Here is a 91,902-nt window from a genome sequence, read left to right as displayed (position 1 = left end):
CGTGCTCGCGCTACGCCGCACAGGCGATCCGGCGGTACGGCATACTGCGCGGCCTGGTGCTCGCCGGGTGGCGGCTCCTGCGCTGCAACCCGTGGAGCCACGGCGGCCACGATCCGGTGGAGGCCCAGCGCCTGTTCCGAGCCTCCGCCGCATCAGCCGGCCCGGCCGGCGGCGAACCCCCCGTCCCCCGCGCCTGAGCCCATGCCCTTCGTCTTCGCCAACGTCCTCCAGCCCCTCATCGACGTGTTCGAGCAGGTCCTCCTGTTCTTCCACGACCATGTGGGCTTCGGCTGGGGCATGTCGATCATCGCGATGACCGTCACGGTCCGCGCGCTGATGATTCCGCTGACCTTGAAGCAGTTCAAGTCGATGCAGGCGATGCAGCGGCTGGCGCCCGAGATCAAGGAGCTGCAGCAGAAGTACAAGGACGACAAGCAGCGCCAGCAGCAGGAGATGATGGCGTTCTACAAGGAGAACCAGGTCAACCCGTTCGGGTCGTGCCTGCCGCTGATTCTCCAGATGCCGGTCTTCCTGTCGCTGTTCTACATGCTGCGCAAGGACCTGCGGCACGACATCTGCCCGGACATCAACCCGGCGAACGTCGCGAACCCGAAGCCGTGCGGTCAGACGCCGGAGTCGCAGTTCTGGTTCATCCACGACATCACCGACAAGGCGACGGGCACCGTGCTCGTCGTGCTGCTGGTGCTCTACGTCGGCACGCAGCTGGTGTCCAGCCTCCTGATGATGACCGCGACCGCGGATCAGAACCAGAAGATCATCATGCTGGTCCTGCCGTTCCTGTTCGTCGGCTTCGTCTTCGGCTTCCCGGCCGGGCTGATCATGTACTGGATCACGACGAACATCTGGACCATCGGGCAGCAGCAGTTCCTGCGCCGGGTGATCGGCCACGGCACGCACGCGACGACCCTGCCGGAGCTGCCGGGGCAAGCGGACGGAGACAAGGGCAAACCCGCGGCAGCGGGCGCGGGCGGTGGGGCCGGCGGGCTGCTGGCGCGCCTCTCCGGCCAGGCGAGCAGCGCCGAGTCGTCGTCGAAGCAGGCGGCCGTCAAGGAGGAGACGCGCGTGTCGAAGGCCCCGCCCCCTCCGCCGCGGTCGCGCAAGAAGAAGCGGTCCGGGAGGCGGCGCTAGACCATGGCCGACCGGACGCAGGAGGAGATCTTCCAGGACCTCCTCGAGCACATCGTGCAAGGCCTCGGGCTCGAGGCAAAGATCGAGATCGAGTCCAACGACGAGGCGCTGGTCGGCACCCTGAACGGTGAGGACCTCGGCATCTTCATCGGCCGCCACGGGCAGACGATCGACGCCGTGCAGCACCTGGCCCAGCGCATCCTCCTGGCCGACCCGCTCACCGAGCGCCGCCGGATCGTCGTGGACGCCGAGGGCTACCGCGCCCGCCGCCGCGAAGCGCTCGAGAAGCAGGCCGACCAGGCCGCGATCGACGCGGAGAAGTTCGGGCGTGCGGTAGCCCTCGACGCCATGACCGCGAGCGAGCGCAAGCACGTCCACGAGTACCTCCGCGAGCGCGGCGGCGTTGACACGCACAGCGAGGGCGACGAGCCCGAGCGGCACCTCGTGGTGAGCCCGCTGCCGTCGTAGGAGACCGTGTCGCTGTCGCGACTGGGGACCGACCTCCGGCGGCGACGGCCGGCCGTCGTGGGCCTCGGCCTTGCTGGCCGCCTACGGCACCCGTAGCGGCGTGGGTGCCTTACCCGCCGCGGGTTTCGCCCCCTGGGCGAAGGCCCGCAAGGGAACCTGGCCCTCTGGGCCAGCGTTCCCCTAGCGGCGCCGCGGTAGGACCGTTTCACATGAAACGCCTGCCCCCTCCGGCGGGCGTTTGCGTTTCACGTGGAACGTCCGCAGGGTTGCGTGGTCGGCCGCGCCGAACTGGTCCGGTTCCGCGCAGCCCAACGCGGCGAGGCGCAGCTGCTGAGTCGCGGCAGCCGAGGCGGTGAACCGGCGGCGCGCCGAACCGTTCAGCTTCTTGCGGCGTCGGCTCAGGGCCGAGTTGCGGGAGTCGGTCCCATCGGGGCGGCTCGGGGCGGCGCACTTGCGGCGAGTCCGGCCCGCATGCCGGCGATGCGACGGGTCGTCCCGGCGGGGCCGCGCGCGCGCGGCGTTGAGTCGTGGGCCGACGGCGTGCGAGCGCCGCAGCGGGGACGGCGGACGCCGCCCGCCCGGGCGTCAGTGCCAAGGTCGGGCGGCAGCCGTTGCGGCGGGCGTCTCAGGCGACCTGGTGCGCGAGCGAGGGCACGGGGTGCGGCGGGTGCGGCGGGCGCTCAGCGCGAGCGGGACCGTCCGGCGGGGCGTGGTCCGCGGGCGGTGACGGCGATGTTGCGGGAGGACCGGCGTAGCCGCGCTTCCGCCCGTGCCCGGGGCCAGGAGCGGCCGTGGTTGCTGGGCGGGGTGGGCCTGTTGGGCGCGGTGGGGCCGCGGCCGTTCGGGCCCACCTGCGGCGTTGGCGGCGGTTCGGTTGGGGTGGGCCTGTTGGGCGCGGTGGGGCCGCGGCGTTCGGGCCCACCCGCCCTCCGGGACGGCCACGGCAGACCTGTCGGGCCCGGGTTGGCGCTCACCTCCGGTCGTCGTCGCCCCCAGATGGCGCCCGCGGGACGACCAGCGCCGCGCGCTGCACGCCGCTTGCGTCTGCGGCACGCCGGTCACGCCCATGCGCAGCGCTCGGGTACGCGGGCGGCCCACAGCCACAACTCCGCCCGGTGCCCTCGCTCCGGAGCCCGGTGGGCAGGCCGGCGGCCGCGACGTGATGTCGACGCCGGCGATCGGTGCCACCCCGCACGAGGACGCCGTCGCCGTCGCGCGCGCGGCCGTCCCGTGTGTGTTTCACGTGGAACGCTCACGCCCCGCCGCGGCAAGCCGTTCGCGGCTGTGCATCCACCACGGCCGGTCGTCACCGGTGGTGACATAGGCGATCGCGGCCACGAAGGTGTCGCGGAGGCAGATGTCGTGATGCATTCCGTCGTGGGCGCAGAGGCGCTCGTAGAGCTCGTCGCCGTCGAGGCCGCGGAGGTCGTCGGGCTCGTGGATCCCGATGCGGTGGAGGTCGGCGGCGATCCGGGGCCCGATGTTGCGAATGGTGGTCAGGTCGGCCATGGGTGAAGTCTCACCGGTCGGGGCCGACCTGTCTTGGACGCATCGGTCGCCTACGCTCCTCGGCGTGCCCACCGCCGTCGATGAACGCCTCGCCGAGCTCGCTGCCCGTTGGGAGCTCCCCGACGCCGCTCCCGCGCAGCTCAGGGCGATCCTCGACCTCGTCGCGGCCGAGCCGACGTCGATCACCACCGTCAGGGATCCCGTCGAGGGCGTGAACGCGCATGTCGCCGACTCGCTGGCCGGCCTGGAGGTGGAGGCCGTGCGGCAAGCTGGGCGGATCGCCGACCTCGGCAGCGGCGGCGGGTTCCCGGGGCTCGCCCTCGCGGTCGCGCTGCCCGACACCCACGTGACCCTCGTCGAGAGCGTCGGCAAGAAGTGCGAGTTCCTCCGCCGGATCGCCGGCGCGACGGGGCTCGCCAACGTGGACGTCGTCAACGCTCGTGCCGAGGCGTGGCCGGCCGGCCACGGGACGGAGGACGTCGTGACCGCCCGGGCGCTCGCGCCGCTCAACGTCCTCGCGGAGTACGCGGCGCCCCTGCTCGTGGCAGGAGGATCGCTCGTCGCGTGGAAGGGACACAGAGATCCGTCCGAGGAGGCTGATGGACTGGCCGCCGCAACGCAGCTCGGCCTCGAGCCGCTGCCCCCACGCGCCGTGGAGCCCTTCCCCGGCGCCGACGCACGGCGCCTCTATCTCTACCTGAAGGTCAGTTCTACGCCCCCGCGCTACCCACGCCGGGAGGGAATGGCCCGCAAACGGCCACTTCGGGCCTGAACCTGACCCTGAGCGTTGCCGTTCGGGACCGAATCCGCAAGGCCGTCCGACCGCATGCGCCGCTACCGTGAGCGCCGTATGGGCACCGTGTACGCGATCGCGAATCAGAAGGGCGGGGTGGGCAAGACGACCACCGCCGTCAACGTCGCGGCGTGCATCGCGGAGGCAGGCTACGACACGCTCCTGATCGACATCGACCCGCAGGCGAACGCGACCGTGGGCCTCGGCGTCTCCAAGGACACGGTGCCGAACATCTACGACGTCCTCTCGGGCGAGGCCACCGTCGAGGACGCCCTCGTGCCGACCGCGATCGAGCGGCTGTTCGTCCTCCCGGCCTCGCCGGACCTGGCCGGCGCCAACGTCGAGCTGCCCCGCCAGCCCGGCTCGGAGGGACGCCTGCGCGACGCCCTCGGCGGGGTTCGCGAGCGCTTCGCCTTCACGCTCCTGGACTGCCCGCCGTCGCTGGGCCCGCTGACCGTCAACGCGCTCGTCGCCGCCGATCGCGTGATCGTCCCGGTGCAGACCGAGTACTTCGCGCTCGAGGGCCTGGCGGGCCTGCTCGACACGCTCGCCCTCATCCAGCGCGAGCTCAACCCGCGCCTCTCGGTGGCCGGGATGCTGCTGACCATGCACGACGGGCGCACCCGCCTGGCGCGCGACGTCGAGCGCGAGGTCCGCGAGCACTTCCCCGAGCTGGTCTTCGACACGGTCATCCCGCGCAACGTGCGCATCGGCGAGGCGCCCAGCTACGGGCGCCCGGTCATCCACCACGACCCGCACTGCGTGGGGTCCGACGCGTACTTCGAGCTGGCCAAGGAGGTCGCGGCCCGTGGCTGAGCGCGGCATGGGCCGCGGGCTGGCGGCCATCCTGAGCGTCTCGACGCCGGACGCCGGCGGTGCCGACACCGCCGAGCTGCGCGAGCTCGCCGTCGACCTCATCAAGCCCAACCGCGACCAGCCACGGCGCAGCTTCGACCAGGCAGCGCTCCAGGCACTGGCCGAGTCCGTGCAGGAGCGCGGCGTGCTGCAGCCCGTCCTCGTGCGCCCGCGCGCGGGCGGGACCTTCGAGATCGTCGCCGGCGAGCGCCGCTGGCGCGCCGCCAAGCTCGCCGGCCTGGCGCAGCTGCCAGCGCTCGTGCAGGAGCGCGACGACGCCACGAGCCTCGAGGTGGCGCTCGTCGAGAACATGGCGCGCGAGGACCTCAACCCCGTCGAAGAGGCCCGCGCCGTCGCGGCCCTCGTCGAGGAGCTGAACCTCACGCGCGAGGCCGTCGGCCGGCGCGTCGGGCGCAGCCGCGTCGCGATCTCCAACCTGCTGCGGATCCTGGATCTGCCCGACGAGGCGCTCGCGCTCCTGGAGGCCGGCACGCTGACCGAGGGCCACGGCCGCGCCCTGCTGCTCGCCGAGGACCAGGGCGACCGCAAGCGGCTGGCGCACGCCGCCGCCGACGGCGGCTGGTCGGTCCGCGTGACGGAGGAGCGCGCCCGTCAGGCCAACGGGGCCGCCGTCGCGACCGGCCGCACGCGGCCGTCCGTGCACCCCGATCAGGCCTCCGCGGCCGCCGAGATCGCCGACGCGCTGGGGGGCGCCCTGGGCACCGAGGTCCGGGTGCGGCCGCGCGGCACGGGGTACAAGGTCGAGCTCGGCGTCGACTCCCTGGACGAGGCGCTGGCCCTCGCTCAGCGAGTCCGCAGCCGCTCCTAGGCCCGCGCTACACTTCCGGGCCGCAGCGGGCGATTAGCTCAGTCGGTTAGAGCGCTTCTCTGATAAGGAAGAGGTCCCAGGTTCGAATCCTGGATCGCCCATCCCGGCCCGCGTGCCGAGGCTCCGACCCTCCCGGCCGGACCCCGCGAGACCGCACAAGAACTCGCCGACGTCGAGCTGGCCGAAAGCCGGTCCGTCGACAACCAGCCGTCGTGGATCGACGACGAGCACGTCGCCTACTCCGACGGCAAGGCGACCTGGATCGTGCCGGCCGACGGCACCGGGAAGCCCCACTTGCTGCTGCGCGGCGCGGACTCGCCGACGGTCCTGGCGCCTGCGGCCGCCGAAGCGCCCGCCACGAGCTGACCGGAGGTCCGCGCCCGAAAGGCCGCGAGTGGCGCGCGCCTATACTGGCGCGACACCACCGAGGAGATCTTCTCGTGCAGGAAATGGTCATCTACGGCGTCTCCTTCGACATGGTCGGAAAGCAGCCGATCGTGCTGCTGAAGACCGTCGACAGCAACAAGTTCCTGCCGATCTGGATCGGACATCCGGAAGCGGCGGCGATCCTCATGAAACTGCAGGGAGCGACGACGCCGCGCCCGATGACCCACGACCTCCTCTGCGACATGCTGGGCGAGCTGGAGGTCAAGTGCACCCAGGTCGCGGTCACTGAGCTGCGCGACAACACGTTCTTCGCGACGATCACGCTCAACGTGGCCGGCCGGGACGTGGAGATCGACTCGCGGCCCAGCGACGCGCTGGCGATCGCGGTGCGGTCGGGTGCGCCGATCTTCGCCGCCGAGGAGGTCATCGCCGAGTCGGCGATCGAGTTCGAGCACGAGGTCGAGGACACCGAGGAGGTCGTCGACCGCTTCAAGGAGTTCTTGGATCAGGTTTCCCCGGAGGACTTCGCCAGCGACGGCTGAGCGGGGGCGGAGGGAAGCCTCGGTTTCCCCGGAGGACTTCGCCAGCGACGGCTGAGCGGGGGCGGAGGGGAAGCCTCGGTTTCCCCGAGGACTTCGCGTCGGACGGCTGAGGGCGCCGGGCGTCCGCGCACGGACGCGCCCGCTCAGACCGCCGCGGTGCGCGCGAGCGCGCGCTCGACGAGCCGCGCGATGAGCTCGTCGAAGTCGATCCCGGCCGCGTCGGCGGCCTGGGGGAGCAGGCTGGTGGCCGTCAGGCCCGGGATGACGTTGGCCTCCAGCACGTGCAGCCCGCCGCCGGCGTCGCAGAGCAGGTCGACGCGCGACACGTCGCGGCAGCCGAGCAGCTCGTGCACGGCGACGGCCAGCTCCTGGGCGCGCGCGGTGACCTCCGGCGGCAGGTCGGCCGGGCACACGAACGTCGAGCGCCCGATCTCGTACCGCGCGTCGAAGTCGTAGGCGCCGCCGCCCTCGGGCACCGCCTCGACGACCGGCAGCGCCACGCCGTCGAGCACCGACACCGCGAGGTCGCGGCCCGCCACGTGGCGCTCGAGCAGCACCTTGGACGAGTAGGAGAACGCGGCGACCAGCGCCGTCGGGACCTCCGCGGCGGTGTGCGCGATCCGCAGGCCCAGCGCGCTGCCCTGGTCGGCGGGCTTGACGACCATCGGGAAGCCGATGCGCGCCTCGATCTCGCCCAGCGCCTCGGCGGCGCCGAGCTGCTTGAACGCCGTCTCGGTGAACGCGACGAAGTCGGGGGTCGGCAGGCCCGCGTCGAGCATGTGGTGCTTGGCCAGCACCTTGTCCGAGCAGCGGATGCACGCCGAGACGCCGGAGCCCGTGTACGGGAGCCCGAGGATCTCCAGCAGCTCCTGCACCGTGCCGTCCTCGCCGTCGCGGCCGTGCATCGCCAGGAAGCACACGTCGGGCGCGAGCTCGCGCAGGCGCCGCACCAGGTCGTGGTCCACGTCGATGCCGTGCACCTCGTGGCCCAGGCGCTTCAGCGCGTCCTCGACGCGCGCGCCGGAGCGCAGCGACACCTCGCGCTCCAACGAGCGGCCACCCTTGAGCACGGCGACGAGGGTCATCGCCGGCCGTCTGACCGCTGCGCGCCGGGGCGCGGCGTGCGCGGGAGCTGCAGCACGTCGGCCAGCTCCGCGTCGGGGGCGGGCGCGGCGGGCGCCGCGGCGGCGGGCCGCGACCCGGTGAGCGTGCCGAACAGCTCGACCTGCTCGCCGATGACCTCGCCGATGCGGCGCACGCCCTCGCGGATCTCGGCGTCGCTCACGCCCGAGAAGTTGAGCCGCATGGAGGCGGCGCCGCGGCCGTCGAGGTACGCGCCGCGCCCCGGCACGAACGCCACGTTGCGCTGCAGCGCCCGCGCGAGCAGGTCGGTCGTGTCGAGGTACTCGGGAAGCGTGGCCCACACGAACAGCCCGCCCTGCGGCTGGGTCCAGGTCGCCTCGGCCGGGAAGTGCTCGGCCAGCGCGCCGAGCAGCGTGTCGCGGCGCCCGCGGTAGAGCTGGCGCAGCGACTGCAGGTACGGCTCCCAGCGGCCCTCGGCGAAGTACTGCGCGACGAAGTGCTGCGTCAGCGACGACGAGCACAGGTCGGCGCCCTGCTTGCCCATGTTCATCTTGGCCAGCACGGGCGCCGGCGCGACGGCCCAGCCCAGGCGCAGGCCGGCCGACAGGATCTTGGAGAACGTCCCGAGGTAGATGATGTACTCCCCGCCGGCCAGCGACATCAGCGTCGGCAGCGGCTCGCCCTCGTAGCGGAGCAACCCATAGGGATTGTCTTCCAGCACGAGGATCTCGCGCTCGGCGGCGACCTCGACCAGCCGCTTGCGGCGCGGGAGCGACATCGTCACGCCGCCCGGGTTCTGGAAGTTCGGGATGGTGTAGATGAACTTCGGACGGCGGCCCTCGCGCTCGAGGCTGTCCAGCGTCTCTTCCAGCACGTCGATCGGCATGCCGTCGGCGTCCATCTCGATCTGCACGACGTCGGCCTGGTAGGAGCAGAACGCCGGGATCGCACCCGGGTAGGTCGGCGCCTCGGCGACGATGACGTCGCCCGGGTCGATCAGCGTCTTGCACACCAGGTCGATGACCTGCTGGCCGCCGGTGGTGACGAGGATGTCCTCGGGGTCGACCTCGGTGCCCTCCGCGGCCATCACGCGGCGGATCGCGTCCTTGGCGATCAGCAGGCCCTCGGTCGGGCCGTACTGCAGCGCGGCGGCGCAGTTGTCGACCGCGACCTTGGCCATGATCGCCGCGAAGCTCTCGGCCGGGAAGGTCGACGTGTCGGGCAGCCCGCCCGCCAGCGAGATGACCTCGGGACGCTCCGTGATGGCCATCAGGTCGCGCATCGCCGAGGACTTCATCGCGCGCGTGCGCGAGGCGAACAGGCCGGCGTACCGCTCGAGCTCGTGCGCGGCGGGACGCTGGGGGTGGCGGGGCGAGGACATGGAGCTCCTCCCTTCGCCGCCGGGACCTTCGGACCTGCGGTCTGTCATGGTCCCGGAGCACGGTACCGATGAAGCTCGTCCTCGACATCCTCCAGGGCCTCGGCCTCGCCTCGGCGACCGGCCTGCGCCCGTTCCTTCCCGCCCTGCTCGCCGGCGCGCTCGCCAGCGCCGACCTCGGCCTCGACTTCGACGGGACGGAGTTCGCGTTCCTGGAGTCGCCGTGGTGGCTGCTGGCCCTCGTGGTCGGCCTGGTCGTCACGGTGCTCACGCGCAGGGCGCTGGAGACCGGGCCCGGCGAGGCCGCGCTGAGCGGCCTGGGCATCGGCCTCGGCGCGCTGCTGTGCGCCGCGTCGATTGACGACCGCCACCACACGTGGTGGTACGGCCTGATCCTCGGCTCGGTCATCGCGTACCTCGCGAGCTCGGTCTCGCGCCAGCTCTTCGCCCGCGTCCGCGCCCGCTTCGCCAGCGCCAACGACGTGCAGGCCGCCGCCGCGCTGCCGTTCTACGGGGAGGCCGCCGGCCTCGTCGTCGCGGGCGCGAGCATCCTCTTCCCGCCGCTGAGCCTCGTGGCCGTCGGCTTCCTGATCGCCCTGCTGGTCACGGGCCGGCGCCGGTCCGATCAGAAGTACGCGGGCCTGCGCATCCTCCGTTGAAGCTCCTGCTGGCCGTCATCGACGGCTGCAAGCCCTCCATGCTCGAGCGGGCGGTGGAGCGGGGAGAGGCGCCCGTGATCGCGGCCGTGGTGCAGCGCGGCACGTTCGTCGACGAGCTGTGCGCGGCGTTCCCGTCGGTCACGCCCGTGTGCGCGACCTCGATCGCCACCGGCGCGCTGCAGGACCGCCACGGCATCGCGGCGATGAACTGGTGGTCGCGGGCCGAGCGGCGGTATGTCGAATACGGGTCGTCGTTCCGGGCGGCGCGCAAGCTCGGCATCGCCCGGCAGCTGACCGACACGGTGTACAACCTCAACGGGTCGCACCTGAGCCGCGACGTCGAGACCGTGTACGAGTCGCTCGACGACCTCGGCGTGCGCACCGCGGGCACCACCTACCTCGTCTACCGCGGCCGCCACGAGCACCCGATCTCACGCGAGACGGCGTTGACGCGCCTGGCCGGGACGCTGTTCCGCAAGCCGGTGATGGGCCCGCGCGAGCTGTTCTACGCCGACATCTTCGCCAGCCGCCAGACCGGCTGCCGCAGCCAGCTCGGGATGCCGGGCATCCGCGACCGGCACGCGGGCTGCGTGTCGGCCTGGCTCGCGGCGCGCGACCTGTACGACTTCCTGCTGCTGTCGCTGCCCGACAACGACACGCACTCCCACAAGAACGGCCCGCACGCCCAGCCGGCGTCGATCGCCGCGGCCGACCGGGAGCTGCAGCGGGTCGCCGACGCGGTCGGCGGCATCGACGCCCTGCTCGACACGCACGCCGTGATCGTCTGCGCCGACCACTCCCACGCCGCGGTGGAGCGACGGATCGAGCTGCGCGAGGCGTTCTCGGACTGGGCGGTCGCCGGTCCGGGCGGCAGCGCGGTCGACGAGGCGGAGCTCGCGCTGTGCCCCAACCAGCGCGCCGCGATGATCTACGCGCTGGTGCCCGAGGCCCGCGCCACGGTGGTCCCGCGGATCGTGGAGACCGCCACCGCGCTGGCCGGCATCGACGTGATCGCCTGGCGCGAGGGCGACCGGGCCGCCGTACGCGCGCCCGGCCGTGGCGAGCTGTTCTTCGCTCCCGGGTCCGCGCTGCGCGACGCGCGCGGCAACGCGTGGACGGTCGAGGGTGACCTGAGCGCCCTGGCCGCGCACACGAGCACCGGGCGCTTCGAGGCCCCCGACTACCCCGATGCGCTGCGTCGCGTGTGGGCGGCGCTGACCTGCGCGACGGCCGGCGACGTGCTGCTGTCGGCCGGTCCGGGCTACGAGTTTCCCGACTGGGGCGGGGCCGATCACGTCGGCGGCGGCAGCCACGGCTCGCTGCACCGCTCCGACTCGCTCGGCGCCCTGGCGTTCAGCGGCGTCGCGGCGCCGGCCGGGACCGGGCCCGGCGCGTGGTCGATCACCGACGTCGCGCCGATGGTCCGCGCCCATTTCGGTGCGAGCTGAGGCCCGGTGAAGGATGGAGGGGTACTCTGACCGCGACGTGCCCGAACTCCTCGAGCAGCGCCGCCGCGACCGCGTGCGTCGCGGAATGCGCAAGAGCCACAACTGGTGGCAGCTGGCGCGCTTCACCGCCGTCGGCGCGAGCGGCTACGTGGTCAACCTCGCGGTCTTCACGCTGTGCGTCCACGCCTTCGGCCTCGACTACCGGCTCGCGGCCGTCGCGGCGTTCCTCGTCGCGGTGACCAACAACTTCTGGTGGAACCGGCACTGGACCTTCGACGCCCGTGACGGCCACGCCGGCCAGCAGGCGGTGCGGTTCGTGGGCGTGAGCCTCGCCGCGTTCGTGGTCAACCTGGGGCTGCTGTCGCTCCTGGTGAGCGAGGCCGGGCTCGCCAAGGTGCTGGCGCAGGCGATCGCGGTCGCGGCCGCCACGCCCTGCAACTTCCTCGGGAACAAGCTCTGGACGTTCGGCGACTGACGCGCGTCGCGCCGCCGCGCGTCGTGCTGCTGGTCGTCGCCGTGGCGCTCCTGGGCCTCGTCTCGGCGTCCGCTGCCGTCGCGCAGTCGGCCACGCGGGCGACGATCGCCGAGTCCGGCGGCAGCCCGGCGCTGCTGCCCCGGGCGACGACGCCTGTCTCCGACGACAACGCGCTGACCCGGCCCCCGAGCCTGGACGTCCGGCCGGCGGGTCATCGCCTCACCGGCCGCCAAGCGCAGACCATCGCCGCGCGCAACGCCAAGGTCCAGAAGGCGCTGCGCAAGTACCCGGCCGCCAAGCCCGAGGTCTTCCTCAAGGGCCGCACCCGCTGGCAGGTCAGCTGGTTCACGCCCGGCACCGGCACCGCGCGCAAGGAGATCGCGCAGGTCTACGTGGACGACGCGACGGGCGGCATCACCGAGGCGTGGACCGGTCCGCAGGTCGCGTGGACGATGGCGCGCGGCTACCCGGGCGCCTTCGGCCGAAAGGTCAACTCGCCCTGGGTCTGGATCCCGCTGACGATCCTGTTCGTCGCGCCGTTCGTGACGCCGCGGCGCCCGTTTCGCTGGCTGCACCTCGACCTCCTGGTGCTCGCCGGCTTCGGGGTGTCGGTCGCGTACTTCAACGACGCCAACCTGGACGCGTCGGTTCCGATCGTCTTCGTCGGGCTGCTGTACCTGCTGGCGCGCATGCTGGCGATCGGCCTGCGTCGCCGGGCGCCCGACGTCGCCGGGCCGCGCCGGACGCTCCCGCTGCTGGTGCCCACCACGTGGCTGGCGGTCGCCGTCGTGTTCCTCGTCGGCTTCCGGATCGGGCTGAACGTCACGTCGTCCAACGTGATCGACGTGGGGTACTCGGGCGTGATCGGCGCCGACCGGCTGGCCGACGGAAGGCCCGTGTACGGCAACTACCCCAAGGACAACGAGCACGGCGACACCTACGGCCCGTTCGCCTACGAGGCGTACGTGCCGTTCGAGCAGGCCCTGCCGTGGAGCGGGCGCTGGGACGACCTGCCGGCGGCGCACGCCGCGGCGATCTTCTTCGACCTGATGACCATGCTGCTGCTCTTCCTCACGGGTCGCCGGATCCGCGGGCCCGGCCTGGGCATCGTGCTCGCCTACGCGTGGGCGACGTGGCCGTTCAGCCTGTACGCGTTGAACACCAACACCAATGACGGGCTGGTCGCGGCGCTCGCCGCGCTGACCTTGTACCTGGCCCACAAGCCCGCGGCCCGCGGAGCGGTCGCGGCGCTGGCGGCCTTCTCCAAGCTCGGCGCGCTCGGGCTCGCCCCGCTGATGGCGACCCACGGCGCGCGGCGTGGCACCTGGCTGCGCACGGTCGTGCCGTTCGCGCTGGCCTTCGTCGCGGTCGCCGCGCTGGTGTGGGCCCCGATCGTCCTGCGCGGCGAGTCGTTGCACACCGTCTACGACCGCACGCTCGGCTTCCAGGCCGGGCGGATCGCGCCGTTCTCGATCTGGGGCCTGCACGACCTGCGCGCCCCCGAGCAGGTGTGGCAGGTCGGCGCCGCGCTCTTCGCGCTGGCCGCGGGGCTGATCCCGCGACGGCGCGACGTCATCGGCCTGGCGGCGATGGCCGCGGCGGTCGTCATCGCCTTGCAGCTCGGGCTGAGCTACTGGTTCTATCTGTACCTCGTGTGGTTCTTCCCGTTCGTCGCCGTCGCGCTGTTCGGACGCTTCCGGATCCCCGACCCGGCGTGAAGGCCTGGCTCGGGCCGGCGGCGAGCGTGCTCGCGCTCGTCGTCGTGTGGCTGATCAGCACCAACCACGGGCCGTTCTCCGGCGACGCGGTCAACGACCTGTACGTCTACTCGGTCGACCACCGGCTCCTGGCCGACGGGCAGGTCCCGTTCCGCGACTTCCCCTTCGAGTACCCCCCGCTGGCGCTGCTGCCGATCGGCCTGATCGGCGGCAGCGCGGTCGGGATGTCGCTGGCCATGCTCGGCTGCGCGATCGTCGCGCAGCTGGCCGCCTGGTCGCTGGGTGGCGCGCGCGCTGGCTGGGCGATGGTCCTGCTGCCGCCCGTCGCCGGCGCGCTCGTGCGCACCCACATCGACCTGCTGCCCGCGGCGCTGACGCTCGTGGGCCTGGCGCTGCTCGTGCGCGACCGTCCCGCCTGGGGCCTGGCGATGCTCGGCCTCGGGACCATGGCCAAGCTCTACCCGGCGGCGATCGCGCTGGTGGCGATCGCCTGGCTGCTGGGCCGCGGGGACCGGCGGGCGGCGCGGCGCGGCGGGATCGCGTTCGCCGCCGTGGTCCTGGCACTCGGCGTGCCGTTCGCGGTGCTCGGCGGCTTTCCCTCCACGATGGTGCGCTTCCACGTCGACCGCCCCGTGCAGATCGAGTCCAGCGCGGCGACCGTGCTCGAGGTCCTCGGTGGCTCCTATGTCACCGGCGATCCGGTGCGGCCTGACCGCTTCAAGTCCAACGGCCTGGACGGCGGCGCGGCGGACGTCGTGCTCGTGCTGACGACGCTCGCGTCGCTGGCGGCCCTCGCCGCGCTCACGGGCCTGGCCGCCCGCCGTCCCCGCGTCGACGCGCTCGTCCTCGCCTCGTTCGGCGTCACGCTGGCGCTGGTCGCCCTGAGCAAGGTGCTGTCGCCGCAGTACGTGTGCTGGCTGCTCCCGCTGGCCGCCGTGGCCTGGGCCCGCGGAGGGCGCCTCCCGGCGGCTCTCACCGCGGCGGCGGCCCTGCTGACTCAGCTCTGGTTCCCGTCGCACTACTTCGACGTGGTCTACCAGCACGGCTGGGCGGTGACCGCGGTCGCGGTCAGGAACGTCCTGCTGCTGATGGCGCTGGTTGCCACGGCTCGAGCACTTGCTCGATCGCCTCGGCACGCAGCGGCTGCTCCGAGCCCCGGATGACGACCCCGTTGAGCCACGGGTCGTCCTCGCTGGTCTCGAAGCGCACGTTCATGTGCGTGCGCAGCGACGAGATCGACTGCTCCTTCTTGACGCCGAGCACGCCGCCGCGCGGGCCCGTCATGCCGACGTCGGTGATGTAGGCCGTCCCGCCGGGCAGGACGCGCAGGTCGGCGGTCGGCACGTGCGTGTGGGTCCCGACGACGGCGGTGACGCGCCCGTCGAGATACCAGCCCATCGCGACCTTCTCGCTCGTGAGCTCCGCGTGCATGTCGACCAGCACGTGGTCGACCTTGCCCTCGAGCTCGGCGAGGACCGCGTCGATCTCCAGGAACGCGACGCGGCCGGCGCGCAGGTGGATGTTGCCGCTGAGGTTCACGACGCCGAGGCGCACGCCGTGCTTCTCGACCACCACGAAGCCGCGGCCCGGCTGCGTCGACAGGTAGTTGGCCGGCCGGACGATCGGCTTGCCGCTGTCGAGGTAGGGGCCGATCTCCTGGCGGCGGTAGGTGTGGTTGCCGAGCGTGATCACGTCGACGCCCGCGGCGAACAGCTCGTCGGCGAGCTTGGGCGTGATGCCGAGCCCCCCGGCGATGTTCTCGCCGTTGACGACGACGAAGTCCGGGGCATGACGTTCACGCAACGCGGGCAGCAGGCCGAGCAGCGTGCGCCGCCCGAGCCCGCCGACGACGTCGCCGACGAAGAGGATGGTCGGAGCGGTTGGCACGTCGCATACTCTGACGGCCGGGAGCGATGAGCAGCGAAGACCCCACAGACGACGCCCACTGGGAGGGCCACGACCGGCTAGACCAGGAGCCGCCGCCGGAGCCCGGTGCGCAGCGCCCGGCGGTCGAGAAGGTCGTCGTGCCCCGCTGGATCCAGCTCGTCACGCTCCCGCTGCTGGTCGTCGCGCTGTATCTCGTCGCCAAGGCCGCCGGCGTCGTGCTGCTGGCGTTCACGGTCGCGGCGGTCGTCGCGCTGATCCTCAACCCGATCGTCTCGGTCCTGCAGCGACGGCGCGTGCCGCGCGGCCTGGCGATCCTCACGGTCTACCTCGGGCTGCTCGTCGTCCTGGTGGGCGCGGGCGTCCTGCTGGCCAACCCGGTGGCCGATCAGGCGCAGAAGTTCGGCAACGACGTCCCGGGCATCGTCGACGACGCCAACTCGCGGCTGGCCGACCTGCAGGCCTACTTCGACCGCAAGGGCATCAACGTCGAGGTCAAGCGCCAGGGCGAGACCGCGCTGCAGACGCTGCAGGAGAAGGTCGTCGGCGGCACGAGCGACATCGTCAACTTCGGCGGCGAGATCCTCAAGACGGTCGTGACGGCCGGCCTCGGGCTGTTGCTGGTGATCGTGCTGTCGGTGTACATGCTGATCTACGGCGAGCGGATCGGCGCCGTGGTGCGCTCGGTCATGCCGCCGGGCGACGGCTCGCCGGAGGACGACTTCCCGACGCGCATCCAGCGCGCGGTCGGCGGCTACCTGCGCGGGCAGCTGCTCTTCAGCCTGGCGATGGGCACCGGCGCGGGCCTCGGGATGTACGTCTTCGGGGCGACCGGCGTGTTCCCCGACGGCAAGACCTATGCCTTCGCGTTCGGCGCCTGGTTCGGGCTCATGGAGCTCGTGCCGTTCGTCGGGCCGTTCCTCGGCGCGCTGCCGCCGCTGCTGGTCGCGCTGTTCCAGGATCCGCTCACCGCGGTGTGGCTCGGGATCTTCTTCACCGCGCTGCAGCAGCTCGAGGGCCACGTCGTCGCGCCCTACATCTTCGGCCACACGCTGCGCATCAACCCGCTGCTGGTGATCTTCGCGCTGCTGCTCGGCGGTGAGGCCTACGGGTTCCTCGGCGCGCTGCTGTCGCTGCCCATGGCGGCGATGCTGCGCGAGACGGTCGTCTACCTGCGCCGCCACCTCGTGCTCGAGCCCTGGGGCACCACGAGCGTGCTCGGGCTCGCGGGTCCGCCACCGGGACGGCGATGTCGCGACTGCGGGGCGCCAGCTCCGGAGGGCGACGCCTACTGCCGCGCGTGCGGCGCGAGCCTGCAGCACACCGAAGTAGCCTCCCGGCGGTGAACGCCGCGGCGACGCAGGACGGCCCCGCGCTCGAGGTGCGGGCCGTGACCCGGCGCTTCGGCGACCGCGAGGCCCTGCGCGGCGTGAGCTTCGCCGCCGCCCGCGGCGAGACGCTGGCGATCATCGGACCCAACGGCGCGGGCAAGACGACGCTGCTGTCGATCCTCGGCGGCGTGCTGGCCCCGACGAGCGGCGACGTCAGCCGCGACCCGCGCGACGTCGGCTGGGTGCCGCAGCAGCCCGCGGTCTACGGCAAGCTCACGGTCGCCGAGAACCTGCGCCTCTTCGCCCGGCTGGAGAAGGTCGCCGATCCCGACGCCGTGGTCGCGCGGATGCTCGACCAGACCGGGCTGCGCGATCGCGCCGGCGACGAGCTCGGCACGCTGTCGGGCGGCAACCGCCAGCGGGTCAACATCGCCGCCGGGCTGCTGGCCGACCCCGACGTGGTGCTGCTCGACGAGCCGTCGTCGTCGCTGGACCCGCGCCAGCGGGAGCGGCTGTGGGAGTTCGTCGGCGCGCTGGCCCGCGGCGGGACCGCCGTCGTGTTCACCACCCACAACGTCGCCGAGGCCGAGCGCTTCGCCGACCGCGTCCTCGTGCTCGCCGACGGCGAGCTGCTCTTCGAGGGCACGCCGGCGGCGCTCCACGAGGCGGTCGGCACGCAGCAGTACGACTTCGAGGCGGCCTTCGTGGCCTTCCTACGCGCGCGGGGCCATTAGGCGATGCGCTTCCTGCTGGCCAAGGACCTGCGCATCCTGCGCCGCTCGCCGTTGTTGGTGGCGTTGCTGGTGATCTACCCCATCATCATCGCGCTGCTGGTCGGGCTCGCCCTGTCCAAGGGCCCCGACAAGCCCCGCGTCGCGATCCTCAACCAGCTGCCGCCCTCGACCGGCGGCGTGTCGATCGGCGGGACGACGGTCGACCCCAAGGACTACGCCGACCGGCTGTTCGAGTCGATCGAGCCGGTCACCGTCCACAGCCGCGCGGAGGCCGAGCGCAAGGTGCGCGACGGCGACGTGCTGGCCGCGATCGTCGTGCCGCCCGACCTCGTCACGCGCCTGCAGCGCGCGATCACGCTGTCGGGCGGGCAGAAGCCGACGGTCGAGGTGCTCTACAACGCCGAGGACCCGGTCAAGCAGCAGTTCGTGCAGTCGACGATCGACTCGCGCGTCGCCGACCTCAACCGGGCCGTCTCGACGAAGCTCACGCAGGTCGCGGCGAGCTACCTGGACATCCTGCTCTCGGGCGGCAGGTTCTCCATCCTGGGGCGCGACTTCGACGTCCTGGGGCTGAAGCGCTCCAAGGCGCTGGTGGACTCCGTGCTGACGCGCACGCCGGAGGCCTCGCCCGACCGCGAGGCGCTGCAGCGGGTCTCTGCGTTCGCCCAGCTGGCCATCGACAACCTCGGCCTCTCCGACGTCGTGCTGGGCTCGCTGGCCACGCCGGTCAAGGTCGACCAGACGATCGTCGCTGGCCGTCGCACGCCGCTGGACGCCTTCGCGGTGACCGTCGCGGTGACCATGTCACTCATGTTGGTCTGCGTGCTGCTGGCCGCCGGGATGCTGGCGCTCGAGCGCGAGGAGCACGCGTTCGCGCGGCTCGTCCGCGGGCTGGTCTCGCGCTGGGCGCTGCTGACCGAGAAGGTCGTGCTGGCCGCGGGGTGCGCGGCCGCGGCGGCGCTGCTCATGACCGCGGGCGTGTCGGTGTTCGTCTCGCTGGACTGGGCCCGGTTCCCGCTCTGGGTCGTTGCCCTCGGCGCGGGCGGCCTGGCCTTCGGCGCGCTGGGCGTCGCCATCGGGGCGCTGGCCCGTGAAGTGCGCGCCGCCTCGCTGCTGGCGATCCTGCTCGCCCTGCCGGTCGCGTTCCTCGCGCTCGTGCCCAGCGGCGCGGTCGCCCAGGGCCTCTACGACGCGATCCGCGTGATCTCGGCGCTCTTCCCGTTCCGCCCGGCGCTCGACGCGACCGACGCGGCGCTCAACGACGCCGGCGGCCTGGGGGCCGCGCTCGCGCACCTGGCGGCGCTCGTGGTCGGCTGGTCGGTCGTCGCCCGGGTCGCGCTGCAGCGGTTCGCGTAGCCGGCGGAATGCTACGTTCGCCATCGTGATCGGGCACGTGCCACCTCGGATCCGGCTGGAGGCCGAACGGACGGCGATCCGCCCGCTGGGGCTGCGCGACGCAGACGAGTTCACCGCCGCCGTCGTGGACAACCGCGAGCACACCGCGCCGTGGGAGCCGATCCACGCGGAGGCGCATTACACGCGCGCCGGGCAGACCGAGACGCTGCGCCGCGACATCGAGGCGTGGGAGCTCGGGACCGGCTACGCGTTCTCGGTCCTGGACCGCGAGCACGGCGACGCGATCATCGGGCGCATCGCGCTGGGCAACGTCGTGCACGGCGCGTGGCGCAACGCGACGCTCGGCTACTGGACCGCCGCCGCCAGCGGCGGGCGCGGCCACGCCACGGCGGCCGCGGTGCTGATCTGCGAGTTCGCCTTCCGCCACGCCGGCCTGCACCGCGTGCAGCCCGCGGTCATCCCGCGCAACGTCCGGTCGATCCGGGTGGTCCAGAAGGCCGGCTTCCGCCACGAGGGCCGCGCGCTGCGCTACCTCAACATCGCCGGGACGTGGGAGGACCACGAGATCTACGCCATGACCCTGGAGGACTGGGAAGCGCGGGACCGCTGAGGCCCCCGCGCCCGTAGTACGGGCATGGACGCGCAGCCGCAGGCGCTCCGCTGGGCCGGCGCACCGCGGGTGCGGCGCGAGCCGGCGCTCACCGCGCGAGCCGAGCGGGCGGCCGTGCGCGGCGCGCTACGCGGGGACGCCGCGGCGCTCGACGTCCTGTTTCGCGCGCACTGGCCCGCGGCCTACCGCGCGGCCTGGCTGATCGTCCGCGACCCGCACGCGGCCGAGGACCTGGCCCAGGAGGGCTTCGTCGCGGCGATCCGCGCGCTGGACCGCTTCGACCGGTCACGCCCGTTCGGGCCCTGGCTGCGCACGATCGTGGCCCGCCGCGCGATCGACGCAGCCCGGGCGCGGGCGCTGCGCCGCGAGGTCGCGCCGGTGGCGCTGGACGGGGTGGCGCGCGCCGCCGAGGCGGTCCCGGCGCTGGCCGACGACCTCCTCGCCGCGGTCGCCGCGCTGCCCGACGAGCAGCGGATCGTCGTGGTGCTGCGCCACCTCCTGGAGCTGACGCCGACCGAGATCGCCGCGGCCGTCGGCGTTCCGCGCGGAACCGTCAACTCGCGGCTGCGCCGGGGCCTCGACGCGCTGGCGCGGGAGGTGGAGCGATGAGTGCGCGCCCGCCGCTGCGCGATCTGCGCGTGCCCGGCGAGGAGGACGCGCGCCGTCGCGCGTGGGCGGTGGCGCAGGCGGCGCTCGCCGAGCGGCCGGCCGCCGCGCCGCGCCGCGGGCCGGTGCCCCCGCTCGGAGCCGTCGCGACCCTCTGCGCCCTGGTCGCCGTCGCGGCCGGCCTGACGTCGCCCGGGCGGGCCACGGCGGAGTGGGTCCGTGCGCGGATCGCCTCGGTCGCCGATCCCGCGCCACACCACGCCCGCCGGGCGCCCACGTCGACGACTGCGCTGCCCGGCGGCGGGCGGATCCTCGTGGTCAACGACCACGGGCCGACCGTCCTCGGCCTGCCCACCGGCACGCGGGTGCTGCTCGGCGCGGTCGACGAGGCGGCCTGGTCGCCGCACGGGCTGTACGTCGCCGCGGTCCGCGGCGTCGAGCTCATCGCGGTCGACCTGCGCGGCCGGCGCCGCTGGCACGTCGCGCAACCGCACGCGATCCGTGCGCCCGCGTGGTCGCCGAGCGGCTTCCGCGTCGCCTACCTGACCGGCGCCCCGGGCAGCCGGACGCTGCGGGTGGTCGCCGGCGACGGGACCGGCGATCGCCCCGTGGCCGCCGCGGGCCCCGTACGGCCCACGTGGGCGCCCGGCACGACCACCAACGTCCTGGCCTACCTCGACGGCGCCGGCCGCATCACGGTGCGCGACGTCGACTCCGGCGCCGTCCTCTGGCGCGCGCGCCCGCGCGCCACGCCCCGCACGCTGTCGTGGTCGCACGACGGCCACCGGCTGATCGCCGTCGGCGCGCGCGACGTGACGGCCTACACCGGTCGCTTCGGACAGGTGGCCGGGAGCCGGCGCGCCCCCCACGGGACCGAGAACGTCTCCGGCGCCTTCGCGCCCTACGGCCGGCGCTACGTCGTCGTCCGGCGCGTGCGCGCCACCGGCGACCACCGCCTCCTGCTCGTCGCCCACGGGCGCGAGCGCCTGCTGCAGGTCGGCAGCGGCCCGATCCGCTCCGTGGCCTGGGGTCCTGACGGCCATTGGCTGGTGCTCGACCAGCCCGGGCGGCCGGCCTGGTCGCTCATGCAGCTGACGGCGCGCGGGCCGGACATCCCGCGCACGCTGGCGCCCGGGCGCGGCGCGCGCCTGTCGGGCTGGTGCTGCTCGACGGCGTCCTGAGCGGTTCGGCACCGAAGCCTGGCCGTCGGCGTCGCGGTGCGCGGTGTCCGAGGGACCGCCGTCGCGGCGAGGCCCGGCTACGCTTCGGGGGCGATGTCCGCCGCCTTCCCCGCCACCCGCCTGCGCCGCCTGCGCCGTACCGGGGCGCTGCGCGACCTCGTGCGCGAGACCACGCTGGCGCCGTCGGACCTCGTCCTGCCGCTGTTCGTCGAGGAGGGCCTCGACGGCCGCTCGCCGATCGGCTCGATGCCCGGCGTCGACCGCCACGGCATCGCCTCCGCCGTCGCGGAGGCCGGCGCCGCCCACGCGCTCGGCGTCCCCGCGGTCATCCTGTTCGGGATCCCCGCCGAGAAGGACGCCGACGGCTCGAGCGCCTGGGACGCCGAGGGCGCCGTCCAGCTCGCCATCCGCGCCATCAAGGTCGCGCACCCCGAGCTCCTCGTCATCACCGACGTCTGCCTGTGCGAGTACACCGACCACGGGCACTGCGGGCGGCTGCGCGAGGACGGCACCGTCGACAACGACGCGTCGCTGGAGTTGCTGGCGCGCACCGCGGTCTCGCACGCCCGCGCGGGTGCCGACGCCGTCGCCCCGAGCGACATGATGGACGGGCGCGTCGGCGCGCTGCGCGCCGCGCTGGACGCCGAGGACTTCGCCCAGATGCCGATCATCGCCTACAGCGCCAAGTACGCCTCGGCCTTCTACGGACCGTTCCGCGAGGCCGCGGGCAGCACGCCGAGCTTCGGCGACCGGCGCAGCTACCAGATGGATCCGGGCAACGCCGAGGAGGCGCTGCGCGAGGTCGCCCTCGACGTCGAGGAGGGCGCCGACATGGTCATGGTCAAGCCGGCGGTCCCGTACCTCGACGTGCTCTGGCGCGTCAAGCAGGCCACCCGCATGCCGGTTGCCGCGTACCACGTGGGTGGGGAGTACGTCATGATCAAGGCGGCTGCGGCCGCCGGCCACCTCGACGAGCGCACCGCCGTGCTCGAGACGCTGACCGCGATCCGCCGCGCCGGCGCCGACATCGTCATCACCTATTACGCGAAGGACGCCGCCCAGTGGCTGCAGTGACCCCCAAGATCCGCTCGCGCAAGGACGGCGCCGCCGTCCCGCTGGACGACTTCGACAAGCGCCTGCTGAACCAGATGCAGGGGTCGTTCCCGATCGTGCCGCGGCCGTACGCCGAGGTCGCGACCGCGCTGGGCGTCGCCGAGGACGTCGTGCTCAGGCGCGTCGCCGAGCTGATCGAGCAGCGGATCATCCGCCAGGTCACGCCGATCTTCGACACGCGCGCGCTCGGCTACAAGTCAATGCTCGTGGCCGCCAAGGTCGACGCCGAGCACCCGTGGCGCCCCGCGAAGATCATCAACGAGCACCCGGGCGTCTCGCACAACTACCTGCGCAACCACGAGTTCAACATGTGGTTCACGGTGGCCGTCGAGCCCGACTCCGAACTCGGCCTGGACGGCACGCTGGACGTCCTGCAGGCGCTGACCGGCGCCGAGTCCGTGCGCCAGCTGCCGACGCTGAAGCTCTTCAAGATCCGCATGGACCTCGACATGTCGGGCGACACGGCCGCGCTGGCCAAGGCCGCCGAGGCGGTCGCGCCCGCCGAGACCGAGCCGCAGCCCTACGACGAGACCGACCGCGCGGTCATCCGCGCCACGCAGGGCGACCTGCCGGTCGTCAGCGAGCCGTACGCCGATGCGGCGCGCGAGCTCGGCATGCCGGTCGCCCAGCTCGTCGAGCACCTCGAGGGCATGGTCGAGCGCCGGCTGCTGCGGCGCGTCGCCGCGATCCTGTTTCACCGCCGCGCCGGGTTCAGCGCCAACGGCATGGGCGTCTGGAAGGTCCCCGAGGACCGCATCCTGGAGGCGGGCGGCCGGATGGCGGCCTTCCGCGGCATCAGCCACTGCTACGAGCGCCCGACCTACGGCGACTGGCCGTACCAGCTGTTCACCATGGCCCACGGGCGCTCCAAGGAGGAGTGCGACGCCATCCTGGACGCCGTCCAGGAGGAGGTCGGCTGCATCGAGGATCGCGCGACGCTGTACTCGTCGACCGAGTTCAAGAAGGTGCGGCTCCTGTACTTCACCGATTCGTTCAAGCGGTGGGAGCGGGAGCACGCTGGTGTGTGACCCCAGCGCGCCCGGACTCCGAGCCTCTCGGCGAGGTCGTCCACGGTGAGCGTCTCGATCACCGACGCGAAGTCGGCCGAGTTGTATGCGCGCGCGCTGCAGCGCCTGCCCGGCGGCGTCAACTCGCCCGCGCGGGCGATGCAGGCCATCGGCCGCGACCCGATCTTCGTCGAGCGGGCCGACGGCGCCGAGCTCATGGACGTCGACGGCAACCGCTACGTCGACTACGTCTGCTCGTGGGGCCCGCTGATCCACGGCCACGCGCACCCCGAGATCGTCGAGGCGGTCGTCGCGGCCGCGCATCGTGGCACGACCTACGGCGCGCCGACCGCCGGCGAGGTCGAGCTCGCCGAGGAGGTCTCGCGGCGCATGCCGTCGGTCGAGATGCTCCGCATGACGTCGTCGGGGACCGAGGCGACGATGAGCGCCATCCGCCTCGCGCGGGCCGCCACCGGCCGCACCAAGCTGCTGAAGTTCGCCGGCGCCTACCACGGCCACGTCGACGGCCTGCTCGCCCAGGCCGGCAGCGGCCTGGCGACCGCGGGGATCCCCGCGAGCCCCGGCGTCCCGGAGTCCGCGACGCAGGAGACCGTGATCGTGGGCTGGAACGACGGCGAGGCCGTCGCCAAGGCGTTCGCGGAGCACGCGTTCGCCGCGGTGCTGGCCGAGCCGTACCCGGCCAACATGGGCCTCGTGCCGCCGGTCGAGGGCTTCCTCGACCTGCTGCGCCACCAGGCCGACGAGAACGGCGCCCTGCTGATCTTCGACGAGGTCATCTCCGGCTTCCGCGTCGCCGCGGGCGGCGCCCAGGAGCGCGAGGGCGTCATGCCCGACCTCACGGTGATGGGCAAGGTCATCGGCGGCGGCCTGCCCGCCGCGGCCTACGGCGGCGCCCGCTCGCTGATGGAGCGCATCGCACCCGCCGGCGACGTCTACCAGGCCGGCACGCTGAGCGGCAACCCGCTCGCGGTCGCCGCCGGCCTGACGACGCTGCGCCTGCTCGACGACGCCGCCTACCGGCGCCTGAGCGCCACCACCGAGGCGCTCGCCGGCGGCCTGCGCGACGCGGGCGCGAGCGCCGGCGTGCCCGTCTCGGTCACCTCGGTCCCCGGCCTGCTGACCGTCTTCTTCGCCGAGACCGCGCCGCGCGACTACGCGACGGCGCAGGCCTGCGACCACGCCGCCTACGCCGCATGGTGCCGCGCGCTGCTGGCCCGCGGCGTCTACCCGCCCGCCTCGCAGTACGAGGCGTGGTTCCCGTCGCTGGCGCACACCTCCGAGCACCTCGACCGCACGCTGGACGCCGTCAACGCGGCGTTCGCCGAGGTCGTCTGACGTGGACGAACGGCGGAGCGGTCTCGCGCTGTCACAGGAGCGGAGCCGTAAGGACGGGAGCTCAGCGGTCTTGTCGCGGCTGGCCTCACTCGTCCGCGAGGACGGCGGGCTGTTGGCCGGCGCGGTCGATCCCGAGCCCACGGGCGCGACGCCGTACGGCGACGCCGTCGCGCACGGTCCGCGCGCCGACGGCCACGCCGCGGACCTGTCGCTGGTCGTCGAGGCCGTGCGCGAGGGCTACCTCCTGCACTACGGCGTCCCGCGGCTCATGAGCCGCGCCGACGACGACCTCGCGCTGCTGGCCGGCGACCGGCTCTACGCGCTGGGCCTGGAGCGCCTGGCCGCCGCCGGCGACCTCCCCGCGGTGCGCGCCCTCGCCGATCTGATCGCCCTGTCGGCCCAGGCCCAGGCGACCGGCGACGAGGCCCTCGCCGACGCGGTCTGGGCGGCGGGTTGCGCTGAGGTCGGCTGGGGCTCCGATGCCGATCTGGAAGCGGCCAAAGAGGCCGCACGTGCAGGCGAAACGTCCGCCGCCGCGCGCCTCGCAGCCGCGGCGCGCCAGATCGCCGGAGACCTGGCGCCAGCACGCTGACCGGACAGCGGGCCCAGGCGGCGGGGCCCGTACGATGTTCGAGCGATAGATTTCCGGGCCGGACGTCGATCACGAAGGATCGCGCGTCCCCCGGACAGGAATCACCACCACCGTGCCCAAGAAGCAAGCCAAGAGCAAGTACACCGCCGATCGGGGAATCCCCGGCGCCTTCGAGGGCGAGACCGTCACGCGCCGCCGCTTCATGGTCGGCACGGCCCATGCCACGGGCGCGATCGCCACATCGGCCATCCTGCTGCCGGCCCTGGGCTTCGCGCTCGGGCCGCTCTTCGAGGAGCACAAGCAGCGCTGGCAGCCCGTCGGCGCGCCCGACGAGTTCGCCGACGACACGTACGTCCCGAAGGTCATCACGATCTCCGACGGCATCGGCGAGGCGGGCAAGACGACGGTCTACATCCGTCGCCGCAACCCCCAGCTGGACACCGACAAGCTGCCCAAGGGCTTCGAGAGCGAGCAGTTCGTCGCGATCTCGACCCGCTGCATGCACCTCGGCTGCCCCGTCCGCTACACCGAGGCCGCGCAGCGCTTCATCTGCCCGTGCCACGGCGGCGTCTACGACTTCCAGGGCAAGGTCGACGGCGGCCCGCCGGTCCGCCCGCTCGACCGGTTCTACAACCGCGTCAAGAACGGCCAGGTCGAGATCGGCCCACGCTTCTCGGTCAACCGGGAGCTCGACCGCTTCTCCCCGCGCAACCCGGGTGAGCCGCTCGACGGCATCGGCGGGATCCTGTACCCGTCGCGGCCCACGGCTCGCAAGCTCGACTCGCTCCCGCAGGACTGATCGCCATGCCCAAGCTCAAGCTTCCCACTCCCCCGCTGCCGCCCTCGATGCGGCCGGCGCCCAAGCGTCCGGGCGCGCCGCGGCAGAAGCCGCTCGACGCGGCCGCCGAAGCCGGGATGCACACCGTCGACTGGATCGACGAGCGCACCTCGCTGTCGGGCGGCCTGCGGTGGCTGATGTTCCGCAAGGTGCCGAAGGGCACCAACTGGTTCTACACGCTGGGCTCGGCCACGATGTTCGCCTTCGTCTCGCAGGCGATCACCGGCGTCTTCCTCGCGATGTACTACCGGCCCGACGCGGCCGGCGGAGCGTACGAGTCGATCCGCCACATCAACGACGACGTCTTCCTCGGCGAGTTCGTGCACGGCATGCACAAGTGGGGCTCGTCGGTGATGGTCATCCTGATCTTCCTGCACATGGCGAGGACGTTCTTCTTCGGCGCGTACAAGTACCCGCGCGAGCTGAACTGGGTCATCGGCGTCGCGCTGCTGATCCTCACGTTCGTCATGTCGCTCACCGGCTACCTGCTGCCGTTCGACCAGCGGTCCTTCTGGGCCACGATCGTCGCCAACAACATCACCGCCAGCGGCCCGTTCGTCGGCCCGTACCTCGGGGACTTCCTCAACGGCGGCGCGGAGTTCAACGCGACGACGCTGTCGCGCTTCTACGCGATCCACATGATGTTGGTGCCCGGGATCATCGGCGTCCTGATCGGCGCTCACCTCTACCTCGTGACCAAGCTCGGCACCACGGCGCCCCCGTGGATCAAGGCCAAGCCCGCCGACGAGCTGACCGAGGAGCGCGCGTGAACCGCCGGGAGAAGGAGGAGTACCTCCGCGAGTACTCCGTCCTGAAGGCGCAGGGGAAGCCGTTCTTCCCCTACGCCGTCGCCAAGGACGGCGCCATGGCGTGCATCGTCCTGCTCGTCATCATCCTGATGTCGATCATCCTCGGCGCCGAGCTCGGCCCGAAGGCCGACCCGACGACGACGACGTACACGCCCCGCCCGGAGTGGTACTTCTTCTTCCTCTTCGAGCTGCTGCGCGTCATCAAGCCGCCGGAGTTCGTCGCCCTGGCGACGATCGGCATCCCGACGATCTGCATGATCATGCTGTTCCTGCTGCCGTTCTACGACCGCAGCGCGGAGCGGCGTCCGGAGCGCCGCCCGGTGGCGACCCTGACGGCGATCCTGATCATCGGCGCCATGGCCTATCTGACCTATATGGGTGCGGCGGCCGGCCCGCCGACGCAGATCGACACGCCGACGCCGCAGGCGGTCATCGCCGAGGGCCCGAAGGTCGTCCAGCAGTACGAGGCCGGAAGGCAGGTCGCCGCGCAGTCCGGCTGCCTGGCGTGCCACAAGATCGGCGAGAACGGCAACGACGGTCCGGGACCGGAGCTCACCGACGTCGCCGATCGCCTCCCGGCGGCCGGCATCGAGCGCACCCTCATCAACCCGACGGCGCCGATGCCGTCGTTCCAGAGCCTGCAGAAGAACGAGCCCGAGAAGTTCCAGAACCTCGTCGCCTTCCTCGGACGCCTGAAGTCCGACAGCGGCGGCGGCTGATGACGGGCGGCCAGCCGGCCGCGGCCGACCGCGGCACGCTGCCGGAACCGCAGGTCCGCGCGATGTTCGATCGCATCGCGCGGGTCTACGACCTGATGAACTCGGTCATGACGGCCGGGCTGCACCACCAGTGGCGCCGCCGCGCGGCCGACCTGGCGCACGTCGGCCCGGGCGACCGTGTCCTCGACGTCGCGACGGGCACCGGCGACCTGGCGATCGAGCTGGCACGCCGCGTCACGCCCGCCGGCGAGGTCATCGGCACGGACTTCTCGGAGGAGATGCTGGCGCATGCCCGCAAGAAGGCCGGGGTCTCCGATACGGCTGCCTCGCGGGCAAGCGCGGTCCATGCCCGCGGCAAGGCGCCGGGGATCACGTTCGAGTGGGGCAATGCCCTGGAGCTGCCCTACGGCGACGGCGAGTTCGCCGCGGCGACGGTCGGCTTCGGCGCTCGCAACTTCAGCGACCTCGACCAGGGCCTGTCGGAGATGGCGCGCGTCGTGCGCCCCGGCGGCCGCGTCGTGATCCTCGAGATCACCACGCCCCAGCGCCCGCCGCTGTCGACGTTCTTCTCCCTCTGGTTCGACCGGCTGGTGCCGCTGATCGGCAAGGTCGCCGGCGACAGCGACGCCTACGACTACCTGCCCAACAGCGTCAAGCGCTTCCCGGAGCCCGCCGGCCTGGCCGGCGCGCTGGAGCGCGCGGGGCTGCAGCAGATCCGGTGGGTGCTGACCGCAGGCGGGATCATCGCGCTGCACGTCGGGACCAAGCCCGGCGGCGCCCCGGCGCCGTCGACGAACGGCACGCACCCGCCGGCATGAGCGAGGCCGGCGGGCCCGTCACCGCGATCGTCCACGCCGGCGGGCCGCACGTGCTGGGGCTGCTGGAGCGCGTGGAGGTCCTGCTGCGCGAGGTCGGGGGCGGCCACGGGCCGGTGCTCGCCGAGCACGCGGGCTCGACGATCGCCGCGGGCGGCAAGCGGCTGCGTCCGCTGCTGGTGATCCTCGCCGCGGCCGGCGAGGTGCATCCCGCCGACGGCCTGGTGCGTGCGGCCGCGGCCGTCGAGCTCGTGCACTCGGCGACGCTCGTCCACGACGACGTCCTGGACGTCGCGCCGCTGCGTCGCGGCCGGCCGACCGTCTTCGCCAGCGCGGGGCGCGACGCCGCCAAGCAGACCGGCGACCTCCTCTTCGCCCGCGCCTTCGCGCTGCTGGCCGCCAACGAGGATCTCGAGCAGGTGCGCGCGCTGAGCAACGCGGGCTCGGCCCTGGCCGGCGGCGAGCTGCTGCAGCGCGCCGACGCCTTCGACGCGACGATCACGCGGGAGCGCTACCTGCGCCGCTGCGAGCTGAAGACCGCGCGGCTGTTCGAGGCGGCGTGCATGCTCGGCGCGCTCGCGGCCGGCGGGGGCGTCGCCGCCGCCGAGGCGCTGCGCGAGTTCGGCCGGCGCATCGGCCTGGCCTTCCAGATCCTCGACGACGTGCTCGACGTCGCCGGACCCGCCGAGCGCACCGGCAAGCACCGCGGGACCGACCTGCTGGACGGCACGGTCACGCTGCCGTTCATCCTCGCGCGCGAGCGCGACCCCGGCCTCGGCGCCCTCGATCCGCGGGAGATCGTGGAGCCCGACCAGGCCGAGGCGATCTGCGACCGCATCGTCGCCACCGGCGCGCTGGACGAGGCGCGCACGATGGCGCTGCAGCACGTCGCGGCCGCCAAGGCCGTCGTGCCCGGGGGACTGCCGGCGCGCGAGCGCGCCGCGCTGCTGCTCGTCGCCGACGGCGTCGTCGCCCGCTACGCATAGCCGCGCGCGGGCGCGCGCGACTTAAATACAGCGGGCCGGCTTCTCAGCCGGCCCGCTTGTGGTGGTGCAGTGGGAGAGCCCTGCGGTCCTAGAAGTCCTCGGGGACGATGTGACCCTCGGCCAGCGCCGTGGTGAAGCGCTCGATCTCGTCCTCCATGTTGGCGTGCGACAGGCGCTTGAGGTCGCGGACCAGGGCCTCGGTGCCGCGGTCCAGCTCCTCGTCGAAGCGCTCGACGAGCTCCTGCTCGAAGATGCCGCTGCCGGCCCACTCGCAGTTGGGGCAGCGCAGGGTGACCTCCCAGTGCGTGACGCCGGCCTCTTCCCACTCGGTCGGGTAGACGAGCGTGGAAGCGCAGGAGCCGCAGACGTGAAGGTCGCTGACCGACTCGTCGTGGCTGGGCGCGGGGGTCGCGGCGACGGGCGCCGTGCCGGCGACCTGCGGCTGATCCTCGAAGTAGACGACCTCGATGGTCTTGCCCGAAGGAAGGACGACGCGGCGGACGTAGTGGTGGGGATCGTGGAGGCTCATCGGCTCAGGGAGTTGAGGCTGCGTGACACTCCGGTGATCGGACACGCCGTCGGCGAACTTGAACCTCTGGTCGTCCATTCGTCCGCGTACGGATATCGGCGGAAGTTGAGCCGATCGGCGTCCCTGCGCGTTAACCTCTGCGCACCCCCTACGGAGGCTTGAACCCATGCCATTCGGCTGGCCCGAACTCATCATCGTCCTCGTGATCGTCCTGCTCGTCTTCGGGCCCAAGCGCCTGCCCATGCTGGGCAAGCAGCTCGGTGGCGGGATGCGGGAGTTCAAGGACTCGATCACCCGGAAAGGCGGCGACGCCGACGAGGACGCCGACGACGCCGGCGAGAGCGGCGCCGACGCGCCCGCGCCCGCTCCCGCCGAGCTGACCCGCGCCCAGCAGGCCGACGTGCTCGATCCGACCCCGGACGCGACAAAGGCGCCGACCGGGGCACGCGACGAGTCCGCCACGCGCTCCGGCAGTTAATCCTTGCCCGCCATCCGGCCCGTCGGGCACGAGGACCGGCTCAGCCTCGTCGAGCACCTCGACGAGCTGCGCACCCGGATCATCCTGTGCATCGTGGCCTTCGTCGTGGCGTTCTCGCTGACCTACTGGCAGAACGACCGCGTCCTCGACCTCCTCAACAAGCCTCTGGACCACGCGCATCGCGTGGACTGCAAGAACCCCTCGAAGGCCGACGACGCGCTCGAGCGCTCCGGCTGCTTCGACGAGGCCGTCGGCAACTACCTGAAGTCGGCCGGCCCGGCGCTGACCTCGGCCGCTCGCGCGCTGAGCGGGCTCGCCGGGGCCGACGGCGTCTCGGCCGCCGCGCGCGCGCAGACCGCGCGCTCGGTGGCGGCGCTGCAGGCCTCGACCGCCGCCGCCCAGAAGGCCGCGACGCTGACGCCGAAGGCGACCACCGGTCGCCAGCCCGTGACGCTCGGCGTGACCGAGCCGTTCCTGACGACCATCACGGTCAGCGCGTACGCCGCGCTGCTCCTGGCGCTGCCGTTCATCCTCTGGCAGATGTACGCGTTCGTGCTGCCCGCGTTCAGCCGCGACGAGCGGCGCGTCGCGCTGCCCCTGATGACGCTCGTGCCGGTGCTGTTCATCGCGGGCGTGCTCTTCGGCTACTTCCTCGCGCTGCCGCGCGCCGTCGCGTTCCTGCAGAACTACAACGACGGCGCGTTCGACATCCTCGTCCAGGCCAAGGACTACTACCGCTTCACCACGGTGCTGCTCGTGGCGATGGGCGTGCTGTTCCAGATCCCGGTCGGCGTGATCGCGATCGTGCGGCTGCGGATCCTCACGGTCAAGCAGCTCCGCGCCTACCGCGGGTACGCGCTGATCCTCTTCGCGGTCATCGCCGCGGTGGTCACGCCGACCCCCGATCCCTTCACGATGCTCATCGCGATGGCGCCCCTCGTGGTGCTCTACGAGGTCAGCCTCATCCTCGGGCGGCTGTTCCAGCCACCGGACGACGCGCCCTCCCGCTTCGCGTTCCTGCGAGGTGACGATGATGACGACGAAGACGATCTAGACTGAGCGCATGCTGTTCGACCTCCGCGGCCGAGGGCGTCGCCGCGCCGTCCAAGCCATCTACCTGTCCCTTGCCATCCTGATGGGTGGCGGCCTCGTGCTGTTCGGGATCGGCGGAGCGACGAGCGGCGGCCTGCTCGACGCCTTCAAGGCCGACGGCGGCCAGACCAACGTCAGCGACGTCTTCAAGAAGCGCGTCGACGCCGCGGAGCGGGCCGTCAAGCTCCGGCCGGCCGACCCGAAGGCATGGGGCGAGCTGACGCGCATCCGGTACTTGGACGCGAGCAGCGGCGACGGCGTCGACCAGAACCAGGGCGTCTTCACCGACAAGGGCAAGGCGCGCCTGCAGGAGGCCGAGGTCGCCTGGGACAAGTACGTGACGCTGTCGGACGGCAAGCCGTCGGACCAGATCGCGTCCCTGATGGTCCAGGCGTTCTCGTCGGCCGGGCTGAACCAGCCCGACAAGGCCGTCTCGGCGATGGAGGACGTGATCGCCAAGCGCCAGGCGACCGGGCCCCTCTATGTGCAGCTCGCCGCGCTCGCCTACCAGGCGGGCCAGACCCGCAAGGCGGACCTCGCCGCCAAGAAGGCCCTCGCGCTGACGCCCAAGGACGACCGCGAGCAGATCAAGGCGCAGCTCGACTCCGCACGCACCCAGGCCGCGGCGCAGCTCGACCAGGGCACCGGCACGACCACCACGCCGGCCGCTCCCACAGCCCCATAACCACAGGACAGCGAGCCCACCCCGCTCGCTATCCTCTCGAACCCCGCCCCTATAGCTCAACTGGCAGAGCAGCGGACTCTTAATCCGAAGGTTCTAGGTTCGATTCCTAGTGGGGGCATGTGTGAAGGCCCGGCGTTCCTGCCGGGCTTTTGTCGTTGTTGGGGCGGCGCGGGCGCGGGCGCGGTTGGTCGGGGCGGGTTGGCGACGCGGCCGCCGGGCTTGGCTCTCCGAGCGCCGCGCCGCGCACGGGTTGGGCGCCGACGCCTGGGCGGTGGCGCACGGGAGCCGGAACTCGCCCGGACGACCACATCACCCACCCGCCCTTCGCCGGGGCGGCGCGGTGGCGCGTAGAACGAACGGCACCTGGACCTCCAAATGCGAGGGCTAGGTGCCGTTCGTTTGCTCGTCGCCGGAGGGTGTGCGGCGGGGTGCGGCGTCGGCGCGGGCGTGCGAGCCGGTCAGCGGTCGGGGATTGCTGGCGCGCGCCCCTCGCCCCTGCGCGAGCCCGGGCGCCGGGCGCCGGTGCTCGCGTCGCTGACGCTGGAGGAGGTGACGGCGCCGATGATCGCGGCGTGACGCAGGTCGGTGTCGACCTCGGCTCGGACGCGTAACAAGCAGCTGACGATCCTCACCGGGATCTTCCGGCGGGCGCAGAAGCGCTTCGGGCTGCAGCGGCGCCCCGTGATCGAGATCGAGCGCATGCGCGAACCGCGACAGGTCAACCTCGACGTGTTCAGCCCGGAGGAGATCATGGCCCTCATCCGCGCCGCCGAGTCCGAGCAGGACGCCGCCATCTACCTCACCGCCGCCTTCACCTGCCTCCGTCGCGGCGAGCTCATCGCTCCGCTGGCGCGACGTCGACTTCCCGGGGTCGGTTGTGCGCGTCCGCGCGTCGTACTCCGCCGGCGCGCTGACCAGCCCGAAGAGCGGCAAGGTGCGATCGGTGCCGATGGCGCCGCAGGTGGCGGAGACGCTGGCGCGCCTCGGACGGCGCGGGTGGTCAGTCGGCGATGACGACCTGGTGTTCGTCGGCGAGGGCGGCGGGTTCGTCGACGGCTCGGCGTTGCGCCGCCGCTACAAGTTCGCGCTGGAGCGCGCCGGCCTGCGGTCGTTGCGGTTCCACGACCTGCGCCACACGTTCGGCACCCGGGCGATCGGCAAGGCCGACATCCTGCGGGTCAAGGAGTGGATGGGCCACGCCGACGTCGCCACGACGATGCGCTACCTGCACTACGTCCCGCGACCCGAGGACGCCCGCCTGATCGCCGCGGCGTTCGCGATCGAGGCGCCGCCGGTCATGGCGTTCAGCTCGGAGCCCGGCTGGTCGCCGCAGCGTGGTCCGGGGCACTGACGGAAGCGGCGCCGGGGAGGCCCGGGACGCCTCCAGTCTGCCGTCGTCGGGTCGGTCCTACCCGTCTCGCACCCCGTCTCGCGGCAAGACGGGTAGGGCTGCCGCTCGCCCCGCCGTTGCTGGTGATCGGCGCCCTCCGCGTGCTCGACCACCCACACCCACCATGTACTTCGTAGCGATGTTGAGCGTGGGTGGTCGAGCCCACTCCGGGCGAGGTGGCTGGAGGGGCGGGGCGAGCGGCAGCGGGAGGTAAGGTTGGTGCGATGCGAGAGGGGCGCCAGGTGACGGCGAGTTGCACAACGGGATGGTGCGACTGGATCCACCGCGAGCTGTGGCTGTGCGATGACGGCCTGCTGCTGGTCCGGCTCGATCTCAAGCCCACGCGAGCACACCGGAAGGGTCCAACGGTGTCGACGACGCTGCGGCGGCGACCGGTCCGTGGCGCCGAGCTGACCGAGGCGCGCACAGCCGACAAGCAGCCTGTCTGCATTTCGGCCGACGAGATCGCCGCCGCGCGGGCGCCGAGGCAGGATGGCCGACCGCCTGGCGCTCGACCTCCGCAGCGGCGCGAAGCACCAGCTGTCGTGGATGACCGTCGACCGCGCCGACGTGCCGCTGCTGACTGCGTGGGGCATCGAGCCGCCCAGCCCGGCCGCATTCGGTCGCCGTTGAGGGCGTGCGTGCACGCGTGCACGCACGCGACGTAGCTCGCGTGCATCGAGGCGCGCCAGCCGCGACGCTCGCTTGTCCTCGACAAACGCTCTGCGCCACTGAGTGGAATGTAGGCAGCACGACCCCATTGGCAGAGCGCGCCGCATCCGGGCCAACGAATGGGCCACGGCAAAAGCACTACGTTGGAGCACCGCACACCGTAACGAGGCGCGCTGATCGCGATCACGGGGCACGGGGCGCCCCTAGAGAGCAGCAACGATAAGGCTGGGCGTCTTGCGCATCACGCGCGAAAAGCGGATGCGCAGACACGGCGGGCCGGTGACGCCGTCAGGACGCCATCTACACTTCCGCGTCGTGGATCTCGTCCTTGTCACCGGAGCGGGCGCAAGCCGTGAGCTCGGCGCGACCGGCCCCATGCCGCTCATGGCCGACTGGTCCACGCACTTGATCGATCGGCTCGATGCCCAGATCCCGGGGCTCGCTCGCTCGATGGGACTCACGCCCGGGCTCGATGGCGAGCACTTCGAAGAGGCGCTTGGTGCCTGGTTGAAGTGGCGGGCGATGCGAGACCTGCAGCAGCGTTTCGGCAGCTTCGGCGGCCCGGAGCCCAACAGCGTCAACGGCGAGGTGACCGGGCACCGCCACCGCGAGGATCAGCGCATTGAGTTAGTCGTGCGGATCCTCAACGAGACGCTATACGAGCTCTTCGGCCGCGAGGCGATCGATGACAACGCCGCCCAGCAGGCCTACCGCGTTCTGCTTGCCGGATTGACCTTCAAGTCCTTGGTCTGCGTTACCACGAACTACGATGTCGCCCTTGAGATCGGCGTCGTCGGCATCGGGCGCGGGCCGTACACCGGCTTCGATCCGCCCAGCTACGGGGCCACGCCGGTCTTCAACCCGGCCGGCATGGTCAACCGCGCACGGGAGGGCGGCTCTGTCGCCGTCATCCACCTCCACGGCAAGGTGGGCTGGTACGCCGACAACAGCAAGGTGTACGACATGAACGCCGACCGTCCCCACAACGCGACGCTCGGCACACCCGTCGTCCTCTATCCGGATCCCGAGAAGCAGCCGACCCGCGATGTCCTCGTCGCGGATCTGTGGACCGAGTTTACCGACGCGGCGCAGGCTGCGACGCACATCCTCGTCGTCGGCCACTCGCTTCACGATCCGTCCCTGGTGGCCGAGCTCAAGCGCTCGGGCGCCAAGGTCGGCGTCGTCGTTTACGACGGCCTCAAGCACGAGCAGGTCACGCGCGAGGTTCAGCGCGTCCGCGACCTCCTGCCGAAGGCCCACGTGGTCCCCGGCACGTTCGGCACGAGCCCGCAGTTCTCGGGCATCGAATACGACGCGTGGATGAAGGGCGCCCAGCCCATCTTCCCCGCTTACATCCGTACCTAGCTCGCCGGCGCACCGCGCCCGCCCGGACTCCGGCCGTGTGACGCTCGTCGCCAGCGCGCCTGGCGCGCCGGCGCCCGACGTAGTACACCAACGTGGTCTCGAGGCCGGGTGCGCGGGAGGCCCATTCGTCGCGGACCTTGCGCCACCAGCCGCAAATCGCCGCCCCACCACTTGCTAGCCGGCGGACTGCTTTTGCAACGTGGAAGGGGAACTGGCGGCAATCAGCGTATGTCGGTACCGGCAGGTTTCTCCGCGCAGCGGTCGAACGCCTCGCGCGGGTGACGGCCAAGCAAGTCTGCACGTCCGGCTATTCCAAGCGGGTGCGGGCACGTGACGCAGGCCACCAAGAACGCCGTCTATGCGGCCCACCGCATCATCCAGCACTTCAACGGCAAGACAGGCGAAGTCGACCATCTCGTAAGCCTCGAACTCGGCGGCTCCAACTCGCGGGTGAACCTGTTCCCTGACGCCGCGGCCCCCGGCTCCGGGTTCGCACGAGAAAGACAAGCTGGAGAACGCTGTGCGCGCCGACGTCTGCGACGGCAAACTCACGCAGAGAAAGGCACAGACGCTCATCGCCAAGGACTGGGCGGCGGCCCACGACGCTCGCTTCCCCTGAGCCATCGATGGACGCCGGCGCCACACGAGGTGCACCACGTCAAGCGCCGGTTACATCGCTTAGGTGCGGAAGCGCGATTTAGGCGAGCCCGATGTTCATGAGGCGGAAGCTCATGGCCTCCTCAGAGACCTGATAGCGACGCGCGAGGTTGGCGACGCTGCGCTCTCCGTTGGCCCAGTCGGCGCGTAGCCAGCGCTCGTCCATGAGGAGGGCGGCGGCGAACGCGTTGGCCTCGCGTTCGTCGGCGTACCGGAAGTTCGGGGGTTCGCCGAGCGCGGCGTCAAAGAATTCGAGGTAGTAGCCGGCTTCGTGGCGTAGGACCGCGTGGCCTAGCTCGTGGGCCAGTGAGAACCGCTGCCTGTTACGAGCGTGGTGTTGGTTAACCCCGATGACGTAGTTGTCGTCATCTACTTCGACGATGAGCGCCGACAGCGAGTCTGGGAAGTCCCACGTTTTGATGGGTACTCGCAATGTGCGCGCGATGTCTTTGAGCTTGACCGGCGGTTGGTGAATGCCGCAACGGTCTAGGAGCTCGCGCGCCGCACCATGGGGCTTGAGGTAGTGCAGGTCCGGGATATCGCTGTCGGGCACGGAGCGGCTCTCGGCGTCATCCAGGAACGAGGTTATGGCGTCGGCTAGGGGCTGGTGGTGCAGCTCGACGAGCTGGGCTCGCAGCGTCAAGCCCACAGGCCGTGGGCGCGCCGCGCGGATGGCCTCGGTGCGCAGGAAGTACTCGGGCTCTTTGTCGAGTGCGACACAGAGCTTGGCGAGGTCTTCGATTTTAAGCCGGCGCGTCCCGTTCTCCAGCGCCGAGACCATGGAGGTCTTGTAGCCGACGGCGTCGCCTAGCGCCCCCTGCGACAGGCCGCGTTCCTCGCGCGCACGACGAATACGGCCGCCTAGCTCAACGCCAAGCGCGTCCTCTAGGACCTCGGTCGGCATGTCGTCGTCGTGAGAGATGTGGGTGCTTGCCATAGGGCTGCCGGGTCCGCTGCTACTATCTGTGGCAGTCGATTCCACAAATAGCGAAGGCGGGCGGGCGCTTGGTGCTCGACTGAGTATAGGTCGGCCCACGGACCCGTCTTCGCCATATCAAGGAGAGCCTCATGAGTTCCGAGACGAAGGCAGACGCGCAGGACGAGCACGGCGGCGGGAAGGGCAAGCAGGACGTCGAGGTGACGGTGTTCGCGCCGCGGGTAACCGAGGGCCGGGTGTTCACCTGGGACAAGCACCTGACGGTCGGCGCGGCCGCCCAGGAGGCGGCCACCGCGTTCGGGTACGCCGCCGGGACCCCCACGCTGGCCAAGGACGATGTGGCGCTGGACCGCGACAAGCAGCTGGTCGCCGCGCACGTTCGCGACGGCGACGAGCTGGACCTCGTCGACACCGGCGGCGGGGTCTGATGATGCTGCTGTCGGAGGACACCGTCCGCGCCTACGTCGCCGAGGAGTTGCCGGCGGCGAAGGCGTGGGCGCAGCGCCGCGGGAGGCAGCTGTCCTTCGACGAGGAGGCGCTCTCGCTCACCCTGCCCCTGTATGGCCCGCGTGCCAGCGACAACGGCGACCCGGAGGCCTACTGCCTGCGCGGGACCTTCGACGACTACCGGGCCGTGCCGCCGACCTGGTGGTTTATCCACCCCGACTCCGAGGCTGACATCGGACCGGCGGCCTACCCCGCGTCGCCGAGCCCGCACCCACGAGGGTCTGGCCTGTTCCTCGCCAGCGGCCCGACCGGCGCCGTTATCTGCGCCCATTTCAACCGCCTCGCCTACGCCGAGGAACAAGGCCCCCACGGCGACTGGGGCGCCACGACGAACTGGCTGAACACGCCGCCGTCGAACTACACGCGCGCCGAGACCATCGGCGACATGCTCGCCCGCATCTCCTTGGAAGTCGACGAGAGCCAGGGACGGATGGCGCCACTGCCATGAAGCTCACACGACGCTACGCCGACGACGCACGGCGGAAGTCTCGCCTCCCGGTCCGTGATCTCCGCGGCAACTTCCTCATCACCGACAGCGCCCTTGACGCCGCCGCCCGGTTGCTGCCCAGCTACCGCGGCGCCGACGGCGACCACGAAGGCCTCGTCTTCCTGCTCGGCCGCGAGACCGAGACCCTGACCATCTTCACCACCGCGCTGGCTCCCGACGCCGACCACGGCTGGGGCCACGTCATCTGCGACGAGGCCGCCGTCGGCTCCGCCGCCCGCTCGGCCCGCGCCCACGGCCTCGGCATCCTCGGCCAGGTCCACACTCACGGCCGCGACGCCACCGAGCATTCCATCGGCGACGACACGCTCATCGTCATGCCGTTCGAGGGCATGCTCTCCATCATCGCCCCCTGGTACGGCCGCGTCGGCCTGCGGCCCCTGAAGGCGCTCGGCGTCCACCAGTTCCAGGACGAACGGTGGGTGCTCATCCACCCCGCCAGCGTGCGAGACCGCTTCCGGGTCATCCCCGACGGCATCGACCTGCGATGACCCGCGAGGAGTTCGAGCGCGAGTTCCACTCGCGCACCCTGGCCTACCAGTCCGCCTACCGAGCGGATACGCGCCCCGTGGTCGTGCACGTCGGCGACGACGCCCACACGCCCGTCGGCCACGCACTGCTCGTCGGGCTCGTCAACCAGCTCGCCCGCGCCCACCAGCACCTGGTCATCATCGGCGCGACGGACGACAAGCTGCTCAGCCGCGCGACGTTCGCGATGAGCACCACCGAGGCCGCGACCATGGAGCTCGCCCGCGCCATCAACCCGTTCATCACGACCGGCACCGAGCTCGCTGCCGGCCCGCCGCTGGTGACTATCGCCATCGGCAAGACCGCCGGACCCGTGGACCTCCGCGTCGGCTGTGTGGGCTGGTGTGCGACCTTCGGGCCCGACGCGCACATCGACACGACGCCGACCTCCCTGCTCGGCGCGATGCTCGGCTCTAGCATCGCGGCGACCTTCGCCTTCCACCGCCTTCTCGGGCCGGCCGCCGTCCCCGGTCCGTCCTACTCGCTCTGGCATTACGGCCGCCCAGGCGTGCGCCAGGGACCCGCCCTCAGCGGCCCCCTCGACGTCGGCCGCGTCTTGCAGGTCGGCGCGGGCGGCGTCGGTGCTGCGCTCGACTTCTGGCTGGCGCTGCTCGGCGTCACCGGCAACTGGATGGTCTGCGACGGCGACCTCGTCGACATCTCCAACCTCAACCGCCAACTTGCCTTCCTTGCCCACCACGCCGGGTTCCCGGACCCGCCGGCCCGCAACAAGGCGACCATGGCTGCCGAGCTGCTCGGGTCCGCCGCCACCGCCGACCCGCACTGGTACGGAGAAACGCCGACCGTGGTCTCCGGCGAATTTGACGTTGTACTGGCGCTCGCCAACGAGCACGGCGCGCGCGCCGCCCTCCAGGCCCGCCAGGCCCCGGTGCTGCTGCACGCCACCACAAGCGCCAACTGGGAGGCGCAGTTTCACCGGCACGTCGCCGGCCACGACGACTGCATCGCCTGCCGCCTCCCGGAGACCGCTCCACGCCTCCGGTGCGCCGAGACCCGAGTCAACACCGAGACCGGCACCGACGCCGCGCTTCCGTTCCTGTCCGGCGCCGCCGGCCTGTTGCTACTCACCGGCCTCATCCGCCTCCAGCACGACGAGCTCATCACTACCGAGCGCAACTTCATGTCGCTCAACCTCGCCGAGCCGGCAGCCACCGCCCAGCAGCTGCGCCGAAACTGCAGCGACGGCTGCTCGCACTGGGCGCCGCCCCGAGTGCGGCAACGCATCGGCGTGAGGTCCCGGTACGCCCGCCTTGACCCCGCCCGAGCCCAGGACCGAGGGTGACGCAGGTCAACCCTGGCGGCTGATATGGGTGGTTGTTTGTCAAGTGCGCGTGGGTGATCGGACCTCGGCGGGCGCTGGTCTTGGTGTTGTTGGTGTGGTTCGGGGTGCGGGTGGCGGCCGGAGCGGCGAAGGCACTTCAGGCTGATATGCGAGGGCTGGCTACCTCAAGACGGCTGGTGCGCTGCGGCGGGGCCGCGATCTAGGATCGAGCGCGCCGGTCGTCGGGCCGGTGCTCATAGCCGCATCGCGGGTCCCGTGTGGCGCACGCCGGCCGCCACCCCCGCCCCGAACGGGATGTTGGTGGTGTTGGTCAGTCGGGCTGGCGGGCGATCTCCCAGACAAAGCACGCCAGCTCGCGCGCGACGGCGACGGCGACGGCGACGGCGCTTGGCGCGCCCGGCGACCAGGTGCGCCCAGCGGCCCGAGAGCCGCAGCTGGCAGCGCCACGCGGCGTCGATCGCGGCCGGTGTGTCAAGGATCACGGGAATTCCTCAGGTGTGATCACGGGAACTCCCCACCTGTCGGAGTCCCGGTGAGGGCGGGCCGGAGCGCGGCGATGGCGTCGCGGTGGCGGCGCATGCGGTAGCTGTCGCCGGTGATGGAGAGGACGCTGGCGTGGTGTAGGAGGCGGTCAAGGACGGCGGTGGTGACGGTGGTGTCTTCGAAGATGTGGCCCCAGTCGGCGATGCCGCGGTTGGTGGTCAGTCGGCGTCGAGGGCGCGGCGGCCGGGCTTCGGAGACTCGGGCTCTAGCACCCGCCTGAGTGGCCAGCCCGGCACACGTGCGTCAGCTGCGGTGCAAGCGAGGTAGTCGTGGACGAGAGCCAGGATTGCCGCCACGTCGTCAGGCAGCCGCATCGTGACGAGGGCAGAAACTAGCCCGCGGCGGAGCACGCGCTCGCCTCCCGGCCGACCGGCCAGATTGACCAAAAGGTCGATGCGATGGCTCACCGGAGCCGGAAGCACGATCGTGACGTTCTTCCGAGGCAACGAAAGGGGCGAACTTCCAAAGCGAGTGGTGGAGGCGAAGTCACGAAACAGCGCAGACAGCTCATTCGCCGTCTGGGGTGCTCTACACATCACCAATGCACCCACAACATGCTTCCGGTACACGTCCCAACCGCTATGCGCCCGGGCGGCATCCGCCGCGGCGACTAGCAGGGCGTCCACCGGCTCCGGCAGGGCGAACATCGCTGGCCATTGAGGGCAGTGGAGCAATGGCTGCGTACGGTGCATCACGCCCGTCATCCGACCGACCCGCATGCAATATTGGATGAATATTGATATCGACCGCGACAGCGAAGCCCGAGAGGGGCGCCTGGCCGGAACTGGAGCTGCGAACGCTTCCGGATCCGGCCGAGGCGGAAGCGCTGGCGCAGCGCGTTCGTGTGGCCGTATGCGGATCTGACGAGTGGGATCGCGGTCCTGTCGACATCGGGGCGACATGCCAGCTGGGGTCGTTCAAGCTCCATCACCGTCGCCTCGGTGCGGCCACCGGCGGGCTCGAAGCACTGCTTGTGCCCTGCGGCCAGCGATTCGATCTCGTGGTGGATAGCGAACCACCGGGCGGCTGGGAGCGTGTCTCGCCCGAGCTTCGTCCTGAATTGGATCGTCACCGCGAGCGGTTCCGAGTGGCCCACGAGTGGGCGCACTCCCTGTTCTATGAGCGGAACCCGCACGAGGGGTTCGTTCGCCTGGTTGCCGATTCCAACGGGCAGGAGGAGTTCTGCGACAGATTCGCGGCGGCTCTACTCGTCCCCCCATCCGTTGCGGCCGGGATGTCACCGGCTCCGTCCTCGGTTCTCGACCTGCAGCGACGCTTCGACGTGTCCCTTGAGGTCGCGCTTCGCGCTGTTGCGTCGGCCCACCCGGGCACGGTCGCTTGGCTGTTCGTCACCCCTGAACGCGGACGTCCGTTCGTGCAATGGCGCTCTAGCGCGTCGTACTCGTCGTATGTCAAGACCGCCACGGTGATGTGCGCGCTCAACCGAAGGCGCCCCGAAGAACGCGCCGGCGAGTTGGAAATCGTCTGGCTGCGCGCCCGTCGGCAGGCCCTGGTCTTCGCAAACACCTAGGCCGCCTCGGTCGGCGAGGCTTCCTCAGTCGATACCGGGTCTGCTTCGATCAGCGCTCGGGATCTCGCGACCTCAAGAACCTGCGTCACGAGACTCGAGAACGTGCCAGCGCCGCGCGCGGCCGTTGCGCCCGCCGCCTCCATGACTTTGTCCGTGCGGGGATCGTTCCACGGGCTGTACTTCTCGATCGCTCGATTCACCGCCAGACGTAGCACCCACTCTTCCGGGTGTGGCCCGAATTGCTCGTGACGCTCCCACCGCACTCCCATCTCGCCAGCGAGATACGCGGTGATGGCCTGTTCGTCGTCTCGGCTGACGTCGCGTCGAACGAACACGAGGCAACTCCATAGCCGGTGATGCGCCGCGTAGATCTCGGCACCGCGCTCTGAACGACTCTCCTCGTACTCGACGAAGGGCGCGATCCCGCCATTGTGCTGTACCAACACCCTCGCAAGCTTCGGCTTCATCCCTGGACGCGGGAGCCAGATAACCACGCGCGGCTCTGTCTGCGTCTCCGCCGGGTCCCGCATGCCCACCTCGGCGAATCTTTCCGCGTCTCGCTCAAGGCGGTCACGTGCGTCCGGGCTCCCGAACTTTTCGTACAGGTTGGACGCCGACGTGTCCTTGAACCCGACTCTTCCGGCGATCCGGAATAGGTCGCGATCCAGCAGCGCTCGAGCGAGGCCCGAGCTGTGCCGCAATAGCCGCGCTGAGGTAGTGGCCGTGTAGCCGGTAGCGGCCGGGTCCAGGGAGCCCATGTGCTCCAGCAGCCCGTCGTCACCGTGCGCAAGGAACGCAGCCTCCAGTTGACTCCGCACGCTGTCCTGAGCCTCAGCCGCTCGGTCCGGGAGGGCGCTCGCGAACATCTCCTTCAACTTGTACGTCTCGCCGGCCGCAAGTGGAACCTCGTGGCCCTCGACGTCCTCAAGCGCGGCGCCGACCTCCTGGAGCCAAAGGGCGCCTTCCCACCGCTCCAGGGCTTCGCCCAACATGGCGTCAGCGCATAGCTTCGCGTGGTGATAGAGCGCGCGCTCGGACAGCTCGTATCGGTACCGAAGCGCCTTGAGAAGCTCGGAGACGACATCGGTACGTTCGTGGCCGTTGCGTTGGATGTTCAACGCCATTCGCTGACTCAGCGGCCCTCGGCCAGTCGGGACAACAAAGAAGGCTGAGATGAACCGATCACCGAGCCGTGCCGGCAGTCCCGTGAAGAGATGGTCTCGCACGAGGTAGTCCAACAGGTCTGCGCAGATCGTGTTGCCGACGAGATCGGCGACGAACGGGTACTTCATCTCGGCTGGCGAGAGAGTCGGAACGAGCTCCTCGCCAACGCGCCGTTTGGAGATGATGAGCGGAAGCAGCTGCTCGAACAACTCACCTCCCTCGGCGAAGACGGTCGCATCGACCTGGTCGGCGATGTCCGCGGCGCGAGCACCCCAGTCGCTTACTGCGCGGATGCGGGCGCCAACGCCCTCACGGACATCAGCCCAGAGATGACCGAACCGCTCCTGGTTCTCGTCGTGCGACTCGAGGATCCGCAGGTCGTCCTCGATGGTGTGCCCGATCGGGACATGGCAGAGGTCGTGGAGCAACCCGCCGAGCCTAGCGAGGGACACCGCCTCGGCAATCTTGTCGGGAAGCGACGCGGCCTCAGCGGTCTTCCATTCCCCAAATAGGTCGGGAACGGCGTGCAGACCTTCACGCTGGGTGAGGATCTGATCGAGGAGCGTCTGTGCTACACGGACGGTGCCAAGGCTGTGCGAGAAGCGCGTGTGCGTCGCACCGGGGTAGACGAGATGCGTGGTGCCTAGCTGTCGGACTCGTCTGAGCCGCTGGAACGCGTGGGTGTCGACTACGGCAACCTCAAGCCAGTTCAGGTGGATGTCCCCGTGGACCGGATCGGTGATGACCTTGCCTGGCGCCAGCACTTCCGCTGGCAGACCCCACGGCCTCGTGTCGCCTTGGTCCCTAGTCAAACCCCAATCCGGCATCCGTCCAACCTTTCGGTACTGACTGGCCGTCGTGCCAGTTCTCGGCCGATTGTCGGCACTCGGCGCGAAAAAGTCGAGGGTATGCGACACGGTGAGAGACGCCTTGCAGTCGGCGAACCAGAGCCGTGGTAGTAAACCGTGTCCCGAGACATGTCCCCAACCCACCCAAACAACCCCCACGCAACCGCTCCACCCGCTACGCTCTCCCCGCTTCTTGACCGTACTTCCGCTGCTTCGGGGCCTCTCTTAATCCGAAGGCTGGAAGCCGGCGCCGCAGCACCGCTTCCTCGGTGTCGCCCTCGACGAAGAAGCCGGACACGGTGCGATACAGGCCCTCGCGAGGCAGCCGCTCCTCGAGGCGCAGGCTTGCCAGGGTTTCGGTTGATCGCGTCGCGGCAGATGCCGGTGGTCGATGTCGGACCTCGGCTCGACGCAGGACAGGGTCAAGGATGCGCGCGGCTCGCGGCTCGCGACGCGCCTACGCCGGCTCGTGCGCCGAATGCTCCGAGTGCCCGTCCGGGTGTCCGGTGAACCAGATCGCCTTGTCGGTGACGCCCTTGATCGTCTTGACGGTGCATGGCTTTCCCCACAGCATCGCGACCTGCGTGAGCGTGCCGAGCGCGTACTCGCGATCGAGGCCGATGGATTCGTCGCGATGCTCCAGGAGCAGTTCGCCGCGGCCGCGGAAATCGGCGTCGACGATCTCGATGTGCGGGATCCCGAAGGACGAGTGCCGTGGGATCAGGATGTCGCGGATGGCGTCCGCCTCGCGCGAGCTGACGCGGATCTTGCGCTGATCCTGCTGGTCGCGGTCGAACGCGTACAGCCTCGCGAGCATGCAGACCTTCGGGGTGAGGAACTCGCGCAGCAGCGCCTCGTCGTCGTAGTCGCGCAGCACGTTGCGCACCTGCTCGTAGGGGTCGACGTTGCCCGCCCAACTCCAGCGCTCGCGCTCCTCGTCGTCCGGCTCGGCGGCTATCCGCATGATCTCGCGCAGGATGTTGATGCCCAGGTTGTAGGGGTTGACCCCGCCGGGCCGGGGCTGGAGGACGCCGGCGTTGAGTTGCTCGTACTCCCAGTACTGGTCGGCGGGAAGGAACAGGCGCTGGCAGATCTCCTGATGCGCCAGCACGGCCGCGCCCTCGTTGAGGATGTTGGTGCGCATCTGCGGGAGGAAGTAGCTCTGCTCCGAGTGCACGATCGAGATCACGTCGCGCTGCCAATCCTCCAGCGCCCGGGCGTGATGCTCGATGAACCCGAGCAGATCCTCCTGTGGCTCGCGCGGAAAGCGACGCCGCAATGTCTCGCGCTCGGCCGCGATCCGCCGGCGGTCGGCGGCGACCTCGACGGGGAAGAGCGCGTCATAACGGCCGAGCCGGTGCTCGGGCGCCGACACGGCCGCCTTGCGGATCAGGTGCGCCTGGGGCTGATGGACGGCGATCGCGTGGCACGCATCGAGGAAGTCCTCGACACGGTCGCGGCCATGCGCAGCCATGTAGTCGGCGATCCTCTCCGCGGCCGACAGGACGCGCGGCATGATGGCGCGGTCGACCGCGCCGAGCCACCCATTGGTCTCGAACACGAAGCCATGACCGAGGCAGTGAGCGATCACCAGCGTCTGCGCGACCAGGCTGTTTCCCTCCATCAGATAGGCGTGCACGGGCCGCGTGTTGAAGATCAGCTCGTAGACGCGGCTCTGCCCACGCTGGTAGCGCCCGTACTCCGCGTCGAACTGAGCACCCCAACGGGCGCTCGAATACCGTGCCGGCAACCCGTTGGCGGCGGCGAAGTACACCTCTTCGGGACGGACCAGGTGGTAGACGACCTCCGGCACGTCGAGCCCGAGCTCGGCGACGGCGATCTCCCGGCACCGCTCGTCGACGCGCTGGAGGTCGGCCACGGTGTAGTTCGTCATCGAACCGCGGCCTCCACGCCCTCCTTGGCGAAGAACTTCTTGAGCGCCGGCCAGAGCTGCCGGTCGTCCTGGGCGTCCGCGAACACGAAACCCTCCAGCCCCTGGGCCTCGCGCTCGTAGAAAGCCGAGAGCTGGTGCGGGCCGCCCCGGTCGGGATTGACCTCGAGGTAACCCACCAGCGAGCAGATCCGCGTGAGCTGCCGTACGAGCTCCAGGGTGCGCTGGTTGTCGGCGGTGAAGTTGTCGCCATCTGAGACGTGCAGAACGTAGATGTTCCAGTCCTCGGTCGGATAGCGATCGCGCTGGATCTGCATCACGGCCTCGAACGCCGAGGACACCCTCGTCCCACCGGACTCCACGCGGCTGAAGAACTCATGCTCGGTGACTTCGCGCGCCTCGGTGGTGTGGGCGATGAACACCATCGCGGTCTGCTGGTAGCGGCGCCGCAGGAACTGCACGCACCAGTAGAAGAGCAGTCGCGCCATGCGCTTGCGCGTGGCGTCCATCGATCCCGACACGTCCATGGCCAGGAAGATCACCGCCTTGTGCCACGGCCTGGGCCGTTCCCGGTAGGACAGGTAACGCAGGTCGTGCTTGTCGATCCCGCCCAGATGCAGCCGGCCGCGCTTGGCGTTGCGCAACAGGTTCTCGCGCAGGGTCGCCTTCTTGTCGAGCTGCGGACCCTTGCGAGCGATGTCGTTGAAGATCGTCTCGGTCGCCTCGGCGTCGGCGGCAGCCTTGGGCTTCAGGCGCGGTAGATCCAGCTCGGAGAACAGCAGCTGCTCGACGTCGTCCATGTCGAGCCACACCTCGTAGAGCTCCTCGCCCGGCGACGTGCCCGCCTCCCCGCGGCTGGGGTCGGGCCCCGGCGGACCGAGGACGTCGCCGGGCTCGCCGTCTCCCTGGCCGACGCCCTTGCCCTCGCCCCGGTCGAGGATGAACTGCCAGCGCTTGGTGCCCTTGATCGGGATACGGATCCTCTTCTCCGGGCCCGCGGCGATGATGTCCTCCTCGCCGACGCGCTGCTTCAGCTGCTCGGTGATCTTCTTGCGCACCCGGTCGCGGTGATGCAGCGCGTCGCGGCGGCCCGAACCGTGTGGAAGACCCGAGTCGCCGACGACGGTCATCAGACCCTCCCGTGCCTCACCGGTTGAGCAGGTGGCCGACGTAGTCGAGCAGGTCTCTGGCCGAGTGCTCGTTGTAGCCGCGCTCCTCGACCAGGATCGAGAGCACCTCGTTGAGGCGCTTGGCCTGCTCCTTGTCCGGGTTGGTCTTGGAGACCGTCACCTGCACGATGTCCTTGAGCTGGTCGAACAGGTACTCCTCGATGCCGGAAGCGAGGATCGTGTCGGTCTGGTAAGTGAGCGGCCGCTCGCCCTTGCGCAGTGCGATCCCGATGCGCATGAGAACTCCCTGGCGGAACGTGTCCTTGGCCGACTGCGGGACCGCGGGCTTGACGCTCTCCTCGATGCTGCGCATCAGCTTCTCGTCGGGGTCGCGGTCTTCGCTGGTGATCGGGTCCCGGGTCTTGGTCCCCTGGCAGTAGGCCTCGATGTTGGTCAGGTAGTTCTCCAGCAGCCTCTGCGCGTGCTCGGCGAACGCCGGCACGAACGCCTTGCGCACCTCGTCCTTCAGCTGCCGGTCGATCTCCTTGCGGGCATCGACCACGAACGCGCGAAGCTGCTCGCGGGTCTCCTTCGGTGCTTCGAGGCGCTCGATGTACTCCGTGAGCGCGATCAGCGCCATGATCGGTGTCAGGTACTTGTCGGTGTGCTGCTCCACGCCCGCCCTGCGCGCCGCACCCGAAAGGATGTCGACGATCGCGCGGGGGCCCAGGCCGCCCATGCCCTCGTGCTCGGCGGCGCGCTTGATCTCCGGGATCTGGGTCAGCTTCCAATCGCCGACCTCCTCGCCGTCGTAGAGCTTCATCTTCTCGACGACGCCGAGACTCTCATGCTCCCTCAGGCGCGAGAGGACGGACACCATCGCGGCGGCGCGCAGCGCGTGCGGGGCGATGTGCAGATCGTGGCGCGTGCCCGAGCCGGTCAGCAGCTTGCGGTAGATCTTCTCCTCGTCGGAGACGCGCACGTTGTACGGGACGGCGACGCTCACGAGGCGGTCCTTCAGCGCCTCGTTCTTCTGATCGGCCATGAACGCCCGGAACTCGGCCTCGTTCGTGTGCGCGACGATGACGGTGTCGGAGTCGATGTAGCCGAACTTGGCGACCTTGAACTGCTTCTCCTGCGTCATGGTGAGGAAGAGGTTGCGAAACTCGGCCGGGTTCTTGAAGAACTCGACCGCCTCGAACAGGCCGCGGTTGGACTTCGAGAACTCGCCGGCCCAGTCGAGCGCCAACGGATGGGAGTCCGATCCGTGCGTCTCGATCGCCTTGAAGTCCAGGCCGCCGGTCAGTTGCTCCATGCTCATGGACTTCGGGTCTCCCGGCTCGAAGGTGCCGATGCCGACGCGGCTGGCCTCCGAGAACGAGATCCGCTCGACCGGGAACCGCAGGAAATCACCGCCGAACTGGTGCTCGAGCATCCACTGGCAGACGGGGCACAGCGCGCCCTGCACGGGCACGCCGGTGTGCTCGCGCGCCTCGCCCCGCAGTGCGTCGGGGATCAGGTGCAGCGGCTCCTCGTGCATCGGGCAGGCCTGCAGGGCATACACGGCGCCGTCGTCGGTGGACGTCCACGCCTCCAGGCCGCGCTTCAGCAGCGCGGCGACGGAGCTCTTCGCGCCGCCTGGAGGACCCCACAGCAGCAGGATCCGCCGCCGGGTCTCGTGGCCTTGGGCAGCGGTCTCGAAGTAGCGGACCACGCGCTCCAGCGGCACGTCGAGCCCGAACAGCTCGGCGGAGAAGAAGTTGTAGGAAATCTCCCCTGCGTGCAGTCCGTCGGTGCAGCCGGCGGCCTTGACCATGTCGTAGACCCGCTGGTGCGCGGTCGCGGCGATCGTCGGCCGCTGCGCCACCCGGTCGATGTACTCGTTCAGCGTGATGACTTCGGCCTGCTGAACCGGCCCTTGCTTGGCGGCTTTCGCCAGTGCCTCCTTGAAGTCCATATCTCGGCCCATTCGCCTCGCCTCCGATTGCCCGGAACACGGAACACGTGCTCTCGTCAGAAGGTGACACGCCGGTGGCAGACATTCTTGGCCCGATGTCTGAACATCGGCCCGATCGGGTCGCCACCAAGTCCGAACGAGTCGGGTCGGGTGGCGAGACCTGCGTGCCACGCCGGCGACGGAGGGCCGCTACACGCCGACATGTCAACCTCGACGTGTTCATCCCGGAGGAAGCGCTGGCGTTGCGCCGGCGTCGGCGCCGCCTCAGCGCCGCGTAGGGTCGCGGATCCCTGGGCCACCGCGGCCCTCTGGCCCGGAGGTGTGACGTGGTGTACGAGATGCAGGTCGAGCACCTGATCCTGCGGCTCGAAGGGCGGGTCTTCGAGGTCCTCTCCGACCAGGCCGACTTCGGGCAGCGCATCCACGTCAGCGTCGTCGGCTTCGCCGTCAAGGGGCCCGACCGCAAGGGCAACTACAAGGTCCAGATCGGGATGTTGCACAAGGGCGAGATCAACAAGGCCGCCGGCTGGAATGGGATCGAGCTCGACGAGGCCGGCTTTGCGCGCTTCAGCCAGCTGGTCAAGATCGTCCACGCAGCGCGCGACGCGGGGCCCGAGCCCTGGTAGGCGCTGCGTGACCCGGTGCACCGAAGTACGGACCGGGTCGGAGCTTCTGCTTCCGAGCCCCAGCTGGTGACCAGGACCTCAGCGGCTCCGTCGCGCAGGTAGGAGCGTCACCGCGCGGGCCTTTGGCGCCGCGGTGCCCTTGGCGGTCGGAACGAACGTCAAGGTCGCCTTCAGCTTGCCGTGGCGGCGCAGGAGCTTCGTGGTGGAGCTGGTCAGCTTCAACGCGACCGTCTTGGTCCCCTTGAGCTTGCACTTCGCCTCGGCCAGCATCGACTTGCCCGCCTTCAGGCGGAGGTGGCCTGTGCAGGTCGCCTTGGCCGCGCAGGCGAGCGCGATGCGCACCGTGCTGGTTGCGGTCACCCGCAGGGTTCGGGCGCCGCGGAACGTGAGCGCGGGCTTCGCGGGAGGCAGGATCGGGTCCTTGTACACCGGCGGCGGCGGAGCGGGGTCAAGGTCGGTCTCGCAGTTGGCGATCGTGTCGATCGCGTCGTGGGCGACGATGTCGGCGTCGGCGCCGCAGTCGACACGGTCGGCGACACCATCCTTGACCCGGACGGTGTCGGCGCCGGGCCCGCCGAGGAAGGTGTTGCCCGGCCACGCCGTCGAGCCCGGGCTGGGCGAGGCCGTGTAGATGTTGACCAGCTCGTCGTTGCCGGCGCCGCCGTCGAGCGTTGCGCCGCCGAACTCCCCTTCGAGGTGGTCGTCGCCCTCGTCGCCGTAGAGCACGGCCGTGAGGTTGCCGCCGCCACCGAAGCCCTCATACAGCCTGTCGTTGCCGGGGCCGCCGTGGGCGAGCGAGCCGGCGCCGCCGAGTGCGATGCGGTCGTCGCCGGGGCCGCCGTCCAACGTGGAGGGCCCGCCGACCGCCGAGCTCGAGACGAAGTCGTCGCCCGGGCCGCCGATGCCGTTCTGCGCGCCGTAGATCGTGTCGTTCCCGTCGCCGCCGTCCGCGCTGAGCGCGCGAGTGATCTCGTCGTCGCCGGCACCCCCGTCGGCAGCGGCCGCGTCGTACAAGCGGTCGTCCCCGTCACCCCCGCGCATCGTCGCGAGCGCCGCGCCGTCGCGCGCGGTGATGACGTCGCTGCCCGGCCCGCCATCGACCGTCGCCGCGCCGCCCGCCCGCCGTGATGATGTCGTCCCCGGCGCGCCCGTCGATCGTGTCGGCGGCCTCCGGATCGGTCGCGAACGCGTCGGTGCCATCCAGCCGGTCGTCGCCGGCCCCACCGCGCAGCGTGTCGGCGAATTCTCCGCGACCATGCGCGAAGATCCTGACCGTGACGGCAGGATCGGCCACGACGTACAACTGATGGGCCATCCAGCCGCCCTGCACCAGCACGAAGGACTTCACCGTGCTGAGCGGGCAGCGCGCGCCCGTCGCCGACTCGCGTGTGCATGGCGCGGGAACGTCGAAGCCGACGGCGTTGGCCGAGGTGACGATGAGCTCGGACGCCGTCTGGGAGAGGTCGATGTGGATCGCCTCGCCGTCGTCGGCCTGGTAGGTCAGCGCGTCTGGCACCGGTTGCCCGTACACCGTGGCCGTGCCGACGCCGAGGTGCGTGGTGGCGCCGGCGGCAGCGGGCAACAGTGCGGCGAGCGCGCAACCGGCCAGCACGGTGAGGAAGACAGCGCGTTGGAGCACGAGCAGCACCCTAAGGGATGCGGCCGCAGGCCAACACCCGAGCCTGGCCGCGCGTCCCAGCGAACACGCTGCGGTCGGCCCAGTCCGCACTGACGCAGTGCTTCCCTGCCTCTTGTCGCTGGCGGGACAGGCACGACTGTCCCGCGGTACAGGCGGCGCCCCGCCCTCTCCGCGACACGATGCCTATGCAGACGGGCGGGACAGCTCACGGTCCACGATTCACGGGTGGCGTGCCCGGCCGCCCGGAACAGGAGGCGCAGCATGGTTCTCAAGGGACGCCTCGCGGTCGTCGTCGCCGCACTGGCGGTCGGTGCGCCGGTGGCTGCGGCCGCTGCGACGACTGCTCCTGCCGCGGATCCGGTCGTCTCGGGCCCCAGCTGCCCGGACGGGTACGCCGGCCCGACGAATCTTGCCACCGGCTGCCCCTACTGGATGATGTCCTACACGGTGGCGTACCCGGGGCAGCCGGCGCTGCGCTGCCCGACGGGTTGGAGCCCGCCGCCTGGCGCGGCGGCCGCCGCCGCACCCGCGCCCGAGGGATGCGGCGCCGTGCCCACCGCGCAATAGGTACAGGCGCAGCGTCGACCCGCCAGGCGAGCTCCTGCCAGACGATCGCCCGGCGAAGGAGTCGCCGACCACGGTCAGCTGGTAGCGGCCCGCCGGCCCGGTCGCTTCCGCGTCGCCCTTGGCGCCGGCCGCCCCGGTCTCGCCTTGGCGCCCGTGTCGCCCTTCGGCCCCGCGGCTCCGGCCGGCAGCTGTCCGTTCTTAAAGTCCTCGGCCAGCAGCGTGCTCCGTCCTGCCGGGATCGGCGGCCGTCAGTGTCAGCCTCGTCTCACATCAACCGCGCGCCGGGGCGTCCCGCTCGCCGCGCAGCGCAGCATGTACGCGCTGTGCCTCGGCGCCCGCGGCATCGGCGAAGTCCGGTCCGCTGCTCGCATACAGGATCGACCGCGACACGCTGATCAGGAACGCCTCGCTGCCGGACCGCCGGTGAGCCTCAACCGCCGCGGCCAGGTCGCCGCCCTGCGCCCCGACGCCGGGGACCAGCGCCGGAACCGACGGCGGGATGTCCTGCCGGACCTGGGCCAGCTCGTCCGGGAACGTCGCCCCGACCACGACGCCGCAGTTGCCCCGGTCGTTCCAGTCGGTCGCCACCGCCCGGGCCACGCGCCGGTACAGCGGCTCGCCGGAGACGACGAGGTCCTGGAACTCGCCGCCCCCGGGGTTCGACGTGCGCGCGAGCACGAAGATCAGCTTGTCGTCCTGCTCCAGGAACGGGCGCAGCGCCTCGCGCCCCAGGTAGGGGTGCACGGTGATCGCGTCGGCGCCCAGGACGTCGAACGCGGCGGCGACGTAGCCCTGGTTGGTGGACCCGATGTCGGCCCGCTTGGCGTCGAGGATCACCGGCACGTCGGGAGCCCGGTCCTTGGCCACGCGGATGGTCGCCGCCAGTGCGCGCGCGCCCGCCTCGCCCAGCGCCTCGTAGAACGCGACGTTGGGCTTGAACGCGCAGGCGATCTCCGCGGTGCGGTCGATGATCTCGCGGTGAAACGCGACCACTCGCTCGTCGATCGGGGCCGACGGCGCCAACGTGGCCGGCAGGCGCGCCGGGTCGGGATCGAGCCCGACGCACAGGTTGCGGCCCGCGGCGAAATGCGCCGCCAGGACGTCGGCGCAGCGGTCGAGCCGTCTCACCCGCGTGCCGACTCCAGCAACGCCCGCTGGTCGATGCCGAACTTCTCGGCGAGCCAGTCACAGAGGTACTCCATCCCGATCGTCGGGTTGTCGTGCTGGCAGTGCTCGGCCCCGGTCTCCTCCTCGCCGATGAGCTTGAGCGTGACGTCGACGCCGCGCGCGCGCGCGTCGTCGTAGACCCGCTGGGCCTGCGTGACGCCCAGGACGTCATGCCCGCCGTGGACGATGAGGTACGGGCACTCCATCCCTCCGAGCACGCCGTCGAGCGTGAACGGGCGGGCCTTTTCCAACGCGGCGGCCATGGAGTCCGCGCCGAACACCCACTTGATGTGCCCCGCCAAGCCGTGATCCTCGGGCGCGCCGCCCCAGAGGTCCTGGATGCTCCAGATGGCACCGTGGGAGACGACGGCCGCGAGCCGGTGCTCGAAGGAGCCGGCCCGTGCCGCGTAGTAGCCGCCGAGGCTCGACCCCGAGACCGCGATGCGGGACGGGTCGACGTCGTCGCGCGTCTCGAGGTAGTCGATGCAGCGCCCGACCGGGACCTCGTAGTCGTACCGGTTGTTGACGCCGAAGCGGCGCAGCGTCGCCCCCTGGCCGGGGCCGTCGACGAGCAGGCAGCTGATGCCGCGGCGCAGCGAGCCGTTGCCGACCATGAACAGGAGCTCCTCCTTGAAGGAGTCCAGCCCACCGAACGCGATCAGGACCGGCTGGCGGCCGGTGTCATAGGGCGCCCGGATGAAGTACCCCGCCAGGTGCACCCCGTCCTCGTACGGGATCTCGACGCGCTCGACGGGTGGCGTGAAGTAGCGGCCCGCCTTCTGGAAGCTCGCCTCGCACTTGTCGAACGTCGCCAGGCGCCGGGGGTCGTCGCCGGCGAGCCAGAACTCGGCCGAGCGGTAGTTGTCGACCGCCCGCAGCCAGCAGGCCTTCGCGGTCTGCACGTTGCCGGCGGCCTCGGCGGCATCGCCGCGCGCGTCGTTGCGCTCCGCGGTCACGAGCCATTCCTCGTGCCAGCTCTCGTCGTCGCCCGGCTTCATCCGGCTCGCGGTCTGGAAGCACTCGCTGATCGAGCCGCCTCCCTCCTGCGTCTCGCCAAGCGCCCGCCGGAACTGATAGCTCATCCACGGGTGCTCCGGCCAGTGGTGCCAGCCGTAGGGCTCGAAGTGGGCGGCGCGCTCGTCGGTGAGCTGGTCGATCGTGCTGTCGGTCAACGTCCTTGCTCCTGGTCGTGGTGGTCAAGCTTCGGCAGGTCGAAGAAGCGGCGCGCGGAACCCGTCAGCACGGCGTCGCGCTCGTCCGGGGCGAGGGCCTCGTCGATCGCGTCGAGGTTCGCGACGGGATCGGCGACCGAGAACGGGTGGTCCGAGCCGAACGCCATCTGGTCGACGCCGACGAGCTCGCGGACCGCCAGCACGGCGGGCGCGTGGTACACGAGGGCGTCGAAGAAGATCTTGCGCAGGTCGTTGGTCGGCGGCGAGGTCAGCGCCTCGCGCACGCTGGGGTCCGACCGCCAGCCGGCGTCCAGCCGGCCGCCGAGGAACGGCAGCGTCCCGCCTCCGTGCGAGGCGACGAGGCGCAGTCCGGGATGGCGCTCCAGGACGCCGGCGAAGATCAGGCGCGAGACCGCGACGGTGGTCTCGAACGTGAACCCGAGCGCCACCGGGAAGGCGTGCCCCCAGCCCGTGAGCTGCTCGCGGCCGACCAGGTAGTGCGGGTGCAGCAGCAGCGGCAGGCCCGTGGCCTCGAGCGCCGTCCAGACCGGCTCGAGCTCCGGGTCGTCGAGCTCGCGGCCGCACAGCCGGCAGCCGTTGATGGCCCCGTACAGCGTGGGCGTGCCGGCGATCTCGGCGACCGTCAGCGCCGCCTGGTCGACGTCGTGCTGGGGCAGCACGCCCATCCCGACGATGCGCCCCTCGGTCAGGCCCTCGAGGGAGGCGAAGTACTCGTTGGCGGCGATGGCGAGCTCGGCCGCCTCGTCGCCGTCGAAGGGATCGAGCCACGGATTGCCCAGCGACGCGACCGTCTGGACGATGCCGTGCGACGCCATGAACGCGAGCTTGGCGTCGAGGTCCCAGTACTCCTCGCCCATCGGCCGGCCGTGCTCGCCGTCGAAGATGACGAAGCGCTCCGCGCCCGGATCGCCGACGACGCGGGGCGGCGTGGTGCGGCGCTTGAGCGCGTCGACGTACCAGCGCGGGTACAGGTGCGAGTGGATGTCGACGGTGCCAGGCATCAGCGGGCCTCCTCGTTGCGCTCGGGCCGGCCGAGCTCGTGGTAGAGCTCCGGACGTCGCCAGCGCAGCACGCCGGGGATCGTCCGGTAGGGCTTGGGGAACTCGATGCGCTCGTCGCGGGAGCGCAGGAAGGACAGCCGGTCGCGGTCGAGGTCTGCGACGAGCATCCCCTCCTCGCCCGACTGGGCGAGCACCTGCTCGGGCGCGGCGACGATGCCGACGCCCTCCTCGCCGGCGGCATAGAGGTTCTGGACCGCCGCGGTGTGCACCAGGTTCTCGATCGCCCGCGCCCACACCATCGTGCGCCAGGTGGGCAGGAGCTCGTTGATGGCGCCGCCGGCCGGGAAGAGGATCGTCTCGGCGCCCTTGAGCGCCAGCGAGCGGGCGAGCTCCGGGACGTAGACCTCGCTGCAGACGAGCAGGCCGATGGGCCCGAGCCGCGTGTCGAAGACGGTGGGCTCGCGGGAGGACGCGACATAGTCGAAGCCCCAGGCGTCGATGTCGCGGTAGATGTAGGGCCCGGTCGGGGTGGTGCGACGGTAGGGCGGTGCCGCCACGCCGCGGTCGTCGATGAGGTGAAGGACGACGTGATGGGTGTCGGCGCCCGCCGGCTCGATGCAGCCCGCCACGACGTGCAGCTTCAGCTCGGCCGCCTTGGCGCTGAGGGGCCCGAGCGCGTCGAAGTCGTTGTCCGGGTTGGTCGGCCCCGGATATCCCTCGGGGAACAGGACGAGGTCGGCGTCCGCGGCGTGGGCGCGCTCCATCCAGCGCAGCGCATCGTCGAGGTTGCGCGCCTCCTGCGCCCCGGTGTGCGAACGCGGCTGGACCGCGGCCAGGCGGAAGCTCATCGGGGCTCGCCCTCCTCGAGGCCTCCGAGCAGCACGTCGCGGGCGCGACCGAGGTGGTCGGAGAGCAGCGCGACCACCGCGTCCGCGTCGCCGTCGCGGAGCAGCTCGAGGAGCATCGCATGCTCCTCGACGAACTGCTGCTGATCGTCCAGCGAGCCGACCGCGAACGCGTCGAGTCCCGCGATGCGGCCGCGCAGATGGCGCAGGAGATCGGTCAGCGTTCGGTTGCGTGACGCGATCATGATCAGGCCATGGATCTGCTCGTTGAGTGCGGCCAGCTCGTCGAAGCGGCGCCGCCGCAGGGCCCGCCGGTCGGCCGCGACGAGCTCACCCAGCCGCGCGAGCTCCTCGTCGGAGATGCATGACGCCGCGAGGCGGGCCGCCTCGCCCTCGAGGAGCTCACGCACGACGAACGTCTCGGCCACCTCACGCGCCGAGAGCCGATGCACCACGAGCCGGGAGGCCTGGTCGCGGACGAGATATCCCTCCAACTCGAGGTGCAGCAGCGCCTCGCGCACCGGGGTGCGGCTCATCCGCAGCATGGCGCCGACCTCGACCTCCAGCACCGCCTCGCCGGGCAGGATGCGCCCGCCGATGATCGCCGCGCGCAGCTCCTGGTAGGCCCGGTCCGACAGCGAGTCGTTGGTCATGCCTGACGCTCCTCCGCGGTGCGCAGCGCTCGCGCCGCCGCCGCCGAGAGCTCGCGGGCCATGAGCAGGTGGTCGCGCATCGCGGTTCGCGCTGCCACCGGATCCGCGGCGCGAATGGCGGCGAGGATCGTGCGATGCCCCGCGCGCAGCCGGCCGCGCTCGGCGGCGGAGCAGGCGTCGCCGGCGCGCAGGACGAAGGAGCGCTCGTCGATCGTCGCGATGGATCGCGTCAGGACCTCGTTGCCCGCGGCGTCCGCCACGGCCAGGTGGAAGGCCGAGCCGTCGGCCGCGTCGGCGCCGGCCGCGTCGATCGCGGCAAACGCCGCGTCGATCTCGCCCGCAGGACGCGCCGCGGCCAGCTCGGCGGCCTTCGGCTCGAGCAGCAGGCGGATGTCGAACTGCTCGCGGACGTCGCGCACCCGGACCCGGCGTGGGACGTAGCCGCCGCCCGACGCCTCCTCGACGAGCCCGATGACGGCGAGGCGACGCAGCGCGTCCCGCACCGGCGTGCGGCTCATCTCGAGCTCGGCCGCGAGCTGCTGCTCGACGAGCCGCCCCCCGAAGGCACGCGGGCCTGCGGCGAGGAGCTCTCCCCTGATGCGCTCGAAGGCCTTCTCTCGAAGCGGCGTGTGTCCGGACACACGAAGAAACCTACACCGCTTTCGGGCCGGCCGTGTGTATACCGATGGGCGAGCGCATACCGACCGGCGCCACAAAATCCACGTCAGCACTTGCCCTACGGGGTCATGGACGTGTATACCGGCGCCATGTTGTCGCCACAGACGCTTGTGCAGACCACGGCCGGGGCGCCCGCGCCGGCGCGCCGCTGATGGCGTCCCTGCTGCTGACCGACGGCTACGTCGTCACGGTCGATCCCGACCGGCGCGTGATCCCGTCGGGGTTCGTCCGCATCGAGGACGACCGGATCACCGGGATCGGCCCGATGGACGAGATGGGCGAGGTCGGCCAGGCCCGCGTCATCCCGCTCGACGGGATGATGGTGACGCCCGGTCTCGTCAACGGCCACAACCACCATTGGGGCAGCCTGTTCAAGAACACGGGTGAGGGTCTGCTGCTCGAGCCGTGGCTCGACCAGGTCACGATCCCGCTCATGGGGCAGCTGTCCCGTGAGGACCTGCGGATCGCCGCCTACCTCGGCGCGATCGAGCAGATCCGCACCGGGACGACGTGCTCGCTCAACCACGTGGTCAACGTCAACGACCACGAGACGATGCAGGCGATCATCGAGCCGGCGCTCGAGGTCGGCGTGCGTCAGATGGTCACCAAGGAGCTGCGCGACACGCCCCAGCCGGCGTTCTCGGCCCGCTACGAGGCGCGCCCCCACGTTCGCGGTCGCGACGAGGAGGTCGCGCTCGCCGAGGAGGTCATCGACCGCTGGGACGGCGCCGGCGGGCTCATCCACATGGGCCTCGCCATCGAGACCGGCGCCAATTGGATGCTGCACAACGCGACGTCGGACGAGATCATCCGCGAGGGCGTCGCGCTCGCTCAGCGGCGCGACCTGAAGATCACCAACCACTGCTCCGCCGGCACGCCGTGGCTGTCGATCAAGGAGTTCGAGCAGGCGACCGGCGGCGGCGACGTCGACTACCTGGTGCGGATCGGCGCGCTGGTGGACAACTGGGTGCTGGTCCACTCGCTGCACCTCAAGGATCGGGAGATCGCCCACGTCGCGCGCGCCGGCGCGAGCGTCATCACCAACCCGGTGAGCAACGCCTACAGCTGCGACGGCATCGCGCCGCTCAAGCAGATGTTCGAGGCAGGCGTCAACGTGGGCCTCGGGACCGACGGCACGTACGTCAACTGCTCGCCCGACATGGTCGAGCAGATGAAGTTCGCCGCGCTCATCCAGAACGTCACGCACATGGACCCGACGCTCATGACCGCCGAGCGGGTCATCGAGATGGCGACCATCAACACCGCGAAGGCCATGGGCATGGACCAGCTCGTGGGATCCCTCGAGGTGGGCAAGAAGGCCGATGTCGCGGTCTTCGACCTGCGCAAGGCGCACGTGACCGTCGCGAATCGCCCCGTCGGCGCGCTGGTGTTCGGCGCGCACGGCACGGACGTCGACACCGTGGTCATCAACGGCGAGCTGCGGCTGCACGGCGGCGAGCTGGTCGGCTTCGGCCGCGAGCGCGAGGTCCTGGAGGAGGCCACCGCGCGCGCCCGTGAGGTCATCGAACGCGCAGGCATCGCCGAGCGCGTCTTCGTGCACTGGCGCCACTAGGCGCCTCAACTCAAAGAGGAGAACGACGTGCGCAGATCCCTAGCCCCGCTCGCGGCAATCGCCGGAGCGGCCGCGCTGGCCATGGCCGGATGCGGAAGCAACTCGAGCTCGAGCGGCGACTCGGCCTCCGGGACGGCGACGCAGGCCGCGTCGACGTCCTCGGGCGGCATGAAGGTCGCCGTCCTCCTGCCTGGCAGCCCGACCGACCAGGGCTACAACGCCGATGGCCAGCGATCGGCCGACCTCATCAAGAAGCAGCTGGGCGCCGACGTGACGGTCACGCAGAACGTGTCCGTGCCCAACCAGGCCGACGTCTACCGCCAGTACGCCAGCAAGGGCTATGACCTGGTGATCGGCTGGGGCGGGCAGTTCACCGACGGCGCCACGACGGTCGCCGCGGAGTTCCCGAAGGTGCAGTTCCTCGTCGTCAACAGCACTGCCAAGAACGGCACCAACCTCTCGTCCATGGACGAGAACATCCAGGACTGGGAGTTCGTCGGCGGGTACGTGACGGCCAAGCTCTCCAAGAGCGGCACCATCGGGTGGGTCGGCTCGCTGTGCATCCCGCCGACCGCGGCCAACCTGCACGGGTTCGAGCAGGGCGCCAAGTACGCCAACCCGGCGATCAAGGTCAAGTCGACCTTCACCGGGGACTTCGAGGATCCGACGAAGGCCCAGCAGGCCTCGCAGGCCATGATCGACAGCGGCGCCGACGCGCTGAGCGGCAACATGAACAACGGCTGGTTCGGCCTGCTCAAGGCTGCGCAGGCCAAGAACGTGCCGACGGTCACCGAGTGGGTGGACAACAGCTCGCTGGCCAAGGACGTCATCGCCTCGTCGATCCTGAAGACCCAGGCGACGTTCCTCGCCGACCTCGCCGCGCAGGCCCAGAAGGGGTCGCTCGGCGGCAAGCAGTTCCAGTACACGATGACGGCCGACTCCGGACCGGCGGTCTCGAAGACGGCGCTGCTGCCCAAGCCCATCTACGACGAGGCGCTCGGGGTGCAGAAGAAGATCGTGGACGGGTCGCTGAAGCCCAAGGTCGACACCTCCTGCCCGAAGTGAGCGAATCCCGGGTGGGCGACGTGAAGCACGAGGGGCCGCTGCTCCGCCTCGAGGGCATCACGAAGGCCTACCCGGGCGTGCTCGCCAACGACTCCGTCTCGTTCGAGCTGTGCGTCGGCGAGGTCCACGCACTGCTCGGCGAGAACGGAGCCGGCAAGTCGACGTTGATGGGGATCCTCTACGGCCTGCAGCGCGCCGATGCCGGCCGCATCGTCTTCGGCGGGGAGGAGGTCTCGATCGCCGAGCCGCGCGACGCGATGGCGCTCGGCGTCGCCTACGTCCAGCAGCACTTCTCGCTGATCCCGACGCTGTCGGTCGCGGAGAACCTCGTGCTCGCGCTGCGGTTCGGCGGGCGGCGCATCAGCCTGCGCGACGGCGCGGCGACCGTGCGGGAGCTGTCGGACCGGTACGGCCTCGGCGTCGAGCCGGACGTCGCCGTCGAGCGGCTGTCGGTGGGCGAGCAGCAGCGCGCAGAGCTGCTCAAGGCGCTGGCCCGCGAGCCGCGCGTCCTCATCCTCGACGAGCCGTCGTCGCTGCTGTCCCCCGACGAGGTCGAGCGGCTCGGCGCCGTCATCCGCCGGCTGGCGAGCGAGGGCATGGGCGTGATCCTCATCGCGCACAAGCTCGACGAGGTGCTCGCGGTCGTCGACCGGATCACCGTGCTGCGCCGCGGCCGCAACGTCCGCACGCTCGCCCGGGCCGATGCCACCCGCGAGCTCCTGGGCGAGCTGATGATCGGCGAGCTCGCCGCGCGCGTCGACCAGCAGCCGGCGCCGCACGCGGCCGCCGGGGACGAGGTGCTGGAGGCCGTCGACGTCTCCGTCGGCGGCGACCGCGGTCAGACCGCGGTCGACGGCGTGTCGCTCGTGGTGCGGCGCGGCGAGATCCTCGGCCTGGCGGGCCTGCAGGGCAGCGGCCAGGTCGAGCTCGTCGAGGCGCTCGCGGGCGTGCGCCCCGTGACGGGCGGGTCGATCCGGATGAACCGGCGCGACATCGGGGCGCTCGGCGTCCGCGCCCGGCGCCGCCTGGGCATCGGCCACATCCCCGCCGACCGGCGGCGCGGCGGCCTCGTCGGCGACCTGACGATCGCCGAGAACCTCACGCTGCCCGTCGCCGGCGAGCGCCCGTTCAGCCGCTTCGGGGTGCTGCGGCGCGGAGCGGTCAGCGACCATGCCACGGAGCTGATCGAGCGCTTCGGCGTGCGCACGCCCGGTCCGGCCGTGGCGGTGGCGACGCTCTCGGGCGGCAACCAGCAGAAGGTCGTCATCGCGCGTGAGCTCTGGCGCCAGCCGTCGGTGGTGCTCGCCTGCTACCCCACCTGGGGCCTCGACTTCGCCGCGGCGGCGGCGGTGCACGACGAGCTCGAACGTCAGCGCGACGCCGGCGCCGCGGTGCTGCTGGCGTCGATGGACCTCGACGAGCTGCTGTCGGTGGCCGATCGCATCGTCGTCATGCAGGGCGGCCGGGTGGCCGGAGAGGTGGACGCCGCTGAGGCCGACGCCAAGGAGATCGGGCTCCTGATGGGCGGCGCCGGCCGATGAGGCTCGTGCGCAAGCGGCGGGGCCTGTTGATCGCCGTCGGCGTTCCCGTGCTGAGCGTGGCGCTGGCGCTCGTGGTCGTCGGCGTGCTGCTGGCGGCCAACGGCAGCGATCCCGTCGCCGCCTATCGGAGCATGGTCTCGGCGGCCTTCGGCTCGACCTTCGCGCTCAGCACGACCCTGATCAAGACGCTGCCGCGCCTCCTGCCGGCGCTGGGCATCGCCCTGGCGCTGCGCGCCGGTCTCTGGAACGTCGGCGCCGAGGGACAGATCTACGTCGGCGCGCTGGCCGCGGCCGGGGTCGCGCTGTTCGGGCCCGTCATCGCGTTCCCCGTCGGCGCCGGCCTGGCGCTCGTCGCCGCCGCGACCGCCGGCGCGGCGTGGGGTGCGATCCCGGGGGCGCTGCGCGCGGGCCGGGGGATCAGCGAGGTGATCACCTCGCTGATGCTCGTCTACGTCGCGATCCACCTGACGAACTACCTCGTCGAGGGGCCATGGCTGGTCAGCGGCTCGACCTTCCCCGCGACGGACGCCGTGCCCACCGACCTGCGGCTGCCGATCATCTGGTCGGGCACGCTGCTGAACGCCGGCGTGCTCGTCGCGCTCGCCGCCACGGCCGTCGTCGCGTTTGTGCTCAACCGCACCGTGTTCGGCCTGCAGCTGCGCGCGATCGGGTCCAACGATCGCGCCTCGCGCGTCGCGGGGCTCTCGGTCGGGCGGGTCACCATCGCGGCGATGGCGGCCAGCGGGGCGCTGGCCGGGCTCGCGGGCGGCATCGAGGTGCTCGGTGCGCGCGGTCGGCTGATCGAGGGCTTCTCACCGGGCTACGGCTTCGAGGCGATCGCGATCGCGCTGCTCGGCCGGCTCAACCCGCTCGGCATCGTCGGCGCGGCGCTGCTCTTCGGCGCGCTGGACGCCGGCGGCGCCGGGTTGCAGACCACCGCCGAGGGGGTGTCCTCGGCGATCGTGCCGATCACCGAAGGGCTCGCCGTCGTGTTCGTGCTCATCGGACTGGGGATCGTCGAGATGCTGGGCCGGCGGCGGGAGGCGCGAGCGATGCTCGAAGGCTCGCAGGCCGCCGACCGCCCCGTGACGCACGACGGCCTCGCCGGCCCGGTGGTGGGGGCCTGATGCATCAGGACTTCCTCACCCTGCTGCTGGTGGCCGGCGTCGGCCTCGCCGCGCCGCTGCTGTACGCCGCCCTCGGCGAGCTGGTCTCCGAGACCGCCGGCGTGATCAACATCGGGCTGGAGGGCATGATGCTCGCCGGCGCGTTCTGCGCCGTCTGGGGGGCCTTCGTCTCGGGCAGCGTCGCCGTCGGGTTCCTCGCCGCGGCCGCGGGCGGGATGCTCGTCGCCGCCGTCCACGGGGTCGTCTCGCTGGTCTTCCGCGCCAACCAGGTCGTGTCCGGCGTCGTGCTGAACGTCCTGGTCCTCGGGCTGACGACGTTCGGGATCGCCGTCGTGTTCGGGTCGAGCCTCTCGCGCTCGGTCGCGACGATGCCGAACCTGCGCATCCCGCTGCTCGCCGACATCCCGATCGCGGGGCCTGCCCTGTTCGATCAGGACATCGGCGTCTACGCCGTCTTCGCGATGGTGCCGCTGCTCGTCTGGGTGCTCAAGCGCACGCCGCTCGGCCTGGCGCTGAAGGCGGTCGGCGAGCGCCCCGAGTCCGCCGCGTCGCTCGGCGTGCGCGTCACGGCGCTCCGCTGGGGTGCGCTCCTGTTCTGCGGCCTGGCGGCGGGCATCGGCGGAGCCCAGCTGACGCTCGCCGGTCTGGGCGCCTTCACGCAGAACGTGACCGCCGGGCGCGGCTTCATCGCGCTGGCCGCCGTGGTCTTCGGCCGCTGGCGCCCCGTGGGGACGATGGTCGCCGTCCTGCTGTTCGCCACGGCCGACGCCTTCCAGATCCGCGCGCAGGCGCTGGGGATCCACGTGCCCTACCAGCTGCTGGCCATGCTGCCCTACCTGGTGACCGTCGTCGCGCTGGTCTTCGTCCGCGGGATGCGGGCGCCGGCCGCGTTGGGCGTCACGCCGGAGCGCGCATGACCCGCGGCGACGGCAGCGTGGCGCTCGTCACCGGCGGCGGGTCCGGCATCGGGCTCGCGACGGCGCTCGCGCTCGGGCGTGATGGGGCGCGCCTGGTCCTCGCCGGCCTGCCCGGCTCGCCGCTGCCCGAGGCGGTCCACGAGCTTCAGGCCGAGGGCATCGACGCGATCGCGGTCGAGGCCGACGTGGGCAGGGCCGCCGACGCCGGGCGGGCCGTGGCCGCCGCCGTCGAGGCATATGGGCGACTCGACGCCCTCGTCAACTGCGCCGGCACGTCGGCCGTCGCCCCTCTGGCGACGATGCACGAGGAGGACTGGGATCGCGTGTTCGACACGAACGTGCGCGGCGTGTTCCTCATGAGCCGCGCGGCGATCCCGGCCCTGGTCGCGTCGGGCGCGGGCGCGATCGTCAACGTCGCCTCGCAGCTCGCGCTGTCGGCGGTCCCGGGGTTCTCGGCCTACTGCGCGTCGAAGGCCGCCGTCCTGCACCTCACCCGCTGCCTGGCCCTCGAGCTCCTGCCGTCGGGCGTGCGGGTCAACGCGGTCTGCCCCGGCGGCGTCGACACGCCCCTGCTGCAGCGAGCGTTCCCGGACGGCCGCGGACCGCAGGGGACCCTCGACGACCTCGTCGCCGCCCATCCGATCGGCCGGCTCGGGCGGCCCGAGGAGGTCGCGGCAGCGATCCGGTTCCTCCTCTCCGCGGAGGCGAGCTTCGTGGTCGGGGCGGGACTGGTCGTCGACGGGGGCTACACCCTTGCCTGACGCCCGAGGCCCTTGCGAGGCGGAGACCCCGGTGACCCGCACCCTGCTGACCGGCGGCCACCTCGTCACCGTCGACCCCGGCCGCCGGGTGATCGAGCGCGGGTGGATCGCGATCGAGCACGACCGGATCGTGGGCCTCGGCAGCATGGACGAGCTGCCCGAGCAGACCGGGGCCGAGGTCGTCGACCTGGCCGGCATGCTCGTGCTGCCCGGCTTCGTCAACGGCCACAACCACCATTGGGCGAGCCTCTTCAAGAACACGGGGGAGGGGTTGCTGCTGGAGGACTGGCTCGACCAGGTGACGCTGCCGTTGATGGCGCAACTGACCAATGAGGATCTGCGCGTTGCGGCGTATCTCGGCGCGATCGAGCAGCTCCGCACCGGCACGACGTGCTCGCTGAACCACGTGATCAACGTCAACGACGCGAACTCGATGCAGGCGATGGTCGAGCCGGTCGTCGACGTCGGCATCCGCCAGCTGGTCACCAAGGAGCTGCGCGACACGCCGGCACCGGCGTTCTCCGACGCCTATCCCGCCAGACCACACGTCCGCGATCGCGAGCAGGAGCTCGCGATCGCCGAGGCGGTCATCGACCGTTGGGACGGCGCCGGCGGCCTCATCCACATGGGGCTGGCCATCGAGACCGGAGCCAACTGGATGCTGCACAACACGACATCGGACGAGATCATCCTCGCCGGCGTCGAGCTGGCCCGGCGGCGCGGCTTGAAGATCACCAACCACTGCTCCGCCGGCACGCCGTGGCTGTCGGGCCGGGCGTTCGAGCAGCAGACCGGCGGCGGGGACGTCGACTACCTCGCGCGCCTCGGCGCGCTGGCCGACAACTGGGTCTTCGTCCACGCGCTGCATCTCAAGCAGCGCGAGCTGGACCACATCGCCCGCTGCGGCGCCGCAGTCATCACCAACCCGGTGAGCAACGCCTACAGCTGCGATGGCCTGCCCCCGATGCGCCGGCTCTTGAACGCCGGGTGCACGGTCGGGCTCGGCAGCGACGGCGCCTACGTGAACTGCTCGCTGGACATGGTGCAGCAGATGAAGTTCGCGGCGCTGCTGGCGAACGTCACCCACGACGATCCGCTGCTCATGACCGCCGAGCGGGTCATCGAGATGGCCACGATCGGCAGCGCCCGCGCCATGGGCCTGGACCACCTGATCGGCTCGCTGGAGGTCGGCAAGAAGGCGGACATCGTCGCGTTCGACCTGCGCCGGGCCCACACGACCGTCGGCAATCGCGCGATCGCGGCGCTGGTGTTCTCCGCGCACGGGACCGACGTCGACACCGTGCTGGTCGACGGCAAGGTCGTGCTGCGCGGCGGTCGGCTGACCTCGTTCACCGCAGAGCAGGAGGTGCTCGCCGAGGCGACCGCCCGGGCGCATGCCGCGATCGAGCGCGCCGGGCTCGCCGAACGCGTCTTCGTGGACTGGCGGCCGGTCCGATGAGCAGCCGGCCGGCGCTAGCCCGCCGGGGGTGCGCCCGCGCCGCGCTCGTACGCCTCGACGACGTCGAGCGTCGAGCGGAGGTGCCTGCCGGTCAGCTGCACCGCGAGGTCGGCGTCGCGCTGCACGTAGGCGTCGAGGATGAGCCCGTGCTCACGGTTGGCTTCGTCCAGCTGGGAGACCTCGGCCCGGAGCGAGAGGGACACCTGGATCGCGGCGGCGTTGCGCAGCGACGTGATGATCGCCAGCAGCCTCGGGGAGTCCGCCGGCTCGATCAGGATCGCGTGGAAGTCGCGGTTGAGCTGGACCCACGCGCCGAGGTCGCTCGTGCGGAGCATCGTCTCGTGGACCTGCCGGGCGCGCGCGATCTGCGGGTCGGAAATCCGCTGCACCGCCCGCCGGACCCCGAGGGGCTCGAGGACCAGGCGGAGGCCGTAGACCTCCTGCGCCTCGGCCAGGGTCGGCGCGTGGACCATGGAGCTGCGGTAGGAGTCGAAGTCGACCAGGCCCTCGCCGGCCAGGTCGCGGATGGCCTCGCGGATCGGCGTGCGGCTCACGCCGAGCTGGGTGGACAGCTCCGAGAGCACCAGGGGCGTGCCGGGCGCCAGCGCGCCGCCCAGGATCGCGCCGCGCAGCTGCTCGAGCACCTGCTCGTGCGCCGTCTGGCGCGGGATGCCTCCCAGCGTCGGGATGCCGTTCGGCGGCACTGCGGTCTTGCGTTCGGCCATCAGGCCCCCATGGTCCCTTCCTCGGCGGATCTCAGCACGACCTTGCCACAAGGCGGCGGAGTACGTAGTGTGGTGCAGGACACATCGTATACCGTATATCGCAGAAGGCCCCATGACCGCTGAAGTCCTCCCACCCCTCGCTCGCTATGCCCCCTACCGGCGGGCGGGCGACCTCGTGTACCTGGCCGGGATCATCGCCGTCGACACCGTCGCGGGACGCACGATCAGCGGCTACGCCGACCTCCCGGCCGAGGCTCGAACGGCGCTCGGCGAGACGGGCGAGATGTCGGTGGACTCCAAGGACGGCCCGATCGCCGCGCAGTCCTGGTTCGTCATGGAGCAGCTGCAGCGGGTGCTCGGCGAGGCCGGGGGGACGATGGACGACGTCGTCAACCTGACGCAGTACTTCGTCGACCTCCGGGACTTCCCGATCTACAACGCGGTTCGGGCCACGTACTTCCCGAACCCGCCGGCCAGCACGGTCGTGCGGGTCGCCGAGCTCCTGCCCACGCCCGCCTCGCTGCTCGAGGTCCAGGCCGTGGCGTACATCCCCGAGCGTCGTGGCTGAGACCTTCCTCGCCGTCGACGGGGTGACGAAGCGGTACCCCGGCGTCACCGCGCTCTCCGGCGTGTCGCTGGAGCTGCGCCGCGGCGAGGTGCACGGGCTGATCGGCGAGAACGGCGCCGGCAAGTCCACGCTCATCCGCATCATGACCGGCGCGACGCGGCCCGACGAGGGCACCGTGGCCATCGACGGCGCGCCGGTCACGCTCGCGAACCCCGGCGACGCGCGCCGCCGGGGCGTCGTCGGCATCTTTCAAGAGCTGACCACTCAGCCATGGCTCACGGTCGCCGACAACATCCTGCTCGGCGAGGAGCCGACGATCGGCCCCGGGCGCCAGATCCTCGCCCGGCGCCGCGGCAACCGCCGCGCCCGCGAGGTGCTCACCCGGCTCGACGCTGCGGGCATCCCGGTCTCGGCGCGCGCAGGCGACCTGAGCACCGCGCAGAAGCAGCTGCTGGAGATCGGTCGCGCGATGGCCCTCGACGCGCCGCTCATCATCATGGACGAGCCCACGGCGTCGCTGCCCGACCGCGACGCCGACCGCCTCCTCGAGCTCATCGACGAGCTGCGCACCCAGGGGCGCACCGTCCTGTATGTGTCGCACAGGCTCGACGAGATCCGTCGGATCGCCGACCGGGTCACGGTCCTGCGTGGCGGCCGGCACGTCACCACGGCACCGACGGCGGAGCTCGACCTGCCGCGCATGATCGAGCTGATGCTCGGCCGCCCGGCGGGGGACCTCTTCCCGCCCCGCAACGACCGGATCGGCGAGCCCCTGCTGCGCGTGCGAGGCCTGAGCCGCCGTCGCGCCTTCTCCGACATCTCGTTCGACGTCCGCGCCGGCGAGGTGCTCGGGTTCTCCGGCCTGATCGGCGCCGGCCGCTCGGAGGTCATGCGCGCGCTGTACGGTGCCGAGCCGGCCGACGCCGGCACCGTGGAGATCGCCGGCGCGCCGGTGAGGCTCCGATCGCCGCGCGACGCCATCCGCGCGGGCATCGCGTACCTCCCCGAGGACCGGAAGGAGCAGGGCCTGGTGCTCGGCCTGTCGGGCCGCGAGAACATCGCCCTGCCGTCGATGCGGCGCTTCACGCCGGGCGGCGTGATGCGCCGCGGCGCGATGGAGCGCGAGACCGGCGAGATCAGCCGGGCGCTGCAGCTGCGCGGCTCGCTCGACGCCGAGGTGCGGACGCTGTCGGGCGGCAACCAGCAGAAGATCGTCATCGGCAAGGCGCTGCTGACGAACCCGCGCGTGCTGATCTTCGACGAGCCGACGCGCGGCATCGACGTCGGCGCCAAGCGTGAGGTCTACCGGCTCGTCCACGAGGCGGCCGGTCGTGGGGCGGCCGTGATCCTCGTGTCGTCCGAGCTCCCGGAGGTGGTCAACGTGGCCCACCGGATCCTCGTGATGTCGAGCGGCCGCATCCACGACGAGCTCACCCACGACCAATTCGACGACCGGCGGATCCTCACGGCGGCGTTCGCCGGCCATGTGGCCCGCTCCGACCAGACCGAGGACGAGCGATGAGCGCGACCAGCGCGGAGACCGAGGCGGACCGCTCCGGCGACGAAGGGGACCGGCTGGCGCGACTGCGGCGCATCGACCCGCGCGATGCCGGCCTGCCATTGGCGGTGCTCGCGCTCATGGTCTTCTTCACGGTCCAGTCGAGCGTCTTCTTCACCGTCGCGAACTTCCAGAACGTGGGCCTCCAGGCGGCGGCGCTCGCCCTGGTCGCGTTCGGCCAGTGTTTTGTCGTGCTCAGCGCCGGGATCGACCTGTCGGTCGGGTCGACGGTGGCGCTCTCGAGCGTCGTGACGGCGATCGTCATGAAGGACACGAGCATCCCCGTGGGGATCCTCGCCGGGCTGGGCACCGGCGTCGGCGTCGGGCTGGTCAACGGGCTGGTCATCACGGTTCTGCGCGTGGTGCCGTTCGTGGCGACGCTGGCGATGCTGTCGGTCGCCTCGGGCCTCGCCCTGAGCTGGAGCGGCGGGACCCCGATCGCCGGACTGCCGTCCGGCTTCACGAAGATCGCGTTGACCCGCGTCGCCGGCGTGCCGCTGCCGGTGGTCATCGCGGCGTGCGCGTTCCTCCTGGGGTACGCCGTCCTGCGCCACACGCGCCTCGGCCGCTACCTCTACGCCGTCGGCGGCAACGCCGAGGCCGCGCGACTGGCCGGCGTGGACGTCCGCGTGGTCACGGCCGTGGCGTACGTCGTCTGCTCGTTCTTCGCGGCCTGCGGCGCGGTCGTCCTGACGGCCCGCGTCTCCTCCGGCCAGCCGACGCTCGGCGCCAGCCTGGCGCTCGAATCCGTCGCCGCGGTCGTGATCGGCGGCGTCTCCCTCTTCGGTGGACGAGGCTCCATCGTCGGCGTCCTCTTCGGGGTGGCCTTCGTGAGCATCCTGTCCAACGGGCTGAACCTGCTCAACGTCAGCTCGTACACCCAGCTTCTGATCCTCGGCGTGGCGCTCGTGGCGGTCATCGCGATCGACCGGCGGATCAGCAGGGGTCGCGGTGAGGAGACGTGACCCGGACGCCCGGCAACGGCGTCACATCAGCCCCAGCACCTACGGAGGACGGTTCATGATCACATCAATGCGCAGTCGCGCGGCGCTTCTGGCAGGTCTCCTGACCAGCGCCGCCGCACTCGCCGCGTGCGGCTCGAGCGACGAGGGAACCTCGTCGGGGTCCAGCTCCGGCGGCGGCAAGGGCAAGATCGGCGTGTCGGTCCCGACGGTCCAGGGGCCGTTCTTCACGGCGATGCTCTACGGCATGAAGGACGAGGCCAAGAAGCTCGGCTACACGCTGGAGATCCGTGACGCCGGCGGCTATGCCAACGTCGACAAGCAGGCGTCGCAGTTCGAGAACCTTGGAGTCCAAGGCGTCAAGGCAGTCCTGATCGATCCAGCCGACCCGACGACGCTCACCGGCTCGCTGGCGCAGGTCAAGGCCGCCAACGTCCCGGTCGTCGGGGCGGGCGATCATTTCCCGGGCGCCGACGTGTCGGTGTCCTCCAGCCATTGCGACGTCGGCCACGCGATGGCCAAGGGCGCTCAGGAGCTCCTGCCCGACGGCGGGACGATGGCCGCCCTGACCGGGCCCGCCGGCGCGCCTTGGACGACCGACCGCTGGAAGTGCTTCACCGACGACATCAAGAGCACCAACATCAAGATCGTCTCGGAGAAGGCGTCCGACCCGGCAGTGGAGCAGGGCGTGACGATCGCGTCGGACTTCCTTCAGCGCACCCCGAAGCTCGACCTCGTGTACGGCGCGGACGACACCGTGGGCGTCGGCGCGGCCAAGGCCGTGCAGGAGGCCAAGCGCTGCGGGAAGACCCAGGTGCTGACGGCGGTCCTCGGACGTGAGGCCGAGGCCCTGCTCGAGGAGGGCTGCGTGAACTACGTGGTCGCCCAGCAGACCGTGCTGGTCGGGCGCCTGGCCGTCCGCGAGGCCGACAAGCTGATCGCCGGCACGAAGCCGCCGAGCGACACCGTCAGCGTCCCGCTCGTCCCGGTGACCAAGGACAACCTCGCGACCGTGGACATCAGCAAGCTCCGCGAGCCCGACAGCTACAAGCCGTAGGCCGACAACCGCCGGCACGGGCGCCCTCGCCCGTGCCGGCGTGATCACTCACCCGTAAGGACCCATGCCGAACACCATCGCCATCCGCCTCAACCAGCAGCAGCTCGAGCTGGTGGACGCGACCGTCTCACGACTCGGGCTCGCCGATCGCGAGCAGGCGCTCCTCGAGGGGCTGCGCCGCTTCGTCGACCCCGAGAGCGCGTCGCCGCCGGCCTCTGCCGACCGGCCGCGCCATGCCGCGCCGCCGGACCGCGAGGTCCTGCGCGAGGTGACCATCGAGCCGGGCACGGGCAAGGCGCTCGAGCTGCGCCGCGGCCAGGTGCTGCGCATCGCCCAGACGGTGGGCGGCCAGTGCGCCGACTTCAACTGCTTCAACCTGGTCGACTACAAGGAGTTCTTCCACACCGGGCGCACCCGCCACATGCACGGGCTGCATCCGAGCGTCGGCGACTTCCTCTGGTCGGCACCCCCGCGCGAGCGGCCCATGGCGGCGATCGTGGAGGACACCGCCGGGACCAACGACATCCTGTACCCGCGCTGCAGCGGGTTCCTGTTCGAGTACCAGTACGGGCTGCCCGTCCATACGAACTGCCACGACATCCAGGCCGAGGCGCAGCGCGAGTACGGGTTGACGCCGGATGACGTGCACGACTCGTTCAACTTCTTCATGCACACGGGCGTGGACGCCGCCGGCCGGCCGTTCATCGCCGAGAACACCGCGACGGCCGGCGACTACGTCGAGCTCCTGGCGCTCATGGATCTCCTCGCCGTTCCCAACGTGTGCGGCGCCGACGTCATGGCCACCAGCAGCTTCGAGCTCAAGCCGCTCGCGCTGACGGTCATGCAGGGCGTCGAGGCGGACTGGGCGCTGCTCGAGGGCCGCCGCGAGCTCGCCTCGTTCTCCAACCAGCGCAACCCCGGCATGTTCGTCAACCGCGACATCAAGGCCGACCGCGAGCTGCGCAGCGACCCGACCTACGAGCCCGGGTTCACCAACGTCCCGCTCGCGCTGACCACGATCGCGCTCGAGCTTCCCGACGCCGACGCGGCGGTCGTCGACGGGCTGGTCGCGCAGGGTGCCTACGGCCACGACGCGGGAGAGGTCGTGCGCTTCGTGTGGCACTCCTGGTGGATCCGCGAGTACATGCAAGGCCCCAAGCACTTCGCCACCGGCGCGGCGACCTCCTAGGAGACATCCAGATGCGATCCAACGACGCCCGCGAGGCCTTCAGCCGCCTCGTCCGCAACCCAGCCATCGTCACCGTCGACCTGCATCGGGGGCACCTGGATCCCGAGGTCGCCACGCTGCCGCTGCCGGCCGACCGCTCCGCCGCCCTCGTCGAGCGCTGCCGGGTGTTCCTCGACGCGGCGCGCGAGCTCGACGTGCCGATCGTGCACGTCATCACGGCCTACCGGGATCGGGCCGAGATCCTGTCCAACCCGTACTGGTCGTTCCAGGCCCAGCGGCCGGGCAGCAAGCGCACCAACATCGCCGAGCACAACCTCGAGGGGTTGCCCGGCCTCCAGATGATGCCCCAGCTCGTCGCCGACGGCGACGTCTACGTCACCACGAAGAAGCGCTACGACTGCTTCATCGGGACGGATCTGGAGTTCATCCTCCGATCGGGCGGCCATGACGGCCTGATCGTGCTGGGCGTCAACACCAACTCGTGCATCCTCGCGACGAGCGTCGCCGCCGCGGTGCGCGACTTCGCCGTCTTCATCCTCGACGAGGGTGTGGACTCGATGATGGGCGCCGAGCTCGACGACGCGGCACGCCGCGTGCTCGACGCCTCGTTCGGCTGGGTGATCGGCGCCGACGACACGCTCGACGCGCTGCGCGCGGTCGGCGCCGGCGCCGGCGCCGGCGCGGAGACCTAGGCCCAGGTCCGCGGGGCGCGCCCGGCTACGGGCGCGCGCCCGCGCCGGGCAGGAACCGGCCGGCCGGCGTGCCGACCAGCTCGCCCTGGTCGGCGATCGTCGCGCCGCGCAGCACCGTGCGCACGACGCGGCCCCGCACCTCGCGGCCCGCGTACGGGGTCCAGCCCGCCTTGGAGCGGACCTGGTCGTTGCGCAGCTCCCACACCGCCGTCGGGTCGACGAGCGCGAGGTCGGCGTCGGCGCCAGGCTCCAGCGCGCCCTTGCGCGGCCACAGGCCGTAGTGGCGTGCGGGCGCCGTGCTGTACACGCGCACGACGTCCTCCAGCGCGAGCTTGCCGCGGGCGGCGGCGTCGAGCAGCAACGGCATGGTCGTGTCGAGCCCCGGCAGGCCGAAGTGGCACTGCCAGATCGAGCCGGCGTGCTTCTGCTCGACGGTGCTCGGTGCGTGGTCGGAGGAGAGGAAGCTGAGCTGCCCTGAGCGCAGCAGGCGCCACATGTCGTCCTCGTCGGCGTCGATGCGGGCGCGCGCCGGCGGCGTGAACTTGCGCAGCGGGCCGTGCTCGTCGATGTCCTGCTCGCGCAGCAGGAAGTACTGCGGGCAGGCCTCGGCAGCGAGCCGTGCGCCCGCCGATCGCTCGCGGTCGATCAGCGCGACGACGGCCGGCGAGCTGCAGTGCGCGATCCCGACGGCTGCGCCGGCGTGGCGGCTGAGCACGCCGACGGTCGCGGCGGCGACCTCTTCGGCGCTGCGATTGCGCCACTCCGGAACGATGCGCGGGTCCTCGCGGCCGTCGGCCTGCAGGAGCGCCTCCGCCGCAGCGGTCAGGGCCTCGTCCTCGCAGTGGACGAGCGCGTGCGCGCCGAGTCGTGCGAGGCGCCCGAACCACTCCAGCAGGCTCGCCGCATCGTGGCCGGGGATGCCGTGCGTCGTGCAGGTGAAGAGCTTGAAGTACGCCGTGCCGGCCCGCCAGAGCTCCTCGGCGTGCCCGGCCATGCCCGGCCACGCGTGGGCGACGAGCCCGTAGTCGATGAGCGAGCGGCCCTCGAGGTGCGCGCGCTTGGCGGCGAGGTCCTCGGCGGTGCGCACGGGGTGGCCGTGCGTGTGCTCGAGGATCGTGGTCACCCCGTTGGCGGCCGCCGCGGCGGTCCCGGAGGGGAAGTCCTCGCGCATGCTGTCGCCCGGGTCCATCAGGTGGGCGTGCGTCTCCACCATGCCCGGCAGGACGAGCAGCCCGGCGGCGTCGATCTCCTCGCGCGCGGGCTTCGGCGTACCGACGTGCGCGATGCGCCCGCCGGCGACGTGGACGTCCAGGCGCGCGCGGCCGTGCTCGGTGACGACCATGCCGCCACGCACCGCCAGGTCGAACTCGCTCATGAGTACCGCAGCTCCTCGTCGGTGGCAAACCAGTCGGCGGGCGCGCCCGCCGTGTTGAGCACGATGCTCTGCGCCACGGTGTAGGCACGGTACGCGTCGAGGCCGTTCTCCTGGCCCAGCCCGCTGTCCTTGCGCCCGCTCCACGGCGACGACGGGTCGATGCGGTGGTGGTCGTTGACCCACACGATGCCGATGTCGAGGCGTTCGGCGAGGCGCAGCGCGCGGGCCGCGTCGGCCGTCCACACCGAGGCCGCGAGGCCGTAGTCGGAGTCGTTGGCCAGCGCGACGGCCTCCTCGTCGTCGGCGAACGCCATCGCGACGACGATCGGGCCGAAGACCTCCTCGCGCCAGATCTCCATCTCGCGGGTGAGATCGCCGAGCACGGTCGGGCGGTAGTAGGAGCCCTGGGCCAGCACGGGGTCGTCGGGGATGCGGCCGCCGGCCAGGACGCGAGCGCCGTCGGCGCGGGCCTGCTCCACGGCCTGCGCGACGTGATCGCGCTGGCGCGCGGACACGAGCGGCCCGATCTGCGTCCGCGGGTCCTGCGGGTCGCCCAGGCGCAGCGCCTCGGCGCGGTCGGCCACCCGTTCCACGACTTCGTCGAAGAGGCTCGCGTGCACGAGCAGCCGGCTGCCCTGCACGCACGTCTGGCCCGTGGCGACGAAGCCGGCGAAGAGCGCGCCGGCCGCCGCGACGTCCGGGTCGGCGTCCTCCAGCACGATCACGGCGCCCTTGCCGCCGAGCTCGGCGGCCACCGGGATGAGGTTGCGGCCCGCCGCCGCGGCGACCGCCCGGCCGGTCTGCGTGCCGCCCGTGACGTCGATCCGGTCGATCCCACGGTGCTCGCTCAGCGCGCGGCCCGCCTCCGCTAGGCCCGGCACGACGTTGACGACGCCGGCCGGCACCCCGGCCGCTTCGAGGGTCCGCGCCAGCTCGAGCGGCACGGCGGGGCCGAGCTCCGAGGGCTTGATCACCAGCGAGTTGCCGGCGGCCAGCGCGGCGGCGAGCTTCTTCATGGTGATGAGCAGCGGGTGGTTCCACGGGGTGATGAGCCCCGCCACGCCGACCGGACGGTGCGTCACCAGGTTGACGTGGCTGCCGCCGAACTGCGGGAGCGCGCCCTCGCTGGTGTGGGCGACGGCGCCGAAGTACTCCAGCCACTCCGGAACACGAGCCAGCTGGGCGCGCATCTCGCGCAGCGGCCGGCCGATCTGCAGCGTCTCCCAGCGCGCGAGCTCCGGCACGCGGTCGCGCAGCAATGCTGCGGCGGCCATGAGGATGCGGTGGCGCTCGGCCGGCGCGCGGCCCGCCCAGCGCCCGTCCTCGAACGCGCGCCGTGCGGCGTCGACGGCGCGATCGACGTCGGCGGGCGTGCCGGCGGCGACCTCGGCCAGGAGCTCGCCGGTCGCGGGGTTGCGCAGCTCGAACGTCGCGCCGCCGGCGGCCTCTTCCTCGCGGCCGTCGATGTGCAGCCCCACGCGTGCCCGCGGGAAGTCGCGTCGCCCGCCCCTCGCCTGCCCCGACGGCGCGAGGCCGCCCACGATGCTTTCTTGCATGCGATAGATCGTATACCGTTGTTCCTCATGGACCGACCTGCGGCCCCGCCGCCTTTCGACCGTCGCGGACTTCTGCCCCGCGTGGGCGTGCTCGGTCTGGGCGGGACCATCGCGATGGGACCGGTCGCCGACCACGAGGGAGTGGCCCCGCACCTCACCGCGGCCGCGCTCGTCGCCGCCGTGCCCGGCCTCGACGAGATCGCCGACGTCGCCGCCGAGAGCGTCCGGATGCTCCCGGGCGCGTCGCTGGGCTTCGCCGACGTCGTGGCCCTGGTCGAGACGGCCCGTGCCCGGGTCGACGCGGGGGCGCGGGGGATCGTCGTGACCCAGGGGACCGACTCGCTGGAGGAGACGGCGTACGCCTTCGACCTCCTCTGGGACCGTCCCGAGCCACTCGTCGTGACCGGGGCGATGCGGCCGGCGAGCGCCGCGGGCGCCGACGGCCCCGCCAACCTCCTGGCGGCGGTCGCCGTCGCGGTCGCGCCGGACGCACGCCAGCGCGGGTGCCTGGTGGTGTTCGCCGGCCAGATCTTCAGCGCGAGCGACGTGGTGAAGGCGCACAGCACCTCTCCGAGCGCGTTCAGATCTCCCAACACCGGACCGCTGGGCTCGGTCGACGAGGCCGTCCCGCGGTTCACGACGCCGCCCGGGGAACGCCTTCCGCCCCTCGAGCCGTCCGGCGGCGAGCCGCCGAGCGTCGCGCTCGTCACGGCGCTCCTCGGGGATTCGGGCCGGCAGCTGGAAGCCATCGCCGACGCGGGGTTCCAGGGTCTCGTGCTGGCGGCGATGGGAGCGGGTCACGTGCCCGCGCTCCTCGTCGGGCCGCTCGCCGACGCCGTGACGCGGATGCCCGTCGTGGCCACGACACGCACCGGCTCGGGACGGCTGTTGCACGAGACCTACGGGTTCCCGGGCTCCGAACGGGACCTGCACCGCATCGGGCTGCTGGATGGCGGTGCGCTCGCGCCCGTCAAGGCACGCGTGCTCCTGACGCTCGCCCTGTGGTCCGAACCCGATCGGGCGGGCGCCGAGTCGCGGTTCCGGTTGCACGCCTCGGCGGTCTGACTGCGGCGCCTGCGGTGGCCTCAGGCCTGCATGGGCGGCGGCGTCAGCTGCGGTGCTCCTCGGGATGCTCCAGCTTGTCGACACGCCATGACACCGCGACGGCGACGGCGAACAGCACGATCGAAATCCAGCCTCGTCCGTCGGTGAGCCCGAGACTGGCGAACGCGGCGATCCAGAGCCCGTTGCGCAGCCAGGTGACACGCGGATCGATGCTCACGTCGGTGTCCTCGCTCACGGGGTCAGCAGGGTCGGGATCGTGGTGCATGTCGCTGATCAAGTCGCCCCACCGGTTGTCGGTGACGAACACCGACCGAGGAGGTTACGGCGCAGGGAGGCCTTCCGGCGACATCATCACACCTTGACCAGAACCTCACCAGCGGTGCCGCAAGCACCTCATCCGCACCTGCGGACAGACGCGAGATCCTTCACGCGCGCGAGCCACCCTCGCTCGTGGCCTCCACCTCGCGCGCCACGCGGAGCGTGTCGCGCTCGGCGAGGCGGTTGCGACGGCGCACCTGCGCCTCGCCCTCGCGGCGGATCGCGTCCGGGGTGGACGCGGTCAGCGGCGGGACGCGCGCGGGACGGCCGTCGGGGTCCAGCGCGACCATCGTGAGGTAGGCGCTGTTGGTGTGGCGGACCTCGCCGGTCCGCGGGTTCTCGGCCTCGACGCGCACGCCGACCTCCATCGACGTGTTCCACACCGCGTTGACGGCGGCGAAGAAGGACACGAGCTCCCCGACGTAGACGGGAACCAGGAACGTCATGCGATCGACCGCGGCCGTGACGACCCGGCAGTGGCTGTGGCGGATCGCGACCAGGCCGGCTGCCTCGTCGCAGAGCTTCATGATGGTCCCGCCGTGCACCGAGCCGCCGGCGTTCGCGTCGGCGATGCCCATCCAGTGGACGAGCGCCGGACCGGCGCGCGGCGCAGGGTCGTTCATGGGCGCATGCTAGGAGACTGTGTCGCTATCGCGACTGGGGGCCCACCTCCGGCGGCGTCGTGGGCCTCGGCCTCGCTGGCCGCCTACGGTACCCCTACCGTGTACCCGCGCCTCGGGCACCCGCGGCTTCGACCAGTCGCGCGACTACGTCGTCGGGCAGCTTCGGAATGCCGGCTACGCGGTCAACGTCCAGCCGTTCACGTTCCCGTACTTCCAGGAGCTCGCGCCGTCGACCTTCGAGCGCACGGCTCCCACCGCCCGGACCTACGAGCATGCGACCGACTTCAACACGATGGACTTCTCCGGCAGCGGCGACGTGACCGGTGACATCGTGCCCATCGACCTCGTCCTCCCGCCCGGGCCGACGCCGTCGTCGAACACCAGCGGCTGTGAGGCCGCGGACTTCGCCGGGTTCCCGGCGGGCGCGGTCGCGCTGGTCCAGCGCGGCACGTGCACCTTCGGCGCCAAGGCGCAGAACGCCAAGACCGCCGGCGCGTCGGCCGTGGTGATCTTCAACGAGGGCCAGCCGGGCCGGACGGAGGCGCTCAGCGGCACCCTCGGCGACCCGATCGACATCCCGGTCGTCGGCACCAGCTTCGACGTCGGCAACGAGCTCGCCGACCTGGCGCAGGCCGGAACCACCACGGTGCACGTCACGACCTCGACGCTGTCGGAGAACCGCGCGACCTACAACGTGATCGCCGACGCCCCGTCCGGGCGCGCCGACCACACCGTGGCCGTCGGCTCGCACCTGGATTCGGTCGTCGCCGGCCCCGGGATCAACGACGACGGCTCCGGCACGTCGCAGGACCTGGAGATGGCCCTGCAGTACGCCAAGGCGGTCAAGAACCCGACCAACCACCTGCGGTTCCTGTTCTTCGGGGCCGAGGAGGAAGGTCTGCTGGGCTCGGCGGCCTACGTCGCGTCGCTGTCTCAGGACCAGACCGACGAGATCATGGCGATGCTCGACTTCGACATGATGGCCTCGCCGAACTTCGCGCGGTTCGTCTATGACGGCGACGGCTCGGACTTCCCCGGCAACGAGGGGCCGACCGGCTCGGACATCATCGAGTCGTTGTTCACCGGCTACTGGGCCGGTCGCGGGCTGGCGAGCGGGACGATCCCGTTCGACGGGCGCTCCGACTCCGTCGCGTTCACCGATGCAGGGATCCCGTCGGGCGGCATCTTCGCCGGCGCCGAGGGCATCAAGTCCGAGGAGCAGGTCGCCAAGTACGGCGGCACCGCGGGTGTGGCGTACGACAAGTGCTACCACCAGGCGTGCGACACCCTGGCCAACCTCAACACCCAGGCCATGGGTCAGTTCGCCGACAACGCGGCCAACGCCACGGCCCGGCTGGTCATGCGTGACAACGACCTCACCGACAACACCGAGACGCTGAAGGCCAAGCGGACCACGAAGTCCCAGGACTTCAAGGGCCCGCAGCTGGTGCGGTAGAGCAGCAGGCGGGGCGGCCGATTGCCGGTCGTCCCGCCCGCGGCGCTTCGACGAGCTACGCCGCCGGGAGCAGCGCGCGGAATGCGGCGCTGTCGAACACCACGCGCCCCGACGCCAGCCGCCCGTCGCGCACGACGTGCCACTCGGTCATGAGCACCGAGCCCTCGGCGACCGGCGTGGCGAGGTCGACCTCGTAGATCGAGCAGACCTCGCCGGCGTCTTCCCAATGACGAAGCAGGCGGTGGCCTCGGGTGATCCTCCGCAGGCCTTCGGCGCTGGCGAAGAACGCCTCCTTGCCGGTGACCGACACGAACGGGCCGTCGAACGCGAAGTCGTCGGCGACGAGGGCCTGCGCGCCGTCGAAGTCGCCGTCGTAGAACGACGTGAGATAGGCGCGGACGACCTCGGAGGCGGAGGTGTCGGAGTTGTGATGTGCTTGCATGATGCCAGGAGCCTACGACGTAGGCTTGCATGACGCAAGTCGGTGATAGCGTGGGTGCTCGTGCTCGGCCGGACCTACGACAACCAGGACTGCTCCGCGGCGCGCGCGCTCGAGCTGATCGGCGAACGCTGGAGCCTGCTCATCGTCCGTGACGCCGCCCTGCGCGGGATGACGCGGTTCGCCGAGTTCCAGCGCAGCCTCGGAGTGGCGAGCAACATCCTCAACAAACGTCTCGACGACTTCGTCGCCGCGGGGCTGATGGAGCGACGCCCGGTGCCCGGTCACGCCGGCCATCAGGAGTATGTCCTGACCCCGCGCGGCCTCGAGCTGCAGCCGATCGTCCTCGCGCTCTCGGCGTGGGGCGATCGATGGGCCGCGCCCGACGGTCCTCCGGTGCACTTCGAGCACCGCGACTGCGGCGGCACGGCCCTTCAGGACGTCCACTGCACGACCTGCGGCGATCGGCTCGCGGGCGCAGATGTCGTCGCGCGGCCCGCCGCGAACACCGCCTGAGCGCCCCGGCCTCAGCGGCGGCGCTCGAGGGTCAGCGATCGCGTCCGGGCCGCCGACGTCCCGTCGCGGGTACGCGATCGGCTCGCCGCTGCTCGCGGCGTACAGTCGGATCCATGTCGACCAAGCGAAGCAGAACCCGGCTCGACGCCGTGCCGCTGCGCGTCACCGGCGTGACCGCCAGCGGCCCGAGCCTGCGCGGGCCCATGGCGATCGGCGCCCTGGCCATGGGCGCGGGGGCGATCGGCGCCCTGGCGATCGGACGCCTGGCCATCGGCCGCGCGGCGATCAAGCACCTGACGATCGAGGAGCTCGACGTTCGCCGGCTGCGGGTCGAGGACCTCGAGATCGTTCGCGAGCAGCGCGTCGTCACCGGAGGCTGACCATGCACACCGACGGAAACGCGATCGCCGGGCTTCTCGAGGAGATCTTCGCCCGGGAGGTGACGAGCACGGAGCGCGTGTGCCAGTCGTGCAGGGCGCGGAACCGCATCGGCGACCATCAGCTGTATCGCGGCGCCGGTCTCGTGCTCCGCTGTCCGAGCTGCGGCGACGTGGCCGCCTGCATCGCCACCCTGCCCGACAGCTACGCCGTGAGCCTCCGCGGGATGTGGCTGATGGACCGGCAGACGTGACGGGCGGGATTACGCAGGAGTCCTGCGCCGGCGCGACGGTTCGATGCGAATCGCCGCGATCTCCTCGGCCGGCGGCATCTTCGCGAGCACCCCGCGGATGATGTCCAAGAGCTCGTGATCGTCGTGGCTGAGGTCGGCGAGCAGGGACCGCAGAGCCGAGTGTGTGAGCTTCAGCTCCTCGGCCGTGAGCTCGACGTGGTAGGTGGTCATCTCGCACCTCCGTAGGTATGGGTCTCGTAGCAGATGATACGAGCCTTCGCCGGCGGCGGGAAGAGCCTCAGGTCCGGCGGAACGCCCGCAGCGCGAGCGGCACGAAGATCAACAGGCGCCCGGCCATCCAGGCGAGCGCTCCGAGCGCGGGGTGCAGGGCGTCGCCGTGTCCGATGGTCAGCGCGTCCGGCGACGACGCCCGTGGCGGGCGGCATGGCGTAGGTCCGTGCGAAGAACCGTCCGGTCTCGATGGCGAAGGCGAGCTGGTCGTTCTGACTCACATTGCCGACATCACACGAATCTCAGGAATCCGTGGCCGGTCGAGCTCACCCAGGAACGCGGCGCCGCACCTCCAGCGCGCCGCCGCGCTCGCGCACCTCGAACGTCGGCTGCGGCGCGGTGGCCGGCCCGCGCCGGACCGCGCCGTCGGCGCGGGCGAAGCGGGAGCCGTGGCAGGGGCAGACGATCTCGTCGTCCTCGACCCGGCCCTCGGCCAGCGAGCATCCGCGGTGCGAGCAGCGGTCGTGGAGGGCGAAGAGCTCCGCCCCGTCGCGCAGCAGCAGGATCGGCGTGTCGTCGACGACCACGCGCGTCGGCCGGCCGGCCGTCACGCCGGCGGCGTCACTGGCCGCGGTCCACTCGGCCGGTCCGGGGTCGTAGACCGTCTGGTCGGGGCCGATGCCCTGGGCGAAGGTCAGGTGCCCGCCGAGATAGCCGCTGGCCATGAGCATCGTCGCGCCGCCCAGCCCCAGCAGGGTCCCGCGGCCGCGGCGGCCGCCCCGGCGCGCCGCCAGGGAGGCGCCGTACAGCGTCAGCGCCCCGGTGTTGCAGGCCGCGTGGACGAGGCCGACGCGGCGCACGCCGTCGTGACCGTACTCCGAGTCGGCCCAGTCGTTGGCGCCGGTCATGGCGGTCGGTCCGGCAGCGACGATCCCGATCGCGATGAGCCGCCGCCGTGCCCGGCCGCCGTCGTCGCCGCCGAGCACGTCGAGCATCGTCGCGCTGAGCAGCGAGCCGATCGCGACGTCGGTCAGCACGGGATGGAGGGCGTGGCCCAGCCACGTGCCGCTCAGCGCCTCCTTCACCGGCGTCGGCGCCGCGGCCTTGCGGACGCGGGCGGCGACCGCCCGGGCCGGGCCGTCCAGGCCACCGGCGGCCTCGACTCGCTCGACGAGGGGCCCGAGCGGGCTCTTGCGCCGGCGTCCTGCGCGCGTGCTGGTCATGGCCTGCGGTCTACCCGAGCGCCATGGGCCACACGCAGTCCTCCCCCGACCGCGGCGAGCGCCACCGCGCCGACCGTACCGCCGATCACCCACCCGCGCAGCGGGCGCGTCAGCACGTCATAGACGGCCAGGGCCAGGTCCCGCGAGGAGCTGTCGGCCGCGATGACCGCGCGGGCCACGAGCCAGGCCGCCACGAGCAGGAGCGTCGACACCGCCAGGCACGCCGCGACGCGCAGCACGCCGCTCGCCAGGCCCGGCGCGGTCAGCGCGACGAGCAGCAGCGCCACGATCGCGCCCGGGATCGAGAAGGCGCGGACGATCCGGATCCGGTCGGTGGCGTCGCGGGTGCGACGCATCTCGGCGCGATCGGCGAGGACCACCGGGGCGGGGTCGCGGATCGCGTCGGCCACCTCGGCCGGCAGCCCCGCGGCCCGCACGCGCGCACGGAGCACCGTCGCGATCCGGCCGAGGTCCATGGTCAGCCGCGCATCCACGTCGCCCTCGAGCCGCGCCACCAGGCGCGCGTGCGTCGTGCGCAGCACGGCCAGGAAGCTCTCCCGATACGCGCTCGACGCCACCAGCCGCTCGGCGATGGACCGCACCTGCGCGCGCAGCGCCGTCGTCCCGCCCGGGACCGGCACGGGCAGCGAGCCGAGCTCGGCGTTCGCCGCGGCGACCAGCTCGTCGGCGACGGCGCGCTGCACGGTCGCGTCGGTGCTCAGCGGCCGCGCGGTCTCCAGGAAGCGCTCGGTGTCGGTCGCCTCGCCGTAGGCCCACCAGCTCGCCACCGCCACCGCGGGCAGCACGCCGGCGAGGAGCAGGACGACTGCCGTGAGGGTCCGGCGCACTCGGGCGAGTCTAGGAGGACGGGGCCGGCAGGCTGCCGACCGGGGCCTCCTCGACCGCGTCCGCGCGCTGAAGCCGGCGCTCCTCGGCGGCCTCCATCAGCAACACGTACAAGTAGCTCAGGTCCCGGCCGAGACGCCCGCGCTCGTCCCCCGCGGTCCGCAGGCGCTCCAGCGTCCGCCGCGCGTGCACATCGAAGTACAGCCACCAGAACGCGGCCGTCATGAGCATGCACACATCGAGATCGCCCCGCCGGATGTGCTGCACGGTCTCAGAGGTGGGACGGCGACGTTCACGGCAAAGCCCGCCATTGCGCCCTGCGCCAGCGGCCTACTGGCGAGGGCGAACCTGCGAAGAGGGAGCGACACGATCATGGCCGTCCACCTGCACCGGCCGGGCTACGACCACGCACGCAAGCTGGTCGAGGAGCAGCACGTCGTGCTCGACGAGCGCGACGACTGGAGCGAGCACCAGCCCTCGGCCGCCGAGGAGAACGCGTTTATCGAGGAGCACGGCTACGCCGAGTACGGCCGCTGGCACCTCGGCGTCGACGACGAGCAGAACCCCGAGACCAAGGGCCACTACAAGTTCCCCTACGGCGACTTCGCCGACATCCACCGCTGCGCCGTGCTCTCCGCCGAGTCGCGCGCGGCGCAGCGCGACTACACCGACATCGAGAACGCCGCCGCGCACCTGCACGGCATGCTCGAGGCGCTGCGCACCCTCAGGAGCTGACGCGCGCCCACCCGCCGCGGGCCGGCCGCGCCCCGGCCCCCAGGCCGTCCAGGAGGCCGACCGCCTGCGGGTCGCCCTCGTCCTCCAGCACGATCGCGCCCCCGGGCCAGTACGGATGCGGCGGCACCGCGTGGTGCAGCAGCAGCGGCTCGTAGACCCACGAGCCGGTGTTGGCGATCCGCAGCCGCCCGTCGGCCCCCGCCCAGAACGACGCGTCGTCGCCCGGCAGCGGCCCCAGCCGGTGCACGTGCCCGAAGACGACCCAGTCGGCCTCGACACCCAGCCGGTGGACGACGCGCGCCAGCGCCGGCATCGACGCTCGCCGCATCTGCGCGCCGAGGATCCGGGACGTCAGCGGCGACAGCAGATGCCCCAGCGGCGCGTCCGATCGCCCCGGCATCGTCGCGGCGCGCAGGTAGTTGGCCACGTCGTCGACCAGTGCGGCCGGCGGCAGCGGCAGCCAGCGGGTCAGCGAGGCCTCCAGCCGCGTCAGCGACGGGCCGCCCTGCTCGTAGTCGTTCGCGGTCGCGCCGTCGTGCGGCAGCCGCCCCAGCAGCCCGCGCGCCACGCCGAACGCCGACTCGGGCAGCAGGTGCCGATCGAGATAATGACCATGAGTCGCCCACACCCGCGACGACAGCCACACGCCCGGGTAGTGGACGTGCACGGCCGCGGGCGCGAGCCAGCCCACGATGCGCGCCAGCGCCGGCGTGGCGTCCGGCGGCATCGCCGCGTCGACCGGCAGCGGCGTTCCCAGCCTCCTCACCCACGGGCGCACCAGCGCCGCGTCGTGATTGCCGGGCACGAGGACGATCTCGCGGCCGGCGCCCATCCGGGCTCCCACCGCCCGCAGCACCGGTCCGGCGATCTCCATCGCCCGCGCCGCGCGCCCCTCGGCCAACTCCACGACGTCGCCGAGCAGCACCAGCCGGTCCACGTCGTCGAGGGCGCACAGCAGCGCGTCGAGCGCCGCCCCGCGGCGCAGCACGTCGCGCCCCAACCGGGACCCGATGTGGAGGTCGGAGATGACGAGCGTGCGCACGTGAGGCGGCGACGTTAGCGGTCGCGGAGCCGCTCTCAGCATCTTCCAAGGTTCGGCCGCCACCCTGCACGGCATGCGAGTCCTGGTGGTCGACGACGAGATGGCCGTGCGCACGTCCCTGCATCGCGCGCTGAACCTGGAGCGCTACGACGTCGACCTCGCGGAGGACGGGCGCGAGGCGCTGGAGCTGATCGCCGCCGCGCGCTACGACGCGGTCGTCCTCGACGTCAGCATGCCCACCCTCGACGGCCTCGAGGCGTGCCGGCGGCTGCGCGCCGCCGGCGACCGCACGCCGGTGCTGATGCTGACCGCGCGCGACGCGGTCGACGACCGCGTCGCCGGCCTCGACGCCGGCGCCGACGACTACCTCGTCAAGCCGTTCGCGCTCCGCGAGCTCAAGGCCCGGCTGCGGGCGCTGCTGCGCCGCGTCGACGGCCCGACCGACGAGCTGCGCTTCGGCGACCTGCGCCTCGAGCCCGCCACGCGCGACGTCTGGCGCGGCGAGCGCCGCCTCGAGCTCTCCCGCACCGAATACGGGCTGCTCGAGCTCTTCCTCCGCCATCCGCGGCAGGTCCTGGAGCGCTCGACGGTCTTCGAGCAGGTCTGGGGCTATGACTTCGGCGCGACGTCGAACGTCCTCGGCGTCTACATGGGGTACCTGCGCCGCAAGACGGAGGCGGCGGGCGAGCCGCGCCTGCTCCACACGGTCCGCGGTGTCGGGTACATCCTGCGGGAGGAGCCGACGTGACCCTGCGCCGGCGCGTGACGCTCATGTCCGCGCTGGTGGTCGGGGCGACGCTCGTACTGGCCTCCGTCGTCTGCTTCTTCGTGATGCGCGGCGAGCTGCGCGGGCAGATCGACGACTCGCTGCGCGACCAGGGTCGGCAGCTGTCCCGGCTCCAGTTGGGCGTGAACCGCACGCTCCCGCGGCGCGTGCCCGAGCCGCCGCGGCGCTCCGGCACGCCGGCCGGCTACGTCCAGTTCCTCGACACCCACGGCGCGGTGCTCCGGCGGCCGATGGCCGCGACCGACCCACCGCTGCCGATCACCGCGACGGCCCGGCGGCTCGCGGCGTCGACCCACGGCGGCCGCGTCCTGCAGGACGCCCAGGCCGACGGCGTCCACGTGCGGATGCTCACCGTCGGGCTGCCCGGCCGTGGCGCGGTCCAGTTCGCGCGGTCGCTGGCCAGCGTCGACCGGGCGCTCTCGCGCCTCCAGATCGTCCTCGCGCTCCTCACGGTCTTCGGAACGGCGCTGGCCGCGCTGGCCGGGCGGCTCCTCTCCCGGCCCGTCGCCGCGCCCACCGAGCACGAGCTCGCCCTCTCCCAGGGAGCGCTGGCCGACTCGCTGGCCGCCCAGCGCCAGCTCGTCGCCGACGCCTCGCACGAGCTGCGCACGCCGGTCACGTCGCTGCGCACCAACGGCGAGCTGCTGCGCGACGCCGCCTACGTCCCCGACGACGAGCGCCGGCTGATCGCGGGCGAGGTCGTGGACCAGGCCGAGGAGCTGACCGCGCTCATCGGCGACCTCATCGACCTCGCGCGGGGCGACGTCCCCGACCCCGCCGTCGAGGACGTCCGGCTCGACGCGTTGGCCTGTGAGTCGGTCCAGCGCGCGCGCCGCCACGCGCCCGGATTGCGCTTCACGCTGACGACCGAGCCGTGCTCGGTGGAGGGTGCGCCGGAGCGGCTCGCGCGCGCCATCAACAACCTCCTGGACAACGCCGCCAAGCACTCGCCGCCCGGCGGCCTCGTCGAGATCGCCCTGCGCGACGGCACGCTGACCGTCCGCGACCACGGGCCGGGCATCGACCCCGACGACCTCCCCCACGTCTTCGACCGCTTCCATCGCGGTGCCAACGCCCGCGGCCGCCCCGGGTCGGGCCTCGGGCTCGCGATCGTGCGCCAGGTGGCCGAGGCGCACGACGGCTCGGTGGCGCTCGAGGCGGCGGCCGGCGGCGGAACGCTCGCCCGGCTGCGGCTGCCCGCTGTCAGGGTGGAGGCGCTGACCGCCACATAGGATGGGCCGATGGCCCTCACCGCGCTTGCCGTCGTCGACGGCCACGTCCTGCCCGCCGACGAGGCGACGATCCCGGTCACCGACACCGGGTTGCTGCGCGGCGACGGCGTCTTCGAGGTGATCCGTGTCTACGGCGGCCGGCCGTTCGCCTTCGAGGATCACCTGCGCCGCATGGCCAACTCGGCCAAGAACCTGCGCCTGGAGATCGACCTGAGCGCCGTGCAGGCCGACATCGACGCGCTGCTGGCCGAGGCCGGCCCGCTGGAGGGCGCCGTGCGCTTCCTGGTCACCCGCGGCGGCCGGCGCGTCGGCCTCGTCGAGGTGGTGCCCGCCCACGACCGGCCGCTGGCGCTCGCCTCGATCGAGTACGTCCCGCCGCGCGTGCTGGACGGCGTGAAGTCGCTGAGCTACGCGGGGAACATGCTCGCCGGTCGCCTCGCCCAGGAGACCGGCGCCGACGAGGCGCTGCTCGTCACCCCGCACGGCCGCGTCCTGGAGGGCCCGACGTCCGCGCTGTTCGCGTCGCTGGACGGCACGACGCTCGTCACACCGCCGCTGAGCGACCGCGTCCTGGACTCGATCACCCGCCGGCGCCTCCTCGCCCTGCTGCCCGGCGCCCGCGAGGAGGTCATCACGCGCGAGGAGCTGCGCGGCGCTACGGAGGCGTTCCTGGCCTCCACGACGCGCGAGGTGCAGGCCATCGCGCGCATCGACGACGACGAGCTGCCCGCGGCCCCTGGGCCGCTGACCCAGGCCGCCGCCGACGCCTTCTCCGCGCACGTGCGCGACGCGCTGGGCGCGTAGGACACCATCTTGAGGATCGTCACCGTCATCGGCAACCGGCCGCAGTTCGTCAAGGCCGCGGCCGTCTCGCGCCTGCTGCGCGAGCGCCACGACGAGCACCTCGTCCACACGGGGCAGCACCACGACGACGAGCTGTCGGCCATCTTCTTCGAGGAGCTGCAGGTCCCGCGGCCCGAGCGCCAGCTGCACATCTCCGGCGGCACGAACACCGACCAGACGGCGCGCATGCTCGCCGGGCTCGGCCCGCTGTTGGCGGAGGAGCAGCCCAACGTCGTGCTCGTCTACGGCGACACGAACTCGACGGTCGCCGGTGGCCTCGCCGCGGCGCAGGCCAACATCCCGGTCGTCCACGTCGAGGCGGGCATGCGCTCGTTCGATCGCCGGATGCCCGAGGAGCTCAACCGCGTCCTCACCGACCACCTGTCCGCGCTGCTGCTCACCCCGTCGCAGACCGCGATGGACAACCTGGCGCGCGAGTCGGTCGCCGGACGCGCGGTGCTCGTCGGCGACGTGATGGTCGACGTCGCGCTTCTGTTCCAGCCGCGTGCGAAGGCCGACCACCATCCGCTGCGCGACGCGGGCGTGGCGCCCGGCGAGTACGTCCTGGCGACGTCGCACCGGGCCGGCAACGTGGACGTCCCCGAGCGGCTGCGCAAGTTGGTGGACCTGCTGCTGGCCGGCGACGAGCCGGTCGTCTTCCCGCTGCACCCTCGCACGGGCGCGCGCCTGGATGCGGCCGGCTGGCTCGACGAGCTGCAGGAGGCCGACCACATCCGACTCGCGCCGCCGCTGGGCTACATGGCCTTCACGTCGCTGCTGACCAACGCCCGCGCGGTGCTCACCGACTCCGGCGGCGTGCAGAAGGAGGCCTACTTCGCCGGCGTGCCCTGCGTGACGATGCGTGACACGACCGAGTGGGTGGAGACGGTCGACATGGGGTGGAACGTCCTGGTCGACCTCGACCGCGACGCCGCGCACGCTGCGCTGCACCGCACACCTCCGGCGCAGCGCCCCGAGCTCTACGGCGACGGGCGCGCGGGCGAGCGGGTCGTCGCGGCGATCGACGACCTGGCGTAGCGGCGCTAGCTGCGCGGCGCGATCGACGACCCGGGGTCCTGCGCGGAGCCCTCCGGACGGCCGATGCGGTGCACCGGGACGCCGGGGAAGCGCGCGGCGTCGAGCACGCCGCGACCGTCGACGATCGTCTGCACGCCGGGCAGGTCGCCCGACCCGAGCAGCGCATACTCCTGGTGGTCGGCCTGGACGAGCGCGGCGTCGATCGGGCTGGTCCCGTCCCACGGCACGAAGTCCAGCTCCCGCAACTCGTCGTCGGAGAACAGCGGGTCGGCGGCCAGGACCACCGCGCCGCGCCGGGCCAGCGCGTCCTTCAGTGCGAAGGCGCCGGAGAACGCCGTCTCCTTGACGCCGCCGCGGTAGGCGACCCCGAGGATCAGCGCGCGCTTGCCGCGGACGTCGCCGGCGAGGTCGGCCGCGTAGGCCGGCATCCGCTCGTTGATCTCGCGGGCGGCGAGCGGCAGCCGCGCGTCGGCGTCACCGGCCAGCAGGAACCGCGGGTAGACGGGGATGCAGTGCCCGCCGACCGCGATGCCCGGCCGGTGCACGTGGCTGTAGGGCTGGGAGTTGGCGGCGTCGATGACCGACAGCACGTCGACGCCGAGGCGGTCGGCGTAGCGGGCCAGCTCGTTGGCAAAGGCGATGTTGATGTCGCGGTAGGCGGTCTCGGCGAGCTTGCTCAGCTCGGCCGCCTCCGCCGAGCCGAGGCCGCGGACCTCGGCGTCGAGGAACGAGGCGTACAACTCCATCCCGCGCGCCTCGCCCGCGGCGCTCAGGCCGCCGACCAACTTGGGGTAGTTGTCCAGATCGGCGATGACGCGTCCGCTGAAGATGCGCTCCGGGCTGAAGACGACGTGGAAGTCCTCGCCCTCGGCTAGCCCCGAGGCGGCGCTCAGCCCGGGCGCCAAGCGGCCGCGCGTCGTCCCCACTGGCACCGTCGTCTCCACCGACACGACCGTCGGCGGATCGTTGCGCTGCAGGCCGCGCCCGATGTCGGCGATCACCGCGTCGAGCGTGATCCAGTCCGGGCGCGCGCTGGCGTCGACCACCAGGGGCGGCACCGCGATGACGAGCGCGGGGCCCTCGGCCACCGCAGCGGCCGTGTCGGTCACCGCGCGCAGACGGCCGTCGGCGACGGTCTCGGCCAGCGCCTCCGGCAGACCGGCCTCGTTGGGGAAGGGCGCCTCGCCGGCGTTGACGAGGTCGACCACGCGCTCGTCGACGTCGGCGCCGACGACCTCGTGGCCGGCCAGCGCGATCCGCGCCGCCAGCGGCAGCCCCACCTTGCCCAGCGCAACGACGACGACGCGCATCAGCGGAGACCGATCCGGCCGCTCGGCGTTGTGCCCGCGACTACGACGACCTTCACGCGCTCGCCCGCACGACGACGGTCTGCCCGGACGCCGCGCTCGCCAGTACGGCCTCGGCCACGGCCACGGTCTCCAGGCCCTCCTCGAGCGTGACGACGAGCGCGTCGTCCTCGCCGCGGATGAGCGCGCAGAACGCCTGCAGCTCGACGGCGAGGGGCTCGTGGCGCGTCAGCGCGTAGCGCGTCATGTCGCCCTCGGCGACGCCGCGCAGCGCCTGCATCGCCGGCCAGCCCTGGGTCGGCACGTCGGCGTTCTCGTAGAACATGAGGTCGGCGCGCAGCGTGTCGGCGACGAGCATCCCGCGCTCGCCGAGGATGCGGGTGCGGCGCACCTTCATCGGGGTCAGCCAGTCGACGACGGAGTTGAACGCCACACCGCCCTCGAGCTGGCCGGTGACGAGGACGAGATCCTCGTGCGCGCGCCCCATCCGGTGCTGCGTCTGCGCCGCCACGCGGTCCACGCGCCCGCCGCCGAGCCAGCGGACGAGGTCGAGGTCGTGGGTCGCGAGGTCCTTGACGACGCCGACGTCGCGCACGCGGTCCGGGAACGGCCCGACGCGCTCGGTGGCCACCAGGAACACCTCGCCGAGCTGACCGTCGTTGACGCGCCGGCGCAGCTCCAGCAGCGCCGGGTTGCAGCGCTCGACGTGGCCGACGGCGCCGTGCAGGCCGGCGTCGCGGACGATGTCGATGATCTCGCGCGCCTCGTCGGCGGTCGCCGCCAGCGGCTTCTCGACGAGCACGTGGACGCCCGCGGCGGCGAGCTCGCGAACGGCCGGCAGGTGCTCCTCGGTCGGCACGGCGACGACGGCGAAGTCCGGCGGCCCGCCGGACGCGGCGAGCAGCTCGTGGACCGAGCCGAACAGGAGCGCGGGATCGCGCAGCGCGCCGAAGCGGTCGCCGCCCGGGTCGACCGCGCCGGCGAAGCGCATCCCGGCGTCGGACTGGAGGATGCGGGCGTGATGGCGGCCGATCATGCCCAGGCCCAGCACGGCACCGCGCACGGGTTGATCGGTCGCCACGGTGAGAGCCCTTGCGCCCGCCGGCCGCGCTAGGCCGACGCCGCGGCCATGGCGTCCGCGGCCAGCGCGGAGTCCTTGGCGGCCTCGGTCCAGATGATCTGCTCGCGGCCGGGGCCGACGCCGATCAGGACGATCGGCACGCCGACGGCCTCCTCGACGAACGCGAGGTACTTCTTCGCGTTCTCCGGCAGGTCGGCGTAGGAGCGGATGTCGGAGAGGTCCTCGGTCCAGCCGGGCAGCTCGGTGTAGACGCCTTCGGCGTGGTGCAGCACCGACTGGTGGTAGGGGAACGTGTCGGTGACGAAGTCCTCGTCACGGGTGCCGCGGTACTGCGTGCAGACGCTGATCGTGTCGAAGCCGCTGAGCACGTCGAGCTTGGTGACGGCCAGCGCCGACAGCGAGTTGAGGCGCGTGGCGTAGCGCAGCGCGACGACGTCGAGCCAGCCGGTGCGGCGCGCGCGGCCGGTGGTCGTGCCGAACTCGCCGCCCTTCTGGCGGATCTGCTCGCCGACGTCGTCGTGGAGCTCCGACGGGAACGGCCCGGCGCCGACGCGCGTGGCGTAGGCCTTGGTCACGCCCCACACCTCGGCGATGTCGCGCGGGCCGACGCCGGCGCCGACGGCCGCCGCGCCGGCGACGGGGTTCGACGACGTCACGAACGGATAGGTGCCGTGGTCGATGTCCAGCAGCGCGCCCTGGGCGCCCTCGAAGAGGATGTGCTTGTTGTCGTCCAGCGCGCGCCAGGCCAGCGCCGACGTGTCGGCGATGTGCTGCTCGAGGCGGTGGCCGTAGGTGAGGTACTGCTCGGTCATCGTCTGCAGGTCGATCTCGCGCGCGAAGGGCCGCAGCTGCTGGCGCTTGGGCTCCAGCGCGGCGGCGATCTTCTTCTTGAGGATGCGCTCGTCGAGCATGTCCTGCACGCGGATGCCGAGGCGGGCCGCCTTGTCGGCGTACGCCGGGCCGATGCCGCGCTTGGTCGTGCCGATGAGGTTCTTGCCCAGCTTCTGCTCGCCCTCCATGTCGAGGAGCAGGTGGTAGGGCATGATCAGGTGCGCGTTGGCGCTGAGCTTCAGGCCGCTGACGTCGACGCCGCGG

The 91,902-nt window shown here is 71.9% G+C and carries 99 protein-coding genes and 2 tRNA genes; 65 read left to right on the top strand and 36 right to left on the bottom strand.

Annotated elements, in window-relative coordinates; genetic code table 11:
- From yidD to VK501_RS17270, 3 genes are all read left to right on the top strand, one after another.
- On the top strand, positions 1-197 hold a 197-nt coding region (gene yidD, locus VK501_RS17280), incomplete at its 5' end, for a membrane protein insertion efficiency factor YidD (RefSeq protein WP_324339500.1).
- A 4-nt stretch (positions 198-201) separates the two neighbouring features.
- A complete protein-coding gene (locus tag VK501_RS17275; RefSeq protein WP_324339498.1) occupies positions 202-1,149 on the top strand; it encodes a YidC/Oxa1 family membrane protein insertase in 948 nt (315 codons plus the stop codon).
- A 3-nt stretch (positions 1,150-1,152) separates the two neighbouring features.
- Complete coding sequence (locus VK501_RS17270; RefSeq protein WP_324339497.1) at positions 1,153-1,617, top strand: protein jag; 465 nt, start codon at positions 1,153-1,155, stop codon at positions 1,615-1,617.
- A 1,239-nt stretch (positions 1,618-2,856) separates the two neighbouring features.
- Here VK501_RS17270 and VK501_RS17265 read toward each other — a convergent pair.
- On the bottom strand, positions 2,857-3,126 hold the full coding sequence (locus VK501_RS17265; protein WP_324339495.1) for a helix-hairpin-helix domain-containing protein: 270 nt from the start codon (positions 3,124-3,126) through the stop codon (positions 2,857-2,859).
- Between the two features lie 64 nt (positions 3,127-3,190).
- Here VK501_RS17265 and rsmG point away from each other — a divergent pair, with 64 nt between their 5' ends.
- The 4 genes from rsmG (at position 3,191) to VK501_RS17245 (ending at position 5,704) form a co-directional block, all read left to right on the top strand.
- On the top strand, positions 3,191-3,898 hold the full coding sequence (rsmG, locus tag VK501_RS17260) for a 16S rRNA (guanine(527)-N(7))-methyltransferase RsmG (RefSeq protein ID WP_324339493.1): 708 nt from the start codon (positions 3,191-3,193) through the stop codon (positions 3,896-3,898).
- Positions 3,899-3,976: 78 nt separating this feature from the next.
- Complete coding sequence (locus VK501_RS17255; RefSeq protein ID WP_349261031.1) at positions 3,977-4,735, top strand: AAA family ATPase; 759 nt, start codon at positions 3,977-3,979, stop codon at positions 4,733-4,735.
- On the top strand, positions 4,728-5,603 hold the full coding sequence (locus tag VK501_RS17250) for a ParB/RepB/Spo0J family partition protein (RefSeq protein ID WP_324339488.1): 876 nt from the start codon (positions 4,728-4,730) through the stop codon (positions 5,601-5,603). Before VK501_RS17255 ends, VK501_RS17250 begins: the two co-directional genes overlap by 8 nt.
- A 27-nt stretch (positions 5,604-5,630) precedes the next feature.
- Positions 5,631-5,704 (top strand) — tRNA-Ile (locus tag VK501_RS17245).
- A gap of 135 nt (positions 5,705-5,839) precedes the next feature.
- Here VK501_RS17245 and VK501_RS17240 read toward each other — a convergent pair.
- Positions 5,840-5,962: a hypothetical protein gene (locus tag VK501_RS17240; protein ID WP_324339486.1), complete on the bottom strand. Its 123-nt coding sequence runs from the start codon at positions 5,960-5,962 to the stop codon at positions 5,840-5,842.
- Between the two features lie 90 nt (positions 5,963-6,052).
- Between VK501_RS17240 and VK501_RS17235 the strand changes: the two genes are divergently transcribed.
- Positions 6,053-6,532: a bifunctional nuclease family protein gene (locus tag VK501_RS17235; RefSeq protein WP_324339502.1), complete on the top strand. Its 480-nt coding sequence runs from the start codon at positions 6,053-6,055 to the stop codon at positions 6,530-6,532.
- 143 nt (positions 6,533-6,675) lie between these two features.
- On the opposite strand, the gene VK501_RS17230 is transcribed toward VK501_RS17235, so the two are convergent.
- Both VK501_RS17230 and VK501_RS17225 read right to left on the bottom strand, forming a co-directional pair.
- Positions 6,676-7,617 (bottom strand): D-alanine--D-alanine ligase, encoded by a 942-nt coding sequence (locus VK501_RS17230; RefSeq protein ID WP_324339484.1) that lies wholly within the window; start codon positions 7,615-7,617, stop codon positions 6,676-6,678.
- The gene (locus VK501_RS17225) at positions 7,614-8,996 is read right to left on the bottom strand and encodes a PLP-dependent aminotransferase family protein (protein WP_324339482.1); all 1,383 of its coding nucleotides are present in this window, start codon (positions 8,994-8,996) and stop codon (positions 7,614-7,616) included. Before VK501_RS17225 ends, VK501_RS17230 begins: the two co-directional genes overlap by 4 nt.
- 68 nt (positions 8,997-9,064) lie before the next feature.
- Between VK501_RS17225 and VK501_RS17220 the strand changes: the two genes are divergently transcribed.
- From VK501_RS17220 to VK501_RS17200, 5 genes are read left to right on the top strand one after another with little or no spacing between them, the layout of a single operon-like run.
- Positions 9,065-9,652 carry a DUF4126 family protein gene (locus tag VK501_RS17220; protein ID WP_324339480.1) on the top strand — a complete coding sequence of 196 codons (588 nt, stop codon included), beginning with the start codon at positions 9,065-9,067 and terminating at the stop codon, positions 9,650-9,652.
- Entirely contained in the window at positions 9,649-11,100 is a 1,452-nt protein-coding gene (locus VK501_RS17215) for an alkaline phosphatase family protein (protein ID WP_324339478.1), read from the top strand. The genes VK501_RS17220 and VK501_RS17215 overlap by 4 nt, the downstream gene beginning before the upstream one ends.
- Positions 11,101-11,137: 37 nt before the next feature.
- Positions 11,138-11,575, top strand: a complete 438-nt coding sequence (locus VK501_RS17210; RefSeq protein WP_324339476.1) for a GtrA family protein — start codon at positions 11,138-11,140, stop codon at positions 11,573-11,575.
- A gap of 23 nt (positions 11,576-11,598) precedes the next feature.
- On the top strand, positions 11,599-13,293 hold the full coding sequence (locus VK501_RS17205) for a hypothetical protein (RefSeq protein WP_324339474.1): 1,695 nt from the start codon (positions 11,599-11,601) through the stop codon (positions 13,291-13,293).
- Entirely contained in the window at positions 13,290-14,456 is a 1,167-nt protein-coding gene (locus tag VK501_RS17200; protein ID WP_324339472.1) for a glycosyltransferase family 87 protein, read from the top strand. Before VK501_RS17205 ends, VK501_RS17200 begins: the two co-directional genes overlap by 4 nt.
- Here VK501_RS17200 and VK501_RS17195 read toward each other — a convergent pair.
- The gene (locus VK501_RS17195) at positions 14,362-15,180 is read right to left on the bottom strand and encodes a TIGR00282 family metallophosphoesterase (protein ID WP_324339470.1); all 819 of its coding nucleotides are present in this window, start codon (positions 15,178-15,180) and stop codon (positions 14,362-14,364) included. The genes VK501_RS17200 and VK501_RS17195 overlap by 95 nt on opposite strands.
- 26 nt (positions 15,181-15,206) lie before the next feature.
- Here VK501_RS17195 and VK501_RS17190 point away from each other — a divergent pair, with 26 nt between their 5' ends.
- The 15 genes from VK501_RS17190 (at position 15,207) to VK501_RS17120 (ending at position 29,230) form a co-directional block, all read left to right on the top strand.
- Entirely contained in the window at positions 15,207-16,523 is a 1,317-nt protein-coding gene (locus tag VK501_RS17190; RefSeq protein WP_324339468.1) for an AI-2E family transporter, read from the top strand.
- Positions 16,520-17,242, top strand: a complete 723-nt coding sequence (locus tag VK501_RS17185; protein WP_324339466.1) for an ABC transporter ATP-binding protein — start codon at positions 16,520-16,522, stop codon at positions 17,240-17,242. The genes VK501_RS17190 and VK501_RS17185 overlap by 4 nt, the downstream gene beginning before the upstream one ends.
- Positions 17,243-17,245: 3 nt before the next feature.
- Positions 17,246-18,598 carry an ABC transporter permease gene (locus VK501_RS17180; RefSeq protein ID WP_324339464.1) on the top strand — a complete coding sequence of 451 codons (1,353 nt, stop codon included), beginning with the start codon at positions 17,246-17,248 and terminating at the stop codon, positions 18,596-18,598.
- A 25-nt stretch (positions 18,599-18,623) separates the two neighbouring features.
- Complete coding sequence (locus tag VK501_RS17175; RefSeq protein ID WP_324339462.1) at positions 18,624-19,208, top strand: GNAT family protein; 585 nt, start codon at positions 18,624-18,626, stop codon at positions 19,206-19,208.
- A 24-nt stretch (positions 19,209-19,232) separates the two neighbouring features.
- On the top strand, positions 19,233-19,817 hold the full coding sequence (locus tag VK501_RS17170) for a sigma-70 family RNA polymerase sigma factor (RefSeq protein WP_324339460.1): 585 nt from the start codon (positions 19,233-19,235) through the stop codon (positions 19,815-19,817).
- On the top strand, positions 19,814-20,995 hold the full coding sequence (locus VK501_RS17165; RefSeq protein ID WP_324339458.1) for a hypothetical protein: 1,182 nt from the start codon (positions 19,814-19,816) through the stop codon (positions 20,993-20,995). The genes VK501_RS17170 and VK501_RS17165 overlap by 4 nt, the downstream gene beginning before the upstream one ends.
- A 93-nt stretch (positions 20,996-21,088) precedes the next feature.
- On the top strand, positions 21,089-22,069 hold the full coding sequence (gene hemB / locus VK501_RS17160) for a porphobilinogen synthase (RefSeq protein WP_324339456.1): 981 nt from the start codon (positions 21,089-21,091) through the stop codon (positions 22,067-22,069).
- The gene (locus VK501_RS17155; RefSeq protein ID WP_324339454.1) at positions 22,057-23,136 is read left to right on the top strand and encodes an AsnC family transcriptional regulator; all 1,080 of its coding nucleotides are present in this window, start codon (positions 22,057-22,059) and stop codon (positions 23,134-23,136) included. The genes hemB and VK501_RS17155 overlap by 13 nt, the downstream gene beginning before the upstream one ends.
- A 45-nt stretch (positions 23,137-23,181) precedes the next feature.
- Positions 23,182-24,471 carry a glutamate-1-semialdehyde 2,1-aminomutase gene (gene hemL, locus VK501_RS17150; protein WP_324339452.1) on the top strand — a complete coding sequence of 430 codons (1,290 nt, stop codon included), beginning with the start codon at positions 23,182-23,184 and terminating at the stop codon, positions 24,469-24,471.
- Positions 24,472-24,541: 70 nt separating this feature from the next.
- Positions 24,542-25,063 carry a hypothetical protein gene (locus VK501_RS17145; protein WP_324339450.1) on the top strand — a complete coding sequence of 174 codons (522 nt, stop codon included), beginning with the start codon at positions 24,542-24,544 and terminating at the stop codon, positions 25,061-25,063.
- A 112-nt stretch (positions 25,064-25,175) separates the two neighbouring features.
- On the top strand, positions 25,176-25,862 hold the full coding sequence (locus VK501_RS17140) for a ubiquinol-cytochrome c reductase iron-sulfur subunit (protein ID WP_324339448.1): 687 nt from the start codon (positions 25,176-25,178) through the stop codon (positions 25,860-25,862).
- Between the two features lie 5 nt (positions 25,863-25,867).
- Complete coding sequence (locus VK501_RS17135) at positions 25,868-26,671, top strand: cytochrome b (protein WP_324339446.1); 804 nt, start codon at positions 25,868-25,870, stop codon at positions 26,669-26,671.
- Entirely contained in the window at positions 26,668-27,429 is a 762-nt protein-coding gene (locus tag VK501_RS17130) for a c-type cytochrome (protein ID WP_324339444.1), read from the top strand. Before VK501_RS17135 ends, VK501_RS17130 begins: the two co-directional genes overlap by 4 nt.
- Positions 27,429-28,247: a bifunctional demethylmenaquinone methyltransferase/2-methoxy-6-polyprenyl-1,4-benzoquinol methylase UbiE gene (gene ubiE, locus VK501_RS17125; RefSeq protein ID WP_324339442.1), complete on the top strand. Its 819-nt coding sequence runs from the start codon at positions 27,429-27,431 to the stop codon at positions 28,245-28,247. The genes VK501_RS17130 and ubiE overlap by 1 nt, the downstream gene beginning before the upstream one ends.
- On the top strand, positions 28,244-29,230 hold the full coding sequence (locus tag VK501_RS17120) for a polyprenyl synthetase family protein (RefSeq protein WP_324339440.1): 987 nt from the start codon (positions 28,244-28,246) through the stop codon (positions 29,228-29,230). The genes ubiE and VK501_RS17120 overlap by 4 nt, the downstream gene beginning before the upstream one ends.
- Positions 29,231-29,318: 88 nt before the next feature.
- On the opposite strand, the gene VK501_RS17115 is transcribed toward VK501_RS17120, so the two are convergent.
- Complete coding sequence (locus tag VK501_RS17115) at positions 29,319-29,759, bottom strand: hypothetical protein (RefSeq protein WP_324339438.1); 441 nt, start codon at positions 29,757-29,759, stop codon at positions 29,319-29,321.
- Positions 29,760-29,925: 166 nt separating this feature from the next.
- Between VK501_RS17115 and VK501_RS28805 the strand changes: the two genes are divergently transcribed.
- The 4 genes from VK501_RS28805 (at position 29,926) to VK501_RS17095 (ending at position 32,132) form a co-directional block, all read left to right on the top strand.
- Positions 29,926-30,237 (top strand): twin-arginine translocase TatA/TatE family subunit, encoded by a 312-nt coding sequence (locus VK501_RS28805; protein ID WP_349261029.1) that lies wholly within the window; start codon positions 29,926-29,928, stop codon positions 30,235-30,237.
- A gap of 3 nt (positions 30,238-30,240) precedes the next feature.
- On the top strand, positions 30,241-31,296 hold the full coding sequence (tatC, locus tag VK501_RS17105; RefSeq protein WP_324339436.1) for a twin-arginine translocase subunit TatC: 1,056 nt from the start codon (positions 30,241-30,243) through the stop codon (positions 31,294-31,296).
- Between the two features lie 4 nt (positions 31,297-31,300).
- A complete protein-coding gene (locus tag VK501_RS17100; protein ID WP_324339434.1) occupies positions 31,301-32,014 on the top strand; it encodes a hypothetical protein in 714 nt (237 codons plus the stop codon).
- Positions 32,015-32,059: 45 nt separating this feature from the next.
- Positions 32,060-32,132, top strand: a tRNA-Lys gene (locus tag VK501_RS17095).
- A gap of 340 nt (positions 32,133-32,472) precedes the next feature.
- Here the strand turns inward: VK501_RS17095 and VK501_RS17090 are convergent.
- Positions 32,473-32,628, bottom strand: a complete 156-nt coding sequence (locus tag VK501_RS17090; protein ID WP_324339432.1) for a hypothetical protein — start codon at positions 32,626-32,628, stop codon at positions 32,473-32,475.
- 263 nt (positions 32,629-32,891) lie between these two features.
- Between VK501_RS17090 and VK501_RS17085 the strand changes: the two genes are divergently transcribed.
- From VK501_RS17085 to VK501_RS17075, 3 genes are all read left to right on the top strand, one after another.
- Positions 32,892-33,365, top strand: a complete 474-nt coding sequence (locus VK501_RS17085; RefSeq protein ID WP_324339430.1) for a tyrosine-type recombinase/integrase — start codon at positions 32,892-32,894, stop codon at positions 33,363-33,365.
- Positions 33,366-33,896: 531 nt separating this feature from the next.
- Positions 33,897-34,037, top strand: coding sequence for a hypothetical protein (locus tag VK501_RS17080; protein WP_324339428.1), 141 nt, complete (start codon positions 33,897-33,899; stop codon positions 34,035-34,037).
- 354 nt (positions 34,038-34,391) lie between these two features.
- Positions 34,392-35,441 (top strand): hypothetical protein, encoded by a 1,050-nt coding sequence (locus tag VK501_RS17075; protein ID WP_324339426.1) that lies wholly within the window; start codon positions 34,392-34,394, stop codon positions 35,439-35,441.
- Positions 35,442-36,138: 697 nt separating this feature from the next.
- Here the strand turns inward: VK501_RS17075 and VK501_RS17070 are convergent.
- Positions 36,139-37,035, bottom strand: coding sequence for an XRE family transcriptional regulator (locus VK501_RS17070; RefSeq protein ID WP_324339424.1), 897 nt, complete (start codon positions 37,033-37,035; stop codon positions 36,139-36,141).
- A 131-nt stretch (positions 37,036-37,166) separates the two neighbouring features.
- Here VK501_RS17070 and VK501_RS17065 point away from each other — a divergent pair, with 131 nt between their 5' ends.
- From VK501_RS17065 to VK501_RS17050, 4 genes are read left to right on the top strand one after another with little or no spacing between them, the layout of a single operon-like run.
- Positions 37,167-37,463 carry a hypothetical protein gene (locus tag VK501_RS17065; protein ID WP_324339422.1) on the top strand — a complete coding sequence of 99 codons (297 nt, stop codon included), beginning with the start codon at positions 37,167-37,169 and terminating at the stop codon, positions 37,461-37,463.
- A 2-nt stretch (positions 37,464-37,465) separates the two neighbouring features.
- The gene (locus VK501_RS17060; protein ID WP_324339420.1) at positions 37,466-37,990 is read left to right on the top strand and encodes a hypothetical protein; all 525 of its coding nucleotides are present in this window, start codon (positions 37,466-37,468) and stop codon (positions 37,988-37,990) included.
- The gene (locus VK501_RS17055) at positions 37,987-38,538 is read left to right on the top strand and encodes a hypothetical protein (protein ID WP_324339418.1); all 552 of its coding nucleotides are present in this window, start codon (positions 37,987-37,989) and stop codon (positions 38,536-38,538) included. Before VK501_RS17060 ends, VK501_RS17055 begins: the two co-directional genes overlap by 4 nt.
- On the top strand, positions 38,535-39,878 hold the full coding sequence (locus VK501_RS17050) for a ThiF family adenylyltransferase (protein ID WP_324339416.1): 1,344 nt from the start codon (positions 38,535-38,537) through the stop codon (positions 39,876-39,878). Before VK501_RS17055 ends, VK501_RS17050 begins: the two co-directional genes overlap by 4 nt.
- Before the next feature lie 501 nt (positions 39,879-40,379).
- Here the strand turns inward: VK501_RS17050 and VK501_RS28800 are convergent.
- Complete coding sequence (locus tag VK501_RS28800) at positions 40,380-40,547, bottom strand: ATP-binding protein (RefSeq protein WP_349261030.1); 168 nt, start codon at positions 40,545-40,547, stop codon at positions 40,380-40,382.
- Between the two features lie 32 nt (positions 40,548-40,579).
- Positions 40,580-41,068, bottom strand: coding sequence for a hypothetical protein (locus tag VK501_RS17045; RefSeq protein WP_324339414.1), 489 nt, complete (start codon positions 41,066-41,068; stop codon positions 40,580-40,582).
- Positions 41,069-41,157: 89 nt separating this feature from the next.
- Between VK501_RS17045 and VK501_RS17040 the strand changes: the two genes are divergently transcribed.
- Positions 41,158-41,952, top strand: coding sequence for an ImmA/IrrE family metallo-endopeptidase (locus VK501_RS17040; RefSeq protein ID WP_324339412.1), 795 nt, complete (start codon positions 41,158-41,160; stop codon positions 41,950-41,952).
- Here the strand turns inward: VK501_RS17040 and VK501_RS17035 are convergent.
- From VK501_RS17035 to VK501_RS17020, 4 genes are all read right to left on the bottom strand, one after another.
- Positions 41,949-43,943 (bottom strand): HD domain-containing protein, encoded by a 1,995-nt coding sequence (locus tag VK501_RS17035; protein WP_324339410.1) that lies wholly within the window; start codon positions 43,941-43,943, stop codon positions 41,949-41,951. The genes VK501_RS17040 and VK501_RS17035 overlap by 4 nt on opposite strands.
- Before the next feature lie 478 nt (positions 43,944-44,421).
- The gene (locus tag VK501_RS17030) at positions 44,422-45,858 is read right to left on the bottom strand and encodes a SpoVR family protein (RefSeq protein ID WP_324339408.1); all 1,437 of its coding nucleotides are present in this window, start codon (positions 45,856-45,858) and stop codon (positions 44,422-44,424) included.
- On the bottom strand, positions 45,855-46,985 hold the full coding sequence (locus tag VK501_RS17025) for a DUF444 family protein (protein WP_324339406.1): 1,131 nt from the start codon (positions 46,983-46,985) through the stop codon (positions 45,855-45,857). Before VK501_RS17025 ends, VK501_RS17030 begins: the two co-directional genes overlap by 4 nt.
- A 16-nt stretch (positions 46,986-47,001) precedes the next feature.
- Positions 47,002-48,921, bottom strand: a complete 1,920-nt coding sequence (locus tag VK501_RS17020; RefSeq protein ID WP_324339404.1) for a hypothetical protein — start codon at positions 48,919-48,921, stop codon at positions 47,002-47,004.
- Positions 48,922-49,250: 329 nt separating this feature from the next.
- On the opposite strand from VK501_RS17020, the gene VK501_RS17015 reads away from it, so the two are divergent.
- Positions 49,251-49,547: a hypothetical protein gene (locus VK501_RS17015; protein WP_324339402.1), complete on the top strand. Its 297-nt coding sequence runs from the start codon at positions 49,251-49,253 to the stop codon at positions 49,545-49,547.
- Between the two features lie 78 nt (positions 49,548-49,625).
- Here the strand turns inward: VK501_RS17015 and VK501_RS17010 are convergent, their stop codons facing one another.
- Positions 49,626-50,588: a calcium-binding protein gene (locus VK501_RS17010; RefSeq protein WP_324339400.1), complete on the bottom strand. Its 963-nt coding sequence runs from the start codon at positions 50,586-50,588 to the stop codon at positions 49,626-49,628.
- Positions 50,575-51,186 (bottom strand): hypothetical protein, encoded by a 612-nt coding sequence (locus VK501_RS17005; RefSeq protein ID WP_324339398.1) that lies wholly within the window; start codon positions 51,184-51,186, stop codon positions 50,575-50,577. Before VK501_RS17005 ends, VK501_RS17010 begins: the two co-directional genes overlap by 14 nt.
- A 261-nt stretch (positions 51,187-51,447) precedes the next feature.
- On the opposite strand from VK501_RS17005, the gene VK501_RS17000 reads away from it, so the two are divergent.
- Complete coding sequence (locus tag VK501_RS17000) at positions 51,448-51,753, top strand: hypothetical protein (protein ID WP_324339396.1); 306 nt, start codon at positions 51,448-51,450, stop codon at positions 51,751-51,753.
- Between the two features lie 270 nt (positions 51,754-52,023).
- Here VK501_RS17000 and pyrF read toward each other — a convergent pair whose 3' ends face one another.
- From pyrF to VK501_RS16970, 6 genes are read right to left on the bottom strand one after another with little or no spacing between them, the layout of a single operon-like run.
- Positions 52,024-52,881: an orotidine-5'-phosphate decarboxylase gene (pyrF, locus tag VK501_RS16995; RefSeq protein ID WP_324339394.1), complete on the bottom strand. Its 858-nt coding sequence runs from the start codon at positions 52,879-52,881 to the stop codon at positions 52,024-52,026.
- Entirely contained in the window at positions 52,878-54,092 is a 1,215-nt protein-coding gene (locus tag VK501_RS16990) for an alpha/beta hydrolase family protein (RefSeq protein ID WP_324339392.1), read from the bottom strand. Before VK501_RS16990 ends, pyrF begins: the two co-directional genes overlap by 4 nt.
- The gene (locus tag VK501_RS16985; RefSeq protein WP_324339390.1) at positions 54,089-55,114 is read right to left on the bottom strand and encodes an amidohydrolase family protein; all 1,026 of its coding nucleotides are present in this window, start codon (positions 55,112-55,114) and stop codon (positions 54,089-54,091) included. The genes VK501_RS16990 and VK501_RS16985 overlap by 4 nt, the downstream gene beginning before the upstream one ends.
- Complete coding sequence (locus VK501_RS16980) at positions 55,114-55,962, bottom strand: carbon-nitrogen hydrolase family protein (RefSeq protein ID WP_324339389.1); 849 nt, start codon at positions 55,960-55,962, stop codon at positions 55,114-55,116. Before VK501_RS16980 ends, VK501_RS16985 begins: the two co-directional genes overlap by 1 nt.
- Positions 55,959-56,612: a GntR family transcriptional regulator gene (locus VK501_RS16975; RefSeq protein WP_324339387.1), complete on the bottom strand. Its 654-nt coding sequence runs from the start codon at positions 56,610-56,612 to the stop codon at positions 55,959-55,961. The genes VK501_RS16980 and VK501_RS16975 overlap by 4 nt, the downstream gene beginning before the upstream one ends.
- Positions 56,609-57,253: a GntR family transcriptional regulator gene (locus VK501_RS16970; RefSeq protein WP_324339385.1), complete on the bottom strand. Its 645-nt coding sequence runs from the start codon at positions 57,251-57,253 to the stop codon at positions 56,609-56,611. Before VK501_RS16970 ends, VK501_RS16975 begins: the two co-directional genes overlap by 4 nt.
- A 188-nt stretch (positions 57,254-57,441) precedes the next feature.
- Here VK501_RS16970 and VK501_RS16965 point away from each other — a divergent pair, with 188 nt between their 5' ends.
- From VK501_RS16965 to VK501_RS16935, 7 genes are read left to right on the top strand one after another with little or no spacing between them, the layout of a single operon-like run.
- Entirely contained in the window at positions 57,442-58,863 is a 1,422-nt protein-coding gene (locus VK501_RS16965) for an amidohydrolase family protein (protein WP_324339383.1), read from the top strand.
- A 27-nt stretch (positions 58,864-58,890) separates the two neighbouring features.
- Positions 58,891-59,928, top strand: coding sequence for a BMP family protein (locus VK501_RS16960; RefSeq protein ID WP_324339381.1), 1,038 nt, complete (start codon positions 58,891-58,893; stop codon positions 59,926-59,928).
- Positions 59,925-61,469, top strand: coding sequence for an ABC transporter ATP-binding protein (locus VK501_RS16955; protein ID WP_324339379.1), 1,545 nt, complete (start codon positions 59,925-59,927; stop codon positions 61,467-61,469). Before VK501_RS16960 ends, VK501_RS16955 begins: the two co-directional genes overlap by 4 nt.
- Positions 61,466-62,596, top strand: a complete 1,131-nt coding sequence (locus tag VK501_RS16950) for an ABC transporter permease (RefSeq protein ID WP_324339377.1) — start codon at positions 61,466-61,468, stop codon at positions 62,594-62,596. Before VK501_RS16955 ends, VK501_RS16950 begins: the two co-directional genes overlap by 4 nt.
- The gene (locus VK501_RS16945) at positions 62,596-63,513 is read left to right on the top strand and encodes an ABC transporter permease (protein WP_324339375.1); all 918 of its coding nucleotides are present in this window, start codon (positions 62,596-62,598) and stop codon (positions 63,511-63,513) included. The genes VK501_RS16950 and VK501_RS16945 overlap by 1 nt, the downstream gene beginning before the upstream one ends.
- Entirely contained in the window at positions 63,510-64,274 is a 765-nt protein-coding gene (locus tag VK501_RS16940) for an SDR family oxidoreductase (protein WP_324339373.1), read from the top strand. The genes VK501_RS16945 and VK501_RS16940 overlap by 4 nt, the downstream gene beginning before the upstream one ends.
- Positions 64,275-64,305: 31 nt before the next feature.
- Positions 64,306-65,733: an amidohydrolase family protein gene (locus VK501_RS16935; protein ID WP_324339371.1), complete on the top strand. Its 1,428-nt coding sequence runs from the start codon at positions 64,306-64,308 to the stop codon at positions 65,731-65,733.
- A 14-nt stretch (positions 65,734-65,747) separates the two neighbouring features.
- On the opposite strand, the gene VK501_RS16930 is transcribed toward VK501_RS16935, so the two are convergent.
- Positions 65,748-66,458: a GntR family transcriptional regulator gene (locus VK501_RS16930; protein WP_324339369.1), complete on the bottom strand. Its 711-nt coding sequence runs from the start codon at positions 66,456-66,458 to the stop codon at positions 65,748-65,750.
- Between the two features lie 112 nt (positions 66,459-66,570).
- Here VK501_RS16930 and VK501_RS16925 point away from each other — a divergent pair, with 112 nt between their 5' ends.
- From VK501_RS16925 to VK501_RS16900, 6 genes are all read left to right on the top strand, one after another.
- Entirely contained in the window at positions 66,571-67,026 is a 456-nt protein-coding gene (locus VK501_RS16925) for a RidA family protein (protein ID WP_324339366.1), read from the top strand.
- Positions 67,019-68,548, top strand: a complete 1,530-nt coding sequence (locus tag VK501_RS16920; RefSeq protein ID WP_324339364.1) for a sugar ABC transporter ATP-binding protein — start codon at positions 67,019-67,021, stop codon at positions 68,546-68,548. Before VK501_RS16925 ends, VK501_RS16920 begins: the two co-directional genes overlap by 8 nt.
- A complete protein-coding gene (locus tag VK501_RS16915; protein ID WP_324339362.1) occupies positions 68,545-69,549 on the top strand; it encodes an ABC transporter permease in 1,005 nt (334 codons plus the stop codon). The genes VK501_RS16920 and VK501_RS16915 overlap by 4 nt, the downstream gene beginning before the upstream one ends.
- Before the next feature lie 67 nt (positions 69,550-69,616).
- Positions 69,617-70,603: a sugar ABC transporter substrate-binding protein gene (locus VK501_RS16910; RefSeq protein WP_324339360.1), complete on the top strand. Its 987-nt coding sequence runs from the start codon at positions 69,617-69,619 to the stop codon at positions 70,601-70,603.
- Between the two features lie 64 nt (positions 70,604-70,667).
- A complete protein-coding gene (locus VK501_RS16905) occupies positions 70,668-71,792 on the top strand; it encodes an urea carboxylase-associated family protein (protein ID WP_324339358.1) in 1,125 nt (374 codons plus the stop codon).
- An 11-nt stretch (positions 71,793-71,803) separates the two neighbouring features.
- Positions 71,804-72,484, top strand: a complete 681-nt coding sequence (locus tag VK501_RS16900; RefSeq protein WP_324339356.1) for a cysteine hydrolase — start codon at positions 71,804-71,806, stop codon at positions 72,482-72,484.
- Between the two features lie 25 nt (positions 72,485-72,509).
- Here the strand turns inward: VK501_RS16900 and VK501_RS16895 are convergent, their stop codons facing one another.
- Complete coding sequence (locus VK501_RS16895) at positions 72,510-73,859, bottom strand: dihydroorotase family protein (protein WP_324339354.1); 1,350 nt, start codon at positions 73,857-73,859, stop codon at positions 72,510-72,512.
- Positions 73,856-75,415, bottom strand: coding sequence for an aldehyde dehydrogenase family protein (locus VK501_RS16890; protein ID WP_324339352.1), 1,560 nt, complete (start codon positions 75,413-75,415; stop codon positions 73,856-73,858). Before VK501_RS16890 ends, VK501_RS16895 begins: the two co-directional genes overlap by 4 nt.
- Positions 75,416-75,496: 81 nt before the next feature.
- On the opposite strand from VK501_RS16890, the gene VK501_RS16885 reads away from it, so the two are divergent.
- Positions 75,497-76,480: an asparaginase gene (locus VK501_RS16885; RefSeq protein WP_324339350.1), complete on the top strand. Its 984-nt coding sequence runs from the start codon at positions 75,497-75,499 to the stop codon at positions 76,478-76,480.
- A 43-nt stretch (positions 76,481-76,523) separates the two neighbouring features.
- Here the strand turns inward: VK501_RS16885 and VK501_RS16880 are convergent, their stop codons facing one another.
- Together VK501_RS16880 and VK501_RS16875 are read right to left on the bottom strand one after the other, a co-directional pair.
- Complete coding sequence (locus VK501_RS16880) at positions 76,524-76,787, bottom strand: hypothetical protein (RefSeq protein ID WP_324339348.1); 264 nt, start codon at positions 76,785-76,787, stop codon at positions 76,524-76,526.
- A gap of 118 nt (positions 76,788-76,905) precedes the next feature.
- Positions 76,906-77,421, bottom strand: coding sequence for an acyl-CoA thioesterase (locus tag VK501_RS16875; RefSeq protein WP_324339347.1), 516 nt, complete (start codon positions 77,419-77,421; stop codon positions 76,906-76,908).
- A gap of 19 nt (positions 77,422-77,440) precedes the next feature.
- On the opposite strand from VK501_RS16875, the gene VK501_RS16870 reads away from it, so the two are divergent.
- Positions 77,441-78,877 (top strand): M28 family peptidase, encoded by a 1,437-nt coding sequence (locus VK501_RS16870; protein WP_324339345.1) that lies wholly within the window; start codon positions 77,441-77,443, stop codon positions 78,875-78,877.
- 55 nt (positions 78,878-78,932) lie between these two features.
- On the opposite strand, the gene VK501_RS16865 is transcribed toward VK501_RS16870, so the two are convergent.
- A complete protein-coding gene (locus VK501_RS16865) occupies positions 78,933-79,319 on the bottom strand; it encodes a nuclear transport factor 2 family protein (RefSeq protein ID WP_324339343.1) in 387 nt (128 codons plus the stop codon).
- Positions 79,320-79,379: 60 nt separating this feature from the next.
- Between VK501_RS16865 and VK501_RS16860 the strand changes: the two genes are divergently transcribed.
- The 3 genes from VK501_RS16860 to VK501_RS16850 all read left to right on the top strand — a co-directional run bounded on the left by VK501_RS16860 (position 79,380) and on the right by VK501_RS16850 (position 80,463).
- Positions 79,380-79,832, top strand: a complete 453-nt coding sequence (locus VK501_RS16860; RefSeq protein WP_324339341.1) for a helix-turn-helix domain-containing protein — start codon at positions 79,380-79,382, stop codon at positions 79,830-79,832.
- Between the two features lie 113 nt (positions 79,833-79,945).
- On the top strand, positions 79,946-80,212 hold the full coding sequence (locus tag VK501_RS16855) for a hypothetical protein (RefSeq protein ID WP_324339339.1): 267 nt from the start codon (positions 79,946-79,948) through the stop codon (positions 80,210-80,212).
- A gap of 2 nt (positions 80,213-80,214) precedes the next feature.
- Positions 80,215-80,463, top strand: coding sequence for a DUF6510 family protein (locus VK501_RS16850; RefSeq protein WP_324339336.1), 249 nt, complete (start codon positions 80,215-80,217; stop codon positions 80,461-80,463).
- Between the two features lie 9 nt (positions 80,464-80,472).
- On the opposite strand, the gene VK501_RS16845 is transcribed toward VK501_RS16850, so the two are convergent.
- The 4 genes from VK501_RS16845 to VK501_RS16830 form a co-directional block, all read right to left on the bottom strand.
- Positions 80,473-80,673 carry a hypothetical protein gene (locus tag VK501_RS16845; protein ID WP_324339334.1) on the bottom strand — a complete coding sequence of 67 codons (201 nt, stop codon included), beginning with the start codon at positions 80,671-80,673 and terminating at the stop codon, positions 80,473-80,475.
- 326 nt (positions 80,674-80,999) lie between these two features.
- Positions 81,000-81,896: a Rieske (2Fe-2S) protein gene (locus VK501_RS16840; protein WP_324339332.1), complete on the bottom strand. Its 897-nt coding sequence runs from the start codon at positions 81,894-81,896 to the stop codon at positions 81,000-81,002.
- Positions 81,893-82,744 carry a hypothetical protein gene (locus tag VK501_RS16835; RefSeq protein WP_324339330.1) on the bottom strand — a complete coding sequence of 284 codons (852 nt, stop codon included), beginning with the start codon at positions 82,742-82,744 and terminating at the stop codon, positions 81,893-81,895. The genes VK501_RS16840 and VK501_RS16835 overlap by 4 nt, the downstream gene beginning before the upstream one ends.
- Positions 82,745-82,754: 10 nt before the next feature.
- Positions 82,755-82,967: a hypothetical protein gene (locus VK501_RS16830; protein ID WP_324339328.1), complete on the bottom strand. Its 213-nt coding sequence runs from the start codon at positions 82,965-82,967 to the stop codon at positions 82,755-82,757.
- A gap of 147 nt (positions 82,968-83,114) precedes the next feature.
- Here VK501_RS16830 and VK501_RS16825 point away from each other — a divergent pair, with 147 nt between their 5' ends.
- Positions 83,115-83,477: a hypothetical protein gene (locus tag VK501_RS16825; protein WP_324339326.1), complete on the top strand. Its 363-nt coding sequence runs from the start codon at positions 83,115-83,117 to the stop codon at positions 83,475-83,477.
- On the opposite strand, the gene VK501_RS16820 is transcribed toward VK501_RS16825, so the two are convergent.
- Complete coding sequence (locus VK501_RS16820) at positions 83,467-84,519, bottom strand: metallophosphoesterase (protein ID WP_324339324.1); 1,053 nt, start codon at positions 84,517-84,519, stop codon at positions 83,467-83,469. The two genes, VK501_RS16825 and VK501_RS16820, sit on opposite strands and share 11 nt — an antisense overlap.
- 73 nt (positions 84,520-84,592) lie before the next feature.
- Between VK501_RS16820 and VK501_RS16815 the strand changes: the two genes are divergently transcribed.
- From VK501_RS16815 to wecB, 4 genes are read left to right on the top strand one after another with little or no spacing between them, the layout of a single operon-like run.
- The gene (locus VK501_RS16815) at positions 84,593-85,267 is read left to right on the top strand and encodes a response regulator transcription factor (RefSeq protein WP_324339322.1); all 675 of its coding nucleotides are present in this window, start codon (positions 84,593-84,595) and stop codon (positions 85,265-85,267) included.
- Positions 85,264-86,538 carry a HAMP domain-containing sensor histidine kinase gene (locus tag VK501_RS16810; RefSeq protein ID WP_324339321.1) on the top strand — a complete coding sequence of 425 codons (1,275 nt, stop codon included), beginning with the start codon at positions 85,264-85,266 and terminating at the stop codon, positions 86,536-86,538. The genes VK501_RS16815 and VK501_RS16810 overlap by 4 nt, the downstream gene beginning before the upstream one ends.
- A 9-nt stretch (positions 86,539-86,547) precedes the next feature.
- Positions 86,548-87,342, top strand: coding sequence for an aminotransferase class IV (locus tag VK501_RS16805; protein ID WP_324339319.1), 795 nt, complete (start codon positions 86,548-86,550; stop codon positions 87,340-87,342).
- 9 nt (positions 87,343-87,351) lie between these two features.
- Entirely contained in the window at positions 87,352-88,419 is a 1,068-nt protein-coding gene (gene wecB, locus VK501_RS16800) for a non-hydrolyzing UDP-N-acetylglucosamine 2-epimerase (RefSeq protein ID WP_324339317.1), read from the top strand.
- Between the two features lie 5 nt (positions 88,420-88,424).
- Here the strand turns inward: wecB and VK501_RS16795 are convergent, their stop codons facing one another.
- The 3 genes from VK501_RS16795 to VK501_RS16785 all read right to left on the bottom strand — a co-directional run.
- A complete protein-coding gene (locus tag VK501_RS16795; RefSeq protein ID WP_324339315.1) occupies positions 88,425-89,729 on the bottom strand; it encodes a nucleotide sugar dehydrogenase in 1,305 nt (434 codons plus the stop codon).
- Between the two features lie 52 nt (positions 89,730-89,781).
- The gene (locus VK501_RS16790; RefSeq protein WP_324339313.1) at positions 89,782-90,807 is read right to left on the bottom strand and encodes a Gfo/Idh/MocA family oxidoreductase; all 1,026 of its coding nucleotides are present in this window, start codon (positions 90,805-90,807) and stop codon (positions 89,782-89,784) included.
- Positions 90,808-90,836: 29 nt separating this feature from the next.
- Positions 90,837-91,902 (bottom strand): adenylosuccinate synthase (locus VK501_RS16785; RefSeq protein ID WP_324339311.1); only part of this gene is annotated, 1,066 nt, incomplete at its 5' end.

Origin of the sequence: Baekduia sp. (genome assembly GCF_035318805.1) — a bacterium.
Lineage (GTDB): Bacteria > Actinomycetota > Thermoleophilia > Solirubrobacterales > Solirubrobacteraceae > Baekduia.
The sequence above is the reverse complement of the archived record's forward strand: the minus strand, read 5'-3'. Positions and strand labels throughout refer to the sequence as shown.

Excerpts from the sequence above, each read along its gene's own strand:
- VK501_RS17275 (WP_324339498.1), top strand. The coding sequence starts at position 202 with ATGCCCTTCGTCTTCGCCAACGTCCTCCAGCCCCTCATCGACGTGTTC.
- VK501_RS17270 (WP_324339497.1), top strand. The coding sequence starts at position 1,153 with ATGGCCGACCGGACGCAGGAGGAGATCTTCCAGGACCTCCTCGAGCAC.
- VK501_RS17265 (WP_324339495.1), bottom strand. The coding sequence starts at position 3,126 with ATGGCCGACCTGACCACCATTCGCAACATCGGGCCCCGGATCGCCGCC.
- VK501_RS17255 (WP_349261031.1), top strand. The coding sequence starts at position 3,977 with ATGGGCACCGTGTACGCGATCGCGAATCAGAAGGGCGGGGTGGGCAAG.
- VK501_RS17235 (WP_324339502.1), top strand. The coding sequence starts at position 6,053 with ATGGTCATCTACGGCGTCTCCTTCGACATGGTCGGAAAGCAGCCGATC.
- VK501_RS17230 (WP_324339484.1), bottom strand. The coding sequence starts at position 7,617 with ATGACCCTCGTCGCCGTGCTCAAGGGTGGCCGCTCGTTGGAGCGCGAG.
- VK501_RS17225 (WP_324339482.1), bottom strand. The coding sequence starts at position 8,996 with ATGTCCTCGCCCCGCCACCCCCAGCGTCCCGCCGCGCACGAGCTCGAG.
- VK501_RS17220 (WP_324339480.1), top strand. The coding sequence starts at position 9,065 with ATGAAGCTCGTCCTCGACATCCTCCAGGGCCTCGGCCTCGCCTCGGCG.
- VK501_RS17190 (WP_324339468.1), top strand. The coding sequence starts at position 15,207 with ATGAGCAGCGAAGACCCCACAGACGACGCCCACTGGGAGGGCCACGAC.
- VK501_RS17180 (WP_324339464.1), top strand. The coding sequence starts at position 17,246 with ATGCGCTTCCTGCTGGCCAAGGACCTGCGCATCCTGCGCCGCTCGCCG.
- VK501_RS17170 (WP_324339460.1), top strand. The coding sequence starts at position 19,233 with ATGGACGCGCAGCCGCAGGCGCTCCGCTGGGCCGGCGCACCGCGGGTG.
- VK501_RS17165 (WP_324339458.1), top strand. The coding sequence starts at position 19,814 with ATGAGTGCGCGCCCGCCGCTGCGCGATCTGCGCGTGCCCGGCGAGGAG.
- hemB (WP_324339456.1), top strand. The coding sequence starts at position 21,089 with ATGTCCGCCGCCTTCCCCGCCACCCGCCTGCGCCGCCTGCGCCGTACC.
- VK501_RS17135 (WP_324339446.1), top strand. The coding sequence starts at position 25,868 with ATGCCCAAGCTCAAGCTTCCCACTCCCCCGCTGCCGCCCTCGATGCGG.
- ubiE (WP_324339442.1), top strand. The coding sequence starts at position 27,429 with ATGACGGGCGGCCAGCCGGCCGCGGCCGACCGCGGCACGCTGCCGGAA.
- VK501_RS17120 (WP_324339440.1), top strand. The coding sequence starts at position 28,244 with ATGAGCGAGGCCGGCGGGCCCGTCACCGCGATCGTCCACGCCGGCGGG.
- VK501_RS17115 (WP_324339438.1), bottom strand. The coding sequence starts at position 29,759 with ATGAGCCTCCACGATCCCCACCACTACGTCCGCCGCGTCGTCCTTCCT.
- VK501_RS28805 (WP_349261029.1), top strand. The coding sequence starts at position 29,926 with ATGCCATTCGGCTGGCCCGAACTCATCATCGTCCTCGTGATCGTCCTG.
- VK501_RS17100 (WP_324339434.1), top strand. The coding sequence starts at position 31,301 with ATGCTGTTCGACCTCCGCGGCCGAGGGCGTCGCCGCGCCGTCCAAGCC.
- VK501_RS17080 (WP_324339428.1), top strand. The coding sequence starts at position 33,897 with ATGGCCGACCGCCTGGCGCTCGACCTCCGCAGCGGCGCGAAGCACCAG.
- VK501_RS17070 (WP_324339424.1), bottom strand. The coding sequence starts at position 37,035 with ATGGCAAGCACCCACATCTCTCACGACGACGACATGCCGACCGAGGTC.
- VK501_RS17065 (WP_324339422.1), top strand. The coding sequence starts at position 37,167 with ATGAGTTCCGAGACGAAGGCAGACGCGCAGGACGAGCACGGCGGCGGG.
- VK501_RS17060 (WP_324339420.1), top strand. The coding sequence starts at position 37,466 with ATGCTGCTGTCGGAGGACACCGTCCGCGCCTACGTCGCCGAGGAGTTG.
- VK501_RS17055 (WP_324339418.1), top strand. The coding sequence starts at position 37,987 with ATGAAGCTCACACGACGCTACGCCGACGACGCACGGCGGAAGTCTCGC.
- VK501_RS17050 (WP_324339416.1), top strand. The coding sequence starts at position 38,535 with ATGACCCGCGAGGAGTTCGAGCGCGAGTTCCACTCGCGCACCCTGGCC.
- VK501_RS17045 (WP_324339414.1), bottom strand. The coding sequence starts at position 41,068 with ATGTTCGCCCTGCCGGAGCCGGTGGACGCCCTGCTAGTCGCCGCGGCG.
- VK501_RS17035 (WP_324339410.1), bottom strand. The coding sequence starts at position 43,943 with ATGCCGGATTGGGGTTTGACTAGGGACCAAGGCGACACGAGGCCGTGG.
- VK501_RS17030 (WP_324339408.1), bottom strand. The coding sequence starts at position 45,858 with ATGACGAACTACACCGTGGCCGACCTCCAGCGCGTCGACGAGCGGTGC.
- VK501_RS17025 (WP_324339406.1), bottom strand. The coding sequence starts at position 46,985 with ATGACCGTCGTCGGCGACTCGGGTCTTCCACACGGTTCGGGCCGCCGC.
- VK501_RS17020 (WP_324339404.1), bottom strand. The coding sequence starts at position 48,921 with ATGGACTTCAAGGAGGCACTGGCGAAAGCCGCCAAGCAAGGGCCGGTT.
- VK501_RS17010 (WP_324339400.1), bottom strand. The coding sequence starts at position 50,588 with ATGCGCGGGGGTGACGGGGACGACCGCTTGTACGACGCGGCCGCTGCC.
- VK501_RS17000 (WP_324339396.1), top strand. The coding sequence starts at position 51,448 with ATGGTTCTCAAGGGACGCCTCGCGGTCGTCGTCGCCGCACTGGCGGTC.
- VK501_RS16985 (WP_324339390.1), bottom strand. The coding sequence starts at position 55,114 with ATGCCTGGCACCGTCGACATCCACTCGCACCTGTACCCGCGCTGGTAC.
- VK501_RS16980 (WP_324339389.1), bottom strand. The coding sequence starts at position 55,962 with ATGAGCTTCCGCCTGGCCGCGGTCCAGCCGCGTTCGCACACCGGGGCG.
- VK501_RS16975 (WP_324339387.1), bottom strand. The coding sequence starts at position 56,612 with ATGACCAACGACTCGCTGTCGGACCGGGCCTACCAGGAGCTGCGCGCG.
- VK501_RS16965 (WP_324339383.1), top strand. The coding sequence starts at position 57,442 with ATGGCGTCCCTGCTGCTGACCGACGGCTACGTCGTCACGGTCGATCCC.
- VK501_RS16950 (WP_324339377.1), top strand. The coding sequence starts at position 61,466 with ATGAGGCTCGTGCGCAAGCGGCGGGGCCTGTTGATCGCCGTCGGCGTT.
- VK501_RS16945 (WP_324339375.1), top strand. The coding sequence starts at position 62,596 with ATGCATCAGGACTTCCTCACCCTGCTGCTGGTGGCCGGCGTCGGCCTC.
- VK501_RS16940 (WP_324339373.1), top strand. The coding sequence starts at position 63,510 with ATGACCCGCGGCGACGGCAGCGTGGCGCTCGTCACCGGCGGCGGGTCC.
- VK501_RS16930 (WP_324339369.1), bottom strand. The coding sequence starts at position 66,458 with ATGGCCGAACGCAAGACCGCAGTGCCGCCGAACGGCATCCCGACGCTG.
- VK501_RS16925 (WP_324339366.1), top strand. The coding sequence starts at position 66,571 with ATGACCGCTGAAGTCCTCCCACCCCTCGCTCGCTATGCCCCCTACCGG.
- VK501_RS16915 (WP_324339362.1), top strand. The coding sequence starts at position 68,545 with ATGAGCGCGACCAGCGCGGAGACCGAGGCGGACCGCTCCGGCGACGAA.
- VK501_RS16910 (WP_324339360.1), top strand. The coding sequence starts at position 69,617 with ATGCGCAGTCGCGCGGCGCTTCTGGCAGGTCTCCTGACCAGCGCCGCC.
- VK501_RS16905 (WP_324339358.1), top strand. The coding sequence starts at position 70,668 with ATGCCGAACACCATCGCCATCCGCCTCAACCAGCAGCAGCTCGAGCTG.
- VK501_RS16900 (WP_324339356.1), top strand. The coding sequence starts at position 71,804 with ATGCGATCCAACGACGCCCGCGAGGCCTTCAGCCGCCTCGTCCGCAAC.
- VK501_RS16895 (WP_324339354.1), bottom strand. The coding sequence starts at position 73,859 with ATGAGCGAGTTCGACCTGGCGGTGCGTGGCGGCATGGTCGTCACCGAG.
- VK501_RS16890 (WP_324339352.1), bottom strand. The coding sequence starts at position 75,415 with ATGCAAGAAAGCATCGTGGGCGGCCTCGCGCCGTCGGGGCAGGCGAGG.
- VK501_RS16875 (WP_324339347.1), bottom strand. The coding sequence starts at position 77,421 with ATGAACGACCCTGCGCCGCGCGCCGGTCCGGCGCTCGTCCACTGGATG.
- VK501_RS16865 (WP_324339343.1), bottom strand. The coding sequence starts at position 79,319 with ATGCAAGCACATCACAACTCCGACACCTCCGCCTCCGAGGTCGTCCGC.
- VK501_RS16855 (WP_324339339.1), top strand. The coding sequence starts at position 79,946 with ATGTCGACCAAGCGAAGCAGAACCCGGCTCGACGCCGTGCCGCTGCGC.
- VK501_RS16850 (WP_324339336.1), top strand. The coding sequence starts at position 80,215 with ATGCACACCGACGGAAACGCGATCGCCGGGCTTCTCGAGGAGATCTTC.
- VK501_RS16845 (WP_324339334.1), bottom strand. The coding sequence starts at position 80,673 with ATGACCACCTACCACGTCGAGCTCACGGCCGAGGAGCTGAAGCTCACA.
- VK501_RS16840 (WP_324339332.1), bottom strand. The coding sequence starts at position 81,896 with ATGACCAGCACGCGCGCAGGACGCCGGCGCAAGAGCCCGCTCGGGCCC.
- VK501_RS16830 (WP_324339328.1), bottom strand. The coding sequence starts at position 82,967 with ATGACGGCCGCGTTCTGGTGGCTGTACTTCGATGTGCACGCGCGGCGG.
- VK501_RS16825 (WP_324339326.1), top strand. The coding sequence starts at position 83,115 with ATGGCCGTCCACCTGCACCGGCCGGGCTACGACCACGCACGCAAGCTG.
- VK501_RS16815 (WP_324339322.1), top strand. The coding sequence starts at position 84,593 with ATGCGAGTCCTGGTGGTCGACGACGAGATGGCCGTGCGCACGTCCCTG.
- VK501_RS16805 (WP_324339319.1), top strand. The coding sequence starts at position 86,548 with ATGGCCCTCACCGCGCTTGCCGTCGTCGACGGCCACGTCCTGCCCGCC.
- VK501_RS16795 (WP_324339315.1), bottom strand. The coding sequence starts at position 89,729 with ATGCGCGTCGTCGTCGTTGCGCTGGGCAAGGTGGGGCTGCCGCTGGCG.